At 37.3% G+C, this 115,343-nt stretch carries 102 protein-coding genes, 1 tRNA gene, 2 pseudogenes and 1 CRISPR repeat array (1 of these 106 running past the window's edge); of the genes and pseudogenes, 35 read left to right on the top strand and 70 right to left on the bottom strand.

Annotation, left to right across the window (positions count from 1 at the left end):
• Together MLC52_RS00525 and MLC52_RS00520 are read right to left on the bottom strand one after the other, a co-directional pair.
• Positions 1-121, bottom strand: the start of a protein-coding gene (locus MLC52_RS00525) for a DUF2442 domain-containing protein (protein ID WP_434580772.1). 140 nt of this gene lie to the left of the window's left edge; 121 of the gene's 261 nt are visible here — the first part of the coding sequence; its start codon is at positions 119-121; the stop codon falls past the left edge of the window.
• Positions 122-217: 96 nt separating this feature from the next.
• Complete coding sequence (locus tag MLC52_RS00520; RefSeq protein ID WP_434580771.1) at positions 218-562, bottom strand: hypothetical protein; 345 nt, start codon at positions 560-562, stop codon at positions 218-220.
• Between the two features lie 128 nt (positions 563-690).
• Between MLC52_RS00520 and MLC52_RS00515 the strand changes: the two genes are divergently transcribed.
• Positions 691-1,017 carry a hypothetical protein gene (locus tag MLC52_RS00515; protein WP_434580769.1) on the top strand — a complete coding sequence of 109 codons (327 nt, stop codon included), beginning with the start codon at positions 691-693 and terminating at the stop codon, positions 1,015-1,017.
• 63 nt (positions 1,018-1,080) lie between these two features.
• Positions 1,081-2,055, top strand: a complete 975-nt coding sequence (locus MLC52_RS00510) for a transposase (protein ID WP_434581612.1) — start codon at positions 1,081-1,083, stop codon at positions 2,053-2,055.
• Here MLC52_RS00510 and MLC52_RS00505 read toward each other — a convergent pair.
• The 8 genes and pseudogenes from MLC52_RS00505 to MLC52_RS00470 form a co-directional block, all read right to left on the bottom strand.
• A pseudogene (locus MLC52_RS00505) lies at positions 2,039-3,619 on the bottom strand (P-loop NTPase fold protein). The gene MLC52_RS00510 and the pseudogene MLC52_RS00505 overlap by 17 nt on opposite strands.
• A gap of 111 nt (positions 3,620-3,730) precedes the next feature.
• A complete protein-coding gene (locus MLC52_RS00500) occupies positions 3,731-3,970 on the bottom strand; it encodes a DUF2442 domain-containing protein (RefSeq protein ID WP_434580767.1) in 240 nt (79 codons plus the stop codon).
• 91 nt (positions 3,971-4,061) lie between these two features.
• The gene (locus tag MLC52_RS00495) at positions 4,062-4,247 is read right to left on the bottom strand and encodes a DUF4160 domain-containing protein (protein WP_434580765.1); all 186 of its coding nucleotides are present in this window, start codon (positions 4,245-4,247) and stop codon (positions 4,062-4,064) included.
• Positions 4,248-5,996: a topoisomerase DNA-binding C4 zinc finger domain-containing protein gene (locus MLC52_RS00490; protein ID WP_434580764.1), complete on the bottom strand. Its 1,749-nt coding sequence runs from the start codon at positions 5,994-5,996 to the stop codon at positions 4,248-4,250.
• Positions 5,997-6,007: 11 nt separating this feature from the next.
• Entirely contained in the window at positions 6,008-7,039 is a 1,032-nt protein-coding gene (locus MLC52_RS00485; RefSeq protein ID WP_434580762.1) for a 3'-5' exonuclease, read from the bottom strand.
• A 9-nt stretch (positions 7,040-7,048) separates the two neighbouring features.
• On the bottom strand, positions 7,049-8,050 hold the full coding sequence (locus tag MLC52_RS00480) for a DUF1848 domain-containing protein (RefSeq protein ID WP_434580760.1): 1,002 nt from the start codon (positions 8,048-8,050) through the stop codon (positions 7,049-7,051).
• 1 nt (position 8,051) lies between these two features.
• Positions 8,052-9,023, bottom strand: a complete 972-nt coding sequence (locus MLC52_RS00475) for a hypothetical protein (RefSeq protein WP_434580758.1) — start codon at positions 9,021-9,023, stop codon at positions 8,052-8,054.
• Positions 9,024-9,107: 84 nt separating this feature from the next.
• Positions 9,108-10,238 carry a PIN domain-containing protein gene (locus tag MLC52_RS00470; protein WP_434580757.1) on the bottom strand — a complete coding sequence of 377 codons (1,131 nt, stop codon included), beginning with the start codon at positions 10,236-10,238 and terminating at the stop codon, positions 9,108-9,110.
• 191 nt (positions 10,239-10,429) lie between these two features.
• On the opposite strand from MLC52_RS00470, the gene MLC52_RS00465 reads away from it, so the two are divergent.
• From MLC52_RS00465 to MLC52_RS00415, 11 genes are all read left to right on the top strand, one after another.
• Complete coding sequence (locus MLC52_RS00465) at positions 10,430-11,440, top strand: aminotransferase class I/II-fold pyridoxal phosphate-dependent enzyme (RefSeq protein ID WP_434580755.1); 1,011 nt, start codon at positions 10,430-10,432, stop codon at positions 11,438-11,440.
• Positions 11,437-11,868 (top strand): thioredoxin family protein, encoded by a 432-nt coding sequence (locus MLC52_RS00460; protein WP_188109997.1) that lies wholly within the window; start codon positions 11,437-11,439, stop codon positions 11,866-11,868. The genes MLC52_RS00465 and MLC52_RS00460 overlap by 4 nt, the downstream gene beginning before the upstream one ends.
• A gap of 3 nt (positions 11,869-11,871) precedes the next feature.
• The gene (locus MLC52_RS00455; protein WP_434580753.1) at positions 11,872-13,263 is read left to right on the top strand and encodes a cobyric acid synthase; all 1,392 of its coding nucleotides are present in this window, start codon (positions 11,872-11,874) and stop codon (positions 13,261-13,263) included.
• Entirely contained in the window at positions 13,253-14,098 is an 846-nt protein-coding gene (gene cbiB / locus MLC52_RS00450; protein WP_434580751.1) for an adenosylcobinamide-phosphate synthase CbiB, read from the top strand. Before MLC52_RS00455 ends, cbiB begins: the two co-directional genes overlap by 11 nt.
• 39 nt (positions 14,099-14,137) lie before the next feature.
• Positions 14,138-15,013 (top strand): AraC family transcriptional regulator, encoded by an 876-nt coding sequence (locus MLC52_RS00445; protein ID WP_151901388.1) that lies wholly within the window; start codon positions 14,138-14,140, stop codon positions 15,011-15,013.
• A gap of 256 nt (positions 15,014-15,269) precedes the next feature.
• On the top strand, positions 15,270-16,727 hold the full coding sequence (locus MLC52_RS00440) for an NADP-dependent isocitrate dehydrogenase (RefSeq protein ID WP_151901389.1): 1,458 nt from the start codon (positions 15,270-15,272) through the stop codon (positions 16,725-16,727).
• Between the two features lie 136 nt (positions 16,728-16,863).
• The gene (locus tag MLC52_RS00435) at positions 16,864-17,841 is read left to right on the top strand and encodes a sodium-dependent bicarbonate transport family permease (protein ID WP_151901390.1); all 978 of its coding nucleotides are present in this window, start codon (positions 16,864-16,866) and stop codon (positions 17,839-17,841) included.
• A 3-nt stretch (positions 17,842-17,844) separates the two neighbouring features.
• On the top strand, positions 17,845-18,123 hold the full coding sequence (locus tag MLC52_RS00430) for a P-II family nitrogen regulator (RefSeq protein WP_151901391.1): 279 nt from the start codon (positions 17,845-17,847) through the stop codon (positions 18,121-18,123).
• Positions 18,124-18,153: 30 nt separating this feature from the next.
• Entirely contained in the window at positions 18,154-18,996 is an 843-nt protein-coding gene (locus tag MLC52_RS00425) for a metallophosphoesterase (protein WP_151901392.1), read from the top strand.
• 60 nt (positions 18,997-19,056) lie between these two features.
• Positions 19,057-19,770: a carbonic anhydrase gene (locus tag MLC52_RS00420; protein ID WP_151901393.1), complete on the top strand. Its 714-nt coding sequence runs from the start codon at positions 19,057-19,059 to the stop codon at positions 19,768-19,770.
• Positions 19,771-19,828: 58 nt separating this feature from the next.
• Positions 19,829-20,038 carry a hypothetical protein gene (locus MLC52_RS00415; RefSeq protein WP_151901394.1) on the top strand — a complete coding sequence of 70 codons (210 nt, stop codon included), beginning with the start codon at positions 19,829-19,831 and terminating at the stop codon, positions 20,036-20,038.
• Positions 20,039-20,092: 54 nt separating this feature from the next.
• Here the strand turns inward: MLC52_RS00415 and MLC52_RS00410 are convergent, their stop codons facing one another.
• Entirely contained in the window at positions 20,093-20,839 is a 747-nt protein-coding gene (locus MLC52_RS00410) for a complement resistance protein TraT (RefSeq protein ID WP_346389110.1), read from the bottom strand.
• 125 nt (positions 20,840-20,964) lie between these two features.
• Between MLC52_RS00410 and MLC52_RS00405 the strand changes: the two genes are divergently transcribed.
• Together MLC52_RS00405 and MLC52_RS00400 are read left to right on the top strand one after the other, a co-directional pair.
• On the top strand, positions 20,965-22,020 hold the full coding sequence (locus MLC52_RS00405; protein ID WP_434580747.1) for a nicotinate-nucleotide--dimethylbenzimidazole phosphoribosyltransferase: 1,056 nt from the start codon (positions 20,965-20,967) through the stop codon (positions 22,018-22,020).
• A gap of 58 nt (positions 22,021-22,078) precedes the next feature.
• Positions 22,079-23,668 carry a methyl-accepting chemotaxis protein gene (locus tag MLC52_RS00400; RefSeq protein WP_346389108.1) on the top strand — a complete coding sequence of 530 codons (1,590 nt, stop codon included), beginning with the start codon at positions 22,079-22,081 and terminating at the stop codon, positions 23,666-23,668.
• Positions 23,669-23,680: 12 nt separating this feature from the next.
• Here the strand turns inward: MLC52_RS00400 and MLC52_RS00395 are convergent, their stop codons facing one another.
• Positions 23,681-26,476 carry an SUV3 C-terminal domain-containing protein gene (locus MLC52_RS00395; protein ID WP_418640874.1) on the bottom strand — a complete coding sequence of 932 codons (2,796 nt, stop codon included), beginning with the start codon at positions 26,474-26,476 and terminating at the stop codon, positions 23,681-23,683.
• Between the two features lie 134 nt (positions 26,477-26,610).
• Here MLC52_RS00395 and MLC52_RS00390 point away from each other — a divergent pair, with 134 nt between their 5' ends.
• Together MLC52_RS00390 and MLC52_RS00385 are read left to right on the top strand one after the other, a co-directional pair.
• Complete coding sequence (locus MLC52_RS00390) at positions 26,611-26,931, top strand: hypothetical protein (protein WP_151901398.1); 321 nt, start codon at positions 26,611-26,613, stop codon at positions 26,929-26,931.
• Complete coding sequence (locus tag MLC52_RS00385; protein WP_434580744.1) at positions 26,915-27,238, top strand: DUF309 domain-containing protein; 324 nt, start codon at positions 26,915-26,917, stop codon at positions 27,236-27,238. The genes MLC52_RS00390 and MLC52_RS00385 overlap by 17 nt, the downstream gene beginning before the upstream one ends.
• Before the next feature lie 208 nt (positions 27,239-27,446).
• Here the strand turns inward: MLC52_RS00385 and MLC52_RS00380 are convergent, their stop codons facing one another.
• Positions 27,447-28,577 (bottom strand): MFS transporter, encoded by a 1,131-nt coding sequence (locus MLC52_RS00380; protein WP_418640873.1) that lies wholly within the window; start codon positions 28,575-28,577, stop codon positions 27,447-27,449.
• 81 nt (positions 28,578-28,658) lie between these two features.
• Here MLC52_RS00380 and MLC52_RS00375 point away from each other — a divergent pair, with 81 nt between their 5' ends.
• The 5 genes from MLC52_RS00375 (at position 28,659) to MLC52_RS00355 (ending at position 32,925) form a co-directional block, all read left to right on the top strand.
• Entirely contained in the window at positions 28,659-29,144 is a 486-nt protein-coding gene (locus MLC52_RS00375; protein ID WP_418640872.1) for a PAS domain-containing protein, read from the top strand.
• Positions 29,113-30,549, top strand: coding sequence for a methyl-accepting chemotaxis protein (locus MLC52_RS00370; protein ID WP_434580742.1), 1,437 nt, complete (start codon positions 29,113-29,115; stop codon positions 30,547-30,549). Before MLC52_RS00375 ends, MLC52_RS00370 begins: the two co-directional genes overlap by 32 nt.
• Before the next feature lie 176 nt (positions 30,550-30,725).
• Positions 30,726-31,049, top strand: a complete 324-nt coding sequence (locus MLC52_RS00365) for a nucleotidyltransferase domain-containing protein (protein ID WP_230973278.1) — start codon at positions 30,726-30,728, stop codon at positions 31,047-31,049.
• Positions 31,039-31,425 carry a HEPN domain-containing protein gene (locus tag MLC52_RS00360; protein ID WP_434580740.1) on the top strand — a complete coding sequence of 129 codons (387 nt, stop codon included), beginning with the start codon at positions 31,039-31,041 and terminating at the stop codon, positions 31,423-31,425. The genes MLC52_RS00365 and MLC52_RS00360 overlap by 11 nt, the downstream gene beginning before the upstream one ends.
• A gap of 3 nt (positions 31,426-31,428) precedes the next feature.
• A complete protein-coding gene (locus MLC52_RS00355; protein ID WP_434580739.1) occupies positions 31,429-32,925 on the top strand; it encodes a DUF4080 domain-containing protein in 1,497 nt (498 codons plus the stop codon).
• Positions 32,926-33,349: 424 nt separating this feature from the next.
• Here MLC52_RS00355 and MLC52_RS00350 read toward each other — a convergent pair whose 3' ends face one another.
• Positions 33,350-34,846 carry an HD domain-containing phosphohydrolase gene (locus MLC52_RS00350; RefSeq protein ID WP_434580737.1) on the bottom strand — a complete coding sequence of 499 codons (1,497 nt, stop codon included), beginning with the start codon at positions 34,844-34,846 and terminating at the stop codon, positions 33,350-33,352.
• 72 nt (positions 34,847-34,918) lie between these two features.
• Between MLC52_RS00350 and MLC52_RS00345 the strand changes: the two genes are divergently transcribed.
• The 3 genes and pseudogenes from MLC52_RS00345 to MLC52_RS00335 all read left to right on the top strand — a co-directional run bounded on the left by MLC52_RS00345 (position 34,919) and on the right by MLC52_RS00335 (position 40,398).
• Positions 34,919-39,244 carry a PAS domain S-box protein gene (locus MLC52_RS00345; protein ID WP_434580735.1) on the top strand — a complete coding sequence of 1,442 codons (4,326 nt, stop codon included), beginning with the start codon at positions 34,919-34,921 and terminating at the stop codon, positions 39,242-39,244.
• 74 nt (positions 39,245-39,318) lie between these two features.
• A pseudogene (locus MLC52_RS00340) lies at positions 39,319-40,080 on the top strand (methyl-accepting chemotaxis protein); the annotation flags it as partial.
• On the top strand, positions 40,081-40,398 hold the full coding sequence (locus tag MLC52_RS00335; RefSeq protein WP_418641421.1) for a CZB domain-containing protein: 318 nt from the start codon (positions 40,081-40,083) through the stop codon (positions 40,396-40,398).
• A 3-nt stretch (positions 40,399-40,401) separates the two neighbouring features.
• Here MLC52_RS00335 and MLC52_RS00330 read toward each other — a convergent pair whose 3' ends face one another.
• From MLC52_RS00330 to MLC52_RS00300, 7 genes are all read right to left on the bottom strand, one after another.
• Positions 40,402-40,845, bottom strand: a complete 444-nt coding sequence (locus tag MLC52_RS00330; RefSeq protein ID WP_434580734.1) for a hypothetical protein — start codon at positions 40,843-40,845, stop codon at positions 40,402-40,404.
• 14 nt (positions 40,846-40,859) lie between these two features.
• Complete coding sequence (locus MLC52_RS00325) at positions 40,860-41,291, bottom strand: methyltransferase family protein (protein ID WP_346389097.1); 432 nt, start codon at positions 41,289-41,291, stop codon at positions 40,860-40,862.
• On the bottom strand, positions 41,281-42,051 hold the full coding sequence (locus tag MLC52_RS00320; protein WP_151901408.1) for a metal ABC transporter permease: 771 nt from the start codon (positions 42,049-42,051) through the stop codon (positions 41,281-41,283). The genes MLC52_RS00325 and MLC52_RS00320 overlap by 11 nt, the downstream gene beginning before the upstream one ends.
• Complete coding sequence (locus MLC52_RS00315) at positions 42,042-42,926, bottom strand: metal ABC transporter substrate-binding protein (RefSeq protein WP_346389096.1); 885 nt, start codon at positions 42,924-42,926, stop codon at positions 42,042-42,044. The genes MLC52_RS00320 and MLC52_RS00315 overlap by 10 nt, the downstream gene beginning before the upstream one ends.
• Before the next feature lie 9 nt (positions 42,927-42,935).
• Positions 42,936-44,180 (bottom strand): hypothetical protein, encoded by a 1,245-nt coding sequence (locus MLC52_RS00310; protein ID WP_434580732.1) that lies wholly within the window; start codon positions 44,178-44,180, stop codon positions 42,936-42,938.
• 87 nt (positions 44,181-44,267) lie between these two features.
• The gene (locus tag MLC52_RS00305) at positions 44,268-44,459 is read right to left on the bottom strand and encodes a hypothetical protein (protein ID WP_434580730.1); all 192 of its coding nucleotides are present in this window, start codon (positions 44,457-44,459) and stop codon (positions 44,268-44,270) included.
• A 66-nt stretch (positions 44,460-44,525) separates the two neighbouring features.
• Complete coding sequence (locus MLC52_RS00300; RefSeq protein ID WP_151901411.1) at positions 44,526-44,801, bottom strand: hypothetical protein; 276 nt, start codon at positions 44,799-44,801, stop codon at positions 44,526-44,528.
• 105 nt (positions 44,802-44,906) lie between these two features.
• Between MLC52_RS00300 and MLC52_RS00295 the strand changes: the two genes are divergently transcribed.
• Positions 44,907-45,320 carry a winged helix-turn-helix domain-containing protein gene (locus MLC52_RS00295; RefSeq protein ID WP_230973279.1) on the top strand — a complete coding sequence of 138 codons (414 nt, stop codon included), beginning with the start codon at positions 44,907-44,909 and terminating at the stop codon, positions 45,318-45,320.
• A 19-nt stretch (positions 45,321-45,339) separates the two neighbouring features.
• Here MLC52_RS00295 and MLC52_RS00290 read toward each other — a convergent pair.
• From MLC52_RS00290 to cobU, 4 genes are all read right to left on the bottom strand, one after another.
• A tRNA-Ser gene (locus MLC52_RS00290) sits at positions 45,340-45,427 on the bottom strand.
• Positions 45,428-45,456: 29 nt separating this feature from the next.
• On the bottom strand, positions 45,457-46,020 hold the full coding sequence (locus MLC52_RS00285) for a histidine phosphatase family protein (protein WP_434580728.1): 564 nt from the start codon (positions 46,018-46,020) through the stop codon (positions 45,457-45,459).
• A complete protein-coding gene (locus tag MLC52_RS00280) occupies positions 46,017-46,742 on the bottom strand; it encodes an adenosylcobinamide-GDP ribazoletransferase (protein ID WP_434580726.1) in 726 nt (241 codons plus the stop codon). Before MLC52_RS00280 ends, MLC52_RS00285 begins: the two co-directional genes overlap by 4 nt.
• The gene (gene cobU / locus MLC52_RS00275) at positions 46,739-47,233 is read right to left on the bottom strand and encodes a bifunctional adenosylcobinamide kinase/adenosylcobinamide-phosphate guanylyltransferase (RefSeq protein WP_346389093.1); all 495 of its coding nucleotides are present in this window, start codon (positions 47,231-47,233) and stop codon (positions 46,739-46,741) included. The genes MLC52_RS00280 and cobU overlap by 4 nt, the downstream gene beginning before the upstream one ends.
• 150 nt (positions 47,234-47,383) lie before the next feature.
• Between cobU and MLC52_RS00270 the strand changes: the two genes are divergently transcribed.
• Positions 47,384-49,309 (top strand): DUF1538 domain-containing protein, encoded by a 1,926-nt coding sequence (locus MLC52_RS00270; RefSeq protein ID WP_346389092.1) that lies wholly within the window; start codon positions 47,384-47,386, stop codon positions 49,307-49,309.
• Positions 49,310-49,444: 135 nt separating this feature from the next.
• Here the strand turns inward: MLC52_RS00270 and MLC52_RS00265 are convergent, their stop codons facing one another.
• The 5 genes from MLC52_RS00265 to MLC52_RS00245 are packed head-to-tail and all read right to left on the bottom strand — an operon-like array spanning position 49,445 to position 54,790.
• Entirely contained in the window at positions 49,445-50,818 is a 1,374-nt protein-coding gene (locus MLC52_RS00265; protein WP_434580723.1) for a chloride channel protein, read from the bottom strand.
• Positions 50,819-50,875: 57 nt separating this feature from the next.
• Complete coding sequence (locus MLC52_RS00260; RefSeq protein WP_346389091.1) at positions 50,876-52,318, bottom strand: TrkH family potassium uptake protein; 1,443 nt, start codon at positions 52,316-52,318, stop codon at positions 50,876-50,878.
• Positions 52,308-53,621 carry an NAD-binding protein gene (locus MLC52_RS00255; RefSeq protein ID WP_434580721.1) on the bottom strand — a complete coding sequence of 438 codons (1,314 nt, stop codon included), beginning with the start codon at positions 53,619-53,621 and terminating at the stop codon, positions 52,308-52,310. Before MLC52_RS00255 ends, MLC52_RS00260 begins: the two co-directional genes overlap by 11 nt.
• 19 nt (positions 53,622-53,640) lie before the next feature.
• The gene (locus MLC52_RS00250) at positions 53,641-54,279 is read right to left on the bottom strand and encodes a DNA-binding protein (protein WP_434580719.1); all 639 of its coding nucleotides are present in this window, start codon (positions 54,277-54,279) and stop codon (positions 53,641-53,643) included.
• Positions 54,280-54,292: 13 nt separating this feature from the next.
• Positions 54,293-54,790, bottom strand: coding sequence for a YajQ family cyclic di-GMP-binding protein (locus tag MLC52_RS00245; RefSeq protein ID WP_434580717.1), 498 nt, complete (start codon positions 54,788-54,790; stop codon positions 54,293-54,295).
• A 223-nt stretch (positions 54,791-55,013) separates the two neighbouring features.
• Between MLC52_RS00245 and MLC52_RS00240 the strand changes: the two genes are divergently transcribed.
• Genes MLC52_RS00240 through MLC52_RS00230 form a run of 3 tightly spaced genes read left to right on the top strand, consistent with a single transcriptional unit; the run spans position 55,014 to position 61,650 of the window.
• On the top strand, positions 55,014-56,726 hold the full coding sequence (locus MLC52_RS00240) for a nitrite/sulfite reductase (RefSeq protein ID WP_434580715.1): 1,713 nt from the start codon (positions 55,014-55,016) through the stop codon (positions 56,724-56,726).
• Between the two features lie 48 nt (positions 56,727-56,774).
• Positions 56,775-60,620 carry an FIST N-terminal domain-containing protein gene (locus MLC52_RS00235; protein ID WP_434580714.1) on the top strand — a complete coding sequence of 1,282 codons (3,846 nt, stop codon included), beginning with the start codon at positions 56,775-56,777 and terminating at the stop codon, positions 60,618-60,620.
• Positions 60,610-61,650, top strand: coding sequence for an HD domain-containing phosphohydrolase (locus MLC52_RS00230; RefSeq protein WP_434580712.1), 1,041 nt, complete (start codon positions 60,610-60,612; stop codon positions 61,648-61,650). Before MLC52_RS00235 ends, MLC52_RS00230 begins: the two co-directional genes overlap by 11 nt.
• On the opposite strand, the gene MLC52_RS00225 is transcribed toward MLC52_RS00230, so the two are convergent.
• The 12 genes from MLC52_RS00225 to MLC52_RS00170 all read right to left on the bottom strand — a co-directional run bounded on the left by MLC52_RS00225 (position 61,647) and on the right by MLC52_RS00170 (position 77,846).
• Positions 61,647-62,777, bottom strand: coding sequence for a response regulator (locus tag MLC52_RS00225; RefSeq protein WP_434580710.1), 1,131 nt, complete (start codon positions 62,775-62,777; stop codon positions 61,647-61,649). The genes MLC52_RS00230 and MLC52_RS00225 overlap by 4 nt on opposite strands.
• 66 nt (positions 62,778-62,843) lie before the next feature.
• On the bottom strand, positions 62,844-63,533 hold the full coding sequence (locus MLC52_RS00220; protein WP_346389086.1) for a succinate dehydrogenase/fumarate reductase iron-sulfur subunit: 690 nt from the start codon (positions 63,531-63,533) through the stop codon (positions 62,844-62,846).
• Positions 63,534-65,060, bottom strand: a complete 1,527-nt coding sequence (locus MLC52_RS00215; protein WP_346389085.1) for an FAD-binding protein — start codon at positions 65,058-65,060, stop codon at positions 63,534-63,536.
• The gene (locus tag MLC52_RS00210; RefSeq protein ID WP_346389084.1) at positions 65,057-65,980 is read right to left on the bottom strand and encodes a D-2-hydroxyacid dehydrogenase; all 924 of its coding nucleotides are present in this window, start codon (positions 65,978-65,980) and stop codon (positions 65,057-65,059) included. The genes MLC52_RS00215 and MLC52_RS00210 overlap by 4 nt, the downstream gene beginning before the upstream one ends.
• Positions 65,981-67,144: a formate-dependent phosphoribosylglycinamide formyltransferase gene (purT, locus tag MLC52_RS00205; RefSeq protein WP_434580708.1), complete on the bottom strand. Its 1,164-nt coding sequence runs from the start codon at positions 67,142-67,144 to the stop codon at positions 65,981-65,983.
• Between the two features lie 52 nt (positions 67,145-67,196).
• On the bottom strand, positions 67,197-67,727 hold the full coding sequence (locus MLC52_RS00200) for a hypothetical protein (RefSeq protein ID WP_346389082.1): 531 nt from the start codon (positions 67,725-67,727) through the stop codon (positions 67,197-67,199).
• Positions 67,724-69,694, bottom strand: coding sequence for a TonB-dependent receptor plug domain-containing protein (locus MLC52_RS00195; RefSeq protein WP_434580707.1), 1,971 nt, complete (start codon positions 69,692-69,694; stop codon positions 67,724-67,726). Before MLC52_RS00195 ends, MLC52_RS00200 begins: the two co-directional genes overlap by 4 nt.
• Entirely contained in the window at positions 69,688-71,136 is a 1,449-nt protein-coding gene (locus MLC52_RS00190) for a sensor histidine kinase (RefSeq protein WP_434580705.1), read from the bottom strand. Before MLC52_RS00190 ends, MLC52_RS00195 begins: the two co-directional genes overlap by 7 nt.
• 62 nt (positions 71,137-71,198) lie before the next feature.
• Positions 71,199-73,379, bottom strand: coding sequence for a flagellar hook protein FlgE (flgE, locus tag MLC52_RS00185; RefSeq protein ID WP_434580703.1), 2,181 nt, complete (start codon positions 73,377-73,379; stop codon positions 71,199-71,201).
• A gap of 84 nt (positions 73,380-73,463) precedes the next feature.
• Positions 73,464-74,717 carry a flagellar hook protein FlgE gene (locus tag MLC52_RS00180; RefSeq protein ID WP_434580701.1) on the bottom strand — a complete coding sequence of 418 codons (1,254 nt, stop codon included), beginning with the start codon at positions 74,715-74,717 and terminating at the stop codon, positions 73,464-73,466.
• Positions 74,718-74,731: 14 nt separating this feature from the next.
• Positions 74,732-75,388 (bottom strand): FlgD immunoglobulin-like domain containing protein, encoded by a 657-nt coding sequence (locus MLC52_RS00175; protein ID WP_434580699.1) that lies wholly within the window; start codon positions 75,386-75,388, stop codon positions 74,732-74,734.
• Between the two features lie 10 nt (positions 75,389-75,398).
• Positions 75,399-77,846 (bottom strand): flagellar hook-length control protein FliK, encoded by a 2,448-nt coding sequence (locus MLC52_RS00170; RefSeq protein ID WP_434580697.1) that lies wholly within the window; start codon positions 77,844-77,846, stop codon positions 75,399-75,401.
• Positions 77,847-78,080: 234 nt separating this feature from the next.
• Here MLC52_RS00170 and MLC52_RS00165 point away from each other — a divergent pair, with 234 nt between their 5' ends.
• Positions 78,081-78,299 (top strand): hypothetical protein, encoded by a 219-nt coding sequence (locus MLC52_RS00165; RefSeq protein ID WP_151901433.1) that lies wholly within the window; start codon positions 78,081-78,083, stop codon positions 78,297-78,299.
• Between the two features lie 8 nt (positions 78,300-78,307).
• On the opposite strand, the gene MLC52_RS00160 is transcribed toward MLC52_RS00165, so the two are convergent.
• The 12 genes from MLC52_RS00160 to MLC52_RS00105 all read right to left on the bottom strand — a co-directional run bounded on the left by MLC52_RS00160 (position 78,308) and on the right by MLC52_RS00105 (position 90,980).
• Positions 78,308-78,727: a hypothetical protein gene (locus MLC52_RS00160; protein WP_151901434.1), complete on the bottom strand. Its 420-nt coding sequence runs from the start codon at positions 78,725-78,727 to the stop codon at positions 78,308-78,310.
• Between the two features lie 50 nt (positions 78,728-78,777).
• Entirely contained in the window at positions 78,778-80,448 is a 1,671-nt protein-coding gene (dnaG, locus tag MLC52_RS00155; RefSeq protein WP_346389074.1) for a DNA primase, read from the bottom strand.
• A gap of 7 nt (positions 80,449-80,455) precedes the next feature.
• A complete protein-coding gene (locus tag MLC52_RS00150) occupies positions 80,456-81,502 on the bottom strand; it encodes a sensor histidine kinase (protein ID WP_434580694.1) in 1,047 nt (348 codons plus the stop codon).
• Positions 81,489-82,127 (bottom strand): response regulator transcription factor, encoded by a 639-nt coding sequence (locus MLC52_RS00145; RefSeq protein WP_151901437.1) that lies wholly within the window; start codon positions 82,125-82,127, stop codon positions 81,489-81,491. Before MLC52_RS00145 ends, MLC52_RS00150 begins: the two co-directional genes overlap by 14 nt.
• Before the next feature lie 9 nt (positions 82,128-82,136).
• Complete coding sequence (locus MLC52_RS00140; protein WP_434580691.1) at positions 82,137-82,952, bottom strand: DUF3187 domain-containing protein; 816 nt, start codon at positions 82,950-82,952, stop codon at positions 82,137-82,139.
• 64 nt (positions 82,953-83,016) lie between these two features.
• Positions 83,017-83,526 carry a hypothetical protein gene (locus MLC52_RS00135; RefSeq protein ID WP_434580690.1) on the bottom strand — a complete coding sequence of 170 codons (510 nt, stop codon included), beginning with the start codon at positions 83,524-83,526 and terminating at the stop codon, positions 83,017-83,019.
• Positions 83,527-83,630: 104 nt separating this feature from the next.
• A complete protein-coding gene (locus MLC52_RS00130) occupies positions 83,631-86,687 on the bottom strand; it encodes an efflux RND transporter permease subunit (protein ID WP_434580688.1) in 3,057 nt (1,018 codons plus the stop codon).
• Positions 86,688-86,695: 8 nt separating this feature from the next.
• Positions 86,696-87,745, bottom strand: a complete 1,050-nt coding sequence (locus MLC52_RS00125; RefSeq protein ID WP_151901441.1) for an efflux RND transporter periplasmic adaptor subunit — start codon at positions 87,743-87,745, stop codon at positions 86,696-86,698.
• Positions 87,738-88,922 (bottom strand): TolC family protein, encoded by a 1,185-nt coding sequence (locus tag MLC52_RS00120; RefSeq protein ID WP_434580686.1) that lies wholly within the window; start codon positions 88,920-88,922, stop codon positions 87,738-87,740. The genes MLC52_RS00125 and MLC52_RS00120 overlap by 8 nt, the downstream gene beginning before the upstream one ends.
• Positions 88,923-88,967: 45 nt before the next feature.
• Positions 88,968-89,279 carry a hypothetical protein gene (locus MLC52_RS00115; protein WP_151901443.1) on the bottom strand — a complete coding sequence of 104 codons (312 nt, stop codon included), beginning with the start codon at positions 89,277-89,279 and terminating at the stop codon, positions 88,968-88,970.
• Between the two features lie 14 nt (positions 89,280-89,293).
• Positions 89,294-90,421 (bottom strand): SO_0444 family Cu/Zn efflux transporter, encoded by a 1,128-nt coding sequence (locus MLC52_RS00110; RefSeq protein ID WP_434581611.1) that lies wholly within the window; start codon positions 90,419-90,421, stop codon positions 89,294-89,296.
• 7 nt (positions 90,422-90,428) lie between these two features.
• Positions 90,429-90,980, bottom strand: coding sequence for a c-type cytochrome (locus MLC52_RS00105; RefSeq protein ID WP_434580684.1), 552 nt, complete (start codon positions 90,978-90,980; stop codon positions 90,429-90,431).
• Positions 90,981-91,052: 72 nt separating this feature from the next.
• On the opposite strand from MLC52_RS00105, the gene MLC52_RS00100 reads away from it, so the two are divergent.
• Positions 91,053-91,355, top strand: a complete 303-nt coding sequence (locus tag MLC52_RS00100; protein ID WP_346389065.1) for an ArsR/SmtB family transcription factor — start codon at positions 91,053-91,055, stop codon at positions 91,353-91,355.
• Positions 91,356-91,436: 81 nt separating this feature from the next.
• Positions 91,437-91,649 (top strand): 30S ribosomal protein S21, encoded by a 213-nt coding sequence (rpsU, locus tag MLC52_RS00095; RefSeq protein WP_151901446.1) that lies wholly within the window; start codon positions 91,437-91,439, stop codon positions 91,647-91,649.
• A 42-nt stretch (positions 91,650-91,691) separates the two neighbouring features.
• Here rpsU and MLC52_RS00090 read toward each other — a convergent pair whose 3' ends face one another.
• The 10 genes from MLC52_RS00090 to MLC52_RS00045 all read right to left on the bottom strand — a co-directional run bounded on the left by MLC52_RS00090 (position 91,692) and on the right by MLC52_RS00045 (position 104,165).
• Complete coding sequence (locus MLC52_RS00090; RefSeq protein WP_151901447.1) at positions 91,692-92,762, bottom strand: deoxyguanosinetriphosphate triphosphohydrolase family protein; 1,071 nt, start codon at positions 92,760-92,762, stop codon at positions 91,692-91,694.
• Positions 92,763-92,773: 11 nt separating this feature from the next.
• On the bottom strand, positions 92,774-93,304 hold the full coding sequence (locus MLC52_RS00085) for a PhnA domain-containing protein (protein WP_434580681.1): 531 nt from the start codon (positions 93,302-93,304) through the stop codon (positions 92,774-92,776).
• A gap of 33 nt (positions 93,305-93,337) precedes the next feature.
• Complete coding sequence (locus tag MLC52_RS00080) at positions 93,338-93,556, bottom strand: hypothetical protein (RefSeq protein ID WP_151901449.1); 219 nt, start codon at positions 93,554-93,556, stop codon at positions 93,338-93,340.
• Between the two features lie 8 nt (positions 93,557-93,564).
• The gene (locus tag MLC52_RS00075) at positions 93,565-94,398 is read right to left on the bottom strand and encodes an FAD-dependent thymidylate synthase (RefSeq protein ID WP_151901450.1); all 834 of its coding nucleotides are present in this window, start codon (positions 94,396-94,398) and stop codon (positions 93,565-93,567) included.
• A gap of 53 nt (positions 94,399-94,451) precedes the next feature.
• Positions 94,452-95,090 carry a protein-L-isoaspartate(D-aspartate) O-methyltransferase gene (locus MLC52_RS00070; protein WP_151901451.1) on the bottom strand — a complete coding sequence of 213 codons (639 nt, stop codon included), beginning with the start codon at positions 95,088-95,090 and terminating at the stop codon, positions 94,452-94,454.
• Between the two features lies 1 nt (position 95,091).
• A complete protein-coding gene (locus MLC52_RS00065; RefSeq protein WP_434580678.1) occupies positions 95,092-95,817 on the bottom strand; it encodes a carbon-nitrogen hydrolase family protein in 726 nt (241 codons plus the stop codon).
• A gap of 90 nt (positions 95,818-95,907) precedes the next feature.
• Positions 95,908-98,321: a CRISPR direct-repeat array (repeat unit 36 nt; unit sequence ATTGTATCACACGCAAGTTTGTAGGGGTATTAAAAC).
• 166 nt (positions 98,322-98,487) lie between these two features.
• A complete protein-coding gene (gene cas2, locus MLC52_RS00060) occupies positions 98,488-98,820 on the bottom strand; it encodes a CRISPR-associated endonuclease Cas2 (RefSeq protein ID WP_434580676.1) in 333 nt (110 codons plus the stop codon).
• Complete coding sequence (gene cas1 / locus MLC52_RS00055; RefSeq protein WP_434580674.1) at positions 98,807-99,742, bottom strand: type II CRISPR-associated endonuclease Cas1; 936 nt, start codon at positions 99,740-99,742, stop codon at positions 98,807-98,809. Before cas1 ends, cas2 begins: the two co-directional genes overlap by 14 nt.
• On the bottom strand, positions 99,742-103,095 hold the full coding sequence (gene cas9 / locus MLC52_RS00050; protein WP_434580672.1) for a type II CRISPR RNA-guided endonuclease Cas9: 3,354 nt from the start codon (positions 103,093-103,095) through the stop codon (positions 99,742-99,744). Before cas9 ends, cas1 begins: the two co-directional genes overlap by 1 nt.
• Before the next feature lie 47 nt (positions 103,096-103,142).
• On the bottom strand, positions 103,143-104,165 hold the full coding sequence (locus MLC52_RS00045) for a ribonucleotide-diphosphate reductase subunit beta (protein WP_151901453.1): 1,023 nt from the start codon (positions 104,163-104,165) through the stop codon (positions 103,143-103,145).
• 75 nt (positions 104,166-104,240) lie between these two features.
• On the opposite strand from MLC52_RS00045, the gene MLC52_RS00040 reads away from it, so the two are divergent.
• Positions 104,241-105,233 (top strand): hydrolase, encoded by a 993-nt coding sequence (locus MLC52_RS00040; protein WP_434580670.1) that lies wholly within the window; start codon positions 104,241-104,243, stop codon positions 105,231-105,233.
• Between the two features lie 12 nt (positions 105,234-105,245).
• On the opposite strand, the gene typA is transcribed toward MLC52_RS00040, so the two are convergent.
• Positions 105,246-107,048: a translational GTPase TypA gene (gene typA / locus MLC52_RS00035; protein ID WP_151901455.1), complete on the bottom strand. Its 1,803-nt coding sequence runs from the start codon at positions 107,046-107,048 to the stop codon at positions 105,246-105,248.
• A 128-nt stretch (positions 107,049-107,176) separates the two neighbouring features.
• Between typA and MLC52_RS00030 the strand changes: the two genes are divergently transcribed.
• Entirely contained in the window at positions 107,177-108,415 is a 1,239-nt protein-coding gene (locus tag MLC52_RS00030) for a CCA tRNA nucleotidyltransferase (protein ID WP_434580668.1), read from the top strand.
• Here the strand turns inward: MLC52_RS00030 and MLC52_RS00025 are convergent.
• The 5 genes from MLC52_RS00025 to dnaA form a co-directional block, all read right to left on the bottom strand.
• Positions 108,404-108,853, bottom strand: a complete 450-nt coding sequence (locus tag MLC52_RS00025) for a hypothetical protein (RefSeq protein WP_151901457.1) — start codon at positions 108,851-108,853, stop codon at positions 108,404-108,406. The two genes, MLC52_RS00030 and MLC52_RS00025, sit on opposite strands and share 12 nt — an antisense overlap.
• Positions 108,854-108,870: 17 nt before the next feature.
• Positions 108,871-110,211 (bottom strand): bifunctional diguanylate cyclase/phosphodiesterase, encoded by a 1,341-nt coding sequence (locus MLC52_RS00020; RefSeq protein WP_434580666.1) that lies wholly within the window; start codon positions 110,209-110,211, stop codon positions 108,871-108,873.
• 54 nt (positions 110,212-110,265) lie between these two features.
• Positions 110,266-112,584 carry a DNA topoisomerase (ATP-hydrolyzing) subunit B gene (gyrB, locus tag MLC52_RS00015; protein ID WP_434580664.1) on the bottom strand — a complete coding sequence of 773 codons (2,319 nt, stop codon included), beginning with the start codon at positions 112,582-112,584 and terminating at the stop codon, positions 110,266-110,268.
• A 101-nt stretch (positions 112,585-112,685) separates the two neighbouring features.
• A complete protein-coding gene (gene dnaN / locus MLC52_RS00010) occupies positions 112,686-113,753 on the bottom strand; it encodes a DNA polymerase III subunit beta (RefSeq protein WP_434580662.1) in 1,068 nt (355 codons plus the stop codon).
• A gap of 182 nt (positions 113,754-113,935) precedes the next feature.
• Entirely contained in the window at positions 113,936-115,243 is a 1,308-nt protein-coding gene (dnaA, locus tag MLC52_RS00005; protein WP_346389056.1) for a chromosomal replication initiator protein DnaA, read from the bottom strand.
• Positions 115,244-115,343: the final 100 nt, after the last annotated feature.

The following is a 115,343-nucleotide window of genomic DNA, read 5'->3' as shown; positions in this document are numbered from 1 at the left end:
TATACCACTCCATAGGAGTTGAGATGATTCTGCCATCTTCAAGTTTTACATGTAAGTATTCATCATCAAAGTGAACTTCTTTACCTTTAATTAAACCATTTTTATTGAGTAAAGTTGGCAATTATCATTCCTAGCCTTTATTTGATAGTATTATAGCAAAAATTAGATTTGTGGAGATTTCTTAGCAGTTTATTTTGAACATAACGGGGGGGGGTGTTCAACCCAATGATTTGTTAGGTTCTAAACAATCTTTCAATTTACTAATAGTATTTTCAACCAGATATTTATTAAATTGATATAATAAAAATTTTTTCAATTTATTATCATTTTTATTATTTTCTAAAAATTGAGTTAATTTTTCATTTAGATTTTTCCAAAAAATCAACTCATCAGTTAAATAACAATGAGATAACTTATTATCTATATAATAGTGATCGCCATATCTGGAATGTAGTATTTCAACTAGTCTTGATATATTTTTATTTTCAGATTTAGTTAATATATCTACAAAATTCTGAACATCTAATTGATTAAAAATTGGAATTGACCTATATTCTTCCAATAATAAATTACTCAACTTTCGCACATAGATTTCAATAAATTTACGAACTTAAGTTGAGTCTAAAAGCCCATAAATAGCCACTTTTTAGTATAATTTTGTTCCTACAACATCATTATAAAGGCTATTTTATGGAGCTTGCAAATTATATCAATTATGCTATGAAGAGTTTATTAAAGAATCCAATACTTGAAGTGCTTCAAGAGATAAAAATCACAAAGATTTTAAAGCAAAGTAACTTCATAAAAAGAGAAGTTGGATATCCACCCTTTCAAATAATTCTGCATTTTCTCTATATGCTTGTGATGCAGAAACGCCAATCAAGCTTTATCAAACAGAGTGAGAGTGCATTTGGTAAAGATGCCTACTATCGATTTATAAAGAGAGTCGTTATAACTGGCGAAAACTTTTTACTCTTAAGCAACAGCACTTTTGCAAAAGATAAAACCACTGTATAAACAGGGTGAACATCGTCTGCTTTATTATTGATGACACAGTAGAGCCAAAGAGGGCAGCAACTCATTGAAGGTAGCTGCAAATATATATGGAGCAATAAAGAACACCGAACCATCAATGCACTCAATATAGTATCTCTCAATTATGCAGATTCACATTCAACTTTTCAACTTGACTTTTCTTTTCGGATGAATGATAGCAGAAGAAAAGATATATCAGAGTTTACAACAAAACTTCATCACAGAAGCAACGCTCATCAGCGAAAAAATGAGATTACCAAAGGTAAAAACATCCTTGCAATTGAGATGCTCGAGCGAGCCTTAGATAACGGTGTAGAAGCTGATTATCTCCTTATAGATAGTTGGTATGCTAAACCAAATTTTATTCAACAGGCAGAGAATTTAGGTATGCCTGTGATTGCAAGATTGCCGAACAACAACCTCATTTGGAATTTTAAAGGTAAAAATAAAACTCTCAATACGATCTATGACAGTTTAAAAAATATCCGCCACAAACAGAGTGGCAAGCACGGTAAAATTTCTTACAAATACTTTGATAAAATTGTAGAGCATGCTGTTTTAGGCAAGGTGAAGTTGGTATTTCTTCATACAGGTAAAGATTTACTTGTTTTTATCTCTACAGACTTGCAACTCTGTGCTAAAGAGATTTTAGCAACTTATAAAAAGCGATGGAATATTGAACAAGGCTATAAAGACTTACGAAACCTCTTTGGTTTGGGTCAAGAGGAGAATAGAATCTATGAAGCACTCATTGCAAAAATTACACTCTCAATGTTTGCATATAACATTGTAAGCTATATCAACCGCTTAAAACATGAGCCTCAAACACTTGGGGAACTCTTTAGAGATTTAGAATGTGAACTTGAATCCTTGGCAATATCGATGCAACTTTTTATAAAAATACTCACAAAAATCTCTGAAATACAAAATGTTGTCAAGGACAATAAAAATTTCTTACAGATTATCGCTGTTCTCAGTGCTTATACACAAAAAGAGTTAGGTTTTATGTGCGAAAGTTGAGTAAATTAGTTAAAAACTCTTCATTTAAAGTTTTTATAGATTCTAAAAACTGTGCTACTAATTTTTTTTGTTTATTTATTTCTTCACTATTATAAATCTTTTTGTTTTCTTCTATTATTTTTGAAAAAATATTTCTAAAATCTTGATCATCTTCACCCATATAACCCAATCCAGTTCTATTAAATCTAATTCTATCCTCAAAAAGTTGATTTTTCCAATTTTGATGATTTTGATATTTATTGCGAATACAAGTATCAACTTGGTTTGTAATATCCTCTATTGACAAATTACATAATTTATTTTTACTAAAAAATATAAGTAATGCAATTACATGTATGAAATGTTCAGGAATTTCATATTCACAATTATTGAATTTATTAAGCATATCGTTAAGATTATTACTAAAATCTTCATCTGACAACTCTCTATAATGCCATAATTTGACCCAAGATGGCTGTGCTTTTTCTTTTTTCTCTAAAAAGAAAGTTAAATTACTTATTAATTCATTTAATTCTTCTTTTTGAATTGAATTATCTATAAGAATTTCAACCCAATTCTTTCCATCAAATAAAGGATTGTTTTGAATATTATATTTTTCATATATTTTTTCAATATTTGTTTTTTCTTTATTTTTATTATCCGAAAAATTCCATATTAATTTATTTCTTTTTAGAAGTTCTTCTCTTTGTAAATTAGCACTTTTTAGCTCAATAGATAAAGCAAAAAAATTATTTATTAAAATTGAAATAAAATCTTTATTATTTAGATATTCTATATTAATATGTTTGATAAAATATTCAAAATCAAGTAAAATTTGCGATATATGTCTTAAATTATTATAGTTAGCTTTTTCATAAATATTTTTGATTAAATGAATATTTGAAATTAATATTTCTTTTGATGTGTCAGTTTTGTTTTTTATAAAAGAAATTAATATTTGTTCGAATGAATGTTTAACTTCAAATGTTTTGCCAATAACTTTTTCTTTAAATTCTCTATATTCAGTTTTATCAATTTTTTCTTCATTTGCCAATATTATAACTTTGAAATTAGATTGTTCTATCAAATAATTTATATATCCAAGTATCTCTTTTAAATTAATTTCTGTTCTTTCTAAATCATCAAAGATAAAAACTATTTCCTGTTTGGATTTTTCATTGTCTGAAAAAAAATCTAAAAGATTAAATTCTTTTAAATCTATCTTTGCGGTTCCATCTTTTTTATCATCATTGTTCCAATCAAAATTTATACCTAATTTCAGAGCACCTTTTAATATATTACCTGTAAGTTTTGCATATTTGGAACCTAATAATGGGTGTAAATTCTGAAAAATCTCCTCATCAATAGAATTTGTATTCTTTAAACCAAAAAGACTTATTTTAATAAATTTAATATTTTTATCTTAAAAATTATTTATATAAGATTGTATAAAATGTGTTTTACCACTTCCCCATTTACCATTTAATAAAATTGCATATTCTGGATTTTCTAATGATAGATAATTATTTAAATATTCTACAATATGCTTATTTGGATTTATTGTTTTTTCTTCTTGATTATCCATTTTAATTCCCATCATTTTATAAAGTAAGATTTTTATTTTATTAAATATCATATATACTGAACCTAACGATCGAATATAGCCATAAGTCGCCGCTAGGCTACTTATTGGATACTATGTTTTGTTGTGTGATTTCTGGTATAGAAGTTCTGGGTCTAAGTCTAAATGGTTATCCCACTCTATACTGTCAAAACATACTTTTACACTCTTGAATAGTGTTTTATTTTTTAACTCTTTAAATTTTCCTACATTAAGATATGGTTTTACATCAAATAACTTTTCTTCTTCATTCTCAAATTTTAATAATAAAAAATAATCATCAAGTGGTTTTACATCTTTAACTGCTAAATACATTTTATTTCTCCTATCTTAAAGGGTCTATTTTAAAAGGCAACTCACCATTTTGTGCTAATACCCAATCAGTTAGTAAATCTTCTTGTCTTAACTAAACCCATGCTAAAACTAATCTAAGTTTTTTCTTATGAAGTTTACCTTGTGTTAGTTCTACTTTTTTGATGTCTATAACTGCTTTTTCACCTTGATAATAAACATGAATATGTAGTGGATTATGCTCGTTGGGAGCACAATACATTCTTATAATAATTCCGTAAAACATTGATATTGTTGGCATTTATTTTATCCTTATCATCTCTGTATTTTTTTCTTTATAACATTCAAATCTCTTATCATTTAAATATCTATCTTTAAATTCTTTATTTGTTTTTATTTTAATAACTTTTCTTGCATCTGCTATTTTTACTTTTCCAGATTGTTCTTTTATAAAATCATAGATTATGTTATCTAAATTATTATCATTAGTTAAAGGTTTTTTTACATGATCGATTACTTTAGACATTATAGATTTGTCGCTTTCATTCCAAATCACACCCCTGCAATTTGGAAAATTTCTACAACCAAAAAACTTTTTACTTTTATATTTACCATCTTTTTTAGATATTCTTTCAACCATTCCTCCACCACAATCTGGACATTTGAGAGGAGTATCTTCTATTATTGTCGTTGGTTCTGATTTTGTCTGTATAGCCTGAAGATTTTCTTGTATTTGTCTTGTTCGATTAGATGAAATTTTTATCTCTTTGTTCTCATCTATATTATGTATTTTTACATACATATTTTGTAAAAAATCTTGAATATCAATAATATTGTTATTTTCTTCTTTAAATAAAACATTAGATATAGTTTTTGGAATAGCTGAAAAACCAAATAATGCACCACATAAGCCAAAAGCCATTTTAAAAGTTTTCATATTATTTTCTTTTAGAACATTTAGAAGTTTTTCTAAATCATCTCCTCTCAAAATAAAATAAGCTATTGATTTAAGTAAAATATCATAATTTTTTATATCTACACTTTCAGCTTCAAATGGTTCATAGTTTTTTATATTTTTCATTAAGTTTCTAATATATTCAATACTTTTATCTTTTCCATCAAAATTAGTATCTTTAAAATTATCACCTATCTTTTTAAGAAGTTCAAATCTATCTATTTTAAAATCTTCTTTACTGTTAATTCTATCAAAACAAATAATATCATTAATTATATTTTTATATAATTCAGAGATATCATTATGATTAGCAAATGATGTCAATTTGTTATTATTTAAATTTAAAGTTTTATATACAGCTACCTTTGAACTTTTAATCATTTTTTCAAGGTGTTTATTTTCTTCTTCATTTATCTTATAAATAACTTGATAATCTGCATTTTCTTGTGCTTGTTGTCTTTTGTATTTATTATCATCTAAAGTTTCATTAATATTGTTTTTTATTATTGAATTAAGATAAATTTCTCCTAATGTATAACAAAAATAAAATCCTTTAATTTTATTGATTAAAACATCATTGTATATATGTTGTTTTATATCAATATTTTCTTCAATAATTTTTTCTAAATATTTTTCTTCCCATTTAAAACTATCTGCTTTATTTATTATTTCTATTTTAGTTTGATATAAAGGTAATAATTTTGTTTCTATACTTGGTTCAGCTTTTATAAGAGTTATTCTTTTATGTTCCTCGTTTAGAAATAAAAATTTAACTTTATTTGGATGAAGATATATAGTTTGTGAAATTTGAAAAACTTCAATACTATTGATTTTATCAATTATATTTAAATCTTTTATCATATCTTTAGAAATTTCTATAATCAACGGATAATTATCTAATTCATCATCATTAATCTCAAAATATGGAATTTTAGTATAGGCAATTAGACTATGCTTAAGCCTACTAGGTTCTACTATTTCAAATCTCTTATATCCAAAATTTCTATTTTCATAAAAAGATTTTGGAGATATTGATTCTGTTGATAAAATATTGTTAAAATTTAGTGTCGTTGTTGGTATATATAATTTTTCCATTTTTTAAATCCTTACCAATCTATATCTTCAGTTGTTAAAGAAGTTTCATATAGGTTTTCTGTAATATTATTTAGGAATGGAACTAAATTATCAGAATACATAATAAATAAATCTTGATAAGTTCTTGTAATAGCCACATATAAAGCATTCATATTGTCTTGCTTATTGTTTGGAAACTTATCTTCACAATCAGGTAGGAATACTGCTTCAAATTGTAAACCTTTACTGCTATGATAAGTAATTAGTTTAGGTAAAGTATTGCTAAAATCTAAATCCATAGAATTATTAAATTTTACTTCTGTTTGAAATCCTTTTGAATTAAAATAATTATATGCTTCTTCTACATCTCTATTTGTTTGTAAAAATATACCTACATCATCATAGCCTCTTGTTTTTATAATATCCATTATTCCATCAAGTTGTTCATTTAAGTTGTTGTATTTTAATACTTTAGGCAATTCAACACCTTCAACTTGGCATCTTATTTCTAATTCATCTCCTGTGTTTTCAAGATATGTTGCAAATCTTGCGATTTTTTTTGGTAATCTATGATTAAAAACTAAAGTTTCCATTGGATATTTTGTAATATATGCTATATCCTCCATTGATAATGGGTTGTCATTTTTAAAAGCATAAAGTTGTTGTGCACTGTCCCCATAGCTTATTAATGCTTTATTGGCTTTTTCTTTGAGTATATTAATTTCACTTTCATCAAAATCTTGAACTTCATCAACTACTAAATAATCAGCATCTGGATATCCCTGTCTTTTCCATTGCTCAAAATGTAAAATTCTATCACCATTTAAGCCAATTTCTACAATACCATCTTCCATATATTTTCTTAAGGTTTTTGTAAAAATAATAAAATAAAAACTTCCCTTATTTTCTTCTTGAATCTGCTTAACTTTCCAAAGTGCTAAAATTGATTTTCCACTACCTGCACATCCTTTGACTATAAAAGAGTTATCAACTCTTCTTTGTACTACCTTTACTTGATAGTTATCAAATTCCGATTCATTTATATAAAAACTTCTTTTTGCCATCTTTTACCCCTAAACTATACTTTGATTATTGAAATTATGTTTTTTAATATTTTGTTTTACTAAATTAACTGAATGATTTGCATAACAATAAGTACATAAATGGTTGCAAGTGTTATACATACCTATATCTTTACTCATTATACAGCCACACTCTTTTCTTTGCCCTTTATCTTTCAGCTTTATATTTGGTGAGTAGTCATCTCCAAAAAGAGAAGCAGTATTATCTATACCTAGCCAATTTAAAATTTTTTTATCATTCTTGCCAATTTTATATATTAACTCATCATCCACACATTTATTATGTTTTATATTAAATTGTTCTAGTTCAATTTTTTCCGTACAAGTTGATAACTCTAAATTCCATTTTTGATTTAATTCTTTCAGTTTTTTTGAAAAATCCATTATATCATATTGTGAAAATTCTCTAAAAGATGTGTCTTGCTCATAAAGATTATTTTGAACTTTTTTATAAACCTCAATATCAGCAAAACTAAATACGAGTTTTTCTGTGTAACTACAGATTTGATTTCCAATATTTTTAATTTTTTCTAATAAATCATCTACAGAAATAAAATCACTTAATATTAAAGGATCAAATCTCCAAATAACTTTTTCTTTTCCTATTAAATTTGACAATTCTTTAAAAGTATTAATTCTATTTTCTAATTTTGGAACATTTGGTTCTAAATTCTCTTTTTCGTAATCATTAAGTGTAAATTGAAAATAGTATTTGATATCTCGTTTATTTAATTCTTGTAAATGAGGAATTATTAGCTTTGGATTTTTTGACCAAAAAACAATAACTTTTGTTTCGTCAAAAGACACATATTGAATTTTTTGATTGAAAGGGTTTTTCCAAGTTACATAACCTTTTTCTAGTCTATTAAAAAACCATTTACTGAAAAATGCTGGTATGTCTGTTGAACGACTTGCTGAAATGATAAATGGAGTTATTGCTTCTACCTCTTGATTCTCATCATTTATTATTATCTTTTTATTCCAACTTTTCATTTTATACCCTAAATGCCGTTATACTATTTTTTTCAGAAGTATGATGACAATATTTTGTTTCACTTTGTGTTTGACCTACAATACAACCTGTCTCCATTTTATCTAAAATATTATCAGCAAATTCTTTATTGGCTAAAATTCTATATGTTATTTTTGACATATCATTTTGTTTGCCTATGTGTGAAATATAAAATATATTATTTGTAAAACAATCTTCTAAGCATATTTCTTCATTTGTATAACAACTTGTTGGAATAATTGTTTTATAGCTTTCTAAATTATTTTTTATAAATCTATTTACTTGGTTATTTAGTAGAATTGGTAAAAATTGAGAATTAATCTTTATTGTAACATCAACTATTGATAAAAAACCGTCACTCGATAAATGTGTTAGATAATAATCACAAAATTCATAGTAAGCGTTATTGTCATTATGTAAAATTTCATTAATCATTTTAGATGTAGTGATAACATCATAACTATTTTCAAAATACATTTTAGAGTTTTGATATAGTTCATCTATATTATTAAAACTTATATATTGACAATTTAGGCTAATATTTAAACTATATTTAATTTGAATTTTAGAAACTATTTTTTGAAGAATTTCTAATGCCTCTTTATTTCCATCAATGGCTAAAATATTGATATTTATTTTATTTGATGAATTTTCTACAATACTCATTAAAAGTCCCAATAAATTTCCACCAGTTCCAGAACCAATATCTAATATATTAATCTCTTTCTTATCAAGATAAGTCTTCTTGATGACATCATTATTAAATAAATTTTTAAAAATTAAATAACTCTCTGCATAACTTCTTGGAAAATATGTACCTAAATATATTAAATTTTCATTTTGGTCAAGATGTAAGTTTTTATTAAATTTAGTATAGTCTGGCTCATATTTTGCATTTAATTTGTTGAAAATTAGTTCATCTATATAAATTGGTAATTTTATACTTTTTTGCACTTTGCTCCTTTCACACAACGTTTAAGGAGAGCAATATTTTACCCGCCCTTGGGTAAAATATTGGCTCCTGCGTTTTGTTATATTTTAATCATATTCACCATAGTCAGGGTCTATTGTACCAAAGTAAATAGTATCAATAGGGTCAATAACTTCAACAGATTCAATATCTAATTTATTAATATCACCTTCTAAATCACCTACTATAGTTATTAATATTTCAGACTCAAATTCTACTTCAACGGTAACACTATTACTACCTAATGAAACATAGTCTTTATCGATAGAATCTCTGATGGAAAATGAAAAATCTCCTTCAGCTTCAATAGTTATTGAAGCTAATACTTCTAAGACAATCCATCCTTCCTCAACATCTACTTCAACCATTCTAAATTTATTATCAGGTAGTAACAATTTTTTAAAACTTGTATATACCCCATCTCCTTCTACTAAAAAAGAAGAGTCTGCTTCTTGATGTGGAGTCAACCCTTCTATTACAGATTCTAGCTGAATTTCAATTGAATGAATAAATCCATTCAATTGGTTGTTTTTCATAGCACTTTCAAGGTTTGGGATAAATGTATATGGTATATTTGTTTTATTAAAAGTCGCCAATCCTTCAACAAAATCGTCTTGATAATTAATGTTCTCTGAACTATCGCAATAATTCTTCCAATCTTTATCCTTAGCTATAGCTAATACAGAAAAATTATTTTCTTCTGCCCATTTTTCTACAGCTAAAAGTATTATTGCATCAGGAAATTCATTTTTTTTCTTTCCTGTTTCTGCGAAAGGTGGTTTATTAGAAAAGTATTGTTCAAGAAGTTTTTCAACAGAAACATATTTAGAACTTTCTATTATTAATGCTCCTGTGTTTTCAATGAAACTGGATAAACGAGAGATAGCTAGATTTTCAACTTCTTCACTATCAATCAATAGTTTTTTTGCATTATTAAGGGCACTTCCATCAAAAAATAGATGATCACCTGCATCGTTAATAGATTTTTCTAAAGCATTTCGTGATACTTTAATTTTTTTTTCTAAATGATTCTGAACTTCACTTTTGATTACATCAGGAAGTATAAATTTTATATGACTTTTTTTAAATTGATTTAATTTACTTAAAAGTCCAGACTCCAGTTTTAAAGCATTTCCATTAAAGATAGAAGTGTCAACAAGGATTGCATCGTACTCTATTATTTCTTCTGTATCCCTCATCTCTATTGATGTCCTTTGTAATATAACTATTTATTAACACACATTATAGGTAGAACAACCTTAAATCACACAATTAACTGTCAATATAAATGTGTGTTATTTGTTAATATTCGTACATAACACACAAAATATTGCTTAAAGTTTTTCTTTCAAACCAAGTAAAGTTAGTAAACTTTTGGTAAAATCCGCGTATGAAACACGGTGCCAATATATATAAATATGCAAAACAACTCGGATGCAGGAGTGATGAGATTATAGACTTTTCATCAAACATCAATCTTTATCAACCCCAGAGTGCTTTACATGTAACCAATAGTACCATTACAAAATATGCCCAAAGCAATTACACAACACTCAAAACGGCTATTGCACACAATTATGGTCTGAAAAAATCACAAATTTCTTTGTATAACGGAGCGACTGCCGCTGTTTATGCTTTGTTTGAGGCATTAAAACAAAAAAAGGTCACTTTGTATGCGCCTCTCTACGGCGAATATGAAAAAGCGGCCCTCCAAAGCAAAAAAGATGTTTACAAAATCAACCGAATTGAAAATATCGACGCAACCGTTGCAAAAAACTCCATTGTTGTTTTTGTCAACCCTTCTACGCCTGAAGGGAGTTTTTACGAACTTGCAACACTTTTTGCTTACTGGAAAAAGCAAAAATGTACCGTTATTTTGGACGAAAGCTTTTTGGAGTTTGAGAATCATCCCTCTTTGCGGCAGATGATTCAAAACTATAAAAAGCTCTATATCGTTCAGTCATTTTCCAAGTTTTACAGCTGTCCAGGGGTGCGAATCGGTGCTATTTTTTCAAACAAAAAAAATATCACAAAATTGCATCCGCCGCTTTGGAATATCTCTTCACTCGATGCGGCATTTTTGCAAAAACGTCTTGGCGATAAAACTTTTAGAGAAAAAAGCCGCCAACTGCATACGATACAAAAACAGGAACTGCTTGATATTCTAAAAAAATGCGGACTTTTTGAACAGATCGTGCATAGTGATGCAAACTTCATTCTGACACAATCATCACAGGCGGAAGAAATTTTTTCTCATCTGCTCAGACAGAAGATACTCGTCAGAACCTGCGGCAGTTTTGATTATCTTACAGACAGATGGCTTCGCTTTGCCGTAAAAGACAGACAATCACATACAGCACTGCAAAATGCACTTACAACTTACCCAGGAGAAAACCAATGAAAATTATACTTAGCCTGCTACTCGTAGCCTTTAGCCTTTTTGCTCGCGCTGACTTGGACGAATACGCCCAGAAAATGGGCTTTCAACGCGATTATTACGCAGCCCTTGCCAAAGCAAAAAAAGAGCAGCGTCCCCTGATGCTTGTTGTAACCAAAGCAGAATGTCCCTGGTGCGACCGTCTTGAAGACCGCACTTTCACCAATCCGACAGTGCATAAACGCTTAAACAAAGAAGTGGTTGTTGTGCTTGTATATAAGAATTTTGATGAGGGAGAATACCCTGCCGAAAAATTTCCGGCACCCTTTAGCCCCCGTATCTTTTTCGTTGACCCTGCTACGCAAAAAACACTGCTTATTGTTAACGGCTATGTCAAAGCAGACAGCTTTCTTCAAGAACTCGATACACTGCAAATGCTGTGGCGCAAATAAGCTATGCACTCTCTGAGCATCTTCGGCACCAGTAGTGATGCGGGCAAATCCACACTTGCCTTTGCCCTGACCTATCTTTTACACCACAGAGGTTTGCATGTAGCCCCTTTTAAAGCACAGAATGTCTCGAACAATTCGCTTGTTACCGACATTGGCAACGGTGAAATAGCCATTCCTCAGGCCTTTGCTGCCGAATCTATCGGGCTCAAAACTACCCCTCTTTTTAATCCCATACTCTTAAAATCAGGCGGAGCGAGCAGAGCCCACATGATTATCAACGGGAAAAGTGTCGGCGATACGGATGTCTGGAGCTATTACAAAGACATAAACCGGCTCAAACCCATCGTCAAAAAAGCATTTGCTTCTTTGCAAAAAGAGTATGACTGTATCATTGCCGAGGGGGCGGGCAGTCCGGTTGAGCTCAATCTGATGAGCAAAGACCTCTCAAACATCTATGTAGCCCAGGAATTTCAAACAAAGATAGTACTTGTCGCAGACATTCAAAGAGGCGGTGTTTTTGCCTCCATTTACGGAGTTTACAATCTTTTGCCGAAAAAACTGCGTAAAAATGTCATCGGTGTAATTGTCAATAAATTTCAGGGTGACATCTCTTTGTTTGATGAGGGGGTCCAAATCATTGAGAAAGATTTTGGCATCAAAGTTTTAGGTGTCGTTCCTTTTAAACCCTTTAATCTCGGCTTTGAAGACTCTGCTTCACTGATGGGCTACACACAGAACACTTCCAGGTCCATCATAAAAGTCGGTGTCGTCAAACTTCCGCACATCAGTAACTTTACCGATTTTGAGCCTCTTGTTGCGGATGCGGAAATTGAGCTGAACTTTATTGAGAGTGTGAATGAAGCAAAACATTATGACCTGCTCATCATTCCCGGAAGCAAGCTGGTTGTCGATGATTTGCTTTGGCTGAAAAAACGCGGTTTTGAAACTGTCTTAGATGACAAACAGAGACACGTCATAGCGATCTGCGGAGGTTATGAGATGCTGTTTGAGCAAATTCTTGACCCCGAGCATATAGAATCAGAAAAAGAAGTGACACAGGGATTTGGACGTTTTAAAGGAGATGTTGTTTTTCAAAAAGAAAAAATTGTACAAAAAGGCTGTTATAACCTCCAAGGCATTATGGTAGAAGGATATGAGATTCACAACGCTGTCGCCAAAAAACGTGCCAAAAAAAAGAAAAACCTCTACGGCACCTTTGTTCACGGGCTTTTTGAAAGCGATGCCTTTCGCTATAAAGTTTTTCACAGACTCAACAAAAAGTACAAAGGTTATAATTTTAAAGCATTTAAAAAAGAGACTATTGCCGACTTTGCCGAGCATATCGCTTTACATGTAAACATAGACGCTATCCACAAGGCACTGGATGATACATAATATTTTCATCGCACTCTTTGCCTACCTCATCGACAGAAAATTCGGGGAGTTCTCCTTCATAAAACATCCTGTAATCGTTATAGGCGAGATTATCACTTTTTTTGAGGAAAAATTCTACAAGGACTCTGTAACACGCGGCTGTTTGTTAGTTCTGTTTGTGCTGGGAACTGTGAGTTTTTTCACTGTTTCACTCTACCTCTATCTGCAGCTTTTCAACACCTTTGTAAACATTCTCATCAGCTCCTTTATAGCCTCCATGTTTATCGCCCATAAGATGCTGCGAGACTCTGTGCGGAATGTCTTACATGTAAAGAACAAAAAAGAGGCGATTGCCATGCTGGTATCACGCGACACGCAGGATATGAGTGAAAGTGATATCTATAAGGCAGCGATTGAGACCTATGCCGAAAACCTGAGTGACGGCGTTGTCGCCCCGCTCTTTTATCTGCTGCTGTTTAATCTGCCGGGCATTGTCATTTACAAAGCCGTTAACACCATGGACTCTATGGTCGGCTATAGAAATGAAAAGTATGAAAAATTCGGAAAATGTGCGGCAAAACTTGACGATATCGCGAACTTCATTCCCTCAAGGCTGACGGCACTGCTCATTCTGTTCCTTGCAAAACAGAAAAACATTTTTGCCTTTTATGCAGACGGAAAAAAGCACGAGAGCCCCAATGCAGGACATCCCATCACTGCCATGGCACTGGCTTTACATGTAAAGCTTGGCGGAGACACATATTATTTTGGCAAACTCAAGAAAAAAGCACATTTTGGCGAAGGCAAAACAAAAATAGAAAAAACAGATGTGCAAAATGCATTGAAACTTCTCTAAAGCAAATCATTTACAGTAATTTTTGCTATAATTTACATCATGAAGCGAGAAACACTCAATAAAAAAACACAGATATCAAATGATATACTCTTCTATATATATACACATATTGATACCGACATCAATATGGATGAGCTGGCCCAGCAGTTTAACATCAGCAAAGTCTATATGCACAAGATCTACAAAGAGGTTTTCGGAAGAAATATTTATGAAAGCATCAAATCTATCAGGTTGCAAAAAGCCTCTTCTTTGCTGCTGACAAACAAATATTCCACTATCACTCAGATAGCCGCTTTGTGCGGATACAGCTCACAGACCTCTTTCATTCGTGTTTTTAAAGAGAGATTTTCCATGACTCCTACGGCATGGAAAAAAGGCGGACACAAAGAGTACTCCCAAACTATTCTTGCAGAATCAAAAAAAGCAATCGCCTCCAATGCAAACTATAATAACATTGAAGCAACTATAGTCAATATGCCGCAAATCGAAGTTTACTATATGCGGCACAACGGCTACAATGACCAAATCAAACAAACCTGGCAGAAAGTGCAGACATGGACCTACAGCAACAATATTAAAGACTACGAGCATATTGCCCTTTTTCATGACAATCCTACGGTCACACACCTTGAAGAGTGCCAGTATGTCGCCTGCATAAAAGTCAATGATAAAAGCAAAATTGATTATGAAAGACTGCCAAAACTCAACATTGCAAAAGGTGTCTATGCCAAATTTGACATTACCGGTGCCGATGGAGATTTTTTACACTTTTTATACTGGGTTTACACAGAATGGCTTCCAAACAGCGAATACGAAACAACGACCCAACCACCCTACGCAATCTACAAAAAGAACAAATATCTCTCTGATGACAATCATTTTGATTTAAGCTTTTACCTCTCAATCAAGTTTTAACACAAACCCTTTAAAACAGGCATATTCAGAATGGTCAGCTTTTCAAAAGTAAAAATTCTGAATAAAAATTGAAGATATTTAGAATAATATTCGTATATAAATAGATTAAAAATAGATAATTTTAACAATAAAACCTGTAAAGACTTAATCTTTTATTTTTATTAAAATACCGGCATGTTTTCAAATGTAGGTGGAAATCATTATCAAAATGATGATTTCTCAAATATTATGAAGGATTTTATTAAGGAGAATTAAAATGGCAAAAAGAACTATTACAGTAGCACGCGGGGACGGAATCGGTCCTGAGATTATGGATGCAAGCATCAGAGTACTTGATGCTGCCGGCGCAGATGTAGAGTGGGAACACATTGATGTTGGAGAAAAAGTATACCTTGCAGGAAATACTTCAGGAATTACTGATGAAGCATGGGAGTCTATCAAAAAGAACAAAGTGCTTTTCAAGGCACCGATTACAACACCTCAGGGAGGCGGATACAAAAGTTTAAATGTAACTATCCGCAAAACACTTGGCTTGTATGCGAATGTTCGTCCGGCTATCTCTTATGATCCGTTTATACCTTCAAGATACCCGGGTATGAATGTTGTCACTATTCGTGAGAATGAAGAAGATTTATATGCAGGGATAGAGCACCAGCAAACACCGGAAGTAACACAGTGTTTAAAGATTATTACAAGACCGGGTTGTGAAAAAATATGCCAGTACGCATTTGAATATGCCAAAGCATACGGCAGAAAAAGAATTACATGTATGATCAAAGACAACATCATGAAAATAACAGATGGTCTTTTTGTAAAAGTATTTTACGAAACTGCCAAAAAATACCCTGAAATTCAGGCAGATGACTGGATTATAGACATCGGTATGGCAAAACTTGTTGATGCGCCTGAAGATTTCGACATGGTGTTAATGCCTAACCTTTACGGAGATGTTGCAACAGATATACTTGGACTTATGACTGGTTCTGTCGGGATTGCACCGGGTGCGAATGTTGGTGCCGATATAGCAATGTATGAAGCAATTCACGGTTCTGCACCGCGTCATGCCGGAAAGAACAAAGCAAATCCGTCAGGTCTTTTACTCTCTGGTGTGATGATGATGGTACAGGTAGGACAGCCTGAAGTAGCTGAAAAAGTACACAATGCCTGGTTGAAAACCATTGAAGACGGTATTGTGACATACGATCTTGCCAGAAAACTCAAAGCACAGGGCAAGGAACATACAGAAGTCGGAACAAAAGAGTTCGCTGATGCTGTCATTGAAAGACTGGGACAGGAGCCATCAACACTTGCTCCTGTAAGATATGACAAAGCGATTCAGATCAAAAAACCTGTTCTGTCAAATGTAAGAAACGAAAAAATGGATCTTATCGGTGTGGATATCTTTACAAGAGATGACTGTGATGCAAATACTATCGGTGACAAACTGGTTGAGCTGGCAAAAGATACAGGTATGGCACTCAAAATGATCTCTAACCGTGGTCAGAAGGTCTACCCGAACGGTCACCCGGAAACTTTCCTGACAGACCACTGGAGATGCAGATACTATGCTAAAAACCAAGGGGATATCATAAGCAACAGTGATATTACAGATATGATGAACAGAATTGATGCAGCAGGCATAGAGGTTATCAAAACTGAAAACCTTTATATGCTTAACGGTGAACGCGCATACTCTTTAGGACAAGGCGAATAAAAACCATACCTTTATCCCTCCTTTTTTAGGGGAAAAGGAGGGAAATACCACATAAAGATAAAGGTTTGTTTCGCTACACTACAGATAAAAATCTGAATCGAATTAATACCGCCTTTATGCAATAGGAGTTTAAAAAATGAATATCGATATAATTTTACAAAATATGTTAAATCCGCCTGTTTTATTCTTTTTTTTAGGAATGCTGGCCATTTTCTTAAAATCTGATTTAACTATTCCGCAGCCATTACCTAAACTGTTTTCTCTTTATTTGCTTATAGCAATTGGTTTGCACGGCGGACATGAACTTTCCCAAAGCGGACTCAGCACATACATCTTTAAAGCACTGCTTATTGCAGTAGTTATGTCCATGCTTGTTCCTGTATACAGCTTTTTTATCTTAAGAATGAAAATAGATGTTTACAATGCCATTGCCATTGCGGCGACTTTTGGGTCTATCAGTGCTGTTACTTTTATTACGGGGATTACCTATCTTGACACCATAGGTGTTGCACATGGCGGATTTATGGTTGCTTCTATGGCGCTTATGGAGTCTCCGGCTATTGTTATAGGTCTGGTCTTTGCAGCACTCTTTGCCAAAAGTCCTGACGCAGAAGATGAAAATACAAGTATAAAAGAAATTTTGCGGGAAGCTTTTTTAAACCCTTCTGTATTTTTGCTTATAGGCGCGCTTGCCATCGGGATATTGACAGGAGACAAAGGATGGCACTCTATGGAGCCGCTTTTTGGAACGCTCTTTAAAGGGATGCTTGCATTTTTCCTTCTTGACATGGGTCTTGTTGCAGCAAGAAAAATTCATGAACTGAAAAAAGTGGGTCTGTTTTTGATAGGATTTGCACTCATCATGCCGATGGTCAACGCCTCTGTAGCTGTAGCGGTAGCCTATTTCTTCGGAATTGAAAAAGGGGATGCTTTTCTTTTGGCACTGCTCAGTGCGAGTGCCTCTTACATCGCTGTTCCGGCAGCAATGAGACTCTCTGTACCTGAAGCAAATCCGGGAATATATCTTCCGCTCAGTCTGGCAGTTACCTTCCCATTCAATATTTCATTAGGTATACCGTTGTATTATTATATGATAACAACATTTTGGGGGTAAAAGATGAAAAAAATCGAAGTCATCATTGAGTCTGTTTACATAAAGAGACTCTTGAAAGTTTTTAAAAAGCACAAAGTAGACGGATATACTGTCATCAAAGATGTAGAAGGCTACGGGGGTCACGGTTTTCAGACAGCAGATGATGTCTCGGATGTACTGAGCAATATCCTGGTCTTCAGTGTTTGTAAAAAAGAACTGCTGGAGAACATGCAAAAAGATCTTAAAAAGTTTTTGGAGACATACGGGGGAAAATGTATTGTCAGTGATGCTACATTACTGTAGAGAGTATTTAAACAAAGAAAGGGAAAAACAATGTCACAAATATCACGAAGAAACTTTTTAAAGAGTGCAGTAGTCGCCGGTGCCATGCCTTTAATGGCCGGCACCCAGACAGATTCGAAAAAAACACTGAAGTTTATACATGTAACCGATTCGCATATGGATTTGAGCGACAGTGACAGTGTCGAAGCGATGCAGCTGATGGCTGACTTTATCAACACAAACTACAAAGATTTGGATTTTGTTCTCTTTGGCGGTGACAACTTTAACAACAATGCGCCGCAAGACAGTGATGCTTTGAAGTTCAAAGAGATTGCCGATACGCTTCACTGCCCATACTACACGGTAAGAGGAAACAAAGAATCTTTTCCAAGCGGCGACAAACAGATTAATCTTGAAGCATTTAAAAACATGTTCTGCAGTGCAAAAGAGTTACATGTAGAGGGGAAAGACTGGCTGCTGCAAACAAAAGGCTACAATATTTTAGGGCTTGACAGCTGTATAGAAAACCACAACAACGGAGTCTATACAGAAGAGACAATCGCTTTTGCCCAAAAAATTCTCGACCAAAACAAACCGACGGTAATACTCAACCACCATCCCTATACAAACTACTGGGGCGGCACAGAAGAAAAAGATATTCATAAATATGTCCTGAACAACACACAAGAGGTACAAAAAAAACTTTTTAAATATCCAAACCTGATTTTGACGCTTTCAGGACACAAACATATAGACTCTGTCAAAGAGATTCAGGGGACAAGGGTTATTGTCACACGCGGATTTGTCCGTCCGCTTGACTTGGATATGTACCCGATGCGTTATGTTGAACTGAGCGGAAACACAATCAATGAAAAACTTATATATACAGCCTGATTTAGTCTCTATTAAGTAAGCTACCCTTATAATTAATATATAAATTAAAAAAGGCAGCTTATGACAAAATTCTCTACAATCGCTTTGACACTCATGGCGAGTTCAACAATTGCATTTGCAGGTGTTGAAGCACATTGGGACTATGCAAAACATGGTCCTCAAGACTGGGGACACTTCAGCGAAACTTGCAAAAAAGGCAAAGAACAGTCCCCTATAAATATAGAAACAGAAAATACACAGCAGTTAGACGAGAGTTACACGATTGAACTTTCCGAAGATTACAAAGGTATTTCCACTGTTGTTGATAACGGGCACTCTCTAAAGGTTACCCCGGTAGATGCAGGCTATATCTCACTGCACGGCAAAGACTACAAACTAAAACAGTTTCATTTTCATGGCATGAGCGAGCATACAATTGACGGCAGAAGATACAATGCAGTCGCGCACTTTGTTCATATGGCAAAAGACGGTTCAGTGGCAGTTGTGGCAGTAATGTTTGAAGTCGGAGAAGAAAATCCTGCTTTAGAAAAGATTTTACATGCAAAACACAAAATAGCCATAAATCCTAATGATTTGCTGCCTGAAGATACGGATCACTACTATCACTACAAAGGTTCATTTACCACACCACCCTGTACAGAGGGCGTAGAGTGGTATATTTTCAAAGATACTGTCAATATTTCAAAATCACAACTGGATGCTTTAAGAAAATACTACAGAAACAACGAAAGACCGACACAGCCTCTTCACAAAAGAGTTGTCCAAACAAAATAAAACCTGCAGACATTTAGCCGAAATTAGCAAATTTTGCTAAATTTGGCTAAAATATTTTATGCAGATAACTATTAACGACTACAACTTACAAAACCTGGAAACATTTACACAGATCCTTAAAAAAGATGAAAGCACACTTATCAATGAAGCCTTGGAACTCTACTTTGAAGAACAGCAAAAAAAACTATTGGAGAAGAACCTTGCAGATGAAAATGCACTGACTAATCTTGATTATGACGAGTTCTGGGAGGGTGTGGATATTGACTAGAGAGTTTATAAACGAGCAGAAAGAACAGTTTTTAAACTGCCCTTTCTCATTTTGTTAAAATACACCTGCGATTGAACGAGCAAGCGCTTTTTCAAGAACCGGACGTGCTTCGTCAAATTTTAAATTCATTTTGTTTGCAGTAGAGATGATACGTGTACGGTAAGTTTTCCATTTTACTTTTCCGCCTTTGATATCCTGTTGTACTTTTGTAGAACTTCCCTGTGCCAAAGATGCCTGTTGTGTCTGTGTGACAACTTCTCCGTCAAGCGGTCTCTCACGAATTTGTAAATCAGTGACCATAACATACACAGTATCTTCAACTAGAGCATCCCCAAGAAAACCAAGAGCAGCACCTGCCAAACCTACAGCAGCACTTGTACGTCCGCCGCCACCTAATGAGTATGATGTTGCAGCACCTAAAGCACCGCCGGTCAATGCAGCACCAAAACTAGAACCCATCATAGCTTTTGCTTCTCTCAAGTCACTTTTACCGACTTTTAAAATGTTTCCCTGAAGCATATATGTTGCTTTTTTAGGATCATTTGTTATTTTATAGCCTTTGGCTCTAAACTCGTTAGCGATTACATTCTTAACATCGACCTGTTTGTCAGAAGTATTTCTCATATCAAAATAAATAACCTTTTCTTCCGGGCTCACAGGCTCCAAAAACACAGTTTCAGACATTTTTGTTTGTACATCAAGATTTCTCTTCTTCACGGCAGTTTTCATCGCACTACAACCACTAAACCCAACTAAAACCAACGCCATCAACGACGCTATGATAACACTTTTTTTCAACATATAACTATGCTCCTGTCATTAAAATAAGTTTTATTCTAACACTAAAAACTTAAACTATCCAAATTATATTGAAACAAAAGAAAATATTTGTAATTTTTGTTACAATTAGAAAAAAGATTCTTATAATGCAAACATACAACATACTGACAAACACCATTGATACATTTCCTGAAGGAAAAGCCGATTTTTTACTTGCCGCAAGTGTCACAAAGACATGTGAGATAGGCAACATTACCCAGGCCGGGATTCCGGGGATGATTCCGCTTACCCCTACACTTGACGCCGAATACATAAGTCATGAAAAAGTTTTCTCTTTGGGCGAACTTGCCGAAACACCGACAGGTGTCCCTACCCCTGCACTTATTACCCGTGCAGTTCACAATCTGACACCTTTTAGCACTATAGAGATTTTGGATCTGGGTCTTGTTTCCCAGCCTAAAAACTGTATCACACACCATTTTGACATCCACCCCTCCGAGGCAATAGACAAAGGTGCCGGTATCAATGCAAAAGAGGTATTCGCAAAAGGGATGCAGTTTGGAAAGTCCTATGAGCTTAAAGGAAATTATCTTATTTTAGGAGAGAGTACACCCGCGGGAACAACCACAGCGACTGCTTCGGCTTTGGCACTTGGCTTTGACTGCGCCGATGACTTTTCCTCAAGTTTCCTACATGTACCCGATGATATTAAAACACAAACGATAAACAAAGCCCTCTCTTTGCTTGACAATGATATGAACAATTTTGAAAAACTGGGTATCGTAAGTGACAATATGCTGCTTTTTTGTGCCGGATTTTTGCTTGAAGCCTCAAAAAGATTTCAAATCGTCTTAGCCGGCGGAACACAGATGGCAGCCTGTCTGTTAATCGCCGACAAACTCAAGGAAGATGTTTTGATGCGTGTAAAGCATGACAACATTACCCTTGCAACCACGCAGTGGGTCGCACAAGACAAAAATTCCGATATTGCCCATATTTTAGAGCAGTTAAGCTATGCACCACATGCCGTTTACACTACATTCAGTTTTGCAAATACCCAGATACCCATACTCAAAAAGTATGACGAGGGCGAAGCGAAAGAGGGCGTAGGTGCCGGGGCTTCTCTTGCGTACGCCGTGCAAAGCAACATACAAAATCAGGAACTTTTGGAGCAGATTGAGTATTTAATCTATAGTATGTAATTCTGCAAAGGTTTTATTACGTTATAATACTTAAATTTTTTACTCTTAGGATTTTTTCATGTTTGCATCAGTAAGGTCAAAAGTCATTGTCTCCATTGTTGCCTTAAGTGTTCTCGGGCTTATCGGAATGTCTTATTATCTCTCCTTTACACTGCACAGCCTTTCAGATACTACCGCAAAAAAATCTTTGAAAATGCTCAGTCAGTCCATCTTTCAGACGATGACAACAAGCATGATGATGGGAGACCCGGAAGTGGTTCAGACTGCTTTTGAGAGTGCAAAAGGCATTGACGGCATAGAGGACTTGAAAATTGCAAAGTCAAAAGCTGTTATGGAAGTTTATGCACCAGATGAAACATATACGGCCGACCCTCTTGTGCAAGATGTATTGCAAAACAAAGAGACAAAAATTATCGAAAAGAATGAAAACGGGCACCATATTATCCGCATGATTAAACCTATGATAGCCGAAAAAAGATGCCTGCAGTGCCACTATAATGCAGAAGTCGGTTATGCACTCGGTGCCATGGATTTGACGATATCACTGGATAAAAATGATGAAGATATTGCACAGACGAACACAACACTTGTCATCTCTTTGATTCTGGGCAGTATTGCATTTAGTATGGTTGCCCTGCTCTTTTTCAGCCGTGAAATTTTTACACCGCTGAACAACCTCAAAGAGAGAATTGCAGATCTTGTGCGCGGGAACAAAGATTTAACAAAACGTCTTGCCTACAAAAAAGGCAATGAATTCGGAGAGACAGCCAATGAAGTAAATCATTTTATAGAAATGATTCAATCTACAGTAAATGAGGTGAAATCACTCGGCGAACAAAACAATGAAATAGCCTCTGAAATTGAGATCTCCTCCCACGTCATACGAAAAGGCGTACAGCAGGAGAGAGAGATTGTTTCCAAAACAAGCAAAAAAACAGAAGATATCCAAACTATTTTAGATGAGACCATAGAGGCAGCCACTGTTACCCAGGAAACCATCCTCAATGCCGAAAAAGAACTCGAAGAGGCACACAGCTCTTTGGCAAAACTCAACAGTGAAGTAGAACATTTTGTAGAGAGTGAAAACGAACTCTCAAGCGAACTTTTAGTCCTTAAAAATGATGCCGACCAGGTCAAGGACGTCCTCAATGTCATCAAAGAGATAGCCGAGCAGACAAACCTTTTAGCTCTCAACGCTGCCATAGAAGCGGCACGCGCAGGAGAACACGGGCGAGGATTTGCCGTCGTTGCCGATGAAGTCAGAAAGCTTGCAGAACGGACACAAAAAAGTCTGGCGGAGATAGACATCAGCGTCAGTACCATTGTACAGGCTATCAATGACGTCAGTGACAAGATGACAATCAATGCACAAAACATTGAAGCCCTTGTCAATATATCTGATGATGTGGAACAAAAAATCACGACAACATCGCAAGCGATGCAAATCTCCACACAGATGGCAAACAAATCAAAAGAAGACAGTGAAAAAATGTCGCAGAATATTCAGGAGATCATCACCTACATAGAAAAAATCGAAACACTCTCAACAGCCAACGGCACCAGTGTTGTAAGCATTGAAAATGATTTGCAAAAACTCGTACAGGTTGCCTCTTCTTTGCAAAAAACTATCGACGAATTTAAAAGCTAAGGACAGAACTCTCTAACGCGGCAAACGCCGGTGCCCTCTTTTGTGCACATAGTTCTTTTTAAAACACGACTGGCAGATACTGTACTTGGAATTTACCGGCAAAACCGTGCCACAGAGCTTGCAGCTTTGACTCAGCTGTGTCTGCCTGAGTGTCTCTTCTATATATTTGTTCAAAACACCCCTGTAGGCTCTTGCCTTGTTTTCATCTACAAAGTAGTCATTAAAACGGTAACTCAGCCACAGATACAGCGAAATCTCTTTGACCATATCTTCAGCGCGCAACAGCTCTTCGGAGGTTTGTGCATACGAACCTGTCAGTTTTGGCGCATGGTAATAGACCGGCTCTTTTTTCTCCAAAGCATTGATGTAGCGCTCATAGGCACTGATGATATAGGCTGATTTTAGCGTCAGCGGCGCGCAGGCAAGATGATACTTTGTCGCAATATCCAGATCATAACTGTCAACAATACGAGAAGCCTCCAGCATATCATCGAGTGAAGCCGCATAAAAAGGTCCGTCAAAGACCATATTTTTGATAAAAAAGCGCAAAATTTCTTCCAAAGAGTTTTCTTCCAAAATCGTACTGACAAGTTTTATATGTTCCAAATTTGCCATTACTTTAAAGGGCACTTTTATCTCTTTTGCCGGTTTGTTGAAATTTTTCTTGACTACATGTAAAGCATCCCCGTGCAGCGCCCCGACATAGCCCTTTTCATGCAAACCGTAACGCCCTGCCCTTCCTGCAATCTGCTGTACCTCCGAAGGAAAAAGACTGCGTTGGATTATCCCGTCAAATTTTTCGGCTTTTGAAAAAAGCACCGTTTTTATGGGCAGATTCATCCCCATCGCTATGGCATCGGTGGCAACAAGTACCTGCGTTTCGCCCTCTCTAAAACGTCTGGCTTCTTCGCGTCTGACCTCAGGCGAAAGATTGCCGTAGACAACACTCACTTCAAAATCTTTGGAAAAATTCTGCTTCAGCCGCAGAACATCTTTACGACTAAAAGCGATAATCGCCGTGCCTGCCTCCACATCTTTTGGATGTGTCGGTTTTTCCAAAAGCTCCAAAGGATTTTTCCTCTCAAACTCCCGTATTTCCAGCTCTTCACCCAGATACTCTGCCAAAGCGACAATCGCTTCTTTGACATTTGGCGAACCTGTCATAATGACCTCTTTTGCAGGCGCACCTATAATGGCATTTGCCCATGCCCAGCCGCGGTCACGGTCATCTATCATCTGCACTTCATCTATGACACAGACATCCACATCCACATCATAATTCATCATCTCAATTGTAGAACTGATATGCGTCGCTTCATCATCCAGGATCTGCTCCTCACCGGTAATGAGGGAGCTTTCAATGCCCTGTGCTTTTAGTGTTTCATAACCTTCGAGTGCCAGAAGCCGCAAAGGCGCCAGATAGTAGCCTGTATCTGCCTCTTTGAGATGCTCCATCGCCTCATAGGTTTTGCCGCTGTTTGTAGGACCGATGTGCAGTATAAGTTTTCTCTGCATACTGCGCGCAATGGGAAAGAGATTTTTAAAATCACGAATAGTCCGTGCAAGCAGTGCTTCACGCTGTTTTTTAATCAGTTCGTCATGGATAGAATGCAAAAAACGCCGTGTTATTTTTCTGTGAATTTTAGGCGTTATGTTCAAGGTCTGAGGAAGCAGTTCAAAAAGATACTCATAGACTCTCGCATGCAGCTCTTCTTGGCTAAAATGCAAAAGCTGGGCATACTCTTCACACTCTTTTACCAAAGCATCGAGGGTGAGTAAAAATTCATCTTCGTGCTCTTTTTTGACCTCTGCCAAAATAGCATCAAAATTAAACCTTTTCGCATTCCATATCTCTTCTAAAAGTCCTTCAAGCTCTACATGTAACTCCAGTTTATAAGAGATTTTCTGCTCACTGTAGGGGAGACAAAGCTGCTCATTGACACGAATCAGCACCTCTTCTTCATGCAATTCCACTCCCTCGGCCTCTATTTTAGACTTGACAATTTTTTTTAAAAGTTTCTGTGATATCAGCGGATAGCTCACTTTTGATTTTGGAGGCGAAGCCCGCAGTGCATCTAAAATTTCCTTGGTACTCAAATAGGCATGCGGATATTTCAAATTGCTTAAAAAATTATTAATATTCTCCTGCTTTTGTTCCACAACCGTAACTTTGTCCTGCCCTATCTTTTGCACAATCGCATCAAAATCCGTTGTTTCAAGGTATTCATACGCATAGGGTTTTGTTTTGAGTGTCAAAATCTTGTGAAAATGCTGTTCGTAGAGTTCGTACTTCAGCGAGGCATTAAATTCAAAGCAGTCATCCAGATCAAAAAGTCCCTCAAGTTCACGTTCTAATCTCTCTTTTTTCATCTCAAAACGGATATGACGCAAAGATGATTCCATTTTTTCTATGGTTATTTTTTTGCTTCTTACATGTAAATAGGCTTCTCGCAGACGCACGGCCTCTTCCTGGCTTACATCAAGTTCTTCCAAAAGTGCGTTAATTTTGTCTTCTCTGTCAAAAACAACTTCTTTTTTTGGCTTCTCAGACTTGTACACCCGTCCGTCACTCTCAAAAAAGTTCAATATATCATGGCGCATACCGCTGTCTGCCTCGCTCCAAATCATTCGGAGTGTTTTTACCATCAGCGTTTTGTTATGCTCTATATCATATATACCCAGTGTTGCAAAAAGCTCACTGAGGGTTTTACCCTCCACCCGTTCAATCCCCACATCAAAGGGGTCATCATCAAAATATTTTCTAATTCTCTGGTTAATTTTACTGTTTTTTTTATTTTTTCTTGCCATAAAAGAGATTATAACACAAGTTTAGCAGCTTTATGGCTCAAAAGCCTGACAGCCCGCACTGAAGTACGGGTTCCGAAAAAAGCCTAATCTTACTGCTTCAATAAAATATAAAAAAGCTGTTATATAATGACCGCATGAATTATCCTGACGAATGGACGCAAAAAGAGTTTTTGCAAAATAAGAAAAAACTGGAACAAGAAGGTGTGGATGTCGTGCTTGTTGACACTGTTTTAGCACCCATAGAAAAAGCAGACACAGTAACCTACAATCCTTATGAACTTAAACAATACCCCAAAGGGAGTGTCTTTGTTTTTTACTGCGATTCCGGCAAGGCGACACTTGATCGGCTCAAAGAGTACAAAGAAAAATTTCCGAATCACCACTGTATTTCCCTTAAAGGCGGTCGAGGATACTGGAGAAAAAATATGATGCTACTGGATGAAAACGATGCATAAACATATCAACGAATTTATAAAATGCCTCGAAGAAGAGCGTTATTATGATGCTCATGAAGCATTGGAAGCAGCCTGGTTTCCCCGACGTTTCGAAAAAGACAAAGAGGTCAAACTGCTCAAAGGCTTCATCAATGCCGCTGTCAGTTTTGAGCTGATAAAGCGCGGCAGAGAGAAACAGAGTAAAAAAGTCTGGGCAAATTACCTCAAATACAGACCCTTTCTTTTTGAAATAAACTCACAATATCAAAACAGTTATTATCAGCTTTCACGGCTTGTGGAAACTATAAAGCCTAAGAGTCGGCACTGAAGTACCGATTCCGGTATCTTCACAGATGAGCCTGTGCAGCTTTTTCGGAACCCGTACTTTCTATGCTAAAGCATGACTTGTGAGAAAAACTAAATTTTTTTCTGCGGTGCGGGCTGAGGGCGGCAGGAAAGTTGCAACAGTCGGTACTGAAGTACCGATTCCGGTATCTTCCAGAGATGAGCCTGTACAGCTTTTCGGAACCCGTACTTCAGTGCGGGCGAGCGTGGCGGGACAGCTGCTCCCCTTTGTGCTGCCTTACAGCCATAAACAGCAAAAATGCTCCAAATGCCATCAGACTTGAGGTTAAAAAGAGATATTTCGGATAATACTCATACACATATCCGGCAATAAGCGCGCCGCTGAGTCCTCCAAAACCGTAAGTTATTCCGGAAAAAAACTGCTGAGAGAGACTTTTGTGTCTGTAGCGCTGAAACAGATAGCTGATCGCGGCTGTATGAAACAGGGCAAAACTCAGAGCATGCAGGGCCTGGGAGAAAAACAGTATCGCCAAATTTTCAGGAAATGCAAAAACTAAAAACCAACGCAGTACCGTTGCCAGTGCCGTAAAGCGTAACAGGTTGAGTAAATTTCCCTGCAACAGTCCCCCTTGAAAGAAAAACATCCCTACTTCAATAAGTACGCCAAAACTCCACAAATAGATTGTCATATCCAAACTGATACCGTGATCCGTTTCATAAATGGTAAAAAAGTTATAAAAGGAGCCAAAGCTCATCTGCACCAGAACAAGTCCGCCCCAGAGTTGCCAGTCTTTAAAGATATCTATATCATTAGAGATACTTTTCTCTTTTACATAACTGGTGTCAGGCGCGCGGCAAAGCACCAAATAGGCTACAAAAGCAGTCAAAAGGCTCAACACAAACAAAAAATCCAAGGCAACATAGGCCGAACTTAAAAACCTGACCAGCACAAGCGCAACAATGATAAAGCCCACAGAACCAAATAGCCGTACTTTTCCGTAACGCTCTTTACCGATGGTATGCAAAGAGATAACCTCCACAAAAGGCAGCATCAGGCTCATACCCAATCCAAGAAATATGTTTGAAAGCAGCAAGGCATAAAAGTGTTCCAAGGAGAGATAAAAAGAGAGCGTACTTGCAATAACGGTCAATAATGAAAATTTAAAAACAGCAGCATTGAGCGTCAGTCCACGCAAAAACAAAAAAGGCAGAATAAAACGCACCAAAGGGGATGCCGCAAAAATAATCCCTATCTCGCTTGCATCATAGCCGACACCGCTGAGAATTTTTGGCAAAAATATAATGTATATTCCCACTATGGAAAAATAAAAATAGTAAAAAAGAGATAACAGAGCAAACATAAACTTCCTTATCACAAATTATAGCAATAATCCAATAAAGATATGCTACAATATTTTCAACAAATAAAGGAGAGAGCTAAAATGGAACGAACATTAGGCGAAAACGATTTTATTGTTTCTAAAACAGATACAAAAGGTCGACTGACCTATGTCAATAAGATCTTTATTGACTTAGCGGAATATACAGAAGAAGAACTTCTCGGAAAACCTCATAACATTGTCCGTCATCCGGATATGCCAAAGGCAATTTTTAAACTTTTATGGGACAGAGTTCAGGCAAAAGAAGAGATTTTTGCCTATGTCATCAACAGCACAAAAAACAATAACTCCTACTGGGTCTACGCCAATGTCACACCCTCTTTGGATGAACGCGGCAATACCGTAGGATACTACTCTGTAAGAAGAAAGCCAAACCCTGAAGCACTTGAGATTATCAAACCGCTCTATGCACAGATGCTTCAGGCAGAAAGAAGCGGCGGTATGGACGCAAGTATGAAAATTTTAACAGATTTATTAAACCAGGAAGGAGTCAGCTATGATGAGTATATCATCTCTCTTCAAAAATAACCAGGCTTTATTGCTTTTTGTAACACTTTTAGGCGTTGGTATTTACAGCCTGCTGAGTGCAAGTTACATTGTAGGCGGGCTTGTTTTGCTTATAGCAATTGTGGCGCTCTTTATTCCGGGAGGAACAGCTTCGAAGAGTTCAACCGTTATGGACAAACTCGAAGAGATTTTAGTACAGGCTGCGCAGGGAAAACTCGAAGGACGTATTACACACATTCCAAATGACAACTCTCATGATGCTAAAATCGCCTGGGCGCTCAACGATATGCTTGACCAGGTAGAAGCGTTTATGCGTGATATCGCAACAACGATAGAGTGCGCATCAGCCGGAAAAACCTACAGACACACCTATCCGCAAGGACTGCAGGGGCTGTTTCATACTACCGCCGCTCAAGTCAATACAGCCATAGAGGCAATCGCAAGCGGATACAGAAGAAAACTGCAGGCCGAACTCTCTTCTAAGTTTTCAACACTTGGCGGAGGTATCGGACAGGGGCTTTCTATCATCCAGTCAGACCTAACAACTTCTTCCGGTGAAGCAGAAGACATTGTTCATGTTTCCGAACAAACGGCAGAAAAAGCTTCGGGAAGTCTTAACAGTGTTCTTGAAATAGGACAAAGACTGGGCTCTCTTGTGGAGCTTATATCTTCTTCGCATGAAGGTATTGTAAACCTTGAAGGGCGTTCACGGGATATTTCAGAGGTTGTAGGTCTCATCAAAGATATTGCAGACCAAACCAATCTGCTTGCACTCAACGCAGCCATAGAAGCAGCCCGTGCGGGTGAACACGGACGCGGTTTTGCCGTAGTTGCCGATGAGGTCAGAAAACTTGCAGAACGCACCCAAAAAGCAACAACAGAAATAGAAATCAACATTTCCACTCTTCAGCAAGAGGCAAACGATATGCGAACAAACTCTGATGAGATTACAAACATAGCACAGGAGTCAAGCGACGTTATTCATGAATTTGAAAATACCTTTAGTGAACTCAATGAGCTTGCCAATGCAGCGCACACAACAGCTATCGGTATTCAAAACCGTCTCTTTACTACACTTGTCAAGGTTGACCATATTTTATTTAAATCAAATGCGTACTCAGCTGTACTCAACGAAGATGCAAGCAAAGAGTTTCCGGATCACAAACACTGTAGAATGGGACAATGGTATTTCAGTACAGGCAAAGAACGCTTTGGAAACACTTCTGCCTTTAAGAAAATGGATGCACCGCATGCGACTGTGCATGATGCAGTGGCCAAAAACATGGTTTTTGTCAAAGAACACAGTGTTCTCAAAGCAGATCATCCTAAGATAATAGTGGAAAATTTCAGAAGAATGGAAGATGCTTCGCATGAACTTTTTAAAGATTTAAATCTCATGATAAAAGAGTATGATGAAACAAGGTAATTTATCGCTATTTACCTAACATTTACTTATAATAAATATAATTCTATATCTCAATTATGTTTTTCCCCTTTCATAAGAGAGATATTTACTCCTATAAATTTTTAAAACAGCCGAGTTTTCCCCCTTTTTTACTCTCGGCTGTTTTTCCTCCCTTTAAGCCCATTCAAAAAAGAAATATGATATTATTCCTCATTATGTATTTAACGAAAAATAAAAAAGTAACTTTTATTCACACTATTACAAAGAAACTCTCCCAATTTTCAGAGATAAACAGTGTTGTGCTCTTTGGCTCTTTTTTATCTTCCCAAAATCCAAATGATATTGATATTGCGGTCATACAAAACTCAGATGACAACTTTTTAACGCTTTCTCTAAAATACAGAAAGGTATTGCGTGAAATTTCCAAAATCATTCCTATAGATATAATTCCCATTAAAGAGGATGCAAAAGGTGTCTTCTTGGATGAAATTTATAAAGGAAAAGTTGTTTATGAAAGATGAGACAAAGAAATGGCTTGTTTTTGCAGATGAAAATTTTCAATCAGCTAAGATTTTATTAAAAAGTCATCTCTATAATCCATCCCTGCAAAACACACAGCAAGCAATAGAAAAATATATAAAAGCATATTTAATTGAATATGGAATAAAGTTACAAAAAACACATAGTATATTATCTCTCAATGAAAAACCTAAAAAAGAGAATGTATTATTAACTATTACAGAAGATGAGATTGACCTGATAGACACTATTTATCTTTCATCCAAATATCCTGTTGGTTCAGTACTGCCTGATTTTGAACCAAATGAAAAAATCACCCTACAGTGTATCCAAATAGCACAACAGGTTCAAGTTGATATTAAGAAATATCTCTCTTAGCAAATGAAAATCATACTGACAACTTTAAATTCACGCTTTACACACAGTGCCATAGGGCTTCGCTATTTGTATGCGAATATGCAGGAACTCCAACAGGACACGACTATACTCGAATTCAGCATCAATGATGCCATCCAGACGATTGCAGAGAAACTCCTTCTCTCGCAGCCTGACATTATAGGCATAGGCGTGTATATCTGGAATGCCAAAGAGGTGCACGAACTTATTCACATCCTGAAAAAAGTTTCACCCCAGACACTTGTAATTCTCGGAGGTCCCGAAGTGAGCTACCTGCCTTTTCGTGTCAACTTTGATGATGCCGACTACATCATACAGGGTGAAGGCGATCTGGCTTTTTACCGGCTGTGCAAAAATATTCAGGAAGAGCGTCCTGCCGAGAAAATTATAAAAATGACGCTTCCAGACCTTAAAAAAATACAGCTTCCTTACATGTACTACACAGACGAGGACATAAAGAACCGTTATATTTATGTGGAAATATCAAGAGGCTGTCCTTTTGAATGTGAATTTTGCCTCTCTTCCATGGATGAAAAAGTACGTGCCTTTGATCTTGATGCAGTCTTGACAGAATTTGAGAAGCTCTGGGAACGGGGAGCGAGAAATTTTAAATTTGTTGACAGAACCTTTAATCTCAACATGAAAGCGGCAAACAAAATCTTGGACTTTTTTTTAGAAAAAGAGCCGCCCTATTTTGCCCATTTTGAAGTTATTCCAGACCATTTTCCCCTCTCTTTGCGGGAAAAAATAAAACGATTCCCTCACGGTGCGCTGCAGCTTGAAATCGGCATACAGACACTCAACCCAAAAATTGCAAACAATATCTCCAGACAACTCAAACTCGACAAAATAAAAGACAACATCGGCTTTTTGCAAAATGAGACAACGGCGCATATTCATCTTGACCTGATCGTGGGGCTTCCTGGGGAGAGTTTGCAGAGTTTTGGACACAACCTTGATGAGCTGATGCGCATCAGCAGCTGTGAAATCCAGATAGGCATCCTGAAAAAACTCTCCGGCACGCACATCAGCCGTCACGACAGGGAAGAGGGCATGGTTTACAGCGACATTCCCCCTTACGATATTTTAAAAAACAACAAACTCAGCTTCAACGATATACAGATTATGAAACGCTTTGCACGATTTTGGGATTTGTATTACAACAGCGGAAATTTCAAAACAACGCTCCCGCTGTTATGGCAGAATGAAAGTGTGTATGAAAATTTTTATGCTTTTGGACTCTGGATTTACGAACAGACAGATTCGACATGGAAAATCTCTCTGCAAAGACAGGGCGAACTGCTTTTTTCCTATTTACATGTAAAGAAAAAGATAACCGAAGAGGAAATCGCAAAGTATATGCTTCAGGATATGATGAAGTTAAAAGGCAGAGCAATCCCCGCATACCTCAAGCCCTATGCAAAAGAGTTTCACCCAGAGGCAAAAATGGGAACTTCCGGATTTAACAAAAGGCAGGCTTAGGCTTTTGCACCCTGACAGTCGGCACTAAAGTACCGATTCCGATATATTCTTCGGAACCCGTACTTCAGTGCGGGCTGAGAGTGGCAAGACGATTGCAACAGTCGGCACTAAAGTACCGATTCCAAAGAGCTAAGCAGAGTTTTGGAACCCATCCTTTAGGGTGGGCTGAGAGTGGCGGAGATGTTGCAGCAGTCGGCACTACAGAAAAAAATTTAGTTTTTTTCCAAGTCACGCTTTAGCGTTAGAAAGTACCGATTCTAATATATTCTTCGGAACCCGTACTTCAGTGCGGGCGAGAGTGGCATGAAAGAAACAACAGTCGGCACTGCAGAAAAAAATTTAGTTTTTTTCACAAGTCACGCTTTAGCGTTAGAAAGTACCGGTTCCGAAAAAGCATTAATTTTCTTCACTTACCTGGAAGATATCAAAGTTTTTCCAAATCATCTACACTTATACTCTTTTGGGTGTCAAGAGTGAGATTCAGTATGTCTGATTCTATAATAGTGTTGTCTAAAATGGCATTGATTTTCTGCTCTATTTTTTTCATATTGCACTCTCCGTTATCAAGGAGGGCAAAATCATCGCCAAAAATTCTAAAAACCATAGAGAGGTCAAAACAGTTTTGTAAAGATTTGGCAATTTTCACCAAAACAGTGTCTCCCTCTTTCCATCCGGATTCTTTGTTGTAACGCGAAAAATTTTTCAATCGCAACAGATGCAGCTGTGTGTATTTTTTTTCATAAGAGTTTTGCAGCAACATTACATCGAGATAGCTCTGATTGTACAGATCGGTCAGGTTGTCCTTGTAAAAATAGGCAAATCGTTCCTTTTCTATATCTGTATGGGGCAACTGATTGATATTTTTGTCTACAACCACATCTTTAAGCGCCTCGAGTGTTGCTTTGACTGCATCCCTGTCGTACTGCACACCGCTGAGACGTTCTATCTCATCGAGTGCTTCTTTGGGTGTTTTTCTGCCTTTGTATATTCTGTTGGTTGTCATGGCATCAAAACAGTCGGCAATCATCATCACTTTTGCAAGAGTGTCAATTTCATTGGCGGCAATGCCTCTTGGGTATCCGCTGCCGTCACATCGCTCATGATGATCACGGACTATATCTGCCAGCTCCTCATACATAGGAATATTTGCCAAAAGTCTGTAGCCGACCTGAGGATGCTCCTGAATCAGTTTATACTCCAAATCATTGAGTTTTTTTGGCTTTAAGAGGACAACATCCGGTGTGACAATCTTGCCGATATCATGTAAAATCCCCGCCTGATAGACTTTTTCGCACTCTTCTTGGGAGAGCCCCATCTTTTGGGCTATCATTTTAGAGTATTTGGCAACTCTTTGGGAATGTCCCGCCGTATAGGTATCTCTCTCTTCTATAAGTTTGACCATTGCCAAAAGAGTTTTTTCATAATTGTCATGCTGAAACTGCATCATAGCACTCAGTTCGGCTGTTTTTTGCTCCACCATACGCTGCAGGGACTTTTTGTACGCTTCATTCTCCTGCATGACTTCTAGTTTTTCACTTACCTTGTAGAGTTCGTAATTCAGCTGCTCATAATCAAAAGGTTTGATTATATAGCCGTCAACCCCTATTTTAATAGCCTGAGACATATAGTCCGAACCGCTGTGTGCGGTTGTTATCAGTATAGCCTGATTCGGATTTATCTCTCTTATTTTTTTGAGCATCTCTATACCGTCCATTTTAGGCATAGACAGATCTGTAATCACGATGTCAAACTGCCCGTTCTTATAGAGCTGTAAACCCTCCAGCCCGTCTTTTGCAGTCGTCACATATGTAAAAAAATTCTTCAAATACCCTGTGAGTGCAGTTTGCACAGCCATATCATCTTCTACATATAAAACTTTAAATTTTCTTGCCAATGATTGTAATGCTTTTAAATTTATCATACACTAATCTTATCAAAATTATGCTAATATTAAGAAATAAAAGCTTTCGTTTCAGCTACAAGGCAGAGAAATATGAAAAATTCTGTATTTATCGGGATAGGTGCGAGTGCCGGAGGGTTGCAGGCGTTAAAAGAGCTGTTTCCTCTGCTGCCCACAGACCAGGAGTATGTCTATATAATTGCCCAGCATCTTGACCCGCATAAAAAAAGTGCCCTGGCCGAAATATTAACCGCATATACGGTTATGCCTGTCTCTCTCATCACAAAAGATCAGCAGTTTTTGCCAAACAATGTCTATGTTGTTCCTCCGGGATACAACCTCATCTACACACGCCACCGACTGCTCCTTGAAAAAGCACCCGATACTCCCCATATTCCGACGCCTTCTATCGATGTATTTTTCAAAGCGCTCAGCAGTTACAAAAAAGAAAGCTGCCTCGGCATCGTCATCAGCGGGACAGGACATGACGGAACTGCGGGTGTGAGAACCATCAAAGAAAACGGCGGGATCACCGTCGCCCAGTCTCCCAAAGAAGCCCAGTACCCGGAGATGCCGCAACATGCGATTGCAAGCGGTTTCATTGACTATATATTTGAGGTAAAAGAGATCGCCAAAAATCTTGTAAACATCGTGCATACCGCACCTGAACCTTTTATGAAGATTGTAAAACTTCTCAAAGGAAAAGAGTCCCTTGACATACAAAAGTATAAAAAAGAGACTATTATGAGACGACTGAGCAAACGCATGCTTCTGAATAAATGCGCAACGCTTGAAGAGTATATTGACTATATCAATGCCTATCCGGATGAGTTGCATCTGTTGTATCAAAACATCCTTATCGGGGTTACAGAGTTTTTCAGAGACGAAAAATCCTTTGAAGCACTCAAGCAGCATCTTGAAGAGTATCTCTCTGACAAGCCAGACAGCTATGATCTGAGAGTCTGGTCTGTTGCCTGCTCTACAGGAGAAGAGGCTTACTCTCTGGCTGTCACCATTGACCAAATCAAAAAAAAGCTCAAAAAAAATTTCGATGTTCATATTTTTGCCACAGACATTGACGAAAAAGCACTTGACATTGCAAAAAAAGGGATCTACTCCAAAAAAGCACTCCAAAAGACTCCAAAGAAAATACGCAAAGAGTATTTTGTTCCCTTGGACGGAGCCTACAAGGTCAAAGAGTCTATTCGTTCTCAGATTATTTTTACAAAACACAATGTTTTATGCGATCCGCCTTTTATCAATCAGGATATTATCAGCTGCAGAAATTTTCTTATCTATATTTTGCCTGAGGTCCAGGAGGATCTTTTTGTGCTCTTTCATTATGCGCTCAAAGAAAAAGGTCTCTTGTTTTTAGGCTCCTCGGAATCAACACTTACAAGCGTTGCCTATTTTAAAACGCTCAACCAGGAGCATAAGATTTACATCAAAGAGCAGCTTGAGAATCCTCCAAGAATCTCTTCGCACTACTTTTCAACACATACACATGCCAAACAGAACCTCTCGGAAGTAAAAACATTTACCCTCAAAGATATCAACATACAAGAAGAGATAACAAATACCATATTTGAACTTTTCTCTTCGGAGTGCATTATCGTCGATACAAATTTCACCATTGTCTACAAACAGGGAAACAACCCTTTTTTAGAGCTTAATGACGGTTTTGTGACTTTGAATATTGTCGAAAACCTGAAAAAAGAGCTGCAGTACAGCGTCAAAAAGATTCTTGATCAGACTGCAAAAAGCGCAAAAGTGCAGAGTACAAAATTTATCGAAGTCAAACTCGGCGAGGACAGGCAGAGCTTTGTCAAAGTGATTGCCACTCCTTTTGCGAACAAACATGACGCTGTTTTTATTTTACTCTACTTTCAGGAACTCAATGCCAACAATCTGGAGTTCAACACCCGAGAAATAGTCCTGCCAAACGAATCGTATGTGATAGAAAACCTTACAAACCGGGTGCAGGAGCTCCAGGAGGACAATCACGCTCTTTTGGATGAGCTGATGCTTTCCAAAGAGAATATGCAACTGCTCAATGAAGAGCTCCAAAGTGCCAACGAAGAGTTGCAAAGTGCCAACGAAGAGCTCGAAACTTCCAACGAAGAGCTGCAAAGCTCCAATGAAGAGCTGCAGGTATCCATCACAAATGAACAGAAGATGCAAAGGCAGCTCTCTTTGATTTTGAATTCCACGCATGACGGTATCATCGGGCTTGATCTGCAGGGGTGCCATACTTTTGTCAATGAAGCTGCCCTTACAATGCTGGGCTACACAGAGGACGAGCTGCTTGGGAAAAACGCCCACAGAATCTGGCATCATACAAAACCCGACGGCAGCCACTACCCTCTTGATGAGTGTACCCTGCATCTGCATCTCATCAAAGGTATTTCTATCCGTAAAGAGGAACTTTTTTTCAAAAAAGACGGCACTCCTTTTAATGTTGAAGTGCTGCAGAATCCTATTATAGAAGAGGGAAAAGTCAACGGGGCTGTGCTCTCTTTTCATGACATCACACAAAAGAAAAAACTGCTCCAAGAGGCTGAGTATGAGCACAAAATGAACGATTTGTATCTCAACTCAACAGAAACAATAGTGCTGATTTTGGATCTTCACGGAAGCGTACAGATGATAAACAACAGTGGTTCCAAACTGCTCAGGCTGCCAAAAAAGAAGATACTCGGCAAAAACTTCATTCAGCATTTTGTACCAAAATCAATACAGCCGAAGATGCAGAATGTTTTTGATGCGATTGTCTCTCAAAAAGCAAAAGCTGCCAAAGAGTACAAAAGTCAACTGCTGGATGCAGAGGGCAACGAGCACACTGTATCATGGCGAAATACCTGCATCAAAGACAAAGACGGCAATATCATCAACATAATAAGTTCCGGTGTAGACATAACCGACCAGGAAACGCTCACAGAAAAGCTTTACGAACAGGAGCATCTTTACAAACTGACTTTTGAAGAGGCAGACATAGGCATAGCGCATGTCTCCCTTGAGGGAAAATGGATAGATACCAATGAATACCTCACAAAACTCCTGGGATACACAAAGCAGGAGTTCAAAAACATGCATGTCTCCGACATCACTTTTGCCCAGGACAGAGATACAGACAGATACATGCTTGAACAACTGCAAAACAATGAAAAAAAATCATACCATATTGAGAAGCGTTATATCCATAAAAACGGCACTGTCATCTGGGTAAGTCTGGCAGTGGTGCTTTTAGTCGACGAACAGAAAAAACCGCTTTATCTGCTCAAAATAATTCGGGACATATCACAACTCAAGCTTTTAATGTACCAGCTGGAAGTCGAAAAGAACAGATTTGAAAAAATGATAGAGTTTACACCCATTCCTTTGATGCTCTACAATGCAAACGGGGAAATTTTAATGCTCAACAGAATTTTTCAGGAAAATACAGGCTATACCCTCAGCGAAATTCCGACAATCGAAAAAATGCTGAAAAAACTCTTTGTTCACGAAGAGGAAGAAAGTATGAAAAGCATTAGGCAATACTACAAAAACCCTCTAAAAAAGCCCAAACAACAACAGAGTATTACCACAAAATCAAAAGAGCAGAGAGTCGGAGTTTTGCATGCCGTCAAACTTGACGACCAGTACAACGGCAATGAAACCCTGTACCTCATAGCCATTGTTGATATCACCGATATACAGAGAAAAGACGAACTGATGATTTCACAGTCCCGTCAGGCAGCCATGGGCGACATGCTCTCCATGATAGCCCATCAGTGGAGACAGCCTTTGAGTGTGATCTCCATGGTCGCAAACAATATTCAGGTACAGCTTGATCTGCAGGGAAATGTTGATGCAAAATCTCTGCAGGAACTCATTCATACACTCAACGGACAGACGCAATACCTCTCGCACACCATTGATGACTTTAGAAACTTTTTCCAGCCTGACAAAAAGAAAGAGCTTGTCACGGCAGATACTGTTTTGAAAAAACTCACACATCTTGTTGAAAAATCTTTAGAGAACAATGCCATCACACTCTCCCTTCCGCAAAACAGCGATATTGAATTCTGTACCTATCAAAATCAGCTGCTGCAGGTCCTGATCAATATACTCAACAATGCCAAAGATGCCATTAAAGAGAACAGAAGGGAGGGAGGCCGCATCAGTATAAATGTGACAACATCAGAGCAGGAGATTCTCTTTAATATCTGTGACAACGGCGGAGGCATAAAACCGGAAATACTCAAAAAACTCGGAGAGCCCTATGTCACATCAAAATCCAAAAACGGCACAGGACTTGGCATATATATGTCCAAAATTATTGTAGAAAAACATCTTGGGGGAAAACTTTCATGGAAAAGTGATACCGAGGGGAGCTGTTTTTCAATTTTGCTGCCACTGGATACAGTGTGTGAGTCTTAATTTAGAGGTGCCCTTAAGTCATCATAAGTTATTTTTCTGCTAAAATAACAAAATATAAACAAAAGGAATCGAAAATGTTTGGATGCAGTGCAAAACTTGAAAAACTTGAAAATGAATATAAAGCAAAGATAGCAGAGATGGAGGCTGAAAATAACAGGCTTTATGATGAGATTCAACAACTGAAAAATCAGCAAAACACCCAAGAGAGTACTTCCGGGATGAAAGATGATGCTTTTGTCAAACTCATCATAGAGAGCTACAGCAGCGGCACACACTTTTTGCAGGGAACCATCGAAGACAATCTCGTTCAACTTGAAGAGATTAACGAGCTCAATGATAAAACAAACAACAGAATGCACAATGTTGAAGAACAGACTGCTGAAATCATCTCTACAACAGAAACAATTCAAGAACATGCCAATGCTTTGGGAGAAGACTCAAATGCGCTCAATGACAGTGTTATGTCTATCTCAGAAATCATCAATCTCATTAAAGATATTTCGGATCAGACCAACCTGCTCGCACTCAACGCAGCCATAGAAGCTGCCCGTGCCGGTGAGCACGGACGCGGTTTTGCCGTTGTTGCCGATGAGGTAAGAAAACTGGCAGAACGTACACAAAAAGCAACCCAGGAAGTAGAAATCAACATCAACGGACTCAAACAAAACTCCAACTCTATTATAGAAATCGGCAACACTTTTATGAATGAAACATCCAAAGTGATGGAAATAGTCGATGTTTTTCATGAAAATATCCAAAAAGTTGTCGAAAACTCCAATGAGATTAAAAACAGAACACAACGCCTGACAAATGAATTCAATGTCAGTAACGGAAAAATTGACCATATTGCACTCAAAATCAAGGGATACAAAGCAATCCTTGATAAAACAACAACTGATATTCCGGATGAAAACAGCTGTCGGTTTGGCAAGTGGTTTTCAGAAGTGAGCCACACTCTGCTTAAAGGAAACACTCATCTTTCAAGTATTACACAACATCACAAAACAGTGCACCAGGGACTTAAACAAGCGATACAGGAAAATATGCAGGGGAATTTTGATACAGCACTTCAGGTATTGCAAGAGGTCGAGCATGCAAGTGAAGTCGGCTTTGAAGAGCTTCTCTCTGCCGTAAAAGAGTCAACAGGCAGATAAAGTCTAAAAGCCTCTTGTATCCAAACCTTTTGTCAAGGAGTCATCCAGTTCAAGGGCATATTCAGGGTTGCGTCTGTGCAGCTCTTTGTCAAGTTTTATGATGATGTCTTTGTTCACATTGGGATGATGACAGATTCTTAAAATCAGTTCCGAATATATTTCAAATTTCGGATGAGCACGCATACCCAGTTTTTTAGGAATTTTTCCGTAATACTTCAGTATCAGTTCAACTGCTTCTTTGAGCTCCTCTGTTGTTGATTTTTTATCTTTTATCACGTTCAAAAGCATCTCGAAGTCAGGCTTGACCTCCCTTATATGCATTGGCTTTTTGGCAGTGTTTCTCTTGTGCGGTTTTTTTGCATGTAAAAAATAAAAATACAAAAGGACCAAGATGCCAAGCGCTCCGCTCAAGGCAGCCAGAGATTTTATAAGAAGTGTTATATCCATTGCAGCAGCCTTTTTTAAAAGACAAAAGGTATTAAGCGTTTTGTCTTTTTCATATATGCAATATATGCCGGATTATGGCATTGCCACAAACTCTCTTCATAAAACAGTTTTGCCAAAAGCGTCAGCAGCAAAAAAAGGAAAAGCACAAACTCGTAATAGGTAAAATAGATCACGGCGACACCAAACATACTCACCAAGACCGAAAGATACATAGGATGCCTCACGTATGCATATATACCGCCTGTGACCAGTTCACAATTTTCTTTTATATCGGGGCGAATATTAAAGTTTCCTCTTTTATGTTCTCTTATCGCCAAAAGTCCGATGCCTATTCCAAGACCAAGAATCACCAAACCGCTATATAAATGCTGGGTTTTTGAGCCCAAAGGCAAAATCATCAAAAATATAATAAAAAACTGCAAACCGACCAATATCTTACTTTTCATTTACTCTCTTTTTAGAACTCATTATACTGGAAATAACAACAAAAACAAGTGAAAACAAAACTGTTACAAATATAATAGCATATCCCGTCGGCAAATCTAAATAGTATGAACCAAAAAGTGCTAACACAATACTCACAGAACCAAACAGACAGGCAAACACAAAGGGCTTTGTTTTTCTTTGGCTCAACCCTGCAAATGAAGGAGCGATAAGCAGAGCAAACACAACCAGCACACCGGCAGACTGCACCGATGAAGTCACGGTTAACGCAAGCATTGCAAAAAATAAAAACTCTTTTTTTGCACCGCTCATTCTTGGATAAAGCACAAACATAACAAAGGCAATGCCGCTGTATAACAGCAGACTTTTATACAAGTCTTCACTTGAAGTAAAAAGAATATCTGCCGCACTGAGTTTGGAAAAAAGTTCGGTCCCCTCTGCACTTTGCGCAAGTATGAGCATTATAGAAGATATGCCCAAAGCATATAACAATCCTATAAACGCTTCAATCTTTTGTACTTTTTTTGTAGCCCAGGTAATAATTACGGCAGCCAAAAGTGCAAAAAGCAGGGTCATGGCACTTTGATACTGCGAATCCATAAATGCAACACTCAGCGCCATGCCGACAGCGGCAATCTGCCCTATCGCCAGGTCGGTAAAAACAACACCTCTTTTAATAATCTCCAAACCAAATACAGAGTGGATAAACACTAAGGCAACAGCCAGCACAAAAGCCGGCCACAGTAACTCGACTACTGACATATTCTCTTAGCGATTCTGTTATAAAACTCTTGCAGTGTTTTACTGCCGTCAGCCCCTAAGTCATGGGGAATAATCAGAACTTTTGCTCCTGTCTTTCCTGCAATGAATTTTGCTGTTTTTTTCTCATGGTAAACATCCTGCAAAATCTTTTGCACACCCTTGTCTCTCATTATATTGATCAATTCCAAAGTGTGTTTTGAGCTCGGAGCAATCCCGGGAAGCGGTTCAATCGTTCCATATATTTTATAGTTGTATCGCTGTAAAAAATAGTTAAAAAGCGGATGATACTGTACGACCTTTTTATCTTTACATGTAAGCATTTTTGCATCAAACTTTTGTAAATAGTTTTGCCAATCATTTGTGAACTTTTTCAAATTTTTTTCATACTCCCCTGCGTGCTGCGGGTCAATTTGCGAAAGTTTTTGGGCTATGGCTTTTGCCATCGGCAGGACAGCATAAGGATCTGTTGTATAGTGAGGATTGCCCTGTGCATGCACATCACCAAAAGCACGTGAAACGGTTGTCGGTACATTTATCAAGTGCACATAGTGAGACAGATCCAAAAAACCTTTGGCTCCGTTTTGAATCTTGGCATTGTTTGCAGCACGTAAAAGCGGAGGCAGCCAGCCAAGCTCCAAACCTGCTCCGTTAATGATGAGCAAATCTGCACGACGGAGTTTTGCGATAAGCGAAGGCTTGGGCACAATAAAATGCGGGTCATACTTCGAACTTCCAAGAACCGTTACATGTACTAAATCTCCTCCTATTTTTTGCGCAATGGCACCGGCTGTTGTATATGTTGTATCTATTTTAACTGTAGCAAACAAAAAGTTTGTGAGTAAAACTGTTAGTAGTATAGTTTTAATGTTTATCATATGTTTCTCCTAATACGAGTGCGCGCCATGTGCACCTGCTGCAATGTTGAGTGAGAGCATTACTTCACTGATGTTTTTTCTCTCACCGGCTATGATTTTTGTTCTGTCGTAAGTATAAGAGAGACGCAGACGTGACATCGGAAATGGTTTATACTCCAGTTCGGCTGTGTACCTGTCCAAATTACCCGTGTCAATGCCCGCATAAGAAGACAGGTCTGTCTCATTTTTTGTAATTGCCCCATAACGCAAACCTGCTGAGTAGTTGTTGTTATACTGATAAATCAGTTCACTGTAAAGTCCTGCCTGTTTATCTGTTCCTGTGCCGACATCTTTGTTTCTGTAAAGATATTCGCTCTGCCAGACAACTGCGCTGTAGCTTCCTAACTGCTCACGCAGTGTCAAATCAAGGCCATAAACATTGGTAGTATTTGCTGTTGTATTTTTCCCGTGGGCGATACTCACACCGCCAAGAACTGACAAATCATCGCCAACATCGACACTTGATTTTATATAGCCGACGTAGAGATTATTTGACTCGGTATCGCCAAAACTTTTGTCATTTGTTCCCTGCATCGCTTCTGCACCCGCCATAATATATGTATCTGTCGGGACAACCCATTGGAATTGCACACCAGGATCACTGATGCCATCGTGACCAAAAAGTGTTTCATAAATAACAGGCTGTGCATCAAAATGCCAGGAGTGCTGGTGTTTTGCATTTATGCGTCCAAAATCACTTTTGAATTTTCCGGCTTTGACTCTTAGCCCATAAGGCAGAGATGTAGTCAGAATATATGCCTCACCTATTTCAAACTCGTTTGGCTGCAGATGAAAATATGCATAGGCCTGAAAATAGGGATCAACTACAGAGTGCATGGCTATTTCTGCATAATTAAGATTAAAGCCTCTGTTTTTGTTAAAGGGCAAAGGCGCCGGTGATATACCATCATCATTTATAAGACCCGGTATCTGAAAATTTTCATAATCACTGTTTTTCACATTCCGACTTACTGCCGACATATTTAAAATCAAAGCGATATCCGGCAAATAGGCATTTTGAGAAAAAGAGGCAGAGGTATTGACACTTTGTGTCACCTGCATCTGCGATTGTTTTGTATTCAAAGCCTCAAATTTCGCTTCTAGTTTTTGCATACTGATTTTTTGTTGTTCCAACTGCTGTTTGAGTGCATCCATATCTGCATCCGCAAATAAAGAGGAGCATACAAGCACAGAGAGACAGAGTCTTTTTTTCATTGTTTATTCTCCAATATTTTAGTAGTAATTTTTATGTTTTTTTTTTGAAATCCAAGCTGCACTATTTTGAATCGGTACTTTCTCACGCTAAAGCATGACTTGTGAAAAAAACCAAATTTTTTTCTGCAGTGCCGACTGCTGAAACATTCCTGCCATTCTCGCCCGCACTGAAGTACGGGTTCCGAAAAAGTTGTCGGCATCGGTACTTTCTAACGCTAAAGCGTGACTTGTGAAAAAAACTAAATTTTTTTCCGTAGTGCCGACTGCTGTTTCTTTCATGCCACTCTCAACCCGCACTGTGAAGTACGGGTTCCGAAAAAGCTGCTTGGATTAAACGGTATTGAATTAGGAGATTTTTGGAGGGGCCCGTGCGTAAAGAGTGTTGTGAACCTGCTTTACATGTAACGAGACTAGAGGCGCAACAACAGATTCTTTCAGTATTTCCAGTGCTGTCAGATAATTTATGGCAACAGGGGTATCGGCATGTGACAGGCTTGACTGCACTGTACAGATTTTACAGTCGTTATGCTGTTTCAAATCATTATGATGATGAAAAACACCCATAAAAGTTGCAATAATAAAGATAATACTGAGATATTTTTTGAAAAACTGAGTTATCATAATGAAATTTTATCATAATTATCAGTTGATTAAAAGAAATATTTTACACAGCTTTTACACTTCATTGTTATACTATTGCTATTTTTAATATTAACGGAGGAGCTTGTGAGTAAAAATGTTGTACTGGTATTCGAAGCAAATGATACAGATATAGTAGATATAGAAAACTATATAGCTTCCCGTGGCTATGAAATAAAAAAAATAGATAAAAAAACAAAAAAAGCAGATAAAAATATTATTGAATTTGCAACAGGCTACCATTTCAATCTCAAAACAAAAGAAACTTTTTATCAAAACCAAAAGCTCAAACTGACTAAAAAAGAGAGCCTTTTTTTGAAACTTCTTCTCCTGAACATGGGGCAGGTAGTCACCTTTGAACAGGCCACAAACTATATATGGAACAAAGAAGAGCTGATAACCGAAAACAATTTGCGAACCTTGGTATGGCGGCTCAGAAACAAACTAAAAACTGACATTATCAAAAATAATCAGGGGATTGGTTATTTTATAGAAGCTTAATGATTTTACTATAAACAGATGGTGGACAGCTAGGGATTCGAACCCTAGGTAGATTGCTCTACACCCGCGTTCCAGGCGAGCGCCTTCGACCACTCGGCCAGCTGTCCTTTGTTGTAAGAGCGGTATTATAGCAGAGCTAAGTTTTAATAGTGCTAAAAGTTTGTAATTTTGTATCATAAACAGTATATGACGCATAAGGAAGCGCAATGCCAAAAGCATCTTCGAGTGACAGATTTTGCACAACTGCCATAAAAGTTCTAATGACCCCCGCATGCGTGACCACTAAAACATTCTCACCCTTTTGCGCAGGCAACTCTTCGAAAAAGAACGTTTTGACTCTTTGCATATATTTTTCATAAGACTCACCGTCAAGGGCTTTTATCCACTGTGCAAAGTTTTCATATTCTATACCCTGCGCCCTAATCTCTTCATATCCGAGTCCTTCATGTCTTCCCCATGATTTTTCCCGCAATTTTGATGTATATACTGCTTTTTTTGCCTGGGAGAAGGGTTGTATTGTCTCTTTTGCCCGCCTGAGATCTGAACAGTAGACCAAATCAAATGCCTTACATGTAAAAGCTTTCGCCAGCTTTTTGGCATCCTCATGCCCTTTTTTTGAAAGGCCTATGTCATTATGTCCGTTGTATTTGCCGATATATGCCTTTTGCACTTCACTATGGCGGATAAGTGTTATTTTCATACCAAACCGACTATAAGAACATTTAACAGTACAAGTTCTGTCACTTCTATGCAAAAACCGTAAATATCACCCGTAAACCCGCCGTATCGCTTCATAAAAAAATGTTTGCATACAAACAGCACCAACAAAGCAACAAACAGCAAAACAAAACTGTGAAAGAGTATGCTGATTGCTGTAACATATACCACACTTATCAAAAACTGTTTTTGCGAAAACTCTTTTTTTGCCAAAGCACCCATTCCGTTTGCAGAGAGATAGGGATAGAGACAGATTGCAGCAACTGCCGTAAAACGTGAAAGCATAAGCACGACAGGTAAAAGATACATCGCATCCAAAGCCGCTACAGAAGATGCCTTGAGCAGTAAAAACACTACCGTAAAAATCATACCCATCCCGCCGTTATAGGGGTCTTTCATTACATGTAAGGCCTTTTCTTTGGGAACAAACAAGCCGTCTACAGTGTCTGCGAAACCATCAAGATGCAAGGCACCTGTCACTAAAGCCCACAAGGAAAAAACAATGAGGCTACCATGTAAAGGCGGAAAAAAAAGAGTAAGTAACAAAAAAGTACCATACAAAAGCAAACCGAGCAAAAAACCGACAAACGGATAAAACATCACCGCATAGCCGTTTATGCCTTTATAAAAATCATGCACTTTAAAAAAAGGAAGAATGCTGAGCATTGAAACAGCCAGAGTAAAGCCTTTGAAGAGTTTGCTCATTTTATCTGTGTACTGATTCCGGCCACAACATGATAGACCTCATCACATTTTTGTGCAAGCATTTGAGAGAGCTTTCCGCTGATATCCACAAACTGACGGGCAAGTTTATTCTCAGGAATAATGCCACAACTCACATCATTCATAACAAACACAATGTCTTGTTTTAATGCTATAACATTCGCCAATTCCGCTTCCATTTCCGTATAACTTTTTTCACGATAGAGCATATTATTGATCCACATACTTACACATTCAACAAGTACCGCACCCTCCTGTAAAGCTATTTTTTCTCTGAGATTTATCGCCTCTTCGACTGTGATGAAATCACTCTTGCGTTGCTGCTGGTGCTGTGCTATACGTTCTTGCATTTCATCATCTATGAATTCTGTTGTTGCAAGATAAACAGGTTTTTTGTCTGAGAGTTGTTTAATGTAATTTTCGGCACTACGGGATTTTCCACTCTTAATGCCGCCTATAAATAATGTTTTCATTTTAAAATTATAGCAGTTTTATAATATTTTTCGATATTATTGCATAAAATAATTTCCGGAAGCGATGCTTTAGCTTCGTCTTTTAGTCTTCAAAACACAAAGCCCGTACTAAAGTACGGGTTCCGAAAAATTAATGAGGGGAGATATAACGTGCTGAGCATTTCAACTTTTTTGCAACTTCTAAAAGAGTCCTTCCGTGACCTTTTGCCAATCATACTTGTGATTATGTTTTTCCAGCTTGCCATCATCCAGAGTGTCCCGCCAAACTGGCTGAGCACGGCCATAGGTTTAGGCATCGTCGGTGTGGGGCTTGCCGTATTTTTACTTGGTCTTGAAGTCGGGATTTTTCCTGTAGGAGAAGGGCTTGCGAGTGAATTTGCCCACAAAGGCTCAACCTTTTGGATTTTGATTTTCGGCTTCATGATAGGTTTTGGAACCACCATTGCCGAACCTGCGCTTATCGTCATCGCAGACAAGGCTGCAAGTATCAGTGCAGGACGGATTGACGCTACAGTGCTAAGAACTGTTGTTGCCTTTTCTGTCGGTTTTGCCATTGTTTTAGGGGTATGGCGCATCATTAAAGGGCATCCTATCCACTACTACATTATTGCAGGGTATATCCTGGTTGTCAGCGCAACGGCTTTTGCTCCCCAGGAGATAGTGGGCCTTGCCTATGATTTGGGCGGAGTTACCACATCCACTGTCACCGTTCCGCTTGTTGCCGCCCTTGGTATAGGACTGGCTTCTACCATCAAAGGGCGTAATCCTGTACTTGACGGCTTTGGTCTCATCGCCTTTGCTTCGCTCACACCTATGATATTTGTACAGTTTTACGGTATCGTTGTGTACCAGTTCATAGATGCTTCTGCAACTGTTGTTCCTGCTGTTATCAAAGAGATTGAGACAGTCAACCTGGACTTTAGCGCCATGACAATCTTAAAAGGACTACTGGGTGTCATCACAGATGTCCTGCCTATTTTGGTGATTATTCTCTTTTTTCAGTACATCATTCTAAAAAAACCCATAGAAAATCTCAAGAATGTGATGATAGGTTTCGGGCTGGTTATCCTGGGGCTTGATGCCTTTATAGTCGGCTTGGAGATGGGACTTTTTTCTGTCGGTGAGACTATGGCATTTGAGCTTACCCGTTATGACAACAACCTTATCATCTACTCTTTTGGTTTTTTTATCGGTTTTTCAACCACCATGGCAGAACCTGCGCTTACAGCAATCGCAAGAAAAGCAAAAGAGGTCAGTGACGGTAAAATCAATGACTTTGTTCTTCGTCTTTTTGTAGCGCTGGGCGTTGCTATAGGAATTGCACTCGGAGCCTACAGAATCGTTACCGGCGGTGAAATAGTCTACTACATCATAAGCGGATATATTTTTGTCATCATCCTCACCTTTTTGGCACCAAAATACATTATTCCCATCGCCTATGACAGCGGCGGAGTCACAACCTCAACCGTTACCGTTCCTCTTGTTGCTGCTCTTGGACTTGGACTGGCAACAAACATAGACGGCAGAGACCCGCTCATAGACGGTTTCGGACTCATTGCCTTTGCTTCTTTGTTTCCAATGCTTACCGTTATGCTCTATGGTATTATTACAGAAAAAATGGGAGTTAAAGGAGAGCGGGAAAAAGAAGAAATCCATATGGAAGAGTTGCGACATGCACTTGAAGATGTACAGAATATGGAACTCTCAACTATAAGAGTGGACGGTGCAGACGCACTACACCACTCTCCGCATATGAGCTTTTCTGCAGTACATGTAATCGTTCCAAAAGACAAACAGGAAGAGGCAATTATTGCAGCAAGAGATGCGGGTGCAAGAGGGGTAACTATCATGAGTGCACACGGTATGGGGCTTGAACATATGGAAAATTTTTATGACAGACTCCATGCGGGCGCAACTGATGCAAACCTGATGTTTATCACCCAGACAAAAAATGTTGACAAAATTATAAGAGAAATAATAACAAAACTCGACATCACAGGAAACGGCAGAGGGCTTACCTTCGCCTACCCTGTTTCTCACATCAAAGGCCTGCGTCTGAAACTCACTGACTTATAATGCTTTCTCGGAACCGGTACTTTCTATGCTGAAGCATGACTTGTGAAAAAAACTAAGTTTTTTTCTGCAGTGCCGGCTGTTGCAATAGTTTTGCCGCTCTCAGCCCGGACTGAAGTCCGCGTTCCAAAGAAATGCTTACTTCTTTCTGTTTTTTTTATGAAGTCTTCTTCGAAATTTTTCTATTTTATCTATCTCGTGTTTTTCCAGCGAAATACTTATATTTTCTACCTCTTCACCTATTTTTACACTCAGCATTTCGGATTTTCTCATGGCCAGAATCTGTGAAGAGAAGATACTTCTGTGCCCTGAAATCAAGAAGCTTATAACTGCTGCAAGTGCTGCATAGTGTGCGATATCTATCCCGAAGAGTTCTACTGCCATAATCGTTGAGGCAATAGGTGTATTTGTGGTGGCCGAAACAACACTTACAAAGCCGAGGGCTGCAAAAAGCGTAATATGTTCGGGAGAGATGATGGAGCCAAAAAAATGCCCGCTTGTTGCCCCGATGTAAAAGATCGGCGTAATGACACCCCCGCTTCCTCCTGCGGCAAGAGAAAGAGAAGTAAATACTGTTTTTAAAAGAAATGTATACCAGTGAATGTCCTGAGATGCAGCGGTATGGGGATTGAGAGCATCTGCAATTGTACTCATTCCCAAACCTATATACTGCTCACCGAAGACCAAGGTCAGTGCGACTATCAAAATACCGCCCACAAAAGCTTTGATGTATGTATTTATTTTGATGCTTTTTACATATGTATGGCTGTAGGAGATTGTTGTTATCACTATATCAGAAACAAAACCGAAAAAGAGTCCGGCAATGACCACTTTGGCTATCAGCCAGATATCCAAAGAGATATCCTGAAAAAAATGCAGGTCATAATAGGTATATTCTATCCCCAGAAACTGGGCTGTTGTAAAAGCGGCAAAACCTGCAATAAAAGACGGCAGAAGCACATCATACATAATCACACCGATAATTAACACCTCAACACCGAAGATTGCTCCGGCTATCGGGGTACCGAAAACTGTGGCAAAACCGGCACTGATCCCGCATACAACAAGCTTTTTTCTGTCTTGTTTGTGAAACTTCAAAAGCGTAGAAATAAAAGAGGCAACACCTGCCCCGATCTGCGCGCCAGGACCCTCTTTTCCGACAGAAGCACCTGCAAAAATACTTAAAACGGTCGCAAGTGTTTTTACGGGAATGACCGAAACATCTATTTTCCCGTTATCTTTATGAATTGCGGAAATAACTTTTTCCGTTCCGTGCCCTTCTGCACTCGGGGCAAAGGTTTTCACCAGCCATACAGTCAGAACAAGGGCAAAAGGAAGCGTATAGTAGTATTCAAACGGCAAAAAAGAACGGCTTGTTTCACTATAGGCTAAAATTTTTAAAAAGCCTGTAACTGTTGCACCAATCATTATGCCGATAATTGATGAGAGAAAAACCCATTTTGTAACACTGAAAAAAATAGCTGTCTGTTCTGTTATATGATTTTGTATCATCTCATTTTCTACTTTAAAGTCTTTAAAAAGATTATAACACTTTTTATTAAGATTGTATTAGAACTTTTTCCAAAAAGAACTGCTGAGCAGGACAAAAACAGTATAACACTCCAATCTGCCTATAATCATAGCCACGGAGAGAAAGATTTTGTCAAAATCAGAGAAAAAAGAAAAGTTGTCTGCAGGGCCTACCATAGAGAATCCGGGACCGATATTGCCTACTATGGCAAATGCACCCGAAACTGCAGTCATCGCATCATACCCCCGGGCATAAATATAGACGGTTACTATGGCTACAGTAATCATAAAAAGCGTAAAAAAACCAAACGTTGAAGACAAAATCCGCTCTTTTTGCTTGAGCCCGTCGATAAAAACAGAAATAATCATATTTGGATGCAGTATTCTTTTAAGCTCCGCAGAGAGTGTTTTAAAAATAATTACATGGCGGATGATTTTAATGCCGCCTGCCGTTGAACCGGCATTGCCCCCCATCAAAAGCCCCAAAAATATAATTGCTATAGCCAAATGCGACCAGGAGCCGTAATCTATAGTTGCAAATCCTGTTGTTGTCATGACAGAAGCAATCGTAAAAGATGAGTGTTTGAGGGCATCATAAAAAGAATCTCCGCTGATATCTACATGTACAAGACTCAAAGCAAGACTCAGCAGTAAAAAAACTGTAAAATACCATCTGACCTCTTCTGTTTTGTACCCGCTGACATCCCTGAAATAAAGCTTTAAATGGGCTAAAAAATTTATCCCTGCCAGCATCATAAAAATTGTCGTTGTCCAAATAATGCCGTCATTGCCAAAAGAGCCAAGAGAATCATTTTTTGTAGAGAACCCTCCCGTGGAAACTGTCGAAAAGGCATGGTTGAGCGCATCAAACCAACTCATACCGAAAAACTTCAAAAGCAGCATGTCAACCAGTGTCAGCAAGGCATATACTATCCACAGGCGCAAGGCTGTATCTTTTATTTTTGGTGTCAGTTTTTCAAGAGAAATTCCTGTTGATTCGGCTTTAAAAAGAGAGAGGCTTCCCGTAGGATTGATGACTGACAAAAGCCCAACGCCCAAGACAATAACGCCAAGCCCTCCAAGCCAGTGCATCAGACTTCTGTGAAAAAGTATCAAATGGGGCAGAGCTTCTATATCGCTGTAAACTGTTGCTCCCGTTGTTGTAAATCCGCTGACGGCTTCAAAAAACGAAGAGGCAAGAGACACATTTGTATAAAGAAACAGCGGTATGGCTCCGGCAACGCCAAGCAACACCCAGAGCAGATTAACCACCAGGATACTCTCTTTTATTTTCAAATCCAGTTCATGCTTTCTCAGCCACAGCCATACGCCAAGATTGATCAAAAAAAACACCCCGTCATAAAGCAAAAATTTTCCATACGCTTCTTTGTATATAACGCCTATCAAGACATCAAACAAAAAAAGTGCAGAAACAGTAATGCCTATAAGAGAGAGAATCTTCAGCACATTTTTATAGTTCATAAATCCATTCTTTTACTTTTGCACTTGTTTTTACTGCACAAAAGGCTACAATCAAATCATTTTCCTGCAGTCTCACTTTTTCACTGAGACTCCGTATCACATTTTCTCTTATATAAAAGAGGCTGGATTCTTTTACATGTAAAGGTTTTATCACTTTGTCAATAAGCCTCGAGGCGGGAAAAACTTTACGCATAAAAACCACTGCCTTTGCCCCGCAGTAACTTTTTTGAATAACAACACCTGTAGAACTGATCTCTTCCATGATTGCATTGTAGGCACTCATTTTTGGACCTCTGACAACGACTATCCCCAAAGAGTGCATCAGGTTGTAATATTCCATTTCATTGTTAATCGCAACCACTTTTTTTATGCCGCTCTCTTTTGCTTCGAGACATTTTATGATGTTATACTCATCATTGTTGGTCGCTGCTATAAAAATATCGGCACTCTCCAGTCCTTCATCTTCAAAAATATCATGCGAACCGTATTTATAGTTAATGATGGAGACCCTGCCTTTGAGCTCCTCGTCCGCTGTTTCACAAAGTTTTAAATCTTTTTCTACCAGTTTGACCTCTTTGTCTGCTTTTAGAAGTTCCTGCGAAATGGCAATCCCCAGTTCACCACCGCCAAATACAACACATCTTTGAATATCGAGAGTGTTGTCCACATCCAATTTCTGGCACACCTGCTTGATTTCATTTTCATCACCAAAAAAATAGACAAGATCATTGGGAAGAATTTCCACATCTGTATCAGGAATGCAAAAATCCTTCTTGCGTTCAATGCCGACTATTTTAAAATGCTCAGAACTGATGCTTTGCGGAAGTGTTTTGCTTGAAACCATAACAGAAATAAGTTTGCAGGGTGTGTATTTAAAAAATTTTACATTATTTGCTTTTGGGTACAAAAGAAGTGAAGAAACGGCCCCCGAGGTAAGCTTTAAAGGGAAAATAACTTTTTCAACAGCAAGTCTCTTTTGGATAACCTGCTCTTGAAAAAAATATTTTTGCACCCGTACAAATTTTCTCTTTACATGTAAAGCCGCATCTACTGTCATTGCAGCAATAAGATTTACATTGTCAATATTTGTCACTGCTATAAACAGGTCGATTTCCTGACCGGTAAAACGCTTATATGTGTGTATGTCCTCGACATCCCCCTGAAGCGGTAAAATATCCAGACTCTCCTGTATCCTGTCCAAAGCCTGTGAATTTTTATCAATGACAGTAACGTTGTGTCCCACACTCAGTGTTTTGGCAAGGTTAAAACCAACCTTTCCGGCACCCGCAATAATTATATGCATATACCACCCTTAAAAAAGATTAGCCAATTATATCACTATAGTCATATTTTTTTGTATCTATGTAATATTTTTTCCCTACAATAATAATTCTTTCATCTTTTTTTGCACTCTTTTTAAATCTTGCTTTGATTTTTTTAATTTTTTTTGCTGAAAAACCACGTTTTTTAAGATGCCTGTTTAAAGAGACAACCTTGCTCTCTTGGGCAACCTCGGATTCTATTACTGCCTCAAGCATCTCCTCCTCGGCTACTGCTTCTTGCGGAGCATTGAGCATAAACTGTGACGAAATACTGCTGAGAATATTTTTGAGCTGTTCATCTTTTTCTTTATAGATTCTTTCTATTTTTTCACGCTCGGCTATAAGCATCTGCTCTTTTTGGTCTCTAAGGCTCCGCGTTTCATTCTCCAGAGTATCCACACGCGACTGCAGTTTTTGATTTTGTTCTTCAAGAAGTTTGTAATATCTGTCATTGCTGAGTGTGGTGCGTCTTGGCTGCAGAGTTTTTCGCCCTGTTTTTGCCTGTGTCTCATCCAGCAGCACCATTTTGACACCGTTCTCTACAACACTTTGCAAAGAACCCCGTCGGACCCGGTTGTGTATAGCCTCTTTTGAAACACCAAAATACTCAGCCGCATCATTTATGCTCATCTTTTTCATCTTTTTTCCCCTGCTAACGCATGTTTTCAAAAACCAAAGGAGCTTCCCACTCACCTTCACGCACCATTTTCATCACCTTTTGCAGATCATCAAGCTTTGCGCCTTTTACACGGATAGAATCCCCTTCTATCTGGGCGTTGACTTTGAGTTTCATCTTTTTAACATCTGCAGTGATTTTTTTCGCCTCTTTGGATTCTATATAATCCACAATTTTAAAAGTCGCCTTGCGTGTGCCTCCACTGGCATCTTCCACACGAAGTTCATCCAGCACTTTTGAGGAAAGCCCCTGTTTTAGCAGTTTTGCTATAACAATGTCTTTGAGTGCATCCAGTTTGTTATCACTCGAAGCAACAAGCACCAGTACTTTGTCTTTCTCTTTCAGATTCACTTCATACGGTGTTCCCTTGAAATCATAACGATTGGAGACTTCTCTGTCTACCAGGTTAATAGCATTTTTCAAATTCTGCATATCTATTTTTGCCGTTATATCAAACGAGTGTTCTTTTGCCATAGGTGTTATCCTTTTTTTGTTTTAATTATAACATAGTTTGTTTGTTATCAATAACAGTCGGTACTACAGAAAAAAATTTAGTTTTAAAAATGCAAGGTCGGCACTGAAGTACCGATTCCGAACAGTATAAATCCAACTATACATACAAAATTGACTTATATCATCTCCATGTAAAGAAAAAATAGCTATTATCACTCTAATTATTTTACATCTAGGTACTTATATGCAAGAAGAGTTAGAAAAAAAACTCAACAAACGTGAACGCTACAAAGCCAGACTCAAACCCTATGACTATTTTGTCAAAGAGTTCGATACCATTGATTTTGAGAGTCTGGGTGAAGGTGACAGGTACTATCTGCAGGATTTTGGCATTTTCAATACCGATTTTTTGGAAGATGAATTCACCATTCGTATTCGCGTAGCCGGAGGCAGAATCAGCACAAAACAGTTTAATTTTTTGGCAGATATTGTCAACAAATATGATTTGACCCTTGTAGTCACGGCACGTGCAGGCTTTCAACTCCATGATGTCGAAGCCGACGATGTCCATGAACTTTTCAGACTCTTGAATGAAAACGGACTCATAACCTGGCAAAGTTTTGGCGACAACATCAGAAATATAGTCACTGATATCTATGACGGCGTCAACAAACACGCAAAAATTGAAGTCTATCCGCTGATACAACAGATGCAGGACTACATCATCAAAAACCCGAAATATGTCGGCATGCTGCCCCGCCGTGTCAGTATCGGTATCTCGGGTAACGAGGCAAATGTCAACTCCTTTTTTGCAAATGACCTCTACTTTGCACTTGCCAAAAAAGAAAACACTTACGGTTTTAATGTCTATATGGGCGGCAAAAATACGGAAATAGCACAGGATGCAGATGTATTTTTGCTTTATGAGGAAGTTTTTGATTTTTTTACGGCTTTTGTAGAGACATTTTATACGCACGGCTCACGCTTTTCACGTTCTAAAACCAGACTCTTTTACATGATAGAAGAGTTGGGGCTGGACAAACTCAAAGCACTTATCGAAGATGTCTATGGAAAAAAATTCAATGCTGCCGGCAAACTGCAGCTTTTTCATGGCGAATTTAATGAATTTGAACTTTTAAACAACAACAAATATGCCTTTTGTTATCAAACAGACTTCGCCCGTCTCTCGCCAAAAGAGATGCGGCAAATCAGCGACTATGCGAACAAACACGATGCCCATATTCGTTTGGGGATTGACCAAAACATCTATATTGTCGGCATAAACGAAAAAACAGCGCCTTTTGATTCGCCCGCGCTCAGCTCTACAGTAGTATCCTGTGCCGGCAATCTTTGTCCCTACGCAGTTTGGAGCATTAAGGATGAAAGTGCCAAATACCTGCCCCTGGAAAAAATCTACGAACATAAAATAAAAGTCGGGTTTTCAGGCTGTGCCAAAGGGTGTGGACGCCATCGCCATACCGACATCGGGCTCATAGGCTTGAAAACCAACAACTTCGGAGATACCGACGGAGGGGCAAGAGTTTTTATAGGTGCCGAACACGACAGCGGAAAAAGTGTAGCAAGACAGCTTTTTTCCATGGTGCCTTTTGTGCACTTAAAAGAGACAATAACACTCATTGTAGAACTTTTTGAAAAAAGCAAATATAAAAATTTTCAGCTTTATGCACATCACGTTTTAAACAAATATTCTGAAGATTTTGTCAGCCTCTGGCATCTGTACAATCTCAAAAACAAAACAGCACTCACACTTCCAAAACAAAACAATATACTTACATGTAAAGAAGAAGAAAAATTGCTTTTTGAAAGTTTTTCAGATGTAATACTTATAGAAAACGACTTTAAAAAGAGTGTAAGTGCTTTGGCAAAAGAGTTATGGACGGTAGAGGGCAAAGACCCTCACTACAAACCGCCTATGAAAAGGGTAAATGTCAGATGAAGTTTAAATTTGCTAGAATAAATAAAAAAAGATTATACAGTATCCTTTATGAAACAACTAAACTATAACTACACATCAAAAAAAGAGTTCATCAAGTATTTACATGTAAACGATGTGCCTCTTTTTGATGACAAAATTTTAATCCAAATGTTCACCTCTTTACAAAATAAAGAAGAGATAGAACGCATTGCAAATGATGTCTGTGCAATCTTGCCTCATGCAAAACTCATCGGCTGTTCAAGTGCGGGAGAGATTCTTGAAGAAAAAATGCTTGAGAGAAGTGTTGTTTTAAGTATCTCTGTTTTTGAAAATACAACCCTCCATACATTATACATGGATGATGAAAATTCCCATCGGCTTGGTGTCAAAGTTGCCAATGCTCTCTTGCAGGAGGAGACAAAATGTGTCATCTCGTTTGTAGATGGATTATCACACATTGGAGAAGAGTATCTTAACGGCTTTAACTCCTGCAATAAAACAGGCGTTCTTGTAGCCGGCGGTATGTCTGCAGACCTTTTTAGCTTTGATGATACTTTTGTCATTTATCAAAACAAAATTTACAAAAAAGGTGCTGTTGGAGTTGCGCTCAGAGGAGAAGATCTTGAAGTCACAAGTGATTACAACCTGGGCTGGAGAGCTGTCGGTCCGACTTTTACAGTGACAAAAGCAGAGGGCAACAGAGTTTATGAAATAGACAACAAACCCGTAAAAACACTCTATGCAGAAGTTTTAGGCGAAGACGTTGTGACAAATCTTCCCGCCTCGGCAGTCGAATTTCCTCTGTTAAAGCAAAAGAACGGTGTTTTGGTTGCGCGTGCAATGGTGAGTATTCTCGAAGATGAAAGTATCCTCTATGCAGGACTTTTTGAAGAAGGAGACAAAGTCAGTTTCGGTTTGGGAAGTGCCACACAGGTGAATGCACATCACCCTGAAGAAATACTCAAAGAAGAAAACAAAGAAATTCAGGCGGCCTTTATCTACTCCTGTGCCGCACGCAAGCAGTTTTTGTCCTTTGAGTTGGAAAAAGCATTCTCCCGCATAGCACAACTTGCCCCTACAGCAGGCTTTTTTACCTATGGCGAATTTTATACAGACACGCAACAGGCAAACCTGCTCAATATTACAAATACTCTGCTGTTTCTTAATGAAAAAAATACACAACATATAAAAAAAGAAGTACCAAAACAAACAGACGCACCTGTGCAAACAGGTAAATTGACAGAGAGTGCCACCCTGCACCTCATCGACTATGTCTCCAAAAACCTTCAACTCCAACAAAAAGAGTTTGATGCAACAAAATTCAAACTTAACGAATTTTTAGAAGCCATCAACAGTGTTGTCATTATTTCAAAAACTGACTTACAGGGAAAAATCACCTATGTCAATGAACAGTTCGAAAAAATCAGCGGCTACAAAAAAAGTGAACTGCTGGGAAAATCGCATAATATAGTACGCAGTCCTCTGATTGAAGCAGATGTATTTAAAGATTTATGGCAAACCATACAAAAAGGCAATATCTGGCACGGAACACTTTCAAACCGCAAAAAGGACGGCTCTCTCTACTATATAAAAACACATATCTTTCCAATTTTTGATCAAAACTATACTATCACAGAGTACTTGGCTATCCGCCAAGATATAACAGATGTTGTCGAGAGCAAAAAAGCCTATGAAAATCAGCTCAAATTTACAAATATGCTCCTTGACAATGAAGAAAACATAGTCATTGTCACAAAAAACAATAAAATAGACAAAGTCAACCAAGCATTTTACAGGTGCTTCGGATATAAAACTTTAGAAGATTTTACAAGCTGGCATGAGTGTATCTGTGATCTTTTTATAGAAAAAGAGGGCTATCTGAAAAAAGAAAAAAGACCAAAGGTCTGGTATGACCCGATTTTAAAAGAGCCTCACAAAATTCATCTGGCATTGATGCTTGATGCCAACAACCAGAAACGGATTTATCATGTACGATCCCGCCAGGTTGTTTATGATGATGAAACCATCTATATCATCAACACCTTCAATGACATTACCGAACTCGAACAGGCAAAAGAAAAAGCACAACGGGCAGAAGCGGCGCAGGTAATGTTTTTGGCAAATATGAGCCATGAGATACGAACACCGATGAACGGAATTTTGGGCTTTGGGGAACTTTTGCAAAACACCCAGCTCTCAGATACACAAAAAAAATATGTAGATATCATCAACAGTTCAACCCAGACACTTTTAAACATTATTAATGATATTCTTGACTCTTCAAAAATTGCCAACAATAAAATAACACTTGAACATATAGAAATAAATCCTTATGTTGAGTTCAATACAACCTATGAACTTCTTAAATCATTGGCAGAAAAAAAATCATTGCTCTATCTGCATAAGTTTGATACAAAAATGTTTGAGTGCATTATCAGTGATCCGACAAGACTGCGCCAAATCATGACAAACCTTCTCTCAAATGCCATTAAATTCACTCCTGAAAATGGAGAGGTTCTCTTTCAGACGGAGGTTATAAAAACAAATAACGATTTTCAAACTATCCGTTTTAGTATTCATGATACAGGCATAGGCATACCAAAAGAAAAACTGCAAACTATATTTAAACCTTTTTCTCAAGCCGATGACTCTACCACACGTAAATTCGGCGGCACAGGACTCGGTCTCACCATAAGTGCAGATTTGGTAAAACTCTTTGGAGGCAAACTGGAAGTAGAGTCGCAAGAAGGCAAAGGCACCACATTTTTCTTTGATTTAGAATTTAAAAAGTGTACAGGCATGCCTACATTGAAGAAGCTTTTAGCAGACTATGAACTGATACTCATAGAAGACAATCATGAATTTGTTATACAAAAGATAGCCCAGACATTGGACTCTTTTCATCTGAACTATACACGTTTGCCCAAAGAGAATGATTTTACAAAGAAACTTTCTCAAAACACTATTTTATTAACCCTGGATACCACTGTTGGTATGCAGGCAAGAGATCTTCTCCCGCGGGAACAAATCATCTGTATCAGCGATACATGCAATAATGAGCATCTTGATTGTGTTGATTTGACTTTTGATGAATCTTTTAGTTCGAATTTATATAATTTTCTTCTCTCCAAAATGCAAAATCATGCTGCAATGCACAAAGAAAACGAACAGACTATAACACAGACATTAAAAATTCTTGTTGCCGAAGATTATGACATTAACCGCATGCTTATAGAATCTCTTCTGAACAAACATCCAAACATCAGTTATGAATTTGCAAATGACGGAGAAGAAGCTGTTCAAAAAGCAACGGCTTCCTCGTATGATATGATATTTATGGATGTCAATATGCCGAAAATGAACGGTATCGATGCAACAAAGAAAATACGACAAAAACTAAAGCATCATATTCCCATCATAGCGCTCACAGCCAATGCACTTGACGGAGACAAAGAGCGCTTTCTCGCTGCAGGAATGGATGACTATATAGCCAAACCTATCCAAATCAAGGAACTCCAAAGAGTCATCACAAGATATGCTCCCGCACAGAGTATTCACATAGATGACAAACCCGATGACTTTAATTTTAATGCTCTGCTCAAAGAGATAAAAGAACGCTTGGAACTCGATGATGCCATCATCATAAAACTTCTGAGTGCTTTTACAAAAAACTTTCGCAGCGCACTTGAAGAACTTGAAACTGCATTTGAAACAAATGATACACAAACCATACTGCACCTGGCCCACAAACTCAAAGGTTCCTCAGCAACACTTGCCCTGGATGAAATAGCTGATATGATGGGAGAGATAGAAAAAGATATAGCCAATAATATTTCAATTAGCTATAATGACAAAATTAAAACACTCAACACCTATACCAATCTACTGGAGGATGGTTTAAAAGATGCAACATAAACTACATATTGTCATAGTCGATGACGAAATAGTTAATCTGCTTTTACTCGAAAGTATTGTAAATGCAGAAGGCTACGAGCATATCAAGACTTTTGAAAATGCTCACGAAGCATTAAGCTATATGCAATCAAACACTGTTGATGCACTCATTACCGACTTCAATATGCCTGAAATGGACGGGATAGAACTTCTCAAGCAGGCAAAAGCACTCTACCCTGACCTGGTAAGCATTATGATCACAGCCAACAATGACAATGAAATGATGCACCGTGCCCTTGAAAGCGGTGTAACCGACTTTTTGACAAAACCTATCTCTCCGCTTGTTTTTAAACTGCGTTTAAATAATATTTTGAAACTGAAAAATTCTCTCAATATCACACAGCATTTCAATGAACTTTTAACAACAAAGGTAGAAAAAGCAACAGCCGCATTGCAAAAGAGCGAATATGAAGCCCTTGAGGTACTCTCAAAAGCAGCAGAGTACAAAGATCCCGAAACAGCAAGCCATATCAGCAGAGTCTCTCACTATTCTAAGCTTTTGGCAAAAGCAGCCGGACTCTCTGAAGAAGAACAAAAAATTATTTACTATGCCGCTCCTCTGCATGACATAGGAAAAATCGGCATTAATGACGCCATTTTACTCAAACCGGAAAAACTGACAAAAGATGAATTTGAAAAAATGAAAGAGCACTCCATAATTGGTGCGAAAATATTGCAAGGCAAAGAGAATATTTTTCTCAAGGCAGGAGCAGTCATAGCCCAGTCACATCATGAAAAATACAACGGCAAAGGGTATCCAAAAGGACTCAGTGGCAAAGAGATTCCTTTATATGCCCGAATTGTAGCTGTTGCTGATGTATTTGATGCACTGACATCAAACCGGCCGTATAAAAAAGCATGGGACTTTGACAAAGCCTTACAGCTGTTAATCGCCGAAAAGGGAGAGCATTTTGACCCACAGATTGTCGAATATTTTATCCAAAACATAGATGAAATAAAAACCATCTATGCCAAATTTCAGGATGATTAACTACAGTTTACTTTTTCAAAAGAGATTAAATATTCATCCCTTTGTATCGGGAATACCTTCACAAGATAGTGCTGGCCTTGCTTATCTGTCACCTGTTTGCTGTATGTCTGATAATTTTTCATCGTTATAATGATATCTTCAATAAATTTTGCGTCAAACTTTTCAAAAGCCTGTGCCATATTTGAAGAAAACTCTCCAAACTCATTTTTAAATTTTTCGTTTGCATATTTCAGTTTTGTATCTGTATAAAAGATTGCCGTCGCATAAAACTCATTTAAATAACTTTTGCAAAGTGTACTGACTTTCATGCTGCATTGCAGTTCAGTTTCAATCTGTTTTTGACGAATAACCTGCTCTACTTTTAATTTGAGCTCTTCAGGAGAAAACGGTTTTTTGAAATAATCCAGCACCCCCGCTTTATACGCATCTCGCATCACTTCTATATCTAGGGTACTCGAAATCATAAACACCGGTAAATGGAAATTTTTTTCATCTTCTTTGATTTGCTTCAAAGCCTCTAACCCGCTCATATCCGGCATCTGCATATCCAACAGCATTAAATCAATCTTGGACTGTGCGACTTTTTGAATCGCTTCTGTACCATTGTGTGCCTCAAGAATCGTATACCCGCAAGAAGATAAAATATTTTTCATCATTCTTCTGATAACACGGGAGTCATCGACTATCAGCAGTGTATAATTTGGATTTATTTGCATACTTTCTATAATGGACAAAATCTCTTTGACTGTTAAATTTGCATTTTTTCCTTTGAGCAGATAGTCCAGTATCCCGAGTCTGAACAACTCGTCTCTTCGCAAAAGATCATTTTCTGAAGTAAATATAACAATTTTAGTCTCTTTGTTGGCTTCTTTAATCTCATCAATTAAATCTTCACCTTCTCCATCGGGAAGATGCAAATCAAGAATAACAAGAGAAATTTCATTTTCTTGCAAAATCTCTCGTGCCTTTGCCAAATCATAACTCTGCAAACAGCGAAAACCCTGTTCTTTTAATCTTGCTGTTAATGTATTGTTAATGACTCTTGAATCTTCAACAATAAGAACAGTAAAATTTTCATTTTTAATTCTTTGTTTTTCCTGTATACAGCTAAACATATCTAGTTCCATTAATTTTTTCTGAATTTTTATTATTATATCTTATTTGCGTAAAACAATCAAGAAAATTATTTTTTGTTAAAATGAAAGTCCTCCACCAAAATTTTGCGCAAAACTCGGGTCGCTGTACCCTGCCATTGTAGACTTCATGCGAAGTTTTTCTATGTCTGCTTTTGAAGATATTCCCTGAGGGCAGACTAAAGTACATTCATTGCACAAAGTACAATCCCAGACACCGTTTGTCTGCACGGTGTCTATCTTCTCTTTGGGCTCTGCCTCGCGTTTGTCACTGACATATTTCCAGACACCTGTCAACGCGAAAGGTCCTAAAAACTCTTCATTTACACTGTAAACCGGACAGGCAGAATAACACGAACCGCATAAGATACAGTCACTCTGCAAAGCATTTGTTTTTTCATCTTCATGCGTGAGCTTTGCTGCTTTGTTATATGTCTGCAGCCATGTTTTGGCACGTTTGTTCGTCTCAAGGGCTTTGTCCATATTGACAACCAAATCACGTATAACTGCTACATTTTTGAGCGGTTCTATCACATCCCCGTCTTGCACTTTATAGGCACAGGCAAGCACCTCTTTTTCATTTACACGCATCGAACAGCTGCCGCAGACACTGCTTCTGCATCCGCTGCTGTATGCCAAAGAACTGTCCTGCTCTGTTTTTATACTGTTTAACACTTCTAAAAGCGTAGCATCGTTTAAATCTACTTCATACATCACAAAGCCTGATGCTCTTTTTATGCTTACTTTCATCTATTGCTCCTCTTGTACAAAATGAGCGCCACAGCTCTCTTTTCGCTCTAACGCAGCACGCACTACCGCTTCACAGACATCAAGCATATTTCTAAATTCTATGAACTCTACAAGATTGGTATTATAAACTTTGCCGGTGTCTTTGACACCCATAAGGGGCAGTTGTTCTTTTAAGAGTTGTATCTCTTTTCGTGCTTGGAGCAGTGCACTCTCTTTTCTTATAATGCCCACTTTTTTATAAAAAAGTTCCCCTACATACGAACGTTTTTCATAAAAATCAATTTCATTGCTAAAGCTTTTGAGCTTATCAAGAAAATTTGTCTCTTTTTTACATGTATGCTCATTTTTGCTTTTATCATCGCAAAAAGTATAATGCGCTGCACTTTTACCGGCTTCACGACCAAAAACTATAATCTCAAGCAAAGAGTTGCCACCCAAACGGTTTGCGCCATGTACTTTGTGGTTTGCACACTCACCACAGGCAAACAAACCGCTTACGCTTGTTTGCGATTTGTTATCAACTTCTATTCCGCCCATGGTATAGTGTGCAACTGCTTTGATGGGAATCAGATCTTTTACAGGGTCCACCTTTTCATACAAAAGCGCCAGTTTTCTCTCCTGTGGCAGATTCTCGTCTATAAACTCTTCTCCTAGATGCCGAATATCCAAATAGACCTCTTCACCTGCTAAGATTTGTTCATTGATTGCACGACTTACTTCATCTCTTGGTGCAAGTTCGTTTATAAAACGCTCTCCCCTGGAATTAAGCAGATACCCGCCTTCTCCTCTGGCACTTTCACTGATAAGGATAGAAGAATTTTTCAATCCTGTCGGATGAAACTGTACGAACTCCATACCCAAAAGTTTTGCACCGATTCTAGCAGCTGCCGCGATACCGTCTCCTGTAGAAGCTGTTGAGTTTGTAGAGTATTTGTCATATATGCGTGAGTACCCTCCTGATGCCAAAACAACACTTTTTGCAAAGTGATGTTCCAATTCTCCGCTTCTTATATTCAAAATTAATGCACCACAGATACTCCCGTCTTCTTTTGTGAGCAAATCAAGCAAATAGCGTTCATTATGTATTTCAATATCTTCTTTCAAACAACGCTCATAAAGTGTATGGAGTATTTTTAATCCTGTATAATCCTGTGCATAGCAGGCCCTTGGAGCGGATGCCCCTCCAAGCTTTCTTTGGGCAATTTTTCCATCAGCTGTACGGGAAAAACAGACACCGATTTCATCAAGCCACTGTATGGCATTCGGTGCTTCACTGCACATGTAACGCACAGCTTCTTCGTCTGCCTGTCCGTGTGCAGATTTCAGCGTGTTTTGAATATGCTCTTCTACAGAGTCCGGACTCACATTTCCTAGTGCAGCATTCATCCCGCCCTGTGCCATACAGGTCTGACTTCTTGTCGGGTACTCTTTTGTAAGTACACGTACACTTGCACCGGCATCCTTGGCAGCAAGAGCCGCTGTAAGTCCTGCCCCGCCTGCTCCTATAATCAATACATCTGTAATCATTGTATATTCTCACATACACTCTGAATGAGCTTTTCTCTGGCTTCAACCGATGTCCAGGCAATATGCGGTGTCATATAGAGCCTCTCTTTGTTCTTTACATGTAACAGGGGACTCTCTTGCGGCAAGGGCTCTTTTTCAAACACATCCAGCCCGAAAGAGATGTTTTTTTCATCCACAAGTCTGGCAACTGCCGACTCGTTAATGATTCCGCCACGCCCGAGGTTCAGTACCACTGCACCCTCTTTACATGTAAAGAGCTTTTCATAGTCTAAAAGGTTTTTTGTTTTTTCGTTAAGCGGTGCGTGCACAGTAATAATATCGCAACTCTTTAAAAGCTCGCCAAGGTCTGCTCTTTGAAAATCTTGACTGCGATTTACCCCGCTTGTCGAGTAGTAACAGACATCCGCACCGAAACATTTGGCAATATTAGCAACACCTCTGCCTATTTCACCCAAACCGATGATGCCCCATTTTTTTCCTTTTATCTCAAAAAACGGATGACTTACATCGGTAAACAGGGCACTCTTGGAGTAGGCACCGCTTTTGACAACTTCATCATAGTAGCGTGAATGGCCTATGAGATAAAAAAGCATAGAAAATGTGTGCTGGATAACAGAGTCGGTAGAATATCCGGCCACATTTTTTACTGCAATGCCAAACTCTTTTGCAGCCTCAAGGTCAACATTGTTCATTCCTGTTGCCGCAACACAGATCAGTTTGAGGTTTTTTGCATGCTGCATATGCTCTTTTGTTATCACAACTTTGTTTGTTACTATAACTTCCGCATCTGTAATACGTTTGAGTGTCTCCTGCGGTAATGTTGTTTTGTATGCTGTTACGCTTCCCAACTTGTCAAAACAGGACAGGTCTGTATCGCCAAAGGTCAATGTATCGAGTAAAACTATTGTACGGCTTTGCATTTACATGTCTCTGATTTTTGTTATAAGTTCACGCGCTTTTTCAAGTGCGGCATCTACTTTATCAAAAACAAGTGCCACAGCCAAGCGGCGTCCTTTATGTGCTTCGGGTTTTCCAAATACTCTGACATAGGAATTGTCACTAAAGAGGCTCTCATCCACATCAACAACAGGAGCAAAGCTCTCTTTTTCGCTTTTGAATGCGGCAGATGCGCCTTCACCGTAAAAAGTAAATCCGAGTGGCAGTCCCAACACAGCACGCAGATGCAAGGCAAACTCACTCTGGCTTTGTGTTATAAGCGTTACCATTCCCGTATCATGCGGACGCGGGGAGACTTCAGAAAAATAAACCTCATCCCCTTTGATAAAAAGTTCAACACCAAAAAGCCCCTGTCCTCCAAGTCCGTCTGTTATCTCTTTTGCCATTTTCTGTGCTTTTTCTTTGGCTATCTCGCTCATCTGCATCGGCTGCCATGAAAAGACATAATCTCCGTCGCGTTGTTCATGTCCGATAGGTTCACAAAAAACTGTCTCTTTGCCGTTACGAGCCGTAAGCATTGTAATCTCATAATCAAAATCTACAAATGCTTCGACTATCAGCTCACTTGCATCTCCGCGTGCTTCTTTTGCCGCTTCCCATGAAGCAGGAATATCTGCTTCACTTTTGGCAATACTCTGCCCATGTCCGCTTGAACTCATAACCGGTTTAATCACACAGGGAAAGCCAAGCTCACATGCTGCTTCAAGCATGCCTTCTTGTGTTGTAACAAATTTATACGGTCCGGTTTTGAGTCCCAAAACCTCTGCCGCAAAGGTACGGATATTTTTTCTGTTCATCGTTTTGCTGACTGCATTGGCATTTGGAATAACATTGTAGCCTCGATCTTCTGCCGCAAAAAGCGCATCAATGTTGATAGCTTCGATTTCCGGTAAAATATAATCAGGTTTTTCACGATAGATGATTTCCAAAAGGGCATCTTTGTCAAGCATATTCACAACATGGGAACGATGCGCCACCTGATGGGCCGGAGCATTTTCGTATCTGTCAACGGCTATGGTTTCAAGTCCCAGGCGCTGTGCTTCTATGATGACTTCTTTACCAAGTTCACCGGAACCGAGCAACATGATTTTTTTTGAATTTGATTTAAGAGGGGCAGAAAAGTGCATAACTATACTTCCTTATTTATATATAGCAGAATTATACAATGCTTAAGATAATTCAGAACTTACTTAACTGTAATAGATAAGGAGTCAAAACAAATCCAAATTCTTTTATCGTTTTCTTGTTGAGATAAGGCTTCACACAAAGCCCAATATAAACGGAGCCCAAAAAACCGTATTGCAAATCTTTTGGTTCATACACAAAACTGACTATTTTATTTTCATTCGCCCATTTTGCAATATCTTTCATCTCTTTTGAATCATATGAAAGCACAATAAGAGCATCCGGAAGATTTTGCATCTTATTATATTGACTCATTAAAACAGTATCAACCGTTATTTTTTTGCCAAGCAGAGGCATCTTGTAGAGCATTTCAATTTTAAATTTAAATTTTTTGGCCATCTTGGTGTCTATTTTTTTATAAACAATCCAAATATTCAAACGCTTTGAAGGGGATTTTTGCACACTTTTTTCCATTAATGCAATTTTTGGGAACAACTTTGCTTCTATATCTATAATAACAGTATCATACTGATATCCGAATAGAGTTGTATAAGCGACTACAAAGAAGAGTAAGAGTTTTTTCAAGGCAGATTCCATTCGACATTCAACCAAAATGTCCGCCCATCTCTTTGAAAATCTTCAAGATATGTCCCTGTCGTCACTCCGTCTCCAAGCTTTGAAGGGTAGACGGGAGTTGTATTAAAAATATTTTTCACAGATGCCGTCACTGTCAACATTTTATACCAGTATGTAAAAGTCTGGTCAACAAAAACTTTTGCTTTTATTTTCTCCCGTGTATCGGCAGATTCTCTCTGTTTTGCACCGACATAGCGTATGCGGGTTCCACTCTCAAGATCAGCTGTAAAATGTTTCAACAGCATAATATTTGCCAGATGACTGGAAATAAAAGGCATCTTCCTATTATTAACAAAAGAGTAGTTTGCCTGCACATTCATTGTTGCATCCAATGAGTATTTTATCTCAAACTCTGCTCCGTATGAACTTATATCTTCAGCATTATAAAAATAAAAGCTGTTGTTTCTATCTATAAAATTTGACATATTTGAATAATACAGATTAATATTTATCCAGTTATTAAAACTGTTTTGACGATGATACACTAATTCTACAGTATCAATTGTCTCAGATTTAAGATCTTTATTTCCAAAATATGGACTTGCAGAACTGTAAAGCTCCAAAAAAGAGGGCACACGAAAAGAACGATGAAAAAGCAGTTTGTAGTTTTGTACTTCATCATACGCATACAATAATGCCAACTTGGCAGAAAATCCTGCATCACTGTCGCTGTAATAATCATATCTTGCACCTGCATCGAGTGTAATATGCGGCATTAACGGATAAATATCATTAAAATAAAGGGCATACTGTTTTCTTTTAATATCTTTATCAATATTATTTACTTTTATATTGATATTTTCTGAAAGGGTTGGATCATTCACTCTGTAATCGGTAGTAATTTCATCACTTTTTGCAATATATATCCCAAGTAGAAATTCATTCAACTGTGTTTTATATAAAAGGGTGTCTTCACTGTAGAGTGTACGCTCTTTATAGTTGCCTTCTCCCAACAAATCATACTCGGGAGAGGGGGGTGTTGTCATAATCGAGTATGGAATATAGCGAGAAACACCGCCAAACTGGTACAATTTCAGACCGGCTTTTAGATTAAAAGACAAATTATTATTTATTTTTGGAGCATACACGAGCTCACTGAAAAAAGATTTTGTTTTAATTTTTTTAGGATCATGACTAATCGGCCAATCCCCGTAACCATAATAGTTTTGTGTATTGTGTTCAAGCCATCGTGATTTAAATGACAAAGCATTATACGCTATATTTAAACCGAATGATTTGTCTGTGTAATTTTCATAAGAGACAAACTTGTTTTGTGTTGTAATTAAAGAATAGTTTTTATATATACGACTGTTTTCATTGTTATTAAAGTAACCGTCCAGGGCAATATGCATATTGTTCTGTTTTACAGATTGGGAAAATGTCAGATTTTGAAAGTTTTTAGAAGAACGGGTATAAGAGAGAATATGCGCTGACGGATGTAAACTTTTCGTAATAACATTGATAACGCCGACATGTGCCAAAGAACCATATAACGCGGAGGCAGGTCCGCGAATAATCTCTATCTGTTCTATGAGGTCTATCGGCATATCAAGGTAAAAATATCCCCCTCCTGCCAACTCGCTGTTAATGCCCACCCCATCAATCATCAGTTTGATTTTATCACGGATAAATGATTTGTTTCCCCTCATATTTATCTGCTTTGCTCCGGCTGTTCCCATTGAAAGCTCAATACCGGGTACCGCAGAGAGAGCCTCATACAGAGTCCTAATTCCAAGTTTTTTTAACTCTTTTGGATGTAAAACCGAAACAACGGAAGGTGTTTGACTGATGTTAAGTTTACTTTTTGTTGCAATTTGTGAAACATCCTGAAGATCCTGTGTCAAATTAAAATCATCAAATGTGGCATTTGCATTAACAAAAACTGCATACAGCAGTAAAAAAACCATTTTTACCATTCGTCACTCTCTTTATAATTTTTTAACTTGATGGTAAAACAGCTCCCATCATCTCTATTTTCAGCCATTATCAAACCTTTCATCCTCGATTCTATAATATTTTTTGCAATATGCAGTCCAATTCCTGTTCCTGAAATTTTAGATTTTGTTGTAAAATAAGGCTCAAATATATTTGCTATAATTTTTGGAGGAATGCCTCCGCCATTATCACAAATTTCTAAAACAGTATCTTTATCTGTACCTTTGAACACCATAGAAATCATGCCATCTGTAAGCCCATTCCGTTCTTGTCTGCTCCTAATTGCATCTTTTGCATTATTCAGTATTATGAGCATGACCTGTTTGAATTCGTTTTCAACACCATAAAAAAGTGCTTTAGTTTGCACATCAAAATTACAGCAGATTGCATTATTCCTAAACTGTGCATCCAAAATCTTTATAACGTCTTTTAGCAAAGGAACAGGATTAAAATAACTGTTTTTTCTTGAAGGATTTAAAAAATTGCGAAAATCATCAATAGTATCAGACATATACTGAATATTATGAGAGATCTCTTCCATTCTCTTGTGAAACTCTTGTGCATGTAATGTATCAAGATCATACTTAATCAGCAAATCACTGCTAGCCAGTCCAATATTATTCAAAGGCTGACGCCATTGATGTGCAATAGACTCAATCATCTCCCCCATAGCAGCTTGTCTTGATTGATGCAGCATAAGCTTTTCCTGTTGATGCTGCTTTGCCACTTCTTCTTGTACCTTCTCCTTGAGTTCTTTGTTAAATAATTGTAATTGATGCAAATAGTCTGTAATCGTGTACATCATTTCATTTGATGTTTTGGCAATAATTTGAATTTCCTGCGTTGCATTATCAACTTTCACATCAACCGGTTCTTTTGTATGTGAATATTTTAAAAAAGCTTTAGATATGACGTTGAGCAGATGCAAATCACGCCGCAATAAAAAGAGACTTATTAAAAAGATTCCCAAAGTAAGCAACAGTGTCAAACCCAGCATATAGAGTATATTTACGGAAAGTTTTTTCAAATTTTTATTGGAATATTCTGCTTTGATTGAAGCTATGCTTTTATTATTAAAAGGATCTTTTATAACACCTTCATAATAAAAAGCCTGTTGGGGTAATATTTTCTTTTTCTTTTCATATATTATTTTTCCGTCTGCATCTTTTAGACGTATTTTAGCAATATCATACTGTTTTAATATTTTATTTAGCAAAAATTTTACATTATTTTTTTGCTCAAAAGAGATGTGAAAAGCAAGCAAAGGTTCTATTCCGCGAAATAAGAATGTAATTTTTTGTCCCTCTTCTTTAATGAGTATCTCTTTAAAATAGGAAAATGAAATAATATATACAGGGATGATGATAGAGAAAAATACAAGCCAAAATAAGAAAGTAAATTTACCAATTAATGTTTTAAACATAAAAATAATTATACATTCTCAGAGCCAATAAAGCCCTGAAAACAGAGTGCTGTACTAAAAGCTTACTGTTTTAAACCAATAAGTGTTTGCAGAAGCTGGTCAGAGGTCGTAATAGTTTTTCCGTTTGCCTGGAAACCACGCTGAATAATAATGAGCTGTGTCAATGCACGAGAAAGATCCACATTAGAAGCTTCCAATGCAGAACTTTGGATAAATCCACGTCCGGCAGTCGCAGCAGTTCCTATGATAGGGTCTCCTGAGTTGGCTGTCTGAGTATACACATTTCCCCCATCCGTAGAGAGCCCTTCGTTGTTAGTAAATTTAGCCATGGCTATTTGTGCCAGACCGAAAGAACGCCCATTGGAAAATGAGCCAACTAAAGTACCACTCTGATCAATTCTGATTCCAACAAGATCGCCACCCGTAAAACCATCTTGAGAAATTCCAGATGTAGATGAACGAGAATCAAAACTTGTCATTCCATCAAATTTATTAGCAGTACCAAACGATAAATTAACTTGTTGATTTGGTGCAGAACCATTATTCCCTGAAAAAGAAATATTTGGCGGGTTGTACGTTGCCAAAGAACCATCATTGTTAAATCGAACAGAGCCTGTTTTCTCATTTGTTGGAGCAATTGTATCAATTGTAGCTGGACTTGGAACAGACACTTTCATATTCCATGTACTTCCTGTTGCAGTATTTACTGAAACTTTTCTAAATTCCATGCGGATTGTATGTTTTGAACCTAGAGAATCAAAAATATCTATAGAACTTGAATGTGTTGCAGCATTAAAACTTTGAGAAAAAGCTTTTCCTGTACCACCTATAGGTATAACAGAATTTAAAGCTTCCATATTCCTTGTAAAGCGTGTGTTCTCAATAACAGGTGCACCCCCTGAATCTGTTGTTAATGCAGTTATATTCAAATTTATATTATAATCACCATCTTGTGAACCACCCGGATTTGATATTTCTAATTTTCCTTGATCGTTTATTATTACAGATATATTATTTTCATCTGATGTTCCATCACCATCTCCATCACCAACATTACGAGCCTGCAATTCCATAGCTTCACGTAAATCAGCCATTGTTGTAAATGTTTTATCAAGTCCTGGCGTTTTTAAGGATCCTGTTGGATCATATTGATATCTATATGCTGTGGTTCTACTGTCAGCTATTGTCAGACCACTGTTGTCTGTAGCTCCTACAGTTGTTATTCTAATATTATGAGAAGCTGCTGCATTGGAATTTGAATTTGTTAAAACTATTCTATTTGCCGTGGCATCATAAGAAGCACTTACACCAGTAACAGCAGTTTGCGCATTTATTGCTGAAACATATCTATTTGCATTAACTGCGGCAGAATCATTAGCTCCTCCTCCCGTACTTATTATTTGCTTTGTTGTACCATCATCAAGTTGAAGCGTTATATCCAGCTCTTGTACCGTCCCCGTACTCGCAGTTACACCATTTGTAGCTGTAGTTTGTGTATCTAAAAATGAAGCCCACACCCCTTGGCCGGGCTGTAGAGAAAATGCTTCTCCTACTTCATTAAACATAACACCCAAGTCACCAGATGGTACAGCATTTCCATTTTCATCAACAGCAGAAGGCGCCGATGAGACAACACCATTATTTGGGGGAGGCGTACTTCCCACACTATATGCAGGAGAAAAGCTTTCAACCAAAGCACCAGAATTCAGGTTTGCTTTTAACACAATTTCTTGGGTTGGGCTTGCTGGAGTTGTAAGTCCAGGAGCAATATTAATATTTTCAATCGGCGTTGTAGAATCTACTTTTCCAGTAACCGGATCACGCAACCATCCTTGTGCTAAAAAGCCGTTATTATCAACAAAATTTCCACCTGCATCAAATTTAAAATCACCCGCACGTGTGTATTTATATGTATTCCCCCCATCAGGAGATATTATAAAAAATCCATCTCCCTGGATTGCAACATCCGTATTTTTATCAGAATTTTGAATAGATCCCTGTGAAAAAATACGCGTCATGGAATTGACAGTTGATCCAAGCCCTACTTGGACAGGATTTTTACCACCAAGTTGCCCCTGTGGTGCCGTTGCTATAGCTTTTGTCTGTGCCAAAAGATCTGAAAAGTTTGCACGGGAATATTTAAAACCAACTGTATTTACATTGGCAATATTATTTGACTCTACATCCATCGCAATTTGATGGGATTGCAATCCGGATACTCCGGAGAAAAGTGATTTTAACATATTAAATCCTTTAATTTATTTCATATTTTTCAATGAAATTACTTCAATAAAAAATAAAAGCACAAAGTGTTCCAACTCTATACTTTAGGCATCCATATTTAATGCTTTTTGCATCATCTGGTCTGCTGTAGTGATAGATTTTGAATTTGCATCATAGGCACGCTGCAGAATAATCAGTTCGGTCAGACCATAACTCATTTCAATATTAGAAGATTCCAGCGTAAAATTTCTTACCTGTGCCCCTATAATATTTTGGCCATTTTCATCAGTAAAAAAAGTTGCTTGTCCACTGTTTGCACTCTCTTCAAATCTGCTGCCGTTTAATCGCGTCAAACCTTGATCATTAGTAAAATGATAAATAGCAATTTTACCGACACTACTTTGTTTTCCATTCGTAAATGTTGCAATTACTTCGGCATTTTTATTAATGGAATAGCCCTCCAGATCACCACCCATAATCCCATCAGTAATACTTGATCCGGACATAACAGGAGTATTAACAGATGTTATTCCATCATATCCTGTCCCCATATCTATTGTGACTGTTGTTCCGTTATTGTCAATACTTGTCAAAGTAGAAGATCTCAGAGCACCGGCTGCATCAAACTCCACTTTGCCTGTCTGTGTATCATACAAGATATTTCCGTCCAGAGACTTTACCGTAGCTGTCACATTATACTGGCTTCCCGGTGGAGTTTGCAGAGGATCTTTTACAAATTCCAATCGAAGATTGTTTCTGTTTCCCTGGGAATCAATGACACTTGCCCCTACAGAAACAGGATCAAATCCTACACCAAGATTTGCCAAAAATTTTGCATTTGTTGTAGCCTCAGGGGGATATGTCAGTGTTTTTGGAAATCTTAGCTGCTGCTGCTGTCCGACATCACCCAGTTTTACTTCATCCAACTGATTTGTCAATACATTGTCATCACTGATATTTCCGCTCAAGGTGCCAAGAACATGAAAACCGTCAGCAGTAACCAAATCGGCATTTGCATCTATACTAAAAGCACCGTCACGTGTATATATTGTTTTCTCACCGTCTGAAACACCGAACCATCCGTCACCCTCTATAGCCAGGTCAGTACTTCTATCGGAAAGTGCCAGAGGGCCTTGGGACTGTACCATTCCTGAAGCTTGCACCTGCACTCCCTTTCCAATAGTATCACTATCGGAAAATGATGTGGCTATACTGCTTTCAAAAAGAGAGGAAAACTCAAGATCATAACCTCTAAACCCTATCGTATCAATATTTGCCAGATTATTACTTACTACATCTATACCTGCAGAATTATTTTTTAAGCCGGATATTCCCGTATAAAATGCTTGCGTCATCATAGCAAATCCTTCTTTTAGTAAACTTCTTTTATGTTGTCTAACGGCACATAATTTGAACCGACTTTGACAAGTGTATTTCCATTGTCAAATCGTACTGACTCTATAGGATAAGCTCCCAAGCGTGTTTGTTGTGTATCACCATTTGCATCTACATACTGTGCATTTACATGATAAATGGCACTCTCAGCCTGATTGCCCGAAGTGTCTGTACCATCCCATGTAAACTGATACACACCTGAAGGGTTTGTTCCTACATCCAAAGTCTGTACAGTATTTCCGTCTGCATCTGTAATAGAAACCGTACCCTGTTCGACTGCATTTGGAAAATAAACTTCAAAGGTTGTCTCTGTCCCCTTGTCGTGAGCAATAGCATCACTGCCAAGATCGGCAGTTTTTCCTATCGCTGCGATAGTCGAAAACTGTTGCGAACTTCCCAAAGAAGCTGTCAATTTTTCCAAGGCTGCATTTGTATTGTCCGCCGATTCAAGACTGGCCAATTGGGAAGTCTGTGTCAATATTGTTTCTGTATCCGTCGGTTCCGTGGGATCCTGATATTGAAGCTGTACCAAAAGCAGCTTCATGAAATCATCTTTCCCGAGTGTTCCTTTTGGATTGTCAGACGATGTAGTTGCGGAGAGTGCCGAATTATTTGCTGTTGTATCTATTGTCATAATATGTCCTTTATGCGTAGTGTGGAACTACAATTTCCAATGAGCTTAAAACTTCTTCATTGCTCTGCAGCGTTTCAAAATAGTTGTACTCGTCATCAGCCTTTTGCTGGTTTTGTCTCTGCTGTTCCTGCTGTCCGGCTTGAGAGTTTTCGCTTTGAGCATTACTGTTAAAATTTAAAGAAGCATTTTGTATTCCATTATTTTGTAACTGCACTTTTAAGTCCTGCGCATTCACGGCCAGAGTATTGATGGCAGTATTGTTTGAACTGATATTTATATGAAGATTTTTTCCGCGTTGTACTATCGTCAGGTCAACCTCACCCAGTCTTTGTGGATTTAGCTGAACTTTGATACGTGTAAATGGCGACTTATACTCTTCAATTGCAGATTTTACATCATGAGAGAGATATTTTACCATCTGTTTTGCTTCATTGAGTTTTACCTCAAAACTGTCTGCCTTTGCAATATTCAATCCATCTGTCTTTGCCTGTACAGCGCCATCTTCACTCTTGTCATTTTGCAAAAGAGACGCTAATGATTTTTCTGTCTCTCTTGAAGTATGCGGTGCTACCATCACCTTTGCTGTTGCCACTGAAAAATCTGCTGTAAGACCTGATTCATTCTTTGTGATTTTTTCTCCACGCAGAAGAAGCTTCAATGTGTCATCAGCTTTTTGTTTTGGAGTTTTGTCTATTGTCAGTGTATTTACTTTTGTATCTACAATTTGCTGTGTCGTAATTTCAGCAACGCTGCTCTGCGCTTTAAACAAGGGGGTCTGTTTCTGCTCTTGTTTAACCTGCTGTGTATTTTTAACAATCTCTTTTTTTACCAGTTCCAAACTTTCGTCTGCCACCCCTGCCTCTTGAACTTTTGCAACATCTGCTTTTGTTTTTTTTACTTTGACACGAACCGGTATCTCTTCATTTGAAACGTCTGCTTCTTCTTTTGCTTCTTGTTTTATCTGGAAAAAAGTAGTTTGTTCTGACTTTTGTACTGCTTCTTGTTTTATCTGCAAAGAAGGAGATTTCTGCTCTGCTATTGTTTTTGCATTCGTCTGTGCAAAGTCTTTCACCTCTTCCAATGTGATTTTTGAAAGTTCAATCCCTGTTTTTTTTGCAACCTGAACAAGTCCCTCAAGAGTTTTTGGCAAAGTATCAATTTGGTTTTTTTTGTATCCTTCGCTCTGCACAATTTTGCTTTTGAGAAACTCTTTTGCCTCTTTTATAAGAACTGTTCCGATATCTGTTTTTTCTTTTTTTGTTTTATTTCGCAAGGGTATATCTTTTGGAATATCAGAAATTTCTTTTTTTGGTTCTTCTTTGCTTACATGTAAAGAAGATTGCAGGGGCGCTTGCTGTGCTCTCTGCTTGCTCTTTGCATTAGACTCTTTCACCTCTTCCAATGTGATTTTTGAAAGTTCAATCCCTGTTTTTTTTGCAACCTGAACAAGTCCCTCAAGAGTTTTTGGCAAAGTATCAATTTGGTTTTTTTTGTATCCTTCGCTCTGCACAATTTTGCTTTTGAGAAACTCTTTTGCCTCTTTTATAAGAACTGTTCCGATATCTGTTTTTTCTTTTTTTGTTTTATTTCGCAAGGGTATATCTTTTGGAATATCAGAAATTTCTTTTTTTGGTTCTTCTTTGCTTACATGTAAAGAAGATTGCAGGGGCGCTTGCTGTGCTCTCTGCTTGCTCTTTGCATTAGACTCTTTCACCTCTTCCAATGTGATTTTTGAAAGTTCAATCCCTGTTTTTTTTGCAACCTGAACAAGTCCCTCAAGAGTTTTTGGCAAAGTATCAATTTGGTTTTTTTTGTATCCTTCGCTCTGCACAATTTTGCTTTTGAGAAACTCTTTTGCCTCTTTTATAAGAACTGTTCCGATATCTGTTTTTTCTTTTTTTGTTTTATTTCGCAAGGGTATATCTTTTGGAATATCAGAAATTTCTTTTTTTGGTTCTTCTTTGCTTACATGTAAAGAAGATTGCAGGGGCGCTTGCTGTGCTCTCTGCTTGCTCTTTGCATTAGACTCTTTCACCTCTTCCAATGTGATTTTTGAAAGTTCAATCCCTGTTTTTTTTGCAACCTGAACAAGTCCCTCAAGAGTTTTTGGCAAAGTATCAATTTGGTTTTTTTTGTATCCTTCGCTCTGCACAATTTTGCTTTTGAGAAACTCTTTTGCCTCTTTTATAAGAACTGTTATCTCTTCTTTAGTCATTTTTGCTGTTATCTGAGAAGAAAATTCAAGCGTATCTGCTTTTGTTCCAGAAAGTATCGGAGTCTTTTCGTCACTGAGTGCAAGAAGCAATGAACCGTTTTGAACAATTTTGTTCTTTGATTCCAAATTGCCTTTAAGCAGTTCCGAAAAAGAGATAAAATCAGCACTCTCCTCCCCTGCCGGTGCTGTATTTAAAAGTGATAACGGGGAAGAAATCTCTTTTTTTATATCTACTGAAATCACACTTTGCTCCTCTGCTTTTCAAAAGAATTTTAAAATACAAAGCATTTAGTGTTCCATTAAGTTAAGCAGATTTTTCGGAACGCGGACTTCAGTCCGGGCTGAGAGTGGCAAGACTATTGCAACAGCAGACACTGCAGAAAAAAATTTAGTTTTTTCCAAGTCACGCTTTAGCGTTAGAAAGTACCGGTTCCAAGAAAGCATTAATATTTTTAAAGAAGTGTCGATATTAAAAATATGAAAATTATATTTTTTATACTTTTGCCGTTATTGGTGATTGCAGAGACCATATATGCCACAAAAGTTTCCAAGTCAAATATTGAAGCGATGCACAACCCAAAAATAAAATGCAGATGGGTGTGCGATAAAAAAATATACAAAGAGCAAAAAATATCCGAAGCAATCTCTTTTTACAAAAACTCCAAATATTATAAATTTACAAAAAAAGGCTTCTAAGTACCTACTTAATAGTCTCTTGTAATCCTGTCCAGACAGTGCAACTCTTTTTTAAAAAATCTACTGACACTGTTTTGCATATTTTCAAGAATATCTTTTGTTGTTTCACCGTCCACGGGATAGCTCAGTAAAAAAGAGTCCAGATACTTTGCAAAAAACTCATCAAACATCTTTTTGACAATCTCAGCTCCGTATTTGTCAGTGTAAGGAAGAACAAAAAAATAATCCGCGCCGTCATTTGCTATCGAATCTGATGAACGCAGTATTTCCGTTAAAGAAGCATCCACCACACTCTGCTCAATCCCCGAAAAATCGCAATAGAGCAGAGTAAAACTCTCAGCACGGTTTTCATCCAGTCTGTCCGATATACCAATATTTAAATCCAGTAAATTTTTAAAATTGTCAAATGAGAAATGTACGCCTGCCATCTTGGGTTCCTTCTGTTTTCTTTAGTATAACAAAAAATCTTTAATCCGACTCAATCATTCGGTGTGACCAGTTCCCCTCTTTTGAGTTTTGCAATTTTCCCCCGGAATTTCCGGATATAAAAAGCTTTCTCTTCAAAACTGATATTTGAAGCAATATTGACCTTTTTCAACTCTCTTTCATAGTATCTTGTCAAAAACGTAATCAGTTCCGCATTCAAAGCCTCTTCATCTTGAAGCGGTGTGATAGTCTCATCTACCCGAATAGCCATTATCTCGGGAGTATCTTGTTTTCCCTGCAGGACCAGTGAAAATTCATAAGAGTGAAACTGCAAAAAACTCGGGTCAATCACATCCAAAATCTGTTCAATATACTCAGGTTTGTCCAAAATAGTTTTAATCAAAGAGAGTTCCCACATATCTCTGTGCGCACTGTTTCTTTGCTGTGGCATGTTCTGCCTGTTTGTGTCTGTCTGGGTATTGAATCGCAAAAGCGAGGGAGAGACACCCAATCCGCCCAGACGTGAAGCAAGGTAGGTTTTATACTCCTCTTGCAGTATGGGAGAGAGTGTTTTTAGATAGGCAATGCCCTCTTGCATACAGGATTCTTTGGCTTTTGGGTCTTTGAGATTATAAAGCGAAAGAATTTCATCAAGGACAAACTCTATAAAAGGTTTTGCTTTGCGAAACATACTGCTCAACTCTTCAACGCGACCCTCTTTGACCATATCGGCAGGGTCAAGTCCTCCGTCAAACACCACAACACCGCCGTTAAAACCAGAAGCACTTAAAAGTTTTGAAGCCTTGAGTGCCGCTGCACGCCCTGCTTTGTCTCCGTCATATGCCATGACAATACGAGGAGAACCTTTTCGAAGCAGCGGCAGATGTTCATGTGTCAAAGCGGTTCCCAGCGTTGCCACAGCATTATCAAATCCGGCCTGATGCAGCATTATAACATCGAGATAACCCTCTGTGATAATGATTTCGCCTTTTTTATGCAGGCTTTGTTTTGCCAGATGATAGGCATACAAAAGACGGGATTTGTTAAAAAAGGCTGTCTCGGGAGAGTTGACATATTTTGCCTGATGTCCGGTTATGGTTCTGCCGCCAAAGCCGACAATACTGCCGTTGGCGGAGAAAATCGGAAAGGTTATTCGCTCTATAAAACGGGCATAGGTATGGTTGCGTTCCTGATTGTACCCGACCACTCCCATATCTACCGCTTCTTTGATACTGAATTGCTGTGAGCGGATAAAGTTCAGCGTTGCATTTGAATCAGGTGCATAGCCGATACCAAATTTTTCTATACTGTTTTCATAAATGCCCCGCTCTTGAAGATACGAAAAGGCTGTTTGGTTTTTCGTTAAAAGTGATTGATACCACTCATTGAGCTTCTCCATAACCTGTGAACGCGGTTTGTTATGTTTGTTATCGGTGTAAGCAAGTGTAAAGTTATAGGAATCCGCCAGTTTTTCCAAAGCTTCGGGATAGTTCAGCTTTTCATACTCCATCACAAACTTCACTGCATCCCCGCCGGCTCCACATCCAAAACAGTGAAAGATCTGTTTTTGCGGACTCACTACAAAAGAGGGGGATTTTTCCTCATGAAAAGGGCAAGGTGCTTTAAAATTACCCCCTGCTTTTTTCAGTTCTATATAGCTGCCGACAACATCAACAATATCAAGTCTGGCTTTGAGGGCTTCTATGGAATCTTGGGAAATCATAAAGAAATTATACTATGATATTTTTAAGATTAAGCGTGAAAACTGTCCCCTTGCCGACTTCGCTTTGTACAGAAACAGCAATATCTAATTCTTCACACAGTTTTTTAACGATATGCAGTCCTATGCCTATACCTCTCTCCTGCTCTTTGTAAAATCTCTCAAAGACACGCTTGGGATTTTGTATGCCTTTGCCTGTATCTTCAATGCTTAAAATATTATCGCTAAATCGGACAAAAACCTTTCCCTCTTTTTGATTGTATTTGGCAGCGTTTGAGATCAGATTATCTATGATTCTCGTAAAAGAATCTTTGTTTACATGTAACACAACAGCCGGAACTTCTCTATGAAAGCTGATATCTCTGTAATTACTTTCTATAAGATTTATACGCTCTTTCAAAAATTCTTTTAACACAAGCTGCTCTTTTTGCGTTACATGTGAATGCAGATAAGCTCGCAAATTTGCCTGCAGATTCAAAATATTCTGCACAGCATTTTCTATTCTCTCGATTTTAGTATTTTCTCCCGTTTCACTTTTGAGCATGGAAACATTGAGGCGCAAGGTAGACAAAGGCGTATTAAAATCATGTAAAATATCTTTTATAAACTCCTCGGTTACATGTAACGCCTTTCTTAACGGAGAGAGTGCATACAGAGCAAAGAAAAAAGACAATATTGCAATGACAAATACAACAATAAAAAAATTCCATAAAAGTTCTTTTTGCAGAGTGCGTACCTCCTGCATATACTTCTCTTTTGGAAGATAAATTTTCAGGGCATTTTTTGTAGAATTCGGAATGGAAAAATAAGCACTTAATTCGCTTTCATTTTTATACAGTCTGTAGAGTTCATACTCTTTTTTGGGGACAAAATCGTATTGAAACTCTTTACACTGCAGAGAAAAACTGCAAAGTCTCATTTTTGAAAAAACAGTCTCATCAAGGCTTTGCAGCTCTTTTTGATAGTTGAGCAGAAAAAGAGCCCCTGCCAAGAGTGTCTGTGATAAGAAGAAGAGAAAAAAACTCTTCAGCAGGGATTCTTTTTCAACTTTTTTCAAGCATATATCCTATTGCGCGAATATTTTTTATATCCAGACCTGTGATATGTTTAAATTTATTGAGTGCAACCCGTAAAGCCGCATCTGATGGGCTGACAAGACAGTCCATCAGAACAGTTTTGTCCAAAACCTTGCCGATATTATGCATAAACAGATCACAAAGGCACTCTTGCACTTCTCCCAAAGAGACTATTTTGCCATCTTTATAGAGCTCTTTTTTTTCTGCTGAATATCTCAGATTTTTATAAACAATGTCTTTGTTTGTCTGAGACAATTTGGCATTGACACGGATAAGCAACTCTTCCGGGAAAAAAGGCTTTTTGAGATAATCATCCGCACCAATGGAAAACGCCTTGGATATAGAATTCAAATCTATTAAAGCACTGATAAAAACTGCCGGTGTAGTATCATCGGCATTTCGCAGGCTCTCCAAAAGTTCCAGTCCGTTCATATCCGGAACATTAATATCAAAAACATACAAATCATACCTGTTCTCATAAGAAGCGTCAATAGCATCATTTCCGTTGTGTACCGTATCGACACTGTATCCGGCCCCTTCCAAGAGCTCTGCCAAAGTCAGGGCGAGGGGTACATCATCTTCAAGTAAAAGTATATGTTTTTGCATCATCTTTCTTTAAAAATAATAGCCCAGTTTTACGGAAGCAGCTTGGTCACTTGCACTGTCACTCAGTCCGTACGCATAAGAGAAGGTAGTGAACCAGTGCATGTTGATACTGTAGTATCCGTACGCCGAAACTGTTCTGATTTTTTCAACACCTGCATAAATACTGTCTGAAGTATTATATGCCCCGCTTAGGTACAGTTTGTTTGTAACGTAATACCCTAAACCGCCACTAAATGCATTTGTGTTTTGATAGGCAACCGTTCCTGCTATATCATCATCATTAATCATTGTGTAAATATAACCACCGAATATATTGACTTTTCCTAAAGCATAACTTGCATTCAGTGAAGCTGTATAGTCAGTGTTGTTGTTATTTAACGCTGTATCATATGTAGGCAGAAGAACGCCCGCCCCTACACGCAAAGAGAAAGATTTCAGTGGTTTAAACTGATACGATGCTCCCAGAAACGAGTCATTTAAACCATTTTCACTATAGCCGTCTCCATTGGTAGTATAATAGGATGTAGACGCCTGAAGTGAAAAGTTTTTATAGTAATAGTCAATTTGAAGGGAACTGGAATAGGTATCTGTCTGATTTAAAGAGGCATAATTGGATCCGGCATAATTTGCACCGATTATAATATCAAAATGATGGGAGGAGACAAGACTTTTTTTAGTACACCCGTTTATATCAACCAAATCGGTCAAAGGGGTATTGGGACATTTGTCTCTACTGTCATCCACACCGTCCATATCTGAATCAGAGTAGGCAAAAAGGCTGGCAGAGAACATGCCCAGCATCATTAAAATAAACATTTTTTTCATAGGTATCTCCTTTATAAACCAATCACCTCGTTAAGCTCTGGAGATGATTGATTGTTTAATTTTTCTATCTGCGGTGTATCATGTCAATATTCATATTTTGTTCGACTGCTCCGCCACTTCTTTCAACAGTTTGCATATACTGACTGCCAGCCTGCTGCTGTGTCATATTCTGTATCTGGTTCATATGCTCATTTGTCTGCATCTGCATCTCCTGTACATGGTCCTGAGCTCTTGTCTGCGTCATATCACCAAGGTTATGCTCTTCATCAGGCATCATATCTCTTGCCATTGCTGCAGTACCTGTACCAAGTTCGTGTCCGGCACCTGCTTCTGTCTGCATTTTACTCTGCATCTCTTGTATTGCAGCCATTCGCTCTTCCTGGTTCATCTGCATAAGTCTTTGTTTAAACTCATTCATCAACTGCACTCTTTCTTGTTCAGGTGCGCTTTGAATGGCTTCTATCTGTGCATCAACGCTCACTGTTGCTGTATCTGTCGCAGCACTCTCATCTGCCGAAGCTATGCTTAAAAGACCAAGCAAAGCAACTGATAATGTAATGTTAACTAATTTCATCTGAAATCCTTTGTGTTTAATTTTCAAACCCGGGAATTCTTTGATTCCCTTGTTTTGATGTTGGTATTATCACACAACATAGTTAGCAAAGTGTTAGCACTTCACTAATTTTTCTTTTTATCATAAAAAAGCAGATATGTTGATGGCAATATCAGTAAAGTAAGCAGTGTCGAGCTTATAATCCCTCCTGTTATAACCACCGCCAAAGGGTACTGTATCTCACTCCCTACACCTGTCGCATAAAGAAGCGGCAGAATTCCGAAAAGTGTTGTAAAAGCTGTCATCAGTACCGGTCGCAGACGCAGCAGTGTTGCATCTTTTAAAAGTATCTTCAAATCCACATCAGGATATTTGGTTCGCAGTTCATCTATAAAACTCACCAATACAATACCGTTGAGTATCGCGATGGCAAAAATAGCCAAAAAGCCCACTATCGCCGAAACAGACAAATATATACCGCCGACAAGCAGAGCAATGATACCGCCGATAAACCCAAAAGGAACATTCAGCAAAATAATCATCGACTTTTTCAGAGAATTAAATGCCGTATAAAGCAGTAAAATAACCAAAAGAAGTGTTACGGGAATAATAATAATCAGCTTTTGTGTCGCTTCTTTCATATTTTTAAAGTCACCCGCCCAGCCTATATAGTATCCTGCGGGCATTTTCACTTTTTCTTTTATCAACGCATCCGCTTCTTTTACAAAAGAGGCGGTATCTCGTCCTTCTACATCCATTGAGACGACCATATAACGGCTCAGGTTCTCTCTTTTGATAAAAGAGGCGCCTTGGACTATTTCAATGGCACAGACATCTTTGAGCCTGACAATATTTCCGTTTTGTGAACGGAGTGTTACATTTTTTATAGATGCAATATCTTCTTTTGCGCCTTTTATCTTGGCAACAATGGCAAATCTTTTAATCCCCTCTATTTTCTGGGTGACACCCTCTTCTCCTATACCGTTACGAATAACCTGCATCACATCTTCTACACTTATACCGTACCGTGCAAGAGCGAGATAGTCCGGAGTTATTTTAATCTGTGCCTGACCAAGCTGTGATTCTACTTCCATTCGCTCCAGTCCGTCCACGCCTTTAATGGTGTTTTGAATATCTTTGGCAATTCTGTCGAGTTCTTTTTGATTCTCTCCGTAAATTTTAATAGCCAGTTCTGCTTTTACGCCTTCAAGTAATTCTTCTATACGCATTGCAATCGGCTGTGTCGGAATAAACTGTACAAAAGCAAAATGATGTTCCAAATCTTCACTCATCTTTTTCGTCAAAGCAGGCAAATTTTCAATATTAGGTTTGAGCGTCAAAAGCACTTCCATGTAGTTTGCCTGCGCCGTTTCTCCTTTTTCGCTTCGTCCTATCATTGTCAGCACAGACTCTACATCTTTGGGGTAATGTTTTCGTATATACTTTTCTATATCTTCAGAAACTTCTATGGACTGGGTAAGCGCTGTTCCCGGAATTGCAATAACCCTGTACATAATAGACTCTTCATTGAGTGTTGGCAAAAATTCCCGTCCCTGCTGAGAAAGCATATAGGCAAGAACAATAAACACAACAGTGACAATTGCCAAAATCTTTTTTGCATTTTCCAGCGCAAACAGCAGTACAGGCGTATAGACTTTTTTAATACCTCTCATCACGATATTTTCAGGAGAGTTTGTCGGTTTTAAAAGCATCAAAATAAGTACCGGAACCAGTACAAGTGCTACAAGCAGCGAGCCGAGCATGACAAACACAATATTGAGTGCCATCGGCGTATAGAGTTTTCCGGCTAAACCGTCAAGTGAGAGCAGAGGAATAAAGACCGCCGCAATGATTAAAACAGCAAAAGTCACAGGGGTTGCCACCTCTTTTGCCGCCTCGGTGACTACTTGCAATTTGGGCTCATAAGGATTGTCATGCAGTTTTCTAAAACTGTTTTCCACAATTACAATGGTTCCGTCAACTATCATACCTACCGCAATTGCCAGACCGCTCAAACTCATAAGATTGGCTGAAAGATTGTAATAATCCATCAGCAAAAACGCACTCAACAAAGACAGGGGCAAAGAGAGTATAACAATAAAAGCGCTGCGCAGTTCAAACAGAAATAAAAACAGTACAATGGCAACCAAAACTACACCGCTTAAAAGTGCCGAGGTCATTGTATTTACCGCTTTGTGTGTAATGTCTGTTCTGTCATACAGAGTGGTAATTTTCACACCCTCCGGCAGAGCACTGTTGACTGTCTTGACCTTTTCTTTTAAACGTTCGACGACCTTTGCCGCATTGGTGGCTGTCCGTTGCAGCACCATTCCCATAACAGCTTCATTCCCGTCTATCGTCACCGCTCCAAATCTTGGGCTCACACCAGGCATTACACTGGCAACATCACCAATGGTAATAGCCTGCCCCTGACTGGGTTTTATGACACTGTTTCTTATATCATCAAGCGTTTTATACAAGCCTGCTCCGCGAATCAGATACTGTTCCCGGTTAAACTCCAAATACTGCCCGCCTGCTGCCTGATTTGATTTTTGCAGTGCCTCAATGATATCGCCATAGGTAATCCCAAAGTCCTGCAGTTTTTTTGTATCTATCAAAACATTATACTGTTTCTCATAACCGCCCCAGCCGATGACCTCTTCGACACCGCTGACACTTTTAAAAAGAGGGGTAACAATGTACTTTTGCATCTCTTTGAGTTCCTGCAGGGAGTATTTTCCTGTTGTATCTTCTACCTGATACCAGAAAACCTGTCCCAAACCGGTTGTATTTGGTCCCAAAACAGGTTTTCCCCAGCCTTTTGGAATATCCACACTTGCAAGTCGTTCTGAAACGAGTTGGCGTAAAAAATATATGTCCATATCGTCTTCAAAAAAGACAGAAACATAAGAGAGTCCAAAAATGGAGTTTGACATAATAAGTTTCACCCCTGCCATCCCCGAGACAACTGATTCTATAGGGTAGGTGATGAGCTTTTCTATGTCTTCGGCAGAATTTCCCGGACTCTCTGTATAAATGACAACCTGTTTCGGCGTAATATCAGGAAAGGCATCAATGGGAATATCCCGGTATGCCCTGTAACCAAAAGCAATAATTCCGAGAAAAAAGACAAGCACTAAAATTTTGTATTTGAGCGAAAGCTCTATAAGTTTATCTAACATACCAGCCCCTAATCCCCATCGCCAAGAGATGATTTGAGCAATGCCGATTTCACATAATAACTCTCACCACTCACATAGGTTTCTCCCAACTCCAAACCTTTTACCCCGACATATTCATCATCTTCTGCGACTATTGCCACAACCTGCGGCACATATTCCGGAGACTCTTCCTTGCTTGGAACAAAAACCACCCATTCATTGTTAAAAAAAGAAAGTGCCGATTTTTTCACAGCAACATAGCTTTTTGCATCAGCAAAGTATATTGTTGCCTTTACATAGACATCAATAAAAAGATCATCCACTTTTTGATCCACGCTTGAAAGAACCACGACTCTTTGTGTTGTTTCATCCACCTTGGGCATTATTTGCGTGGCATGTGTAATAATCTCTTCTCCTGCATAGTCAACCACTACTGTATCCCCAATACGCGCTTTGGTCGCATATTCAAGAGGCAGATAGGATTTCACATAATAGGCTTGATTCTTTACTATTGAAACAATCGGTTCATTTGGTGATACAGAAGAGTGCAATGGTTTTAAAAGAGCTGAAACACGTCCGCAGCTGTGTGCATATAAAATAAAGTCAGCGGTTGCTTTTTTGAGATTTTTCACATCTATATTCAATGTTTCGAGTTGTGACTGCAAGGCTGTAAGATTGGCCGCAATTTCACTTGTCTTAATCGCTTCAGAGTTAAGACTCTGCATTGACGTCATTCCCTTTTTGTAAAGTTTTTCAACAGCTTCATAATTTTTTTGTGCTGACTTATACTGTTTTTTCAGTGCAATATAATCTGCGCTCATTTTTGAAACTTTAATAGACTTGATAAGAGCAATTTTGTCTCCTTCACTTACATCCTGTGCGGGTTTGACAAAATATTTTTCCAAATGCCCGCCCACTAACGAGGTGATAGACTGCTGCGCGTTTGAAAGCTGTATGATCTTGGCATTGAGTGCTACCGATTTTTTAAAACTGTGCATTTGTGTCTTTGCCAGTGGAACTTCAGCAGCCAGTACAACAGCCCCGATTCCCAGCAACAGTGATAGTAATAACTTATTCATTATATTCTCCTACTTCATAGTTATACAGAACTATATTTCTGTTTATTTTATTTTCAAGTATTATCTTTTTTTCTTTTGTCTGTATCATTTGGTTTTTGATATTTTGCAGTTCCAAAAGGTTGATGTTTGCTATTTTGTAACCATCTTCATACATTTTTAACAGCTCTTTTTGCGCATTGTAAAGATCCTGTGTAGAGCCTACAACAGCACGTAGAATATTTAACTCTTTTTTTAACCGCTCGATATTGCGCGAAAGCGCTGTTTTTTGATTCTGCAGCAGAAATTCACTCTGTTTTGCCTGTAATACGGCGATACGCTGCTCTTCTTTTTTTGTGTTAAACAGAGCAAGAGGAATATTCATACCGACTCTGGCAATACTTTGGTCCGGTTCAGCTTCGTAGGCTGCATAGACGTTCATCCACTGAATTTTGTTTGCATTGAGTCTTGCTTTTGCGTTTGCGGTATTTTGCTGTGTTTTGAGGTAGTACAGCTCTGCCGAACTGTTTTGTATCTCTTCTTTTTGCATTTTGTCTGAAAGCCTAAACACATAGTTGTCATCGAGTTCTTTCTCGTTTTGCAGACCCGCAAATGCCAACAGTTTATAATAACTTGCAAGCCGCATTGCTTTTTTCTCATTCAGCAGGTTTTTACTGCTTGTCAAATCCACTTTTGCCCGAAGATATTTCACTTTTGCGATTGTTCCCGCTTCATATCGCTCTCTTGAAATATTTGCAATATTTTTAGAAATTAAAAACTCCTCCCGGGCCAATCGGAGCAATGCAGACTCGGTCATATACTCAACATAAAGCAAAGAGAGCACTTTCACAAATTCTGCACGCTGAAGAGTCACCAGTCCTTTTGCCTCTTCTCTTGTTGCTGCTGCCAAATTTGTTCTGTCTTTGCCGACACCCCACAAACGGACAGGCTGCATCAGGGCAACCCTGTAGCCTGCTTCACTCTTTCCAAGATCAGGAGTAAACTTTGATGCCTCAAGGGAGAGTTTCGGGTTTTTATATCTCTGTATCACGTTTGACTGCTCATCCGCACGCTCTATCTCCAAAGCATTCGCTTTAAGATAGGGAGATGCCTGCAAAGCCTCATATAAAAATGTATCAAAATCCTGTGCGGACAGAACTGCACAAAATCCAAATACTGCAAATATGCTTTTTTTAAACATAGTTATCCTTTTGTTTGTTGTTAATTTATAAATATTAGATTAGAACTATGCGCTGATAGGAGGTTTTAGAAAGTTATCGTATGAGTTAAACTCATATATCTTGATATTTGAATAGGGTTTTTGAGAAAAATTTTCACGTGCAAAAGGGATATTTATTTCAGGAAGAATAAAAGCAATGTGAAAACAGTGGTGCAACTGACAAATGCAGTTATCCGCTGTCTCACTGTTATTGCTAAATTCATGGACATACTCACTCACCTGACACGGGTCTGTCTCAAGAACCTCTATTGCGTACGCATGGAGTATGTTAAAACTCATTGACAACAATAAAACAAATGTGAGCAGTCTCTTTTTCATAATCGTATTATACCCTAAGCACTGCAACAACTGCCGTCATTACACTCTTTATCCTTGAAAAAATATGGTTTTATTACATAGTACAGCACAAATCCCCAAAGAACAAGGCTTGCAATCCAGGCGATAAAACCGGCATCTTCATCCATATGCACAAGTTCTTTGACATTCACATCGCGAAAAAGATAGTCAAGTCCCAGTCCGAAAAGAAGGGAGCCGGCTATGATGGTCCCAAGATAGATATAAAGCGTTCTTGTTCCCAACATCTTTTTTACAACGCCTATTGTTACAGTATTTGTCGCAGGACCTGCACTTAAAAAAACAAAAGCCGCTCCGGGACTCACACCGGCTAACATCAAACCTGCGGCAATCGGCAAAGAAGCGGTTGCACATACATACATAGGCACGGCAATGGCTATCACTATGATATACGAGAGCCAGTTGTATTTTATAAGTATTTCACTCAGATTGTCAGGAACCGCCACAGTTATTAAAGCACCCAGAAGAAGACCTACGAGCAATGGTGACGCAATGTCTTTTAAAAGTGTTCCAAAAGCATAGGTGAAGGCATTTTTAACAATATTGTTTTTTTTCTCGCCACTGCTTGCCTGCGTGCTGCAACAGCTTGCATCATCAGATGTTTTTACTGCCGAGAAAGTCATTACCGAAGGCTGGTTTGTCGGAGCCTTCATACTAAATACTGCGGCAGGTTTTTGCTCTTTTTTGTTCTCCTTTTCAGGGTAAAAATTGGATAAAATTCCGGCAATAACAGAAATAATCATCGAAGTCACAACCCTGTAAATAGTAAAAGCCCAGCCAAACATTCCATAAGTTGCAAGTATGGAATCAACTCCTGTAATCGGTGTAGAGATCAAAAAAGAGAGTGTGGCACCGTTACTTGCACCGCTTTTTTTGATACCCGCTGCCAAAGGAATTACCCCGCAAGAACATACAGGAAGAGGAATACCGAAAACTGTCGCTTTGATTACCGACATAACAGAATCTTTTCCAAGATGGTTTTTTACAATACTCTCAGGAACAAGTTCGTGCAAAAACCCGGCAAAAACAAGTCCGAACAAAATATAAGGGGCCATGGCGTTGCTTAAATCAACCAGGGCAGAGAAAAAAAGGATAACAGTTTCCATCATAAACCTAATGTGTTTGGATTTTTACGGCACCGCATTTTCCTGCGCCGCATTTCATATTTTTGTTTTTCATTTCACACATTTTACCGCCCATAGATTTGCCCCATGACTCTTTAAAATTATCATACAGCCAGGAAGCAACAGCCGCTCTCTCTTCTTTGCTTAGCGTTTTTCCTATCGGAGGCATTGTACCAAAACGTTTATATGCCATCGGCATACAGAAACCTTTCTTTTTTGAAGGGTTTTGTATATAATCTGCTACAAAAGCAATAAAATCTTCACGGGTTTTAAGCATCATTTTCAAACGTTTTGATACCATAGGCATCGGCGGTGCTTTCATTTTGCTTTTTTGCATTTTGCGCATCATTTTTTCACGCATTGCCATTTTTTCTTCCTGTGTGGCATTTTGCATTTTCTGACGCATTTCCTGCATCTGTGTCTGATCCATCATCCCTTTCATAGCATGACATGAGGCACATTTTGCTTTGTATATATCTTCTCCCGAATTTGCTCCAAGAGAAACAAATCCTAAAATTAAAACTAATAATAATTTTTTCATAACTAAAATTCCTTTTTATGATATAATTCATATAACGATATTGTTATATAATAAAACTTCGAAAGAGATTAGATGGAAAAATTAGTTCAGCTTGCAAAAATATTATCAGACAGTAACAGAATAAAAATAATAGCACTGCTTTACAGAGAAAAAGCGCTCTGTGTATGTGAAATCTGTGATACATTAGAACTCTCACAGCCATTGGTTTCACGCCATCTGAAACAGATGCGCGAAGCCCAACTTGTACAAACAAAACAAAGCGGAAAGTGGATCATTTATTCTCTTGGCAAAAATAAAATTCTGTACTGCTTTTTAGACACAATACAGGAAGACATAGCAACTTTACCAAAAATTATTTCATGTACCACACGATAAAAAAACAATATCAACTTTGAAAGAAAAATTTATTATGCTATACTTCCATTTCAAATTTAAACAGAAAGTGGGTGATGTGATATGCCTGGTATTGTACTACGTCCGGATGACAACTTTGATGCTGCTTACAGACGTTTCAAAAAACAAGTTGACCGTAACTTAATCGTTACAGAAGCTCGTGCTCGCCGTTTCCATGAAACAGAGACTGAAAAACGTAAAAAGTTCAAAATTGCTTCTCGTAAGAAAATGCTTAAACGTCTTTATATGATGAGACGTTACGAATCACGCCTGTAAACGCTTCTCCTTTGGGAGAACGTTTCTTCTTCTCTTAATCCTTTAATTTATTTTTCCATACATTTCATTATGAAAATTAAGTGCATACCTGTCACTCATGCTTGCAATATAATCTGCAATAACCCTGTGTTTGCTTCTTATATCCAACTGCTTATAATAAAACTGCGGAAGCATTTTCTCTTCTTCCATCAAACCTTTATAGAGTCCTTTGACTGCCTGTTTCCCGGCATACATTTTTCGAACTATATTTTTATGCTGATACATCTTGACAAAAAGAAGTTTCTTCAGTTTTTTTATTTTTGTTTCAAGCTCTTTTTCAAAACCTATAGGCGTTTCTTCACAATGCGCAACTTTTTGCTTTGAGTATTCAAGGAGAGAATAGACCAGATGGTTTATAAGATGTGAACTGAATCTGTAGCGGAACATTTCATCATTCTCTTCTCCTACACCTTCCAAAGCAACCTTTTCAAGAATTTCACAGGCAAGTTCACTCTCTTTGAGATCCTCAAAAGTAAGCAGTCCGGAGTTCACCCCGTCATCTATGTCATGGCTCATATACGCAATTTCATCGGCACGGTCTACAACCATAGCCTCATAGGTAGGATGTTTGTTTAAATCAAACTGTTTGTCTATTATCTCTGGAAGAAATGGCTTTTTGTAGGGATAAGAGTGCTTCAAAATTCCTTCAAGTGTTGCAAAAGTAAGATTGAGTCCGTCAAAATTTTTATACCGTTTTTCAAGTTTGGTCACAACCCGAAATGATTGAAAATTATGCTCAAATCCGTTAGAAAATCCGTCAGCCTTCAAGCACTCATCCAGAGTATCTCCCCCTACATGTCCAAAAGGCGTATGTCCGAGATCATGTGCAAGAGCAATTGATTCAGAGAGTGATTCATTAAGTTCAAGCTGTGATGCTATGGAACGTGCAATCTGAGATACTTCTATAGAGTGTGTTAAACGTGTGCGAAAAAAATCACCCTCGTGGTTTAGAAAAACCTGTGTTTTATACTCAAGTTTTCTAAATGATCCAGAGTGAATGATTCTGTCTCTGTCACGGGCATAAGGATTGCGAAAATCTTTTTCTATTTTATAAAATCGTTCATAAGGTTTCAATATTGTTCTTCTCAGGCTTTTTTAATAAATTCGGTTTTTAGATAGATTTTTGTTCCGTTGACCCGACCTTCAACATGGTCATCCATATCATGCGGCAATGCAATTCTTGTCACAGTTGTTCCGCGTTTTGCAGTAAATCCCGCACCCTTGACATCTAAATCTTTTAATATAACGATGGAGTCACCAGCCTTGAGTTCAACGCCGTTTGCATCTCGAAAAACTACCCTGTTTGCTTCTGCATTAATAGCCGCATCTGCAAGTTTTTTCTCTTCTTCTTCAAGATACATCATATCTGTCATATCAGCACGACCAAGCCTGTTCCATAATATATACGAAAGTACTTTTACAGCCGGCACTTCACTCCACATAGCATCATTGAGACAGTTAAAATGTGTTTCATCAAGTTCATCATTTTCTATCTGCTCTTTACATGTAACACAAACATAAACGCTTTGTTCTTCACTGCCATCACTTACAGGCAGTTCTAAAAGAGTCACATCTTCACTGCTGGCACATAATTCACATACTTCACTTCTTGGCATATTTTATTCCTTCATTGTTTTTTTGGAATTATACTACTTTTCTTTATGAAACTCTAAATCTGAATCAGATACTTTTTTCTCATTCACAACTTTGTTAAATGCTTTATCTGCCTCTTTTTCACTATAGTCTCGGCACTCTTGCGGAATTGTGGCAGTGGGATCACCTTGAATTTTGTCACACATGGCCGCTGTTATAGTAATATTGGAACATCCTGTCAAAAAAAGTATTGTAAGCATTGAAATCTTAATCATAAAAAATCCTATTTTTTCTTGATAATCAAATCAAGATATTTTTTTGGAGTGACTTTCATCATCTCCTGAGCCAGCCAGCGTATTTGAAAATAGGCAGCACCGCTGTCGCGTAATGTAAGATAGTTTTTCAAACTTCTGAGATTAAATGTCACTACCATGTCAACTTTGACATTATCTGTAATGATGTGTTTAAAAGCATCGCCTACATTTCTCTTCTTTTTTCCGGTCTGCAGAGCATCATAAAGTTTTTGGGGCTTGCCTTGAAATTCTTTCAAAAGAGGAAGAGAACTTTTTGCAACAGCAAGTTCATAAAAATTGTCTACTTTTTTTGACTGAAAATCAAGCTTATCATACATTGCGCTGATTTCAAGTCTGTTATAGGCTTCATCGGCAGTGACAAACATATCAAAACCCAAAACCTTTTCTATAAAAAATTCTTTCTCTCCTGAGTGTTTTGCAGCAACAAAAGCATTGATAAGCGAGCTCATTGTATATCGTGTACTTCTTACACTGATTGCCTGTATGCGGTGTCTTGCATGTTCTTGTAAAACCCCTCTGCTTGTTGAGCGAATAAGATAACTCAAATTGGCATGTTCCAAAATAGAGTGGTGAAAATAGGTCCATGCCAAATCATCAAGCAGCTGTGACTCTTCTATATTGTTCAAAGATTCACACATTTTCGTATCAGGAAGCACCTTTTCAATTTCTTGAACAATCTCATTTTCACTGTTGCCAAAACTGTCATAACAGGTACGCGCAGCTGTTTCTGCTACGCCAATACCGGTATCTTGCAGCAAAACAACTTCTGGCTTCGTATACTTTATGCCATACATCTCTTCCATGATTATGCCCTCAATTAAATTACTACTATTCTACTATAAAAAGCTTTAAAAAGCTACTTGAGCACCCCGTCAAGTATCGGAACAAAATCACACTCTTCAAGCTCTTCTTCTTCAATATACTCCCCGTTTTTTATAAAACGGGTAATAACCTGTTTGTTTCCTTTTTGCAAAGGGGCAACAAGAATTCCCCCCTCAGCCAACTGTTCAAAAAGTTTTTTTGGAATCTCTTTCGCTGTTGCAGAAAAAAGAATTCTGTCATAAGGCGCATACTGAATCCAGCCGTTTTGTCCGTCATCTGTACGGGCATGGACATTATTTATACCAAGTTCTCGAAACCTTTTTTTTGCTTCAAGTATCAAAGATTCTATGCGCTCTATGGTAAAAACCCCGCGAAACAGATGGGAAAGAACGGCTGCCTGATATCCACTTCCGCAGCCTATTTCCAAAACCCTGTCTGCTCCACGCGGAAAAAGGTATTCCGTCATTTTTGCAACAGTCAAAGGAGAACTGATATACTGATTAGCCCCTATAGGCAAAGCATCGAGTTTATAGGCATTGTGTCTAAATCCTGCCGGCACAAATGCTTCTCTGTTTGTAGCAGCAATCGCTTTTTTTACTTCTTCACTTAAAGGAAACTGTGTACTACACTCTTCTGCCAGACGGGCTGTTTTTGTCGCTGTTATTCTGTCCAAGTTATTCTATCCCCACATCCATATATCTTCTCATTAGTTTTATCTCTTTTTTCCTGTACTGCATTTTCAAACAAGACTTGTTTGTGTTTCTGAAGGCTTCACCCTGCGGGGTGATAATACCGCTCATTGCTGTGCACTCTTTATTTGCACTGTCACTTGCCACAACATAGCACTGATTCATCAAGGCCAGTGCCTGTGTCAAAATTTTAAAATGCTCTGTACGCAACTCTCCCCACCATGAAGGCACGGCAATAACATCGGCCCCTTCTGATTTTTGCCAAAGTTCTTTAAAACGCAGTTCAAAACAAACAAACACGGCTAACTTAATACCGGCAACTTCCACTATTTTAAAATCTTCTTCACTGCCTGCATGCATGTATTTGTCTTCATCACCAAATTTAAAAAGTTTGGCTTTTGCTCTTTGAAACACCACTTCTCCGTTATAAAAAACTTTGGCAAAGTTATAGACTTTCCCCTCTTTTTCTTCTAACATTGTCAAAACAATGATTTTGTCATGAGAAACTTTTTTCAGTGCCTCAGTAGCCCGTGGCGCAAAAGCAAGCATTGCATCCATACGCTCATAATCATAAGAAGTCAAACACACTTCAGGTGCAACTATAATGGTATTTTTTTCTGTTTGTGTAATAAGTGCCAAAAGTGTCTGTAAATTATTTTCATAACTCTGTGTTGTTTCAAACAAGAGAGAACAAAGAGTGTAGTCTAGCATTAATCAATTCTTCTTTTTAGCAATATACTTATCATTTAAAAAATTTATAGTTTTTTGTTGTAATTTTATCATAAAAGCAATTATAACATATTTGTATCACACGCAAGTTTGTAGGGGTATTAAAACCTGTATGTGACAGGAACTTAGAAAGATATAATTGTATCACACGCAAGTTTGTAGGGGTATTAAAACCTTGCGGCTATGATGTTGTTCCTGAGTCAAATTGTATCACACGCAAGTTTGTAGGGGTATTAAAACAGGCTCAGTTTCGCCGTACTGAATTAAAAAATTGTATCACACGCAAGTTTGTAGGGGTATTAAAACTAATAATAAGTAAGGTTGCAAAAGATGGATATTGTATCACACGCAAGTTTGTAGGGGTATTAAAACGATGACCTAACAACTTGGTTGGATAGCACAATTGTATCACACGCAAGTTTGTAGGGGTATTAAAACTGAAGAAACTGGATTAAAAAAATCTAATGTATTGTATCACACGCAAGTTTGTAGGGGTATTAAAACACAGCAGATGAAGTCAATCCAAGTACAGCTATTGTATCACACGCAAGTTTGTAGGGGTATTAAAACCATAATATAGAGGGTAAATTAGAAATACTTATTGTATCACACGCAAGTTTGTAGGGGTATTAAAACGTTTGTTATCTATTAAATGAATAATCACACATTGTATCACACGCAAGTTTGTAGGGGTATTAAAACTGCAGTCATAAGCTATATAAAAAAGTATTTATTGTATCACACGCAAGTTTGTAGGGGTATTAAAACAATTGATGTTTGACTGTTCCATAGCAGAAAGATTGTATCACACGCAAGTTTGTAGGGGTATTAAAACGTTTCGGCAATTAATCCTGCTTCACGTGAAAATTGTATCACACGCAAGTTTGTAGGGGTATTAAAACACTTGATACATATAGAAACAAATGTCTGAAATTGTATCACACGCAAGTTTGTAGGGGTATTAAAACTGAGTCTATCATCTTGTCGAATGATGTCTGATTGTATCACACGCAAGTTTGTAGGGGTATTAAAACATACTTTTGCTATTAATGCAATTTTGCAGTATTGTATCACACGCAAGTTTGTAGGGGTATTAAAACGAAAATCATTAGAGGCAAGTTGCAAGGAGAATTGTATCACACGCAAGTTTGTAGGGGTATTAAAACTAATAATAAGTAAAGAGGCAAAAGATGGATATTGTATCACACGCAAGTTTGTAGGGGTATTAAAACAAATGGGAGATACAAGAATATCTCACAGACATTGTATCACACGCAAGTTTGTAGGGGTATTAAAACAATGTCCTTGTTAAACACTTTCCAATCATCATTGTATCACACGCAAGTTTGTAGGGGTATTAAAACAACAGGACGAATTTTTAGCGCATTGTTTCAATTGTATCACACGCAAGTTTGTAGGGGTATTAAAACAAATGTGGAGTTAGTGTTGAGTTTCCAAGTATTGTATCACACGCAAGTTTGTAGGGGTATTAAAACAAAATCCTTCTCCTATGGATAGTGTAGAATATTGTATCACACGCAAGTTTGTAGGGGTATTAAAACTCATCACGGTAAAGTCATCAAAGCTCAAAAATTGTATCACACGCAAGTTTGTAGGGGTATTAAAACAGCAAGAAGGATTATGACCTTGAAAAAGTTATTGTATCACACGCAAGTTTGTAGGGGTATTAAAACAGGAAAAAATATTGATGAAAAAATCTATAAATTGTATCACACGCAAGTTTGTAGGGGTATTAAAACCGATCGGCTTAGCTCCTGCACGTATTGCACATTGTATCACACGCAAGTTTGTAGGGGTATTAAAACTGATGGTAACCTCTTTACCAAATACATTTTATTGTATCACACGCAAGTTTGTAGGGGTATTAAAACAATTGCAACGTGATCCAAAAAGTTGGTATGATTGTATCACACGCAAGTTTGTAGGGGTATTAAAACCCTGCCTGCATAAATAAGATAATCGTAAAAATTGTATCACACGCAAGTTTGTAGGGGTATTAAAACCATTGACGCTTCCGTCAGTATGGCATCCTAATTGTATCACACGCAAGTTTGTAGGGGTATTAAAACTGTTTTATTTAAATACTTCTCCGCGTAATAATTGTATCACACGCAAGTTTGTAGGGGTATTAAAACAGGAGATTATATGTGGACTTATGACAATGAATTGTATCACACGCAAGTTTGTAGGGGTATTAAAACTGCGGTATATATGGGGTTGTGGGAGGTCATATTGTATCACACGCAAGTTTGTAGGGGTATTAAAACAGCACATTCACACTTACTTTTATGCCGTAAATTGTATCACACGCAAGTTTGTAGGGGTATTAAAACTTAAAATCTTTGTCTGTTCTAAACTCAAAAATTGTATCACACGCAAGTTTGTAGGGGTATTAAAACTAATGTTCGTCTCTGTAACTCTCTGGCTTGATTGTATCACACGCAAGTTTGTAGGGGTATTAAAACCGATAAATATTTACAAAAACTTGCATTTTTTACACATTTTTTGCATTTTTTGATAATTTTAGATACAATGATTTTTGTTGTATGACACACAAGTTTAATAGGGGTATTAAACTAAGGCTACCAAATGGTGGCTGACTTTAGAGCATAGCTTCGGCTACGCTCCATTTTAAAAGAGTAACAATTGCTTTGGCTCATTCTTTTCTTCAATACTTTCCTCACCGATAATTATCTCCATACTTGAGAACTGCTTATCTGTAAACATCAATATACGAATGTTACCATGCTTTATATTTCTATCTACAAAATCTTTTATACGTTTTTTTCCGTACTTTGCAGAGTCAGAAGAAGCAAAAATCTTTCCATATACAGAATATTGTAACATCATGTATCCCTCTTTTTCCAACTCTTTGTGAAACCAATGATACCGTTTTTTATCTTTTTTACTTTTTGTCGGAAGATCAAACATTATCATCAGCCACATAACTCTAAAAGAACTCATTGCAAAATTTTTCTGTATTGATTTTTGGGAAAATAAGCATTTCTGTACTTTGCAACATCATAGATTTCTTATACTCTCGTACGAATAAGCCAATGGCTGTTATTACAGTTGAAACACCATTATTTATAATTAAATACTCTTTGTTTAAAATAGCAATCAAATCTCTTTTAATATTTGTGCTAAGATTATTGGCAGCATGATATTTTTTATTGAGTAATAATTTAACATATAAATCACATACAGGACGAAAGGGTTCCATCAGATCATCCACTAGAGCAAAAGCGTTATACTTGTTTTTATGCCAAATACCAAAAACCGGTAGCATACCACTCACACTTACATCTCTTGCAATACAAGCACGTATTATTGCATAAACATAATTAAGCATCACATTGACAATATCTTCACTGCCTTGTTCACGTCTAAAAGTTTGTATATTGAAAAGTGATTTCCAATACAGTCTCGCAGCCTGTGCCTCATCTTGATTTGCATCATACAAGGTCACTTTTTTTGCAAATTCTCTCAACTCATTAGCAGTGTCTAAAGACATAAAAGCAAGAACTTCTGCCTGGTTTGTCACTTTTGATATGATGATATTTTGCCAAGCTTTACTTTTAAATGTGATATCTAACGATACTTGAGCATGTGCTATTTCACTCATCGTAGAATGTTGATGATATGGAGTGAGAATAGCACAAGGCTGATAGGCTTCATCTATAAACAGTGTTGCAATATTTTCCTGCGCTAAAAGTTTCAAAGTTGCTCCCGTTATAGAGAACTGTGTATTATCAAAAAGAAGAAAATCTATATCACGCAGTGTAACTTTTACTTCACTTGCCTCATCATAAAAATATAAATGCATGTTTGCACTTTGAATTTTTATCTTACATGGTCGTGTGAGATGTAAAACCTTAAAACCCATTAATGACTCACTATGTTCTTTATCTCATCCAAGATTTTACTCTCAGCATTTCCTATAACCTGATATGATTTTATATTCCCCAATATATCAAGATGCAATTTCATAATTCCTTTTGCTTTATTGATAGAAATTTGTTTATGACTATTTGCTTTACCATTAAACATTGTTAAAAAAGATTCTGGTTGTGCTTGTATATTTGCTGGATATTTTGGATTTGAAAAAGCTGCCTTTTTTTTCTCTTCTAAAAAACTAACTATTTTGCCACCTTTAAAAACTTTATCATTATAAACAAAAAAAACAATATCATTTTTATACACCTTAAAACTTCCGTCATTAATTTTTTGTATCTTTTCTAAATTTGCTACATCAATGCGATCATATTCTAATTTTTCATCCTTTTTATAGGCTCTAAAACCTATAAAAGTTTTTTCCTTTGTTGCAAGCCCGCCACGTACATCAAAACCGGTAAGATTTGTCTGATAAAACTTCACTTTACGAATAACATTTCCATTATTATCCACTAAAGCTTTATGTATAAGTAACTCAAGTTTTGTTTTTGCTTCACTCATCTGCTCTTTATTTTTAACATCCAAAAATTCAAAACTCCAAAGCAACTCTTTGATTTCTTCGGCTCTTTGTTCTATTATCTTACAAATAATATCATGCGGATTTGTTTTAAAAATATACATCTTTTGTAGTATATCTTTATGAAATTTTTTCATAAACTCTTCCGGTGATGTCATTGGTGTGACTTTAAGCCCTATAAATTTTGCAATAATATTTTCCCTGACGGTATAAATACCATTACCTTTTTTTGCATAAATAGTATCTTTATGTACTTTTGAACTCATTGGTTTTTTTGAAACCCAAAAATTAACTGTTTTTACTTTTCCCCAAATATCCCTGTAAAAGATAGAATCTTCTCCAAAACTGTTGTATTGCTCTTCTATCTCCTTCACCAAATCTTTTATCTCTAAACCATCTATATAGGGCAGTGCTTTTTTAATACTCTTACGTGCTTCATCATCAATGCGTCCAAAATTTTCTCTAAAAGTATTTGAGAGTTTTTGTAACCAAGAATGATTTGTTACTCCAAGTAAAATAGCATCTATTGCATGATGTATATTTGTCTCTCTGTTTTTTATCTTTACACCTAATACTTTTCGAATATTTGCAGTCGCTCTCCCTTGTAAATGTCTTACAGCAGAACCATCTTTTAATTTTTCTACATCTTGAAAGGGATAATAACGCTTCAAAATTTGTGCCGTCAAAGCTTCAATATAGCTTGTTGCTCGTAGAGATTTCGATTCAAAAGTATCTTTATATATTTCATCAAGATTGTTGGCTAAAAGATTTTTTCTTTTTTTCCAATTAATCTTATGTTCACGAAAAAGATGTTCTACTCTGTTTTTATATGCTTCCTTATCTGCGATATAACTCATTGGGAGTTGATTAGATTTTTGAAGATTTTCATCACGATGCACCAATACAAAATTATGCTTAACACTGAGACCACCCAAACTTCTCGGAACTATGTGATCAATATCTACACTGTTAGAAAAAATATCTGTTATTCCTATGCTTTTACCGCTATAAATATCGAATCGCTCCTGCTCCTCCCACATTAATATTTTACGAGCATATTTATGAAGATTTTTTCCGTAGCTTTGCGCTATCTTTTGATACTCGATGTTTTCTACTATCTGTTCTATCTCTTTTTCAAATGCTCTGTTGGCTTTTTCTATCTCTTTTTTAGCTTTTTCATTCAAACTCAATTCTCTCGTACTTTCTACTTTTATCTCATCGAAAGCTCCATATTTTGCATGAAGATATTTGACAACACGCAGAGCTGCACTGACAGCATATTTGACAGGATGATTATTTATTTCTAAATCATCATCTTTTTCATAACTTGTGATATGAAGATATTTTATTCCTTTTTTATACTCAGTATAATCTTCTTGCCTTTGGAGTCCAAGCTTTTGCTTAATCTCATCTAATGTTAGCCCTTCTTCAAAATAAGGAAGCAGTTGCAGCATAGTAAAAGAAGAAATATTTAAAGAATTTCCTTTTTTATTGCGAATCAGTTCAATAATTACCTGTTCATTGCTAATTTTACTTTTTAGTTGTTCATAAATTAACTTAGGAGACTTTTCATAATGCAGTACATCAAATATCTCACGCATCAGTACATAACTCTCATCGCTGGAAAAAATATCTTTTACAAAACTTTTATCTATTTTAGAGAGAGTATCTACAAAATGAAATTTTATTATACTGTTTTCCTGCGTTTTCCCTTTACTCAGATAGCTATCATTTTTATTAAAAATTTTTACATTATCATCTAATTTTAAAATCTTACGAATATCTTTATATTTAATATCTTTGACACTCTTTGCATTTTTCACTTTATCTAAAAAATCCTGGGCAACAAGAGTAATCTGTTCTTTGGTAATTTTTATCTCTTCTTTGTTAAATGTAATGTTTGCAACTGCTTGATACATCTTAAAAATATCACTTAGTAAAGAATACTGATGTGCCACATAATATTCTGGATAGTATTCACATTTTCCAAACAACGACAGATCATTTGTTGATTCTTTTTGGTCATCTATAACAGCTACAACATCATTTACAAAAGCATCACTATCCAAATTATCAAATGCACCAAAAGCATCCTGAACTTTAATAATTTTTCTTATTTCATCGTTTATATACTCACGGCGTATCATATAATTATAATTGTCATGATTGCGAAATATAGGATTCTCTTTTTTATTCTCTAACTCATAAATAATTTGCGCTACTGTTTTTTGTAAATATTTCTCACGCAGTGCTTCAATATTTTTTAATGCCTGTTTTATTTGCCCTCGCTCATCATCTTTTTTTGATTTGCTAACCTCTATTTCTATACCCAAAGAATCACATAACTCTTCAAGTAAATCCCCGCTGTCAAGTGACTTATACCCTCGATGTTTTGCTATATGATATAAAATAGTAAAAATTTCACCAATACTCAACTTTTTTTCAAATACTGTTTTCCCACGTAGTTCCCATTTGTCTTTATAGATATTATTTTTTTCTTGTTCTAATAATTCTTGTTTGTTTCCAAGATGGTATTTTTCAAAAAGAGAAGCTAACTTTTGTTTTCGTTGTTTTCTAAGTTTATGGAGTTTTTTTACACTGAGTGCTTGAGAATGCAGAAGTTTTTTTGAATTACCATCTTTATCAGTTGGTTTATCAAACATGCTAACCCCATAATCTATAAGGGAATACTTATCTGTTTCATGTTCTTTTATAACTGAGTAGCCAACAGATGTAATTCCTAAATCAAGAGAGAGTATTTGTTTCATTTTTTATGTCCATTTAAAGTGAATGGACATATTTTATCATAATTTAACTAGAAGTCATCATCAAACGAAAGACTGCCTTTTGAGTAGTTTGTTACAGTGCCTTCAAAGAAGTTTGTTTTCTGGTCATTGAACTTTGCAAAGTCATCTACCCATTTAATAGGGTTGGAGACATTGTACAGCTTGTCAAAACCGACAGAGTTTAATCTGTCATCGGCGAGATACTGAATATACTGCTCAACAATCCCATCTGTCAAACCTAAAATCTGTCCCTGCGTGATATATTTTCCCCACTCGGTCTCAAGCTTGACAGCCTCTTTAAACATCTCAATTACATCGGCTCTGAGTTCATCAGTAAAAAGATCCGGTCGCTCTTTTCTTAAGGTATTGATTAAATTTTGAAACAGTACCAGGTGTGTCACTTCATCACGCTGAATGAAACGAATCATCTGTGCGGAACCGAGCATTTTTCCCGAACGTGCCAGTGTATAGATGTAGGTAAAACCACTGTAAAAATAGATGCCTTCAAGTATCTGATTTGCAAAACATGCTTTGACAAAATTTGTATCTGTCGGATTTTTTGCCAGCTCCTGATAGACTGCGGCAATCGTATCATTTTTGTGTTTAAGCATCATATCTCTGCGCCACAGATCATATATCTCTTCCGAGTTTGTAGAGATGCTGTCAACCATCACAGCATAACTTTGTGAGTGCAAAGCCTCTTCAAAAGACTGGCGCACCAAAATAAGATTTATCTCAGGGGCAGTCACATAAGGATTTACGTTATCTATTAAATTGTTTGTTTGGAGTGAATCCATAAAAATAAGTTGCGAAAGCGCTTTGTCATAAGCCGTTTTTTCAGCATCCGTGAGTTGTTTGTAATCATTGACATCCCGTGTCATATCAACTTCTTTTGGAAACCATGTGTTGTTGAGCATCATCTCCCACAGATTATATGCCCATTGGTATTTAATGTTGTTGAGTTCAAAAATACCTGTCGGATTTCCGCCAAAGACTTTTCTGTCATTAACATTTTCAGTTGAGTCAGGGTTATATATCTGTTTTCTGTTCATGGAATTCCCTTGTAAGTGATTATTTGAGTGTATGATTATATCCATCTGTAGATAAATTTTTGATAAGATATGAGAATGAATTTCAAACCATCTATTTTATTAAAAAACAGACATGTACAAACTGTCTATGCCAGCCTCTTTCGAAGGGTTCTTGTCAAAAATTTTGAGATAGAAACATTCACCCTCAGCGACGGAGATTTTCTCGAATGCTACTGGAAAAAAATTGATAATCATACAAAAATGTCTCCTGTTGTCATACTTTTTCACGGATTGGCAGGTTCTTATAAGTCTCCCTATATTCAAGGAACAGTAAAAGAACTCAAAGAAGCGGGATTCAGCAGTGTAGTCATGCATTTCAGAGGCTGTTCGGGCAAGCAGAATCTCAAACCAAGATCATACCACAGCGGTGATACACAGGATGCTTTTGAATTTATACAGGCTGTTTCAAAAAGATATCCCCAGGCAAAGATATTTGCAGTCGGATTTTCACTCGGTGCAAATATGCTCCTGAAACTTTTAGGAGAGAAACGCTCTACATGTAAACTTACTGCCGCTGTTGCTGTATCTGCACCGATGCTTTTAGACAAATGTGCCACACACATAAATAAAGGCTTTGCAAAATTTTATCAAAAGATTTTATTAAAAGATTTAAAAAGAGACTTGGAAAAGAAATATGAATCTTTTAATATGCAACAGATTATTTCTTTGCAGCAAAATGAGATAAAAAAATTAAAAAATTTTTGGGAATTTGACAATGTCTACACAGCCCCTGTTCATGGATTTTGCTCTGCACAGGAGTATTATACGAAATCCAGCAGCAGACAGTTTTTAAAATTCATATCAGTTCCAACACTTGTTATTCATGCGAAAGATGATCCCTTTATGCCTCCTGATATATTGCCAAAATATAATGAAATATCATCTGCTGTTGAATTGGAAGTCAGTGAATTTGGAGGACATGTGGGGTTTGTGTCAGGAAGTATTTTCCGCCCTCAATATTGGGCGGAAAAAAGAGTTGTCAGTTTTTTTAAAACATTTTTGCAGCAAGAGGTTCAAAAAGATATTTGAAGCTCTCTATTTTTATTTGCGTGCGTGACGTTTTCTTTCACTCTCTGTTAAAAATTTCTTACGGATACGAATATTTTTCGGAGTCACTTCCAAAAGTTCGTCATCTTCTATCCACTCTAATGCACGCTCTAAACTCATATCACGAGGCGGAACAAGTTTAATCGCCTCATCCGCACCGCTTGAACGGACATTTGACTGTGCTTTTCCTTTAATAGGGTTTACCACAAGGTCATTTGAACGTGAATGCTCACCGATAATCATACCCTCATACACTTCTGTCTGCACACCGATAAAAAGAACACCGCGGTCTTGAATACCAAAAAGCGAGAAAGCCAGTGTAGAACCGGATGTCATGGAAACAAGTGCACCGTACGAACGTGACTCAACTTCACCTGAGAACGGACGAAATTCCAAGAAAGAGTGATTCATTACACCCTCACCTTTTGTATCTGTCAAAAACTGCCCTCTAAAACCGATAAGTGCACGCGCAGGAATTTCAAACTCTATACGTTGGAAACCCTGTCCCATTGGCAGCATTGATTTCATTTCCGCTTTTCTTTTTCCCAAACGCTCAATAACCGTACCGCTTAAATCTTCCGGAACATCAATCACCAAATGCTCAAAAGGTTCACATTTCACACCGTTAATCTCTTTGGTAATAACTTCCGGACGCGAAATTGAAAATTCAAAGTTTTCGCGACGCATATTTTCGGCAAGTACTGTAATTTGAAGTTCACCACGGCCGGAAACTTTGAATTTACCCTCGCCGACAACTTCAAGACGCATGGCAACATTTGTATTCATCTCAAACTCAAGTCTTTCACGAAGCTTGTTTGATGTAACGTGTTTGCCTTCTTTACCGGCCAAAGGAGAATCATTTACAGCAAAAACAACAGTCAGTGTCGGCTCTTCGACATGCATAGGATCAAGTGCAACAGGATTTACAGGATCGGCAATCGTGTCTCCGACATCAACAGTTTCCATTCCTGCAAATGCAACAATATCTCCCGCTTCCGCCTCTTCGATTTCCATACGGTTCAGTCCGTGAAAACCTATAAGTTTGGAGATTTTTCCTTTGACCATTTCGCCGTCAGCTTTTGCAAGCATAACATTGTCACCTTTATGTACAGTACCGTTAAAGATACGGCTGATACCGATTTTACCGACATAGTTGTCATAATCAAGTGTAAATACCTGTGCCTGCAGAGGATTTTGTGCATCACCCTCCGGTTCAGGAATTTTATTGATGATTGTTTCAAAAATACACTCAAAATCACCATCAGGATCATCCATATCCATTTTTGCCATACCGTCACGGGCAGCAGCATAGATAATAGGAAAATCCTGCTGTTCGTCTGTTGCACCCATGTCTGCAAAAAGGTCAAACATTTCATCTACAACACGCTCAGGATCTGCTGAAGGTTTGTCGATTTTATTGATAACGACAATCGGCATTTTACCAAGTGCCAGCATTTTTTTCACAACAAATTTTGTCTGCGGCATAACACCTTCATAGGCATCAACAAGTACCAAAACACCATCTACCATTTTTAAAACACGTTCAACTTCCCCACCAAAATCGGCGTGGCCCGGAGTATCTATAATATTGATTTTATAATCTTTGTAACGAATAGCTGTATTTTTTGAAAGAATCGTAATACCACGCTCTTTTTCGATGTCATTGCTATCCATCGCTCTTTCATCATGTTGTTCGTGAGAACCGAATGTACCGGATTGCTCCAAGAGCCCATCAACCAGTGTAGTTTTACCGTGGTCAACGTGAGCGATAACGGCTATATTTCTAATTTTTTGCATTAGGGGTTTCCTTTATTTGGAAAATTTGCTGAAGAAAATTCTGCATTTCAGAGTACTTTCAGCTATTTTTCGCGAATTATACCCAAATAATTATTATATCCTTGTAAAATTAGTGATATACTTAGAGTATGATTAACTATCCGAAGAGTCTCGATACTATTTTTCACAAATTATACACACACAATATACTACCTGTCATTGTAGGCGGTTATATTCGCGATACACTTTTAGGAATTCCTTCAAATGATATTGATATTGAGCTCTACGGAGTCAGTTCTCTTGATAAAGTTGAAGAAATTTTACAGGAATTTGGAAAGGTGAACAGTGTTGGAAAGAGCTTTGGTGTCTGCAAGATATACTATAAAAATTTGGATTTGGATTTTTCTCTGCCAAGAGAAGATAACAAAATTGCTTCGGGACATCAGGGTTTTGCAATCAAAATCTATAAAAATCTGGATTTTAAAACAGCTGCACTCAGAAGGGATTTTACCATCAATGCCATAGGTTATGATGTTGTCGGTAAAAAAATATTAGATCCTTATCACGGCAGAGAAGATTTAGATAAAAAAATATTACGCTCTGTGGATAAACAAAAATTTAAAGAGGATCCTTTGCGGGTTCTTCGTGCCGTTGTCTTTGCATCCCGCTTCCGTATGAAGCTTGATAAAATTCTTATGCTTACATGTAAAGAGATGATAAAAGAAAAACTTCTTGAAGAACTTCCCAAAGAAAGAGTTTTTCAAGAATTACAAAAGCTTCTTCTAAAATCAGACAAACCCTCTCTCGGATTTAATCTTCTTAAAGAGTTAGGAGCATTTTCATTTTTTAGAGAACTTGCATTTCTAAACAGACAAGAGTATAAGGAAATTTTCAACTCTTTGGATATGTTAAAACAACTGTCAATAACAAATGATAAAGAGTTTGTTATACTTGCTTTGGCTGTTATAACATCGAAGTTTTCAACAATACAGACACAGACATTTTTACAGAGAGTAACAAATGAAAAAACACTAATCAAAAAAGTTTTGCAACTTCATACAATTGATTTTGATTTAGATGATTTTAATGATTATGATATATACAAACTTGCTCAAAAAACAGATATTGCATTTTATGCACACTACTTACATGTAACGCAGAAGAAAAAGAAAGATACAGAGTATTTACTCAAAAAAGCGAAAAAACTCAATGTACTTCACAAACCAATTCCTCCTCTCGTCAGTGGAAAAGATTTAATTGAACTGGGTCTGCAGCCATCAAAAGAATTTTCAAAAATACTTCAATCAACATATCAAGCACAGATTCAAAATATTTTTAACACTAAATCTGATGCTCTCATCTGGCTCCAAAAAAATCTACTTTCCTAAAATATTCATTTTGTTTTGTAGTTTTGAATATTGATTTATAGTGTTTATTGCTGATTTTAAAGTCTCAACGAGTTTTGAACTGTATATTTGTTTATTACGTGTGTCATAATCATTGATAAGTTCTTTATAAATTTCTAAAAATTTTTGAGCTGATTCGATAGTTTTCATATTAATATGTTTGTTCGTCAAAACAGCAATAAAAAGCTCAAAAGCTTTTTTCTTTTTTATATCCATATCATCGTTTTTAATAAAATATGCTTGTGTTTTTTCATCAAACGAAATAAGTTTTTTCATAACTTCATTTGCGCCTTCAACACTTAGTGCAAGATCTTTCATATTATTTTTTATATAAGAGCGCATTTCGGTAAGATTCATTTTTGCTATTTTTTCAACTAATTGCGAATTTGCCAATTTATCTTGATTTTTTTTACCAAACACAATCTACTCCTTATATTTTAGTTTACAACAGTTTCAATTTCTGAGAGATATTTTCCTTCCAGATAATCAATTTTCATCTCTTTGGCAACCGCGTAAACTTCTTTATCTTCTATATTTTTTATCCAGGTTTTTACACCTTTTTCATGAGCCATAACAGTAAAACCATCAATTATATTACGATTGTGAAATAGTTTTTCTTTATTTGAATAATAGGTATCAAATCGGACTACATCAATATTTAATTCTCTTAAATATAAAAAACTTGTATGCAGTGAACCTAATCTGTCTATGGCTATAAGGACACCAAAAGCTTTTAATGATTTTATTATACTATTATATCTGCTTATATAAGAATAATACTGCATTTCACTTAAAACAAACATTATTTTCTTGTCAGAATATTCTTTTAAAAGTTCTTTTGTTTTTGAAAGGAATTTGTCATTTCTCAATGATGTAGGCAAAACATTGATTGCGTAAATATTTTCTCTGTATTGGCAGTTTTTTAAAATTTCTTCTAAGACCATCAAATCAAAACTCACACCGAGTCCCAGTTTATTGATAACTTTTAAATATGTTTTTGGATGAATTATTTTTTTGTTTTGTCCTTTGAGTTTTATATAACATTCTCTAAAGACTGCATCATTTTTATTGTTGTAAACTGCCTGTGACATAATAAGAAGATTTTTATTTTCAATAGCATCAATGACCAATAATTCCAATTCATTTGGATTGATACTTTCTTCTTCTTTGTATTTCATATTTTTGTTTTTATTTTGAAGATCAAAAAGGTTTTCTATGAGGTAATTTAAATCTTTTGAATAACTCGTATCTGTCATGGCTCCTGATATTTTTATCTCTATATCATCCACATTCAAATCATTGGATTTTAAACATATAAGTTCTAGCAAAGTGATGTATCTGTCTTTTGCTCCATCAAGTCCTATGATAAAATCACCGCCTTTAATGTGACCAATAGGAAAATTTTCAATCCCTTCTTTTTTTAAATACTCTGTTATCCAATCAACAACATACTTTAAAACTTTATCCCCGTTTTTTAATCCGTAAAGAGTATTTATATCATTTAAATTATCTATACTGATAAGAATCAGCGTATACTCTTTTTTTTGTTTTATCTCTTTTTGCAAATATTGATACAGGTATTCTCTGCTGAATGTTTTTGTTACACTGTCTGTTATTTTTACATCAAATCCTTTGTATATAAGAAAAAAAATAAAGTAGATACTGACAAGTAAAAGTAAAACAGCTTCTATATAAAATGATATTTCAAGTGTAGTGTAATTACTGATAAGTGTATGAAAAATAAAGGCAAGTATAAGAGCAAAGATAGGTAAAGCCATTCTAAGTGCAAGCTTAAAACGGTATTCCCTCTCTTTTGTTTGGGACAATAACATTTATACGTCTAAATGCTTCACATCTTTTGCATGTGTTTCGATATAGTTACGACGAGGTTCAACTTCATCACCCATAAACAATGTAAATGCATCTGATGCAACAGTTGCATCTTCTATGGAAATTTGTAAAAGGACACGGTTTTCAGGTGTCATGGTTGTTTCCCATAACTGATCAGGATTCATTTCACCCAGACCTTTGTAGCGTTGGATATACGCACCTTTTCTTGCATAGTCTTTGATATTTTCCAATACTTCTATGATATCTTTGTCAAAATGAATATCCCATTCTGTTATCTTTTTATAAACAAAACTTGCTTCATTGAAATGCGGAGCAGAAAAAAGATCATCATTTATAAGAAGCTCTTCCATTCCTGTTTCTGTCTGTACAAAAAGATGAATTTCATTTGTTTCTTCATTAATGGTATAGGTTAAAATATTGTTGTTTATTGAAGTTAAAAATTTCTCTATTTCAACAAACATCTCTTTTGCAGGCAGGGCAATCAGGTCAGGGTTTTCAATAAAATGACGGATAAGTTTTACAAGAGCATAACGACGATTGAGTGCTTCAAGTGAAGAAGCATAATGATCAACCATTTTAAAATAGGCTATTAAATCATTATTTCCCACTCCGTCAACTTCCAAAGATTCTATACCGTTGCTGATAAGATATTCATTCATAGCAGCATCATCTTTAAAATAGATCTCTTTTTTGCCTTTTTTGTAACGATACAGTGGCGGTTGTGCAAGGTACAAATAGCCTTTATCAATAATGTCACGAAAATACCTGAAAAAGAAAGTAAGCAGAAGTGTCTGAATATGAGAACCGTCAACATCAGCATCTGTCATGATGATAATTTTATGGTAACGGAGTTTTTCTTCTTTATACTCTTCTCCGATTCCACAACCCATAGCCGTTATCATATTTGTAATTTCATCTGATTTTAAAATCTTGTCAAGCCGTGCTTTTTCAACATTTAGAATTTTACCTTTAAGTGGTAAAATTGCCTGAAAAACACGGTCACGCCCCATTTTTGCAGAACCGCCTGCAGAATCCCCTTCCACCAGATAGAGTTCGCAGATACTTGCATCTTTGCTTTGACAATCAGCCAACTTTCCTGGAAGGGTGCCAACACTCATAGAATCTTTTCTTCGTGTTAATTCTCTTGCTTTTTTGGCAGCTTCACGACCGCGTGCTGCCATTAAAGCTTTGCTGACAATGGCTTTGGCCTCTATAGGATTTTCTTCAAAATATTTGTTAAGAGCTTCACCTGTTGCTTTTTGAATAAGCGGACGTACATAGGTGTTTCCGAGTTTTCCTTTTGTCTGTCCTTCAAACTGAGGTTCCGGAACACGGACTGAAACAATTGTAATCAGTCCTTCTTTTACGTCATCTCCGGAAATTTTGACATCTTTTTCTTTTGCGGCACCGTTTTTGGCATTATAGTTTGATATGACACGTGTAAGTCCTGCACGAAAACCTGCTTCATGTGTTCCCCCGTTTGGCGTGCGGATATTGTTGACAAATGAGGCAAGTTTTTCTTCATAGGAGTCATTATACATCAGGGCAATGTCAAACTCTATATCTTCGGCTTTTCCGCTGAAACTGTAGACATTGGCAACAATTTCTTTTTTATTCATATCAGTCACATACTGGGCTATACCGCCTTCAAAATGATAGACTTCTTTTGTACCGTTTCTTTCATCATTGAATTTTATGGTGATAAAAGGATTCAGATAGGCAAGTTCTTTGAATCTTTTTGCCAGGTATTCGTATTCAAAGGTTATTGTTTCTGTAAAGATACTCGGATCTGCTGCAAATTCAATAGTTGTACCGGTTTTACGGGTTGTTCCTGTAACTTCAAGAGGTCCCTGGGGAATCCCCATTTTAAAATCCTGTTTATGGATTTTCCCGTCACGGTAAATTGTCATGTGTAAATCAGAAGAGAGGGCATTTACAACAGAAACACCGACTCCGTGCAGTCCTCCGGAAACTTTGTAGGTATCTTTGTCGAATTTACCTCCGGCATGCAGTACTGTTAAAACAACAGTAGCGGCGCTCATATTTTCGGTAGGGTGCATCTCTGTCGGAATTCCGCGACCGTTGTCACTGACTTTACATGTACCGTTTTTAGTGAGTGTTACTGTTATAGTGTCACAATACCCTGCCATTGCTTCATCAATAGAGTTATCAATAACTTCATAGACCAAGTGATGCAGACCGCGGTGTCCGGTATCTCCGATATACATACCGGGACGTTTACGAACAGCTTCCAAGCCTTTAAGAACTTTAATATTACTAGCGCCATATTCTTGTTGCATTTAATACTCCATTGCCGTTTTCGGCATAATTAAAGACATTTTATCTAAAATAATCTTATGATAAGTTTTATAGCTGTGCAGAGGAAGGGAGAACCTACAGTTTAAATAACTATAGGCATAACAACTGTAATAAAATTTTCATCTTTTAAAACAAAAGGAAGGTTTCCTTCATTGAGTCCGATTGTAAATTCTGAAGAGTTTATAGAATTTAAAAAATCAAGTAAATATTTTGAATTGATTGCTATTGAAAAAGGTTCATGAAAACCTGTGTTGTAACTAATTTCTGTTTTTGCTTCGATGTTGTCTTCGCTTAAACTTTCAAAACTGATGGTATCATTGAAAAAAGTGAGTTTTACATCTGTAGATATAGTTGTAATTTGTTTGATAGAATTAATCATAATGGCTTTAGGTAAAACCAGATTATAGTTTGTTTCTTTGGGAATGATTCTTGAATATTCAGGGAATTTTCCGTTAATGAGTTTTGTAAAAAAAGTATATTGTTCTGAATGGATAATAAGATTTGTTTCGTCGTAATAGAGCTCGATATTATCAAAAAAGAGTTTTTGGATTTCAACAATTGCTTTTTTGGGAATTATTATAGATAATTCGTTTTCACTTTGGTTGTTAAGAGTAACAACTGCCAATCTTCGTGTATCTGTGGCTGCAAAGTTAATAGAATCTTTTTTTATATCTATGAGAGCACCGTTAAGTTCAAATTTGGGATTGTTGGTATCTATGGCAGGTGTTATTTTTTTTAAAGATTCGATGAGTGTGTGTGATTCGATGGAAATTCTTGGTTTTCCTTCGTAAGAAGGAAATTCCGGAAACTCATTATATGAAAAAGTAGGCAGTTTGAAATTAGAGTGTCCCTGTGATATAAGAAGAGTGTCATTTTTTGCTTCCAAATTAATATCATTATCTTTTAATATTCTGACAATATCGAGAAATTTTTTACCGTTAGCGGTAATACTGCCTTCGTTTTCAATTTTTAGATTATCAGTTGATACTAAAAAACCTATTTCATAATCAGTTGCCTTCAGTGTTAGTTTTGAGCCGGAAACATTTATATAGACATGTGAAGTTATCTGTGATGTATCTTTTTTTTCCAAAAAAGGTGCAGCATGAATGAGTATATTTTCCAATATAGATTTTGAGATGGTAATTTTCATTTTTTAAATCCCTATATATTTATATAATTTTAGTAAGTAGTAGTAGTATGGAGTGAATATGTGACAAATCAACTCAAACACCTACAGGCTTACTTTTTGAGATGTGAATACACCTTAAGGCTTCTTTCACATCTATTCACTTTTACAATTATATCTTTTTTTTTAATGCTTTTAAAATAAAATCAGGAGATAGATGTTATTTTGTTTGTAAGTTCATCAATTTTTACTTTAAAATCTTCATCATCTTTAAGCAGATTGTTTATTTTTTTAATGGTATGGCTGATGGCGGTATGGTCTTTCATTCCAAAATACTGTGCAAGTTGAGGCATTGTGTTTTGTGTGAGTTCGCGGCAGATATATATGGCAATTCTACGGGCATATACAATATTTTTGCTTCTGCCTTTTGAACGTATTTCACTTGGTTTGATGTTGAGATCTTTGGCTACAACTTCGGTAATGGTTTCCATTGTAAGGTTTGCTCTGTTCTCGTTCATCTGGTCTTTGAGCACATTTTTTGTAAAATCCAGATCAATATCAACATGCATCAGTTGTGAATAGGCATGGAGTTTGGAAAGTATTCCTTCAATTTCTCTAACATTGCTGTCAATGACGGTTGCTATGTAGTTGACTATATCTTCGGAGAGTTTTACCTTGTTTATTTCACATTTTTTCTTGATGATGGCTATTTTTGTTTCTAATTCCGGTGGCTGTATATCGGCAACGAGTCCCCATTCAAATCTGCTTTGCAGACGCGCTTCAAGACCGCCGATTTTTTTAGGATGTTTGTCAGCCGTGAGAATAATTTGCTTTCCGGCACCTTTTAAAGCTTCAAAAGTGTGAAAAAATTCTTCTTGAATACCTTCTTTATTGCTTAAAAATTGAATATCATCAATAAGCAGTACATCACATTTACGGTATTTTTCCTGAAAACGTTCCATTGTTTTGTTCCGTACATGTCGGATAAAATCATTTAAAAATTGCTCAACTGTCGTATATATGACAATTTTTCCCTCATTTTGAAAAACATTGCCGGCTGCCTGCATGAGGTGGGTTTTTCCAAGACCGACACCACCGTAGATAAACAAAGGATTGTAAACTTTTCCTGCATTTTCGCTGACACTTTTTACAGCAGCATAGGCAAACTGGTTGGAACCTCCGACCATAAAGTTGTCAAAAGAGTGTGAAGGATTTAACAAAGAGCTGCTTTGTTTTACTTCTACGGCTTTTTTTGTCTTTCTTTTTTCTATACTGTTTTTAAGCGTTATTTCTACATTTACTTTGGAACCGTTTTTTACTTCAAAAAGATGTGCTATCTTTTCTCTGTATTTATTTTTAATCCAGTTGACAACCAGTGCATTGGGAGCATAAAATATAGCCAAATCAGCAGTAGATTTTTTTATATCATAAGAGAGATGTCTTATATATCTGTTATATTCGAGTTCACTTATTTCATCTTTGAGTGCCTGTAATACTTCTTGACCTATATTCACATAAAACCTTGTTTCTTTTTTTATATGTGAATAATACTTTTTTTATCCATAAAACAGGGTTAAATAGATGTGAATAGCCAAAATTCTCTTATGTGAATAT

This window comes from Sulfurimonas sp. NW15 (genome assembly GCF_051132285.1).
GTDB lineage: Bacteria > Campylobacterota > Campylobacteria > Campylobacterales > Sulfurimonadaceae > Sulfurimonas > Sulfurimonas hydrogeniphila.
This window is presented reverse-complemented; position numbering and strand designations above follow the sequence as displayed.

What these genes read in the sequence shown, in the direction of transcription:
- cas1 (WP_434580674.1), bottom strand. Translation starts at nt 99,742, where the DNA reads ATGGGTTTTAAGGTTTTACATCTCACACGACCATGTAAGATAAAAATT.
- MLC52_RS00265 (WP_434580723.1), bottom strand. Translation starts at nt 50,818, where the DNA reads ATGATACAAAATCATATAACAGAACAGACAGCTATTTTTTTCAGTGTT.
- MLC52_RS00400 (WP_346389108.1), top strand. Translation starts at nt 22,079, where the DNA reads ATGTTTGCATCAGTAAGGTCAAAAGTCATTGTCTCCATTGTTGCCTTA.
- rpsU (WP_151901446.1), top strand. Translation starts at nt 91,437, where the DNA reads ATGCCTGGTATTGTACTACGTCCGGATGACAACTTTGATGCTGCTTAC.
- MLC52_RS00285 (WP_434580728.1), bottom strand. Translation starts at nt 46,020, where the DNA reads ATGAAAATAACACTTATCCGCCATAGTGAAGTGCAAAAGGCATATATC.
- MLC52_RS00180 (WP_434580701.1), bottom strand. Translation starts at nt 74,717, where the DNA reads ATGATGACGCAAGCATTTTATACGGGAATATCCGGCTTAAAAAATAAT.
- MLC52_RS00255 (WP_434580721.1), bottom strand. Translation starts at nt 53,621, where the DNA reads ATGCATATAATTATTGCGGGTGCCGGAAAGGTTGGTTTTAACCTTGCC.
- MLC52_RS00390 (WP_151901398.1), top strand. Translation starts at nt 26,611, where the DNA reads ATGAATTATCCTGACGAATGGACGCAAAAAGAGTTTTTGCAAAATAAG.
- dnaN (WP_434580662.1), bottom strand. Translation starts at nt 113,753, where the DNA reads ATGAAAATTACCATCTCAAAATCTATATTGGAAAATATACTCATTCAT.
- MLC52_RS00145 (WP_151901437.1), bottom strand. Translation starts at nt 82,127, where the DNA reads ATGCAAAAACATATACTTTTACTTGAAGATGATGTACCCCTCGCCCTG.
- MLC52_RS00065 (WP_434580678.1), bottom strand. Translation starts at nt 95,817, where the DNA reads ATGCTAGACTACACTCTTTGTTCTCTCTTGTTTGAAACAACACAGAGT.
- MLC52_RS00385 (WP_434580744.1), top strand. Translation starts at nt 26,915, where the DNA reads ATGAAAACGATGCATAAACATATCAACGAATTTATAAAATGCCTCGAA.
- MLC52_RS00075 (WP_151901450.1), bottom strand. Translation starts at nt 94,398, where the DNA reads ATGGAAGAGATGTATGGCATAAAGTATACGAAGCCAGAAGTTGTTTTG.
- MLC52_RS00380 (WP_418640873.1), bottom strand. Translation starts at nt 28,577, where the DNA reads ATGTTTGCTCTGTTATCTCTTTTTTACTATTTTTATTTTTCCATAGTG.
- purT (WP_434580708.1), bottom strand. Translation starts at nt 67,144, where the DNA reads ATGCACTTTTCTGCCCCTCTTAAATCAAATTCAAAAAAAATCATGTTG.
- MLC52_RS00080 (WP_151901449.1), bottom strand. Translation starts at nt 93,556, where the DNA reads ATGATTAAGATTTCAATGCTTACAATACTTTTTTTGACAGGATGTTCC.
- cas9 (WP_434580672.1), bottom strand. Translation starts at nt 103,095, where the DNA reads ATGAAACAAATACTCTCTCTTGATTTAGGAATTACATCTGTTGGCTAC.
- MLC52_RS00355 (WP_434580739.1), top strand. Translation starts at nt 31,429, where the DNA reads ATGAAAATCATACTGACAACTTTAAATTCACGCTTTACACACAGTGCC.
- cobU (WP_346389093.1), bottom strand. Translation starts at nt 47,233, where the DNA reads ATGAAAACATTATTTATAGGCGGCATTAAGAGTGGAAAATCCCGTAGT.
- flgE (WP_434580703.1), bottom strand. Translation starts at nt 73,379, where the DNA reads ATGTTAAAATCACTTTTCTCCGGAGTATCCGGATTGCAATCCCATCAA.
- MLC52_RS00230 (WP_434580712.1), top strand. Translation starts at nt 60,610, where the DNA reads ATGCAACATAAACTACATATTGTCATAGTCGATGACGAAATAGTTAAT.
- MLC52_RS00415 (WP_151901394.1), top strand. Translation starts at nt 19,829, where the DNA reads ATGCAGATAACTATTAACGACTACAACTTACAAAACCTGGAAACATTT.
- MLC52_RS00110 (WP_434581611.1), bottom strand. Translation starts at nt 90,421, where the DNA reads ATGGAAACTGTTATCCTTTTTTTCTCTGCCCTGGTTGATTTAAGCAAC.
- MLC52_RS00130 (WP_434580688.1), bottom strand. Translation starts at nt 86,687, where the DNA reads ATGTTAGATAAACTTATAGAGCTTTCGCTCAAATACAAAATTTTAGTG.
- MLC52_RS00315 (WP_346389096.1), bottom strand. Translation starts at nt 42,926, where the DNA reads ATGATAAACATTAAAACTATACTACTAACAGTTTTACTCACAAACTTT.
- MLC52_RS00395 (WP_418640874.1), bottom strand. Translation starts at nt 26,476, where the DNA reads ATGGCAAGAAAAAATAAAAAAAACAGTAAAATTAACCAGAGAATTAGA.
- MLC52_RS00175 (WP_434580699.1), bottom strand. Translation starts at nt 75,388, where the DNA reads ATGACAATAGATACAACAGCAAATAATTCGGCACTCTCCGCAACTACA.
- MLC52_RS00490 (WP_434580764.1), bottom strand. Translation starts at nt 5,996, where the DNA reads ATGGAAAAATTATATATACCAACAACGACACTAAATTTTAACAATATT.
- MLC52_RS00225 (WP_434580710.1), bottom strand. Translation starts at nt 62,777, where the DNA reads ATGGAACTAGATATGTTTAGCTGTATACAGGAAAAACAAAGAATTAAA.
- MLC52_RS00375 (WP_418640872.1), top strand. Translation starts at nt 28,659, where the DNA reads ATGGAACGAACATTAGGCGAAAACGATTTTATTGTTTCTAAAACAGAT.
- MLC52_RS00045 (WP_151901453.1), bottom strand. Translation starts at nt 104,165, where the DNA reads ATGAACAGAAAACAGATATATAACCCTGACTCAACTGAAAATGTTAAT.
- MLC52_RS00030 (WP_434580668.1), top strand. Translation starts at nt 107,177, where the DNA reads ATGATTAACTATCCGAAGAGTCTCGATACTATTTTTCACAAATTATAC.
- MLC52_RS00445 (WP_151901388.1), top strand. Translation starts at nt 14,138, where the DNA reads ATGAAGCGAGAAACACTCAATAAAAAAACACAGATATCAAATGATATA.
- MLC52_RS00325 (WP_346389097.1), bottom strand. Translation starts at nt 41,291, where the DNA reads ATGAAAAGTAAGATATTGGTCGGTTTGCAGTTTTTTATTATATTTTTG.
- MLC52_RS00305 (WP_434580730.1), bottom strand. Translation starts at nt 44,459, where the DNA reads ATGAAAGAAACAGCAGTCGGCACTACGGAAAAAAATTTAGTTTTTTTC.
- MLC52_RS00245 (WP_434580717.1), bottom strand. Translation starts at nt 54,790, where the DNA reads ATGGCAAAAGAACACTCGTTTGATATAACGGCAAAAATAGATATGCAG.
- MLC52_RS00140 (WP_434580691.1), bottom strand. Translation starts at nt 82,952, where the DNA reads ATGAAAAAAATGTTTATTTTAATGATGCTGGGCATGTTCTCTGCCAGC.
- MLC52_RS00350 (WP_434580737.1), bottom strand. Translation starts at nt 34,846, where the DNA reads ATGATAAATTTAAAAGCATTACAATCATTGGCAAGAAAATTTAAAGTT.
- MLC52_RS00470 (WP_434580757.1), bottom strand. Translation starts at nt 10,238, where the DNA reads ATGAGGGATACAGAAGAAATAATAGAGTACGATGCAATCCTTGTTGAC.
- MLC52_RS00190 (WP_434580705.1), bottom strand. Translation starts at nt 71,136, where the DNA reads ATGTTTAAAACATTAATTGGTAAATTTACTTTCTTATTTTGGCTTGTA.
- MLC52_RS00135 (WP_434580690.1), bottom strand. Translation starts at nt 83,526, where the DNA reads ATGAAATTAGTTAACATTACATTATCAGTTGCTTTGCTTGGTCTTTTA.
- MLC52_RS00330 (WP_434580734.1), bottom strand. Translation starts at nt 40,845, where the DNA reads ATGGATATAACACTTCTTATAAAATCTCTGGCTGCCTTGAGCGGAGCG.
- MLC52_RS00365 (WP_230973278.1), top strand. Translation starts at nt 30,726, where the DNA reads ATGATATTATTCCTCATTATGTATTTAACGAAAAATAAAAAAGTAACT.
- MLC52_RS00485 (WP_434580762.1), bottom strand. Translation starts at nt 7,039, where the DNA reads ATGGCAAAAAGAAGTTTTTATATAAATGAATCGGAATTTGATAACTAT.
- MLC52_RS00310 (WP_434580732.1), bottom strand. Translation starts at nt 44,180, where the DNA reads ATGAAAAAAAGACTCTGTCTCTCTGTGCTTGTATGCTCCTCTTTATTT.
- MLC52_RS00210 (WP_346389084.1), bottom strand. Translation starts at nt 65,980, where the DNA reads ATGCAAAGCCGTACAATAGTTTTACTCGATACATTGACCTTTGGCGAT.
- MLC52_RS00215 (WP_346389085.1), bottom strand. Translation starts at nt 65,060, where the DNA reads ATGATTACAGATGTATTGATTATAGGAGCAGGCGGGGCAGGACTTACA.
- MLC52_RS00250 (WP_434580719.1), bottom strand. Translation starts at nt 54,279, where the DNA reads ATGAAAAAGATGAGCATAAATGATGCGGCTGAGTATTTTGGTGTTTCA.
- MLC52_RS00410 (WP_346389110.1), bottom strand. Translation starts at nt 20,839, where the DNA reads ATGTTGAAAAAAAGTGTTATCATAGCGTCGTTGATGGCGTTGGTTTTA.
- cas2 (WP_434580676.1), bottom strand. Translation starts at nt 98,820, where the DNA reads ATGAGTTCTTTTAGAGTTATGTGGCTGATGATAATGTTTGATCTTCCG.
- MLC52_RS00425 (WP_151901392.1), top strand. Translation starts at nt 18,154, where the DNA reads ATGTCACAAATATCACGAAGAAACTTTTTAAAGAGTGCAGTAGTCGCC.
- MLC52_RS00105 (WP_434580684.1), bottom strand. Translation starts at nt 90,980, where the DNA reads ATGAAAAAATTATTATTAGTTTTAATTTTAGGATTTGTTTCTCTTGGA.
- MLC52_RS00345 (WP_434580735.1), top strand. Translation starts at nt 34,919, where the DNA reads ATGAAAAATTCTGTATTTATCGGGATAGGTGCGAGTGCCGGAGGGTTG.
- MLC52_RS00040 (WP_434580670.1), top strand. Translation starts at nt 104,241, where the DNA reads ATGAATTTCAAACCATCTATTTTATTAAAAAACAGACATGTACAAACT.
- MLC52_RS00515 (WP_434580769.1), top strand. Translation starts at nt 691, where the DNA reads ATGGAGCTTGCAAATTATATCAATTATGCTATGAAGAGTTTATTAAAG.
- MLC52_RS00495 (WP_434580765.1), bottom strand. Translation starts at nt 4,247, where the DNA reads ATGCCAACAATATCAATGTTTTACGGAATTATTATAAGAATGTATTGT.
- MLC52_RS00100 (WP_346389065.1), top strand. Translation starts at nt 91,053, where the DNA reads ATGGAAAAATTAGTTCAGCTTGCAAAAATATTATCAGACAGTAACAGA.
- MLC52_RS00085 (WP_434580681.1), bottom strand. Translation starts at nt 93,304, where the DNA reads ATGCCAAGAAGTGAAGTATGTGAATTATGTGCCAGCAGTGAAGATGTG.
- MLC52_RS00405 (WP_434580747.1), top strand. Translation starts at nt 20,965, where the DNA reads ATGCAAACATACAACATACTGACAAACACCATTGATACATTTCCTGAA.
- dnaG (WP_346389074.1), bottom strand. Translation starts at nt 80,448, where the DNA reads ATGATTTCCCAAGATTCCATAGAAGCCCTCAAAGCCAGACTTGATATT.
- MLC52_RS00165 (WP_151901433.1), top strand. Translation starts at nt 78,081, where the DNA reads ATGAAAATTATATTTTTTATACTTTTGCCGTTATTGGTGATTGCAGAG.
- MLC52_RS00160 (WP_151901434.1), bottom strand. Translation starts at nt 78,727, where the DNA reads ATGGCAGGCGTACATTTCTCATTTGACAATTTTAAAAATTTACTGGAT.
- MLC52_RS00125 (WP_151901441.1), bottom strand. Translation starts at nt 87,745, where the DNA reads ATGAATAAGTTATTACTATCACTGTTGCTGGGAATCGGGGCTGTTGTA.
- MLC52_RS00370 (WP_434580742.1), top strand. Translation starts at nt 29,113, where the DNA reads ATGATGAGTATATCATCTCTCTTCAAAAATAACCAGGCTTTATTGCTT.
- MLC52_RS00115 (WP_151901443.1), bottom strand. Translation starts at nt 89,279, where the DNA reads ATGAAAAAGAGACTGCTCACATTTGTTTTATTGTTGTCAATGAGTTTT.
- MLC52_RS00455 (WP_434580753.1), top strand. Translation starts at nt 11,872, where the DNA reads ATGCACTCTCTGAGCATCTTCGGCACCAGTAGTGATGCGGGCAAATCC.
- gyrB (WP_434580664.1), bottom strand. Translation starts at nt 112,584, where the DNA reads ATGCAACAAGAATATGGCGCTAGTAATATTAAAGTTCTTAAAGGCTTG.
- MLC52_RS00280 (WP_434580726.1), bottom strand. Translation starts at nt 46,742, where the DNA reads ATGAGCAAACTCTTCAAAGGCTTTACTCTGGCTGTTTCAATGCTCAGC.
- MLC52_RS00440 (WP_151901389.1), top strand. Translation starts at nt 15,270, where the DNA reads ATGGCAAAAAGAACTATTACAGTAGCACGCGGGGACGGAATCGGTCCT.
- MLC52_RS00430 (WP_151901391.1), top strand. Translation starts at nt 17,845, where the DNA reads ATGAAAAAAATCGAAGTCATCATTGAGTCTGTTTACATAAAGAGACTC.
- MLC52_RS00500 (WP_434580767.1), bottom strand. Translation starts at nt 3,970, where the DNA reads ATGTATTTAGCAGTTAAAGATGTAAAACCACTTGATGATTATTTTTTA.
- cbiB (WP_434580751.1), top strand. Translation starts at nt 13,253, where the DNA reads ATGATACATAATATTTTCATCGCACTCTTTGCCTACCTCATCGACAGA.
- MLC52_RS00300 (WP_151901411.1), bottom strand. Translation starts at nt 44,801, where the DNA reads ATGATAACTCAGTTTTTCAAAAAATATCTCAGTATTATCTTTATTATT.
- MLC52_RS00235 (WP_434580714.1), top strand. Translation starts at nt 56,775, where the DNA reads ATGAAACAACTAAACTATAACTACACATCAAAAAAAGAGTTCATCAAG.
- MLC52_RS00480 (WP_434580760.1), bottom strand. Translation starts at nt 8,050, where the DNA reads ATGAAAAGTTGGAATAAAAAGATAATAATAAATGATGAGAATCAAGAG.
- MLC52_RS00195 (WP_434580707.1), bottom strand. Translation starts at nt 69,694, where the DNA reads ATGGTAAAAATGGTTTTTTTACTGCTGTATGCAGTTTTTGTTAATGCA.
- MLC52_RS00020 (WP_434580666.1), bottom strand. Translation starts at nt 110,211, where the DNA reads ATGGCTTTACCTATCTTTGCTCTTATACTTGCCTTTATTTTTCATACA.
- MLC52_RS00435 (WP_151901390.1), top strand. Translation starts at nt 16,864, where the DNA reads ATGAATATCGATATAATTTTACAAAATATGTTAAATCCGCCTGTTTTA.
- typA (WP_151901455.1), bottom strand. Translation starts at nt 107,048, where the DNA reads ATGCAAAAAATTAGAAATATAGCCGTTATCGCTCACGTTGACCACGGT.
- MLC52_RS00120 (WP_434580686.1), bottom strand. Translation starts at nt 88,922, where the DNA reads ATGTTTAAAAAAAGCATATTTGCAGTATTTGGATTTTGTGCAGTTCTG.
- MLC52_RS00465 (WP_434580755.1), top strand. Translation starts at nt 10,430, where the DNA reads ATGAAACACGGTGCCAATATATATAAATATGCAAAACAACTCGGATGC.
- MLC52_RS00420 (WP_151901393.1), top strand. Translation starts at nt 19,057, where the DNA reads ATGACAAAATTCTCTACAATCGCTTTGACACTCATGGCGAGTTCAACA.
- MLC52_RS00260 (WP_346389091.1), bottom strand. Translation starts at nt 52,318, where the DNA reads ATGAACTATAAAAATGTGCTGAAGATTCTCTCTCTTATAGGCATTACT.
- MLC52_RS00320 (WP_151901408.1), bottom strand. Translation starts at nt 42,051, where the DNA reads ATGTCAGTAGTCGAGTTACTGTGGCCGGCTTTTGTGCTGGCTGTTGCC.
- MLC52_RS00220 (WP_346389086.1), bottom strand. Translation starts at nt 63,533, where the DNA reads ATGAAAGTAAGCATAAAAAGAGCATCAGGCTTTGTGATGTATGAAGTA.
- MLC52_RS00360 (WP_434580740.1), top strand. Translation starts at nt 31,039, where the DNA reads ATGAAAGATGAGACAAAGAAATGGCTTGTTTTTGCAGATGAAAATTTT.
- MLC52_RS00460 (WP_188109997.1), top strand. Translation starts at nt 11,437, where the DNA reads ATGAAAATTATACTTAGCCTGCTACTCGTAGCCTTTAGCCTTTTTGCT.
- MLC52_RS00240 (WP_434580715.1), top strand. Translation starts at nt 55,014, where the DNA reads ATGCAAGAAGAGTTAGAAAAAAAACTCAACAAACGTGAACGCTACAAA.